This window comes from Actinoplanes sp. CA-015351 (genome assembly GCF_050955685.1).
In the GTDB taxonomy this organism is placed as follows: domain Bacteria; phylum Actinomycetota; class Actinomycetes; order Mycobacteriales; family Micromonosporaceae; genus Actinoplanes.
In genome coordinates, this window is record NZ_CP192102.1 from 5,003,382 (window position 1) to 5,118,724 (window position 115,343).

General features: G+C 69.2%; 90 protein-coding genes, 3 pseudogenes and 1 riboswitch (1 of these 94 only partly in view). Of the genes and pseudogenes, 46 read left to right on the plus strand and 47 right to left on the minus strand.

What is annotated here, in order from left to right:
- The 3 genes from ACQP2E_RS23055 to ACQP2E_RS23065 all read right to left on the minus strand — a co-directional run.
- Positions 1-1,248, minus strand: the 5' portion of a protein-coding gene (locus ACQP2E_RS23055) for a sensor histidine kinase (RefSeq protein WP_433825015.1). It extends 105 nt beyond the left edge of the window; 1,248 of the gene's 1,353 nt are visible here — the first part of the coding sequence; the start codon lies at positions 1,246-1,248; its stop codon lies beyond the left edge, outside the window.
- Positions 1,232-1,906 (minus strand): response regulator transcription factor, encoded by a 675-nt coding sequence (locus tag ACQP2E_RS23060; RefSeq protein ID WP_433825016.1) that lies wholly within the window; start codon positions 1,904-1,906, stop codon positions 1,232-1,234. Before ACQP2E_RS23060 ends, ACQP2E_RS23055 begins: the two co-directional genes overlap by 17 nt.
- Positions 1,907-2,003: 97 nt before the next feature.
- On the minus strand, positions 2,004-2,969 hold the full coding sequence (locus ACQP2E_RS23065; protein ID WP_433825017.1) for a 3,4-dioxygenase subunit beta: 966 nt from the start codon (positions 2,967-2,969) through the stop codon (positions 2,004-2,006).
- Positions 2,970-3,113: 144 nt separating this feature from the next.
- Here ACQP2E_RS23065 and ACQP2E_RS23070 point away from each other — a divergent pair, with 144 nt between their 5' ends.
- Complete coding sequence (locus tag ACQP2E_RS23070) at positions 3,114-4,286, plus strand: LolA family protein (RefSeq protein WP_433825018.1); 1,173 nt, start codon at positions 3,114-3,116, stop codon at positions 4,284-4,286.
- Between the two features lie 254 nt (positions 4,287-4,540).
- Positions 4,541-4,933, plus strand: a complete 393-nt coding sequence (locus ACQP2E_RS23075) for an SCO5389 family protein (RefSeq protein ID WP_433825019.1) — start codon at positions 4,541-4,543, stop codon at positions 4,931-4,933.
- A 532-nt stretch (positions 4,934-5,465) separates the two neighbouring features.
- On the opposite strand, the gene ACQP2E_RS23080 is transcribed toward ACQP2E_RS23075, so the two are convergent.
- The 6 genes from ACQP2E_RS23080 to ACQP2E_RS23105 all read right to left on the minus strand — a co-directional run bounded on the left by ACQP2E_RS23080 (position 5,466) and on the right by ACQP2E_RS23105 (position 11,837).
- The gene (locus ACQP2E_RS23080) at positions 5,466-6,620 is read right to left on the minus strand and encodes a phosphatase PAP2 family protein (protein WP_433825020.1); all 1,155 of its coding nucleotides are present in this window, start codon (positions 6,618-6,620) and stop codon (positions 5,466-5,468) included.
- A gap of 242 nt (positions 6,621-6,862) precedes the next feature.
- A complete protein-coding gene (locus ACQP2E_RS23085) occupies positions 6,863-7,891 on the minus strand; it encodes a tetratricopeptide repeat protein (RefSeq protein WP_433825021.1) in 1,029 nt (342 codons plus the stop codon).
- Positions 7,888-9,165 carry an AAA family ATPase gene (locus tag ACQP2E_RS23090; protein ID WP_433825022.1) on the minus strand — a complete coding sequence of 426 codons (1,278 nt, stop codon included), beginning with the start codon at positions 9,163-9,165 and terminating at the stop codon, positions 7,888-7,890. The genes ACQP2E_RS23085 and ACQP2E_RS23090 overlap by 4 nt, the downstream gene beginning before the upstream one ends.
- Before the next feature lie 185 nt (positions 9,166-9,350).
- The gene (locus tag ACQP2E_RS23095; protein ID WP_433825023.1) at positions 9,351-10,325 is read right to left on the minus strand and encodes an NlpC/P60 family protein; all 975 of its coding nucleotides are present in this window, start codon (positions 10,323-10,325) and stop codon (positions 9,351-9,353) included.
- Positions 10,326-10,341: 16 nt separating this feature from the next.
- Positions 10,342-10,474, minus strand: a riboswitch (cyclic di-AMP (ydaO/yuaA leader).
- 119 nt (positions 10,475-10,593) lie between these two features.
- Complete coding sequence (locus tag ACQP2E_RS23100; RefSeq protein ID WP_433825024.1) at positions 10,594-11,493, minus strand: M56 family metallopeptidase; 900 nt, start codon at positions 11,491-11,493, stop codon at positions 10,594-10,596.
- Complete coding sequence (locus ACQP2E_RS23105; protein WP_433825025.1) at positions 11,490-11,837, minus strand: BlaI/MecI/CopY family transcriptional regulator; 348 nt, start codon at positions 11,835-11,837, stop codon at positions 11,490-11,492. The genes ACQP2E_RS23100 and ACQP2E_RS23105 overlap by 4 nt, the downstream gene beginning before the upstream one ends.
- A gap of 91 nt (positions 11,838-11,928) precedes the next feature.
- Between ACQP2E_RS23105 and ACQP2E_RS23110 the strand changes: the two genes are divergently transcribed.
- Genes ACQP2E_RS23110 through ACQP2E_RS23125 form a run of 4 tightly spaced genes read left to right on the plus strand, consistent with a single transcriptional unit; the run spans position 11,929 to position 18,713 of the window.
- A complete protein-coding gene (locus tag ACQP2E_RS23110) occupies positions 11,929-13,344 on the plus strand; it encodes a cytochrome ubiquinol oxidase subunit I (protein ID WP_433825026.1) in 1,416 nt (471 codons plus the stop codon).
- 12 nt (positions 13,345-13,356) lie between these two features.
- A complete protein-coding gene (gene cydB / locus ACQP2E_RS23115; RefSeq protein ID WP_433825027.1) occupies positions 13,357-14,337 on the plus strand; it encodes a cytochrome d ubiquinol oxidase subunit II in 981 nt (326 codons plus the stop codon).
- Positions 14,334-18,059 carry a thiol reductant ABC exporter subunit CydC gene (gene cydC / locus ACQP2E_RS23120; protein WP_433825028.1) on the plus strand — a complete coding sequence of 1,242 codons (3,726 nt, stop codon included), beginning with the start codon at positions 14,334-14,336 and terminating at the stop codon, positions 18,057-18,059. Before cydB ends, cydC begins: the two co-directional genes overlap by 4 nt.
- Before the next feature lie 21 nt (positions 18,060-18,080).
- Positions 18,081-18,713 carry a TetR/AcrR family transcriptional regulator gene (locus ACQP2E_RS23125; protein WP_433825029.1) on the plus strand — a complete coding sequence of 211 codons (633 nt, stop codon included), beginning with the start codon at positions 18,081-18,083 and terminating at the stop codon, positions 18,711-18,713.
- Here the strand turns inward: ACQP2E_RS23125 and ACQP2E_RS23130 are convergent.
- From ACQP2E_RS23130 to ACQP2E_RS23140, 3 genes are all read right to left on the minus strand, one after another.
- Entirely contained in the window at positions 18,683-18,826 is a 144-nt protein-coding gene (locus tag ACQP2E_RS23130) for a hypothetical protein (protein ID WP_433825030.1), read from the minus strand. The genes ACQP2E_RS23125 and ACQP2E_RS23130 overlap by 31 nt on opposite strands.
- A complete protein-coding gene (locus ACQP2E_RS23135) occupies positions 18,823-19,812 on the minus strand; it encodes a DNA topoisomerase IB (protein ID WP_433825031.1) in 990 nt (329 codons plus the stop codon). The genes ACQP2E_RS23130 and ACQP2E_RS23135 overlap by 4 nt, the downstream gene beginning before the upstream one ends.
- Before the next feature lie 503 nt (positions 19,813-20,315).
- On the minus strand, positions 20,316-21,263 hold the full coding sequence (locus ACQP2E_RS23140; RefSeq protein ID WP_433825032.1) for a TIGR03557 family F420-dependent LLM class oxidoreductase: 948 nt from the start codon (positions 21,261-21,263) through the stop codon (positions 20,316-20,318).
- Between the two features lie 129 nt (positions 21,264-21,392).
- Between ACQP2E_RS23140 and folP the strand changes: the two genes are divergently transcribed.
- The gene (gene folP / locus ACQP2E_RS23145) at positions 21,393-22,274 is read left to right on the plus strand and encodes a dihydropteroate synthase (protein ID WP_433825033.1); all 882 of its coding nucleotides are present in this window, start codon (positions 21,393-21,395) and stop codon (positions 22,272-22,274) included.
- Between the two features lie 3 nt (positions 22,275-22,277).
- Here folP and ACQP2E_RS23150 read toward each other — a convergent pair whose 3' ends face one another.
- On the minus strand, positions 22,278-22,832 hold the full coding sequence (locus tag ACQP2E_RS23150; RefSeq protein WP_433825034.1) for a TetR/AcrR family transcriptional regulator: 555 nt from the start codon (positions 22,830-22,832) through the stop codon (positions 22,278-22,280).
- A 103-nt stretch (positions 22,833-22,935) separates the two neighbouring features.
- Between ACQP2E_RS23150 and ACQP2E_RS23155 the strand changes: the two genes are divergently transcribed.
- Positions 22,936-24,333 (plus strand): DHA2 family efflux MFS transporter permease subunit, encoded by a 1,398-nt coding sequence (locus tag ACQP2E_RS23155; RefSeq protein WP_433825035.1) that lies wholly within the window; start codon positions 22,936-22,938, stop codon positions 24,331-24,333.
- Between the two features lie 464 nt (positions 24,334-24,797).
- Here the strand turns inward: ACQP2E_RS23155 and ACQP2E_RS23160 are convergent, their stop codons facing one another.
- On the minus strand, positions 24,798-26,714 hold the full coding sequence (locus tag ACQP2E_RS23160; RefSeq protein WP_433825036.1) for a LamG domain-containing protein: 1,917 nt from the start codon (positions 26,712-26,714) through the stop codon (positions 24,798-24,800).
- Between the two features lie 134 nt (positions 26,715-26,848).
- On the opposite strand from ACQP2E_RS23160, the gene ACQP2E_RS23165 reads away from it, so the two are divergent.
- Together ACQP2E_RS23165 and ACQP2E_RS23170 are read left to right on the plus strand one after the other, a co-directional pair.
- Positions 26,849-27,295 carry a hypothetical protein gene (locus tag ACQP2E_RS23165; RefSeq protein WP_433825037.1) on the plus strand — a complete coding sequence of 149 codons (447 nt, stop codon included), beginning with the start codon at positions 26,849-26,851 and terminating at the stop codon, positions 27,293-27,295.
- A 9-nt stretch (positions 27,296-27,304) separates the two neighbouring features.
- Positions 27,305-28,102, plus strand: a complete 798-nt coding sequence (locus tag ACQP2E_RS23170; protein ID WP_433825038.1) for an LLM class F420-dependent oxidoreductase — start codon at positions 27,305-27,307, stop codon at positions 28,100-28,102.
- Positions 28,103-28,221: 119 nt separating this feature from the next.
- Here ACQP2E_RS23170 and ACQP2E_RS23175 read toward each other — a convergent pair whose 3' ends face one another.
- From ACQP2E_RS23175 to ACQP2E_RS23185, 3 genes are all read right to left on the minus strand, one after another.
- Positions 28,222-29,469 (minus strand): MFS transporter, encoded by a 1,248-nt coding sequence (locus ACQP2E_RS23175; RefSeq protein WP_433825039.1) that lies wholly within the window; start codon positions 29,467-29,469, stop codon positions 28,222-28,224.
- A gap of 123 nt (positions 29,470-29,592) precedes the next feature.
- Entirely contained in the window at positions 29,593-31,053 is a 1,461-nt protein-coding gene (locus ACQP2E_RS23180) for a GntP family permease (protein ID WP_433825040.1), read from the minus strand.
- Between the two features lie 122 nt (positions 31,054-31,175).
- The gene (locus ACQP2E_RS23185) at positions 31,176-31,847 is read right to left on the minus strand and encodes an SDR family oxidoreductase (RefSeq protein WP_433825041.1); all 672 of its coding nucleotides are present in this window, start codon (positions 31,845-31,847) and stop codon (positions 31,176-31,178) included.
- A gap of 72 nt (positions 31,848-31,919) precedes the next feature.
- On the opposite strand from ACQP2E_RS23185, the gene ACQP2E_RS23190 reads away from it, so the two are divergent.
- From ACQP2E_RS23190 to ACQP2E_RS23200, 3 genes are read left to right on the plus strand one after another with little or no spacing between them, the layout of a single operon-like run.
- The gene (locus tag ACQP2E_RS23190) at positions 31,920-32,486 is read left to right on the plus strand and encodes a TetR/AcrR family transcriptional regulator (RefSeq protein ID WP_433825042.1); all 567 of its coding nucleotides are present in this window, start codon (positions 31,920-31,922) and stop codon (positions 32,484-32,486) included.
- A 28-nt stretch (positions 32,487-32,514) separates the two neighbouring features.
- Positions 32,515-32,673 (plus strand): hypothetical protein, encoded by a 159-nt coding sequence (locus ACQP2E_RS23195; RefSeq protein ID WP_181558080.1) that lies wholly within the window; start codon positions 32,515-32,517, stop codon positions 32,671-32,673.
- An 18-nt stretch (positions 32,674-32,691) separates the two neighbouring features.
- Complete coding sequence (locus ACQP2E_RS23200) at positions 32,692-33,546, plus strand: PfkB family carbohydrate kinase (RefSeq protein ID WP_433825043.1); 855 nt, start codon at positions 32,692-32,694, stop codon at positions 33,544-33,546.
- A 13-nt stretch (positions 33,547-33,559) separates the two neighbouring features.
- Here ACQP2E_RS23200 and htpG read toward each other — a convergent pair whose 3' ends face one another.
- The 3 genes from htpG to ACQP2E_RS23215 form a co-directional block, all read right to left on the minus strand.
- A complete protein-coding gene (htpG, locus tag ACQP2E_RS23205) occupies positions 33,560-35,434 on the minus strand; it encodes a molecular chaperone HtpG (protein WP_433825044.1) in 1,875 nt (624 codons plus the stop codon).
- Positions 35,435-35,679: 245 nt separating this feature from the next.
- Positions 35,680-37,089: a nucleobase:cation symporter-2 family protein gene (locus ACQP2E_RS23210; protein WP_433825045.1), complete on the minus strand. Its 1,410-nt coding sequence runs from the start codon at positions 37,087-37,089 to the stop codon at positions 35,680-35,682.
- Positions 37,090-37,192: 103 nt separating this feature from the next.
- Positions 37,193-37,462 carry a hypothetical protein gene (locus tag ACQP2E_RS23215; RefSeq protein WP_433825046.1) on the minus strand — a complete coding sequence of 90 codons (270 nt, stop codon included), beginning with the start codon at positions 37,460-37,462 and terminating at the stop codon, positions 37,193-37,195.
- 186 nt (positions 37,463-37,648) lie between these two features.
- Between ACQP2E_RS23215 and ACQP2E_RS23220 the strand changes: the two genes are divergently transcribed.
- The 3 genes from ACQP2E_RS23220 (at position 37,649) to ACQP2E_RS23230 (ending at position 39,924) form a co-directional block, all read left to right on the plus strand.
- Positions 37,649-38,017: a hypothetical protein gene (locus tag ACQP2E_RS23220; RefSeq protein WP_433825047.1), complete on the plus strand. Its 369-nt coding sequence runs from the start codon at positions 37,649-37,651 to the stop codon at positions 38,015-38,017.
- A 163-nt stretch (positions 38,018-38,180) separates the two neighbouring features.
- Positions 38,181-39,071, plus strand: coding sequence for an alpha/beta fold hydrolase (locus tag ACQP2E_RS23225; protein ID WP_433825048.1), 891 nt, complete (start codon positions 38,181-38,183; stop codon positions 39,069-39,071).
- A gap of 172 nt (positions 39,072-39,243) precedes the next feature.
- Positions 39,244-39,924 (plus strand): HAAS signaling domain-containing protein, encoded by a 681-nt coding sequence (locus ACQP2E_RS23230; protein ID WP_433825049.1) that lies wholly within the window; start codon positions 39,244-39,246, stop codon positions 39,922-39,924.
- 86 nt (positions 39,925-40,010) lie between these two features.
- Here the strand turns inward: ACQP2E_RS23230 and ACQP2E_RS23235 are convergent, their stop codons facing one another.
- Entirely contained in the window at positions 40,011-41,024 is a 1,014-nt protein-coding gene (locus ACQP2E_RS23235; RefSeq protein ID WP_433825050.1) for an endonuclease/exonuclease/phosphatase family protein, read from the minus strand.
- Between the two features lie 190 nt (positions 41,025-41,214).
- Here ACQP2E_RS23235 and ACQP2E_RS23240 point away from each other — a divergent pair, with 190 nt between their 5' ends.
- Positions 41,215-42,099, plus strand: coding sequence for an ABC transporter substrate-binding protein (locus ACQP2E_RS23240; protein WP_433825051.1), 885 nt, complete (start codon positions 41,215-41,217; stop codon positions 42,097-42,099).
- A gap of 99 nt (positions 42,100-42,198) precedes the next feature.
- On the opposite strand, the gene ACQP2E_RS23245 is transcribed toward ACQP2E_RS23240, so the two are convergent.
- Positions 42,199-42,951 carry a CDP-alcohol phosphatidyltransferase family protein gene (locus ACQP2E_RS23245; RefSeq protein WP_433825052.1) on the minus strand — a complete coding sequence of 251 codons (753 nt, stop codon included), beginning with the start codon at positions 42,949-42,951 and terminating at the stop codon, positions 42,199-42,201.
- A 127-nt stretch (positions 42,952-43,078) separates the two neighbouring features.
- Here ACQP2E_RS23245 and ACQP2E_RS23250 point away from each other — a divergent pair, with 127 nt between their 5' ends.
- The 5 genes and pseudogenes from ACQP2E_RS23250 to ACQP2E_RS23270 form a co-directional block, all read left to right on the plus strand.
- Positions 43,079-44,056, plus strand: a complete 978-nt coding sequence (locus ACQP2E_RS23250; protein ID WP_433825053.1) for a zinc-dependent alcohol dehydrogenase — start codon at positions 43,079-43,081, stop codon at positions 44,054-44,056.
- Positions 44,057-44,114: 58 nt separating this feature from the next.
- The gene (locus ACQP2E_RS23255) at positions 44,115-44,513 is read left to right on the plus strand and encodes a 6-pyruvoyl trahydropterin synthase family protein (RefSeq protein ID WP_433825054.1); all 399 of its coding nucleotides are present in this window, start codon (positions 44,115-44,117) and stop codon (positions 44,511-44,513) included.
- Between the two features lie 386 nt (positions 44,514-44,899).
- Positions 44,900-46,063, plus strand: coding sequence for a glycosyltransferase family 4 protein (locus ACQP2E_RS23260; RefSeq protein WP_433825055.1), 1,164 nt, complete (start codon positions 44,900-44,902; stop codon positions 46,061-46,063).
- A gap of 234 nt (positions 46,064-46,297) precedes the next feature.
- Entirely contained in the window at positions 46,298-47,062 is a 765-nt protein-coding gene (locus tag ACQP2E_RS23265; protein WP_433825056.1) for a class I SAM-dependent methyltransferase, read from the plus strand.
- Positions 47,063-47,181: 119 nt separating this feature from the next.
- A pseudogene (locus ACQP2E_RS23270) lies at positions 47,182-48,051 on the plus strand (lysylphosphatidylglycerol synthase transmembrane domain-containing protein); the annotation flags it as partial.
- A 1,046-nt stretch (positions 48,052-49,097) separates the two neighbouring features.
- Here ACQP2E_RS23270 and ACQP2E_RS23275 read toward each other — a convergent pair.
- Complete coding sequence (locus ACQP2E_RS23275; RefSeq protein ID WP_433825057.1) at positions 49,098-49,991, minus strand: RibD family protein; 894 nt, start codon at positions 49,989-49,991, stop codon at positions 49,098-49,100.
- Between the two features lie 204 nt (positions 49,992-50,195).
- Here ACQP2E_RS23275 and ACQP2E_RS23280 point away from each other — a divergent pair, with 204 nt between their 5' ends.
- The 3 genes from ACQP2E_RS23280 to recQ all read left to right on the plus strand — a co-directional run bounded on the left by ACQP2E_RS23280 (position 50,196) and on the right by recQ (position 54,745).
- On the plus strand, positions 50,196-50,858 hold the full coding sequence (locus ACQP2E_RS23280) for a GTP cyclohydrolase II (RefSeq protein WP_433825058.1): 663 nt from the start codon (positions 50,196-50,198) through the stop codon (positions 50,856-50,858).
- Between the two features lie 63 nt (positions 50,859-50,921).
- Complete coding sequence (locus tag ACQP2E_RS23285; protein WP_433825059.1) at positions 50,922-52,847, plus strand: SpoIIE family protein phosphatase; 1,926 nt, start codon at positions 50,922-50,924, stop codon at positions 52,845-52,847.
- 50 nt (positions 52,848-52,897) lie between these two features.
- A complete protein-coding gene (recQ, locus tag ACQP2E_RS23290) occupies positions 52,898-54,745 on the plus strand; it encodes a DNA helicase RecQ (protein ID WP_433825060.1) in 1,848 nt (615 codons plus the stop codon).
- Between the two features lie 41 nt (positions 54,746-54,786).
- Here the strand turns inward: recQ and ACQP2E_RS23295 are convergent, their stop codons facing one another.
- From ACQP2E_RS23295 to ppdK, 3 genes are all read right to left on the minus strand, one after another.
- Positions 54,787-55,458, minus strand: coding sequence for a YceI family protein (locus ACQP2E_RS23295; RefSeq protein WP_433825061.1), 672 nt, complete (start codon positions 55,456-55,458; stop codon positions 54,787-54,789).
- Between the two features lie 457 nt (positions 55,459-55,915).
- Positions 55,916-56,326 (minus strand): VOC family protein, encoded by a 411-nt coding sequence (locus ACQP2E_RS23300; protein ID WP_433825062.1) that lies wholly within the window; start codon positions 56,324-56,326, stop codon positions 55,916-55,918.
- A 189-nt stretch (positions 56,327-56,515) separates the two neighbouring features.
- On the minus strand, positions 56,516-59,194 hold the full coding sequence (ppdK, locus tag ACQP2E_RS23305; RefSeq protein WP_433825063.1) for a pyruvate, phosphate dikinase: 2,679 nt from the start codon (positions 59,192-59,194) through the stop codon (positions 56,516-56,518).
- A 600-nt stretch (positions 59,195-59,794) separates the two neighbouring features.
- On the opposite strand from ppdK, the pseudogene ACQP2E_RS23310 reads away from it, so the two are divergent.
- A pseudogene (locus tag ACQP2E_RS23310) lies at positions 59,795-60,781 on the plus strand (MAB_1171c family putative transporter); the annotation flags it as partial.
- A 56-nt stretch (positions 60,782-60,837) separates the two neighbouring features.
- Here ACQP2E_RS23310 and ACQP2E_RS23315 read toward each other — a convergent pair.
- Both ACQP2E_RS23315 and ACQP2E_RS23320 read right to left on the minus strand, forming a co-directional pair.
- Positions 60,838-61,245, minus strand: a complete 408-nt coding sequence (locus ACQP2E_RS23315) for a helix-turn-helix domain-containing protein (protein ID WP_433825064.1) — start codon at positions 61,243-61,245, stop codon at positions 60,838-60,840.
- A gap of 344 nt (positions 61,246-61,589) precedes the next feature.
- Positions 61,590-62,279: a hypothetical protein gene (locus tag ACQP2E_RS23320; protein WP_433825065.1), complete on the minus strand. Its 690-nt coding sequence runs from the start codon at positions 62,277-62,279 to the stop codon at positions 61,590-61,592.
- A gap of 180 nt (positions 62,280-62,459) precedes the next feature.
- Between ACQP2E_RS23320 and ACQP2E_RS23325 the strand changes: the two genes are divergently transcribed.
- The 9 genes from ACQP2E_RS23325 (at position 62,460) to ACQP2E_RS23365 (ending at position 71,453) form a co-directional block, all read left to right on the plus strand.
- Complete coding sequence (locus tag ACQP2E_RS23325; RefSeq protein ID WP_433825066.1) at positions 62,460-63,908, plus strand: FAD-linked oxidase C-terminal domain-containing protein; 1,449 nt, start codon at positions 62,460-62,462, stop codon at positions 63,906-63,908.
- A gap of 1 nt (position 63,909) precedes the next feature.
- A complete protein-coding gene (locus ACQP2E_RS23330; RefSeq protein ID WP_433825067.1) occupies positions 63,910-65,100 on the plus strand; it encodes an FAD-binding oxidoreductase in 1,191 nt (396 codons plus the stop codon).
- A 21-nt stretch (positions 65,101-65,121) separates the two neighbouring features.
- On the plus strand, positions 65,122-66,555 hold the full coding sequence (locus ACQP2E_RS23335; RefSeq protein WP_433825068.1) for a (Fe-S)-binding protein: 1,434 nt from the start codon (positions 65,122-65,124) through the stop codon (positions 66,553-66,555).
- Between the two features lie 77 nt (positions 66,556-66,632).
- A complete protein-coding gene (locus ACQP2E_RS23340) occupies positions 66,633-67,775 on the plus strand; it encodes a cellulose binding domain-containing protein (protein ID WP_433825069.1) in 1,143 nt (380 codons plus the stop codon).
- 196 nt (positions 67,776-67,971) lie between these two features.
- A complete protein-coding gene (locus tag ACQP2E_RS23345; protein ID WP_433825070.1) occupies positions 67,972-68,403 on the plus strand; it encodes a DUF1801 domain-containing protein in 432 nt (143 codons plus the stop codon).
- Between the two features lie 29 nt (positions 68,404-68,432).
- Positions 68,433-68,726 carry a hypothetical protein gene (locus ACQP2E_RS23350; protein WP_111652975.1) on the plus strand — a complete coding sequence of 98 codons (294 nt, stop codon included), beginning with the start codon at positions 68,433-68,435 and terminating at the stop codon, positions 68,724-68,726.
- Positions 68,727-68,834: 108 nt separating this feature from the next.
- Positions 68,835-69,335: an SsrA-binding protein SmpB gene (gene smpB / locus ACQP2E_RS23355; protein WP_433825071.1), complete on the plus strand. Its 501-nt coding sequence runs from the start codon at positions 68,835-68,837 to the stop codon at positions 69,333-69,335.
- A 54-nt stretch (positions 69,336-69,389) separates the two neighbouring features.
- Positions 69,390-70,565, plus strand: coding sequence for an LLM class flavin-dependent oxidoreductase (locus ACQP2E_RS23360; RefSeq protein ID WP_433825072.1), 1,176 nt, complete (start codon positions 69,390-69,392; stop codon positions 70,563-70,565).
- Between the two features lie 141 nt (positions 70,566-70,706).
- The gene (locus ACQP2E_RS23365; RefSeq protein WP_433825073.1) at positions 70,707-71,453 is read left to right on the plus strand and encodes an alanyl-tRNA editing protein; all 747 of its coding nucleotides are present in this window, start codon (positions 70,707-70,709) and stop codon (positions 71,451-71,453) included.
- A gap of 145 nt (positions 71,454-71,598) precedes the next feature.
- On the opposite strand, the gene ACQP2E_RS23370 is transcribed toward ACQP2E_RS23365, so the two are convergent.
- The 4 genes from ACQP2E_RS23370 to ACQP2E_RS23385 form a co-directional block, all read right to left on the minus strand.
- Positions 71,599-72,726: a sugar ABC transporter substrate-binding protein gene (locus ACQP2E_RS23370; protein ID WP_433825074.1), complete on the minus strand. Its 1,128-nt coding sequence runs from the start codon at positions 72,724-72,726 to the stop codon at positions 71,599-71,601.
- A 210-nt stretch (positions 72,727-72,936) separates the two neighbouring features.
- Positions 72,937-73,818, minus strand: a complete 882-nt coding sequence (locus tag ACQP2E_RS23375; RefSeq protein WP_433825075.1) for a carbohydrate ABC transporter permease — start codon at positions 73,816-73,818, stop codon at positions 72,937-72,939.
- 4 nt (positions 73,819-73,822) lie between these two features.
- Positions 73,823-74,770: a carbohydrate ABC transporter permease gene (locus ACQP2E_RS23380; RefSeq protein ID WP_433825076.1), complete on the minus strand. Its 948-nt coding sequence runs from the start codon at positions 74,768-74,770 to the stop codon at positions 73,823-73,825.
- A gap of 15 nt (positions 74,771-74,785) precedes the next feature.
- Positions 74,786-76,201 (minus strand): ABC transporter substrate-binding protein, encoded by a 1,416-nt coding sequence (locus ACQP2E_RS23385; protein ID WP_433825077.1) that lies wholly within the window; start codon positions 76,199-76,201, stop codon positions 74,786-74,788.
- Positions 76,202-76,298: 97 nt separating this feature from the next.
- Between ACQP2E_RS23385 and ACQP2E_RS23390 the strand changes: the two genes are divergently transcribed.
- A complete protein-coding gene (locus ACQP2E_RS23390) occupies positions 76,299-76,856 on the plus strand; it encodes a GNAT family N-acetyltransferase (RefSeq protein WP_433825078.1) in 558 nt (185 codons plus the stop codon).
- Between the two features lie 21 nt (positions 76,857-76,877).
- Here ACQP2E_RS23390 and ACQP2E_RS23395 read toward each other — a convergent pair whose 3' ends face one another.
- Entirely contained in the window at positions 76,878-78,305 is a 1,428-nt protein-coding gene (locus ACQP2E_RS23395; RefSeq protein WP_433825079.1) for an NAD-dependent succinate-semialdehyde dehydrogenase, read from the minus strand.
- 103 nt (positions 78,306-78,408) lie between these two features.
- On the opposite strand from ACQP2E_RS23395, the gene ACQP2E_RS23400 reads away from it, so the two are divergent.
- Together ACQP2E_RS23400 and ACQP2E_RS23405 are read left to right on the plus strand one after the other, a co-directional pair.
- Positions 78,409-79,905 (plus strand): alpha-amylase family glycosyl hydrolase, encoded by a 1,497-nt coding sequence (locus ACQP2E_RS23400; RefSeq protein ID WP_433825080.1) that lies wholly within the window; start codon positions 78,409-78,411, stop codon positions 79,903-79,905.
- Positions 79,906-80,302: 397 nt separating this feature from the next.
- The gene (locus tag ACQP2E_RS23405; protein WP_433825081.1) at positions 80,303-80,563 is read left to right on the plus strand and encodes a hypothetical protein; all 261 of its coding nucleotides are present in this window, start codon (positions 80,303-80,305) and stop codon (positions 80,561-80,563) included.
- An 81-nt stretch (positions 80,564-80,644) separates the two neighbouring features.
- On the opposite strand, the gene ACQP2E_RS23410 is transcribed toward ACQP2E_RS23405, so the two are convergent.
- A complete protein-coding gene (locus tag ACQP2E_RS23410) occupies positions 80,645-81,127 on the minus strand; it encodes an NUDIX domain-containing protein (RefSeq protein ID WP_433825082.1) in 483 nt (160 codons plus the stop codon).
- A gap of 139 nt (positions 81,128-81,266) precedes the next feature.
- On the opposite strand from ACQP2E_RS23410, the gene ACQP2E_RS23415 reads away from it, so the two are divergent.
- Positions 81,267-81,890, plus strand: coding sequence for an L-threonylcarbamoyladenylate synthase (locus ACQP2E_RS23415; RefSeq protein WP_433825083.1), 624 nt, complete (start codon positions 81,267-81,269; stop codon positions 81,888-81,890).
- A gap of 73 nt (positions 81,891-81,963) precedes the next feature.
- Here ACQP2E_RS23415 and ACQP2E_RS23420 read toward each other — a convergent pair whose 3' ends face one another.
- The 4 genes from ACQP2E_RS23420 to ACQP2E_RS23435 form a co-directional block, all read right to left on the minus strand.
- Positions 81,964-83,121 (minus strand): SGNH/GDSL hydrolase family protein, encoded by a 1,158-nt coding sequence (locus tag ACQP2E_RS23420; RefSeq protein ID WP_433825084.1) that lies wholly within the window; start codon positions 83,119-83,121, stop codon positions 81,964-81,966.
- Positions 83,122-83,406: 285 nt separating this feature from the next.
- A complete protein-coding gene (locus ACQP2E_RS23425) occupies positions 83,407-84,540 on the minus strand; it encodes a lytic polysaccharide monooxygenase auxiliary activity family 9 protein (RefSeq protein ID WP_433825085.1) in 1,134 nt (377 codons plus the stop codon).
- Between the two features lie 3 nt (positions 84,541-84,543).
- Positions 84,544-87,474, minus strand: a complete 2,931-nt coding sequence (locus tag ACQP2E_RS23430) for a glycoside hydrolase family 48 protein (RefSeq protein WP_433825086.1) — start codon at positions 87,472-87,474, stop codon at positions 84,544-84,546.
- A 66-nt stretch (positions 87,475-87,540) separates the two neighbouring features.
- Positions 87,541-90,267, minus strand: a complete 2,727-nt coding sequence (locus ACQP2E_RS23435) for a cellulose binding domain-containing protein (protein WP_433825087.1) — start codon at positions 90,265-90,267, stop codon at positions 87,541-87,543.
- 504 nt (positions 90,268-90,771) lie between these two features.
- Between ACQP2E_RS23435 and ACQP2E_RS23440 the strand changes: the two genes are divergently transcribed.
- From ACQP2E_RS23440 to ACQP2E_RS23455, 4 genes are all read left to right on the plus strand, one after another.
- Positions 90,772-92,136: a UDP-glucose dehydrogenase family protein gene (locus tag ACQP2E_RS23440; protein ID WP_433825088.1), complete on the plus strand. Its 1,365-nt coding sequence runs from the start codon at positions 90,772-90,774 to the stop codon at positions 92,134-92,136.
- 375 nt (positions 92,137-92,511) lie between these two features.
- Positions 92,512-93,879 (plus strand): ABC transporter substrate-binding protein, encoded by a 1,368-nt coding sequence (locus ACQP2E_RS23445; RefSeq protein WP_433825089.1) that lies wholly within the window; start codon positions 92,512-92,514, stop codon positions 93,877-93,879.
- 163 nt (positions 93,880-94,042) lie between these two features.
- Positions 94,043-94,978 carry a carbohydrate ABC transporter permease gene (locus ACQP2E_RS23450; RefSeq protein ID WP_433834018.1) on the plus strand — a complete coding sequence of 312 codons (936 nt, stop codon included), beginning with the start codon at positions 94,043-94,045 and terminating at the stop codon, positions 94,976-94,978.
- Positions 94,978-95,886, plus strand: a complete 909-nt coding sequence (locus ACQP2E_RS23455; protein ID WP_433825090.1) for a carbohydrate ABC transporter permease — start codon at positions 94,978-94,980, stop codon at positions 95,884-95,886. The genes ACQP2E_RS23450 and ACQP2E_RS23455 overlap by 1 nt, the downstream gene beginning before the upstream one ends.
- A 26-nt stretch (positions 95,887-95,912) precedes the next feature.
- Here the strand turns inward: ACQP2E_RS23455 and ACQP2E_RS23460 are convergent, their stop codons facing one another.
- From ACQP2E_RS23460 to ACQP2E_RS23490, 7 genes and pseudogenes are all read right to left on the minus strand, one after another.
- Entirely contained in the window at positions 95,913-96,362 is a 450-nt protein-coding gene (locus ACQP2E_RS23460; protein ID WP_433825091.1) for a hypothetical protein, read from the minus strand.
- Positions 96,363-96,593: 231 nt separating this feature from the next.
- On the minus strand, positions 96,594-97,262 hold the full coding sequence (locus ACQP2E_RS23465) for an ABC transporter ATP-binding protein (RefSeq protein WP_433825092.1): 669 nt from the start codon (positions 97,260-97,262) through the stop codon (positions 96,594-96,596).
- 173 nt (positions 97,263-97,435) lie between these two features.
- Positions 97,436-98,359: pseudogene (locus ACQP2E_RS23470) on the minus strand (ABC transporter ATP-binding protein); the annotation flags it as partial.
- A complete protein-coding gene (locus ACQP2E_RS23475) occupies positions 98,359-101,031 on the minus strand; it encodes an FtsX-like permease family protein (protein WP_433825093.1) in 2,673 nt (890 codons plus the stop codon). The pseudogene ACQP2E_RS23470 and the gene ACQP2E_RS23475, both read right to left, overlap by 1 nt.
- Entirely contained in the window at positions 101,028-104,645 is a 3,618-nt protein-coding gene (locus tag ACQP2E_RS23480) for an FtsX-like permease family protein (RefSeq protein ID WP_433825094.1), read from the minus strand. The genes ACQP2E_RS23475 and ACQP2E_RS23480 overlap by 4 nt, the downstream gene beginning before the upstream one ends.
- A 456-nt stretch (positions 104,646-105,101) precedes the next feature.
- Positions 105,102-107,003, minus strand: a complete 1,902-nt coding sequence (locus ACQP2E_RS23485) for a hypothetical protein (RefSeq protein WP_433825095.1) — start codon at positions 107,001-107,003, stop codon at positions 105,102-105,104.
- Positions 107,004-107,368: 365 nt separating this feature from the next.
- Complete coding sequence (locus ACQP2E_RS23490; protein ID WP_433825096.1) at positions 107,369-108,742, minus strand: hypothetical protein; 1,374 nt, start codon at positions 108,740-108,742, stop codon at positions 107,369-107,371.
- A gap of 86 nt (positions 108,743-108,828) precedes the next feature.
- On the opposite strand from ACQP2E_RS23490, the gene ACQP2E_RS23495 reads away from it, so the two are divergent.
- The 3 genes from ACQP2E_RS23495 to ACQP2E_RS23505 all read left to right on the plus strand — a co-directional run bounded on the left by ACQP2E_RS23495 (position 108,829) and on the right by ACQP2E_RS23505 (position 112,983).
- Entirely contained in the window at positions 108,829-110,121 is a 1,293-nt protein-coding gene (locus ACQP2E_RS23495) for a sensor histidine kinase (RefSeq protein WP_433825097.1), read from the plus strand.
- Positions 110,118-110,774 carry a response regulator transcription factor gene (locus ACQP2E_RS23500; protein WP_433825098.1) on the plus strand — a complete coding sequence of 219 codons (657 nt, stop codon included), beginning with the start codon at positions 110,118-110,120 and terminating at the stop codon, positions 110,772-110,774. The genes ACQP2E_RS23495 and ACQP2E_RS23500 overlap by 4 nt, the downstream gene beginning before the upstream one ends.
- 229 nt (positions 110,775-111,003) lie before the next feature.
- Positions 111,004-112,983, plus strand: a complete 1,980-nt coding sequence (locus tag ACQP2E_RS23505) for an amino acid transporter (RefSeq protein ID WP_433825099.1) — start codon at positions 111,004-111,006, stop codon at positions 112,981-112,983.
- Between the two features lie 128 nt (positions 112,984-113,111).
- Here ACQP2E_RS23505 and ACQP2E_RS23510 read toward each other — a convergent pair whose 3' ends face one another.
- Positions 113,112-114,839 (minus strand): serine/threonine protein kinase, encoded by a 1,728-nt coding sequence (locus tag ACQP2E_RS23510; protein ID WP_433825100.1) that lies wholly within the window; start codon positions 114,837-114,839, stop codon positions 113,112-113,114.
- Between the two features lie 71 nt (positions 114,840-114,910).
- Positions 114,911-115,336, minus strand: coding sequence for a methyl-accepting chemotaxis protein (locus ACQP2E_RS23515; protein ID WP_433834020.1), 426 nt, complete (start codon positions 115,334-115,336; stop codon positions 114,911-114,913).
- Positions 115,337-115,343 lie beyond the last annotated feature (7 nt).

A 115,343-nucleotide genomic window follows, 5' to 3' on the forward strand; every position in this document is an offset into this window, starting at 1 on the left:
GCCCAGGCCGGAGCCGCCGGCGTCGCGGGCCCGGCCGTCGTCGAGGCGGGTGAAGCGGTGGAAGACCCGGTCGCGGTCGGCGTCCGGGATGCCCGGGCCGTCGTCGTCCACGACGATGAGCAACGACGGGCCGTCGGCGGCGGCGCGGACGGTCACCGTCGACGTGCGGTGACGGACCGCGTTGTCGAGCAGGTTCGCCACCACCCTGGCCAGCGCGTCCGGCTCGCCGGTGAACGGCAGCGGGCCCTCCGGCTCGGCCACCGTGACGTCCGGGAAGCGTTCGGCCGTCTGGGACACCAGGTCGCCGAGGTCCAGGCTCTCCACGCCGCGACCGGTCGCCCGCACGCCCTCGTCCGATCGGGCGAGCAGCAGCAGGTCGTCGACCAGCCGGGAGAGTCGCTGCACGTCGGCGAGCAGGTCGTCGCTGAGCGCCGGCCAGTCGGTGTCGTCCGGCAGGTGCTGCGCCACTTCCAGTTCGGTACGCATGTTCGTGAGCGGGCTGCGCAGCTCGTGCGCGGCGTCCGCGACGAACGCGCGCTGCCGGGCCCGGCCGGCGTCGAGCCGGTGCAGCATGTCGTTGAGGGTGACCGCGAGCCGGTGCACCTCGTCGCGGGAGTCCGGCACCGGCAGGCGGCCGGCCCGGGTGCCGCCGGTGATCTCCTCGGCGCCGGCGCGCAGCGCGTCGACCGGGCGCAGCGCCGCACCGAGCGCCCGCCACAGACCGGCCGCGAGCAGCGCCACCAGCAGCGGGAACAGCACCAGCAGAGTGATCTTGAGCAGGTGCACGCTCTGCTGGAGTTCGTCGGTGGACCGCGCCACGAGCACGGCCAGCGGATCGGTGGGCGGGCCGGCACTGACCTTCGCCACCCGCGCCTCGCCGTCGAAACCGATGCGGTTGCCGGGGATCTCCACACTGCCGCCGTCGGCCAGGTCACGCAGCTCGTCGGGGTAGAGGATCGGCACGAGGCGGTCGGCGGTGGCGGACCTGGCGATCACCCGGCCCTGGTCGTCCACGACCTGGACCTGGACGCCCGGGGTGACCGGGATCGGGTCGGTCAGCGAGCCCTGGTCCACCAGGCGTTTCACGCCGCGCGCCGTTTCCAGCGCCTCGGTGTGAATGGCCCGGCCCTGCGCGAACCCGAGCACGGCGACCAGCAGCACGCCGCCCGCCGCCAGGCCGAGCATCAGGCCGGCGGCGGAGACCAGGAGCAGCCGGGCCCGCAGGCTGAGTTCACTGGGACGACGCATCGGCCGTCGCCAGTCGGTATCCCGCTCCGCGGACCGTCTCCAGCCGGTCCCGGCCGATCTTGCGGCGCAGGTAGCCGACGTAGACCTCGACCGCGTTCGGCGCCGTCTCCAGGGCGGCGTCCCAGACGTGGTCGAGCAGCTCGGTCTTGGAGACCACCTGGCCGGGACGGCGCATCAGGTATTCGAGGAGGGCGAACTCGCGCGCCGTCAGGGTCACCTCGCTGCCCGCCACCAGCACGCGGCGCTCCGCCGGATCCAGCTCGACGTCACCGAAGGCCAGGACCACCGGGCGCGCCTGCGCGCCACGGCGCAGCAGGGCACGCAGCCGTGCGAGCAGCACGACGTACGAGAACGGCTTGGTCAAGTAGTCGTCGGCGCCGCAGTCGAGGCCGTCGGCCTGGTCGTACTCGCCGTCCTTCGCGGACAGCATGAGTACGGGCAGCCAGTGCCGTTCGGCGCGCAGCTGCCGCACCACCCGGTAACCGGAGAGGCGGGGCAGCATCACGTCGAGGATCATCGCGTCGTATCCGCCGTGGCGGGCCATCTCGAGGCCGTCCTGGCCGTCGCCTGCCACATCGACCGCGAAACCCTCGGCCTGCAGGCCCCGTCGCAGCGCGGCGGCCAGCCGAGCCTCGTCCTCCACCACCAGCAAGCGCACTCACACACCTTGGCACGTTGATGCCATTGTCCGGGAGCGGCTCTCAGCGACGTCACAGCCCGCTGCCAGATCGGCCGGGAATCAGCTCGGCGGGGAATCAGCTCGGCGGGGCTCCGCTCGGGCGCGGGCCGCTCGGCGGCGCTCCGCCAGGTCCACCACCCGGGCCACCGGAACCCATCGGCGCACCGCTCGGCGCGCCGTCACCGGTGTTCTGGCCGCCGGTCGGTGTCGTCCCGGTGTCCACGCCGACCTCCAGCGAGACGGCGTACCCACTTGTCACATCGCCGCTGACGGTGGCGAGCTGGCTGGCGCCGGCGTCGTCGCCGAACACGTTGTCGCTGTCCAGGGTGACCTGGGCGAAGTTGGTGACCGAGGCCTCGTACCCGGTGGTGGCGAAGACGTCGTCGCTGGTGGCCTTCGGCATCGCGACCTGGGAGGTCGCGATCGCATTGGCAGCCGCGCTGATGCTCGCCTGGTCCGGGTAGACCTCGAAGTGGATGTGCGGCCATCGGCCGGAGTAGCAGGCCGGGTAGATGCTGGTGAACGTGACCTGGCCGGCGTCGTCGGCGACCTGCACACCGCGCAGGTAGTTCTCCTCGGTGATGCCGTCGGAGTAGAGCGAGTACTCCCCCGCCCGGTTGCAGTGCCAGACGTAGACCGCGACGCCGGCGAAGGCCGCCCCGCTGTTCGCCAGATCCTTGATGGTCAGCGTGAGGGTCATCGGCACGCCCTCGGCGGTGGTGGTCTTGTCACCGAAACTGGATCGGATGTCGCTACGGACGATGCCGTCCTCGGTCAGGACGTTCGGTCCGTTGGAGCCGTCACCGGGGTACGGGCCGGCGGTCTCGTCCGGGATCTCGCCGACCGTGTTCGTCTCCGAGGTGGCCACGGTCGGGGTGTCGCCGTCGCTGTCGCCGCACGCGCCGAGCCCGAGTGCTACCGCGCCCAGCCCGAACGCCCGCAGGATCTGCCGCCGCCGGATCGTCCCGACGTCGAAGGCCAGACCCTGGTCGAACAGGTCTTCCTCCGGCCGGGGCAACGAGCGCCCTTCATACGTACCCATGAAAGCCTTTCGTCTTTTTTGTACTTTATGAGGACTTTCAAGCTATCTGACCGACCCTTCGGTGGTGCCCCTTAAGGGACTTTCTCAGCCTGGTCACAGCGGCAGCGGAGCACGATGGTGGACAGAGAAGGGGAGGTGGACATCGTGTCCGTGTTCAGGTCAAGGCCGGCGTTGCGCTGGCTCGTTCCGTCGGCCGCCGCAGTGGCGGTCATCGGGGGCGGCGCGGCGGCCGGAACGATCGTGGCGAGCGCCGACCCGGCTCTGCCGGAGCGCTCCGCCGCGCAGCTTCTGGTGGACCTGCAGAGCGCCGACCCGGAGGGTTTCTCCGGAACCGTCGTACAGAGCACCGACCTCGGACTGCCCGGCATCGCCGGCCTGCTGAAGAACGTCGAAGGTGGCGGCCTCACCAGCCTGGTGTCCGGGAGCAACACGGCCCGCGTCTGGTACGCGGGTGAAGAGAAGGTCCGGCTCGCGCTGCTCGGCACCGACGGCGAGACCGACGTGATCCGTAACGACAGCAACGTGTGGATCTGGAAGAGCAGCGAGAACAGCGGCACGCACGTGACGCTGCCCGAGGGCGCCACCGAGAAGGAGGCGCTGCCCAGCGGCGTTCCGTCGACGCCTCAGGACGCCGCCGACGCGGCACTCGCCGCGATCGACGACAGCACCGCGGTCGCCACGACCGGTGCGGCCGAGGTGGCCGGGCGGGACGCGTACGAACTCGTGCTCAGCCCGCGGGACACCAACTCGCTGATCGGGCAGGTCCGGCTCGCGATCGACGCGGTCGAGCATGTCCCGCTGCGTGTCGACGTCTATGCCAAGAGCGCCTCCAAGCCCGCGGTGCGGGTGGCGTTCGAGCAGGTCAGCTTCGAGGTACCGGACGCGCAGCAGTTCGCCTTCAATCCGCCGCCGAACGCCTCGATCGAAGAGGTCACGCCGCCGACGGAGAAGGAGCTCGCGGAGAAGCCGGACGCGGTCAAGCCGGAGGCCTTCCAGCACGACGCGGGCAAGCCGGGCACCGAGTCCGACGACTTCAAGGTCATCGGTGAGGGCTGGACGACGATCATCTCGGCGAAGCTGCCGGAGGACGCGCTTGCCGGCGCGGAATCCCCGGCCAAGCCCGCGCCGTCCGCGTCCTCGTCCTCGCCCCTGGGCGATCTCCAGGTCGAGGGCATCCTCGAAACGCTGCCGAAGGTGAGCGGCGACTGGGGCAGTGGCCGGCTGCTGAGCGGTTCGCTGTTCAGCGCGCTGATCACGGACGACGGCCGGGTGTTCGCCGGAGCGGTCTCCCCGGAGGCTCTCTACGCGGTCGCCTGACCGATTCCGCCCCACGAAGCCCCGTCGCGGTCCTTACCCGGCGGGGCTTCGCGCTGCCTGTCGCAGACGCTGCCGGATCGCCGCGAGATCCTCGGCGGCACACCGGCCTCGCGGCAGGCAGGCCAGCCGAGCATCACGCCCGTGAGCGTGAGACACGCCGGCGCCGGCTACTTCACAATGAAAACCATTTCCAGCAAGATGGGTTGTGACATCACATTCGGTTGTCCACTTCGTTGTCCATGGAAGGAAAACCCATGTCGCTCACCGTTTCTCCCGATCTGCTCGCCAGCGCCGAACGCGGCGAGGTGTCGGATGCCGACTTCGTCGCGTGCGTACGGGAGTCGCTGCCCTACGCCTGGGACGTGGTCAGCACGGTGATGGCCGACCTGCGATCCGGTGACGGCGGGTTCGCCGACCACGAGGTGCCGCCGCCCACCGAGACCGAACGCGGGCAGCTGCTGCGCGCCCTCGCCAGTGACGCGATCCGGGGCGGGCTGGAGCGCCACTTCGGTGCGAAGCTGGCCTTCCAGAACTGCCACCGGGTGGCCGCGTTCGACGTCAACCAGGTGGGCGGCGAGCGTTACCAGGCGTTCGTGTCGCCGCGGGGTCAGCTGCTGAACCAGTCCCCCGAACTCCGCAACTGCTGAACCAGCCCCAGCCCGGCGGCCCGGGTCCCGTTGCCGCGGGGCTCGTTGCCGCAGGGCTCGTTGCCGCAGGGCTCGTTGCCGCAGGGCTCGTTGCCGCAGGGCTCGTTGCCGCAGGGCTCGTTGCCGCAGGGCTCGTTGCCGCAGGGCTCGTTGCCGCGGGGTGAGCCGTAGCGCAGGCGCGTAATGGGGCCGCGATGACATGTCTGAACGACGGCTCGTGCCGCTCAGCCGTAGCCCAGACACGTCACCAGGGTCCGATAAGGCGTCTGAGCTACGGCTCGGCTTGTCTCGGCGGGCGGGCCCCACCTACGCGTGTCGATTTTGGGTCCGTATCGAACCTGAATTCGACACGGACAGGGTGCTTGCGGCGTGTGTGTCGAGTTCGGGTGCGTATCGAACTGCGTATCGAACCCCGAACCGACACGCTTGCCTGACCCTGCGAGATCTTGGACCGCTGCTACCACCGGAGGGTGGCCCGAGGACCAAGATCGTGGCGGGAGGCCCCCGCCCGACTCGTGGCGTCGATCCTTGCCTAGAGCGAGGTGCGGCGCTGGGACGGCACTTTCGGCGCCTGGGTGGTTACCAGCTGGGCTACCGGGATGGAGGTCGGGCCTTCCGCAGGTGCGGCGGATCGAATCAGGGTGACCGAGACCGACCCGGCCCGCGCCGACCCGGCCCGCGCCGACCCGGCCCGCGCCGAGACCGCCGTGGCCGCGGCGCCCGCAGAGACCGCGGATGTCGCCGCCGCAAGCGCCCCGCCCAAGGGCGCCGCTTCCGCAAGCGCCCCCGCCAAAGGCGCCCCTTCCGCAAGCGCCCCGGCCGAGGGCGCCGCCTCCGCGAGCGCACCCGCCAAAGGCGCCCCTTCCGCGGGCGTCGCTGCCGGCGGGTTGGGGGCTGCGGCGGGGGCTAGCTGGTCGGGGTGGTAGTTGCGGAGCAGGGCGTAGGCCGCGCCGGTCAGGGCGGCTGCCGCTATCGCGTCGAGCCAGTAGTGGTTGCCCGTTGCCACGATCACCAGCAGGGTGATGGCCGGGTGCAGAAGCCACAGGGCCCGGTGGCGGCCGCCGATCGCGGAGATCAGGGCGATCGCCACCACCAGGGCCCAGCCAAAATGCAGGGACGGCATGGCGGCGTACTGGTTGGAGAAGTGATCGGTCTCCGGGTTGCCGTAGACGGCCGGGCCGAAGAGGTGGCCCAGGTCCAGCATTCCGGTGTCGGTCAGCATTCTCGGCGGCGCCAGCGGGATCACGAAGTGCACCAGCAGCGCACCCGAGGTGAGCAGCGTCAGGACGTTGCGGGTCCAGCGGTAGTGCGCCGGGCGGAACAGGTACAGCCAGATCAGGCAGGCCGCGGTCGCCGGGAAATGGACATACGCGTAATAGGTGTTGGCGATCTCCACCAGGGCCGGCCAGCCGAGCAGAGTGTGCTGGACCGCAAGTTCGCCGGGCAGGTGCAGCCAGCGTTCGACGTCCCAGACCACGCGCGCGTTGCGGAACGCCTCATCGACGTGGCCGTCGGCGGCCAGCCGGCCCACCTTGTAGACGCCGAACAGCACCGCCACCAGCGCGATCTCACGCAGCGCGGAACGCAGCGCCGCAAGGAAGCCAGGCCGGGCCCCAGCCGGGTCCGACGGGTCGCCGCCCGGCCTGTCCGGGCATTTCGGGAGCGTCAAGGAGGACGGCACACTCACGGCAAGCTCCCCGGGAAATGCGGTGCGGGCGGGAATTGCGAGACTTCGGCGTTCGGCACCCGGACGCCGACGACGCCCGGGTGAAGGCCGGTCAAGGTGAGCCTGAATTCGCCATGTCCGCTCCCCCGTCGATACGCAAGGAGAAGCATCCGGCGATCTTGCATGTTGGGCAAGATTTAACCGGCGGATAGTGACGTAACGCGCATTGGTAACAACGCCGTTACATTGACGCGGTCCTCGGATCAGGGCCGGTCATTGCGTCCAGCGGCCATGAGCAGGGCAAGCGTGGCGAACGCGGCGATCAACGGGGTCCACTGCGCTGTTAGCGCGTACCCGAGCAGGAGCGTGACCGTCGCACCTGCCGCGACCCATCCGATGCGCACCGCGCGGCGCGTGCGCGCCGGCAGAAGCGTGACGCAGCGCCAGGGCAGAAGACCTGCGGGGATCAGTACGCGCAGACCGAAACCGATCATCACGAGCACGACCGTTACGGCTGCGGCGCGGGCGGCGATCTGCCAGGAGGGCCATGGGTACGCGCCGGCCGCCAGCACCGCGACCAGCGGGACGCCCGCACCGAGGCCCCGCCGAAAGCCGCTGAGCAGGCCACGGACCGGCCAGGTCAGCGCGGTGGTGTCGAGGCGGGCCGGATGGTCGGCGGCGAGTTCGCGCAGGCTACGCATCGACGACCGGACCCGGAGCCGTTCGGCGTCGAGCAGGGCGATCAGCCAGCGGCCGTCCGGGTTGCCGGGGTCCTGGGCGAGGGCTTTTTCGATCGCTTCGCGCGCGGGTTTGCGGCGGCCCGCGTGGCGCTCGATCTCACCGAGGGTGAGCAGGTCGGGGACGGAGCGGGGGTTGAGCGCGAGGGCACGACGGGCGGCGTCGCGGGCGCGGGGGAAGTCACGGGACTGGGCGTGAGCGCGGGCCAGGACGCGGTGGGCGGGCGGGTGCGCGGGGTCGAGGCGGACGGCTTCCTCGGCGGCGCGCAGAGCGGTTTCCCGGGTTCGGGGGCTGGAGTGCTCGGGGGCCTGGGCAAGCAGGAGGCACTCAGCCAGCTCGATGTGAGTACCGGGTAGATGGGGCGCGACCGCCACGGCGGCTCGCGAGACGGCCAGCGCCTCAGCGGCACTCTTCTGGAGGCGCAGCAGGCCCGCCAGCAGGGTCAGCAGCTCCGGATCAGCCGGGACCTCCACCAGGGCGCGGCGCACCTCGGTCTCGGCGTCCGCGAGGCGGCCGACGTCGGCGAGCGCCCGGGCACGGGTTGCCGGCGTCACCGCACCTTGCGCTTCTTCAGATACGCCGCCAGGTCGTCGTACTCGCCGCTCTCGTTCGCGAACATCGCCACGTTGCGAGCGGTGGCGAACCACGCGTCCGTCGACGGACGTACCTCGCGGGCCGCGGCCAGCATGTCCGCCTGGCCGATCATGCGGATCTCGCCGGTGGTGATCGAGTCGCGCATCGCGTACTCGGCGGCGGTCTCGCACAGGTGCGCCAGGTCGGCGCCGGAGAAGTGCTCGGTCGCCTGCGCGACCTGGTCCAGGTCGATGCCGGCGACCGGGCGGTCCCGCAGGTGGAACTCCAGGATCGCGGCGCGGGCGGCGCGGTCCGGCGGCAGCACCAGGACGGTACGGTCCAGGCGACCCGGACGCCGCAGCGCCGCGTCGACGTCCCAGGGCGCGTTGGTGGCCGCCAGGACGAACACCCCGTCGTTGCCGCCCTCGACGCCGTCGAGTTCGGTGAGCAGCTGGTTCACCACGGTACGCATGGACGACTGCAGCTGGCTGCGCTTGTGCCCCAGCGCGTCGATCTCGTCGAGGAACAGCACGCACGGGGCATGCCCGCGGGCCGACTCGAACAGGTCGTGCAGGTTCTTCTCCGAGCTGCCGACCCACATGTTCAGCACGTCGGTGATGCTCAGCGAGAGGAACGCGGCGCCCATCTCGCCGGCGACCGCGCGGGCCAGGAACGTCTTGCCGCAGCCGGGCGGGCCGTAGAGCAGCAGGCCGCCGCGCAGGCTCTTGCCGAACAGGGACCGCAGTTTCGGGTTGCGCAGCGGTCCGAGGAACGAGACCTCGAGGCGCTTCTTCACGTCGGCCATACCGCCGACGTCGGCCAGGGTGATCGTGGCGCGTTCGACGTCGAAGACCCGGTCCTCGTGGCCGCGTACCTGGTCGGGCTCGCCGTCGGCGGAGGAGCGGGCGAACCGGGGTGGCACGGAGTCGCCGAACTGCTCCTCGAGAGCACCCCAGTCGACGCCGGCCGGGCCGGCGGCGGGCTGAGCAGAACCGGGCTGAGCAGAACCCGGCTGAGGCGCGGGCGGCGCGGCGGACGGAGGCGTGGGCGGGGCCGCGGGTGCCAGTGCCCGGCCCATCAGCTGCTGCGCGACGACGTTGCCCGGCTCGCGCGCGAGCACCTGCGCCGCGTGCCCGATCGCCTCGCCGCCGCGGCCCGCGGACACCAGCAGCTCCGCCAGGTGCAGGCGCAACGGGAGGTCGTCCGGACGGACCTGCACCGCGGCGGTGAGGCTGTCGATCAAGGCGTCGCTCATGACACGCGATTATGCCCCTGCCGGGTGAGCACCCGCTGTGCACCGGGGACTCCGGCCGGAGGCGGACGAAGCGGAGCTGTGCGAACCGTCACCGGCCGTGTTCACGCGTACCCCAGAAATAGCGCGAGAGAAGCAGAAAGGCCGCCCCTCGCCATGATGCGAGAAACGGCCTTTCGCGGCAATTCTCAGGCTGGCCGGCGATATCCCGCGATGGGGCCGCGGTCGATCGTCGCCATCCGCACGTAGTCGCCCGTGTGCGGTGCGTGGACCACCTTGCCGCCGCCGATGTAGATGGCGACATGATGGATGTCGGAGTAGTAGAAGACGAGGTCACCCGGCTTCAACTCGCTCCGGCTCACTGACTTGGTCGAGCCCCACTGGTCCTTCGTGTAATGCTCGAGGGACACACCGACCGACGCCCATGCCTTCTGCGTCAGACCCGAGCAGTCATAACTGTTCGGGCCGTTCGAGCCGAAGACATAAGGCTTGCCGATCAGGTCGCACGCCTTCTGGGCCGCACGACCGCCCTTGTCGTTGGTGTACGTGACCGGGCAGGGCCCGGTGCGCAGCGCACCGTCATCGACGTTCGCCGAACCGTAGGCGGCGATCCGGAGATCCTGAAGGTCCTTGATCTCCTTCTCGATCGCCTTCTTCTTCGACGCCAGGTCCTTGTCCCGGGCGGCGATCTCGGTGGCGAGCTGGTCGACGGTGGCCTTGTCACCTGCGTACTTGTCGCGGAGCTTGGCCACGGTCGCGATCGACTCGGTCTGGTGGACGGCGAGCTGGTCGAGGAGCGTGAGCTTCTCGGTCAGCGACGTCGGCCTGCCACTCATCAGCATCGCGTTGAACGCGTTCGGCGGGCCCTGCATGTAGGCATCGACGGCCATGCCCCGGACCTGGGCCATGGCGACGTCCACCTTCACCTGCAATGGAGTCAGGGTCTTCGCCAGCGAAGTCTGCTGCTTGCGCAGTTTCTTCAGCTTGGAGTGCACCGAGTTGTACTCCTCGATGACCGGCTCGAGCTTGTTCCACTGCTCGTCGATCTGCTTCTCGACGCTCGCCGGCGTGGGCTCGGCGTGGGCAACAGCGGGACCAGTGAGAACGACTCCGGCCGCGGCAATTACGCAGAGCAGACCGCGTAGAACGCCTTTCCGTTTCACTTAGGTGCGTTGTCCTTTCTTCCCACTCGACCGCCGACCGGGTTAGCTGACGGGTTCGGGCGGGAAGCTGCCCGGCCGCTCGGGGAGCGGCTTCACCCCGGAACTACCTGGGTCCCCGGCACGCATCTGCGTTTAGGCGGCGGTTCGGCAGATCGACCGGTTGGGCGATTGGGGGGCTACCGAACCGGGACCACCGTACCGGGATCAAGAGGCTAAATGAAGGAGGGCCGCACGCTGGAACCGTAAGCACCAATACCATTACCCACCGTCATTGAAAAGGCCACGTTTCGATAGCCCGGCCCAACCAGGGCACCACCAGGATCACTGTGGGTAGCACCAGCAAGCCGGCCGCGGCGATCACCGCGGCCACCGTGAGCGCCCGGCTCTCCGGAAGATCCAGCCGGTCCAGCCGCCGCCGCCTGGTCTCGCCGGCCGCCCCCTCAGCGAGCGGCAACGCATCCGCGAGACGCGACAACGCGGCCCGGAGCGGCTCAGGCCCGGTGCGGCGCCTCGCGGCATCATCGGACACCATCTCCAACAGCAGGTGTACGGCATCAAGCGGCGCCCGGCTCCGCAGAAGTTTCGGGACAGCCTGGTAGAACGCGGTGAACGACTCCATCACCAGCTCGTGCCGGTGCCGCAGGTGGGCGCGCTCGTGGGCGAGAACCGCGTCGACCTGCTCGCGGTCGAGCACCTTGAGCACCGCGTCACTGAGCACCACCCGGGGGTTCCGGCCGGGCACGCAGTACGCCATCGGCAGCGCCCCGTCGAGGACGCGTACCTCACCGGCCTCGCCGCCGATCTCGCCTCGCTGCTCGACGTGGTCCAGGAGGTCGACGAGCATCCGGTGCCGGTCGCGCCGGGCCCGGGCCCGCGACGTCACCTGGGCCAGCGAGATCAGCAGCCGGATCACGATCGTCGCGGCCACCGCGAGGGACAGCACCAGCGCGACAACGGTCTCCGGGTGGCGGGCGCCGGCCGCCCGGGTCAGCTCCTCCGGGGCGGCCAGCACCACGCCGAGCGCGCAGAGCACCGCGGTCAGCGTGAGCGCCTGCCAGAGCACGACGGCGGCGACCGGGGCGCGGTCGGGCCAGCGGGCGCTCGCCAGGATGCCGGGCGCGATCAGCGACAGAGTGAGTCCGAGCGCGCCGAGCAGGAGGGCGGTCACCGCTCGCGTGCTGCTTCTAACGCTGCTCTCAGCGCCTCGGGCGGCAGCTGCTCCATGAAGTACGCCAGCGCGGCATCCCGGTCGGGCGTGGCGCTGAGCGCGTCGAGCATCACGCCGGCGGTCATCTCCTCGCGGGACTGCGCCGGGGCGTACCGGTAGGCACGATCCGCTTTCTGCTGGATGACCAGGCTTTTCTTGGCGAGCCGGTCCAGCACTGTCATCACCGTCGTGTACGCCAGGTCGCGGTCACGGCTGAGCAGCTCGTGAACCTGCCGGACGGTGAGCGGCTCGCGCGCGTCCCAGAGTTTCGTCATGACCTCGCGCTCGAGGTCTCCCATCGCCATGCTCCCCATCCTACGAGCCTCCTACTGCATCGCGTCGTACTACAAGGCGTAGTATCTACTACGAAGCGTCGTACTTCGTTGGGGGAACCTCGTGGACGTGCTCGATTTGACCCGGCTGCAGTTCGCGGTCGTGACGATCTACCACTATCTTTTCGTCCCGCTGTCGATCTGCCTGGCGTCGGCGGCGGCCGGGCTCCAGCTCGCGTGGATGCGCACGGGTTCGGAGAAATACCTGCATCTCACGAAGTTCGTCGGCAAGCTGCTGATCGTCACGTTCGCGGTCGGCGTCGTCACCGGGCTCGTCCAGGAGTTCCAGTTCGGGCTGGGCTGGAGCGCGTTCGCCCGCTTCTACGGCGACGTCTTCGGACCCACCCTCGCGATCGAGGGGATGCTCGCGTTCTTCCTCGAGGCGACGTTCCTCGCCCTGTGGTACTTCGGGTGGGACCGGCTGCCCCGCCGGCTGCACGCCGCGACGATCGTCATCGTGGCGGCAGGGACGCTGCTGTCGGCGTACATCATCCTGGCCGCCAACTCGTTCATGCAGAACCCGGTCGCGTACGCCCTCGATCCGGAGACCGGGCGGGCACACCTGACGAGTTTCACCGAACTGCTCACCAACGAGGTGGTCCTCGCCGCGTTCCCGCACACGATGGCCGGTGCGGCGATGGCCGGCGGCGGGCTGCTCCTGGCGATCGGGGTGTGGCGCTTCAAGGCTGACGCCTCCTTCCTGACACTCTCCCGGCTCGGTGCCTGGGTCATGCTGGTCGGCGGGCTCGGAACCGTCATCAGCGGGGACCACATCGGCAAGGTCATGACCGCCGTGCAGCCGATGAAGATGGCCGCCGCCGAGGCACTGTACGAGACCACCACCGGCGCGCCGTTCTCCGTCTTCGCCATCGGGGAACTCGGCCACGACCGGCCGTTCTTCAGCATCGAGGTGCCGAAGCTGCTGTCCTTCCTCGGCACCGGGTCGTTCAACGGAACCGTGCAGGGCATCGACGACCTGCAGGCCGCGTACGCCGCCCAGCACGGTCCGGGCAGTTACGTGCCGATGATCCCGGTGGCGTTCTGGACGTTCCGGCTGATGATGGGCGCCGGGATCCTCGCCATGATCGTCGCTGGGTACCACCTGTGGTCGACGTCGTCCTTCAAGCTCCGTTTCCTGCGGTTCCTGCCGGCGATCCTGCAGCCCGGCAACGGCACGCCGAGGATCTTCCTGCGGTTCATCTGGCTCGCCCCGATCCTGCCCGCCGCCGCGAACACCTTCGGCTGGGTCTTCACCGAGACGGCACGCCAGCCCTGGCTCGCGTTCGGCATCTCCAAGGTGGCCGACGGGATCTCGCCGGGGCTCACCAGCGCCGAGGTGATCACGTCGCTCGCCGGGTTCACGCTCGTCTACGGCATCCTCGCGCTGGCGTGGACCCGGCTGGTCATGCACCTGTCCCGGCAGCCGCTCGAACCTGACAAAGCCGTCGAATCGGCTCCGGAACCCGTCCCGGCCTACTAGGAGCGCGCCGTCATGATCACTTTCTGGTTCGCGATCCTCGTTCTCGCCTGGGTTCTCTACTTCGTCCTCGAAGGATTCGACTTCGGCGTCGGCATGCTCACCCCCGTCCTCGGGCGTGACGAACACGAGCGCGGCGCGGTCATCCGTACCGTCGGGCCTTTCTGGGACGGCAACGAGGTCTGGCTGGTCGCCGCGATCGGCGTCACCTTCGCCGCGTTCCCCGACTGGTACGCCGCCCTGCTCTCCGGCCTCTACCTGCCGATGGTCCTGATCCTGCTGCTGCTCGCGATCCGCGGCGTGGCCCTGGAGTTCCGCGGCAAGCACTCGTCGTCCAGCTGGCGCCGCCGCTGCGACGCGCTGCTCGCCCTCTCCTCCGGCGGCATCGTGCTGCTCTGGGGCGCCGTCCTCGGCATCTTCGTGCACGGCCTCGCGCTGGGCGCCGACGGCGAAGTCACCGGCGTCGGCGTCTCCCGCAGCCTCGACCCGCTGCTCACTCCCGCTGCCGGGCTCGGCGCGCTGGGCGCGCTCCTCGCCGCGATCCTGCTGGGTGCGACGTTCCTCGCGCTGCGCACGACCGGCCCGGTGCGCCGCCGGGCACGCGACCTGGCACGCCACGCCGGCATCGGCGGCGCGGTCGCCCTTCTGATCATCGGCATTGGTACGGGTTCCCGCGTCGCACTCCTGGCCGCGGTCCTGTGTTTCGGGGCCGGTGTGCTGGCCCGCCGAGCCCGCGAGGCAGCGGCGTTCGTGGCGGTCGCGGCGGGTGTGGCCGCGTCCGTGGTCGCCGTCTTCCTGGTGCACGGCGATGTGGTGCTGCGCAGCACACTGTCGGCGGCGTGGTCGCTGACCAGGGACGGCGCGGCCGCCGGGCCGGAGGCGTTACGCCTGATCACGGTGGCCGGGGTGATCGTGCTGCCGGGCGTTCTGGCGTACCAGATCTGGTCCTATTGGGTCTTCCGCCGCCGAGTCTCGAGTGAACGGGTCGCATCGTGAGCCGTGGTCCTGTCGATCCTCGGCTGCTGCGGCACGCTCGGAGCAGCCGGGCCGGGGTGGCGCTGCTCACCCTCATCGGCGCCGGCCAGGCCGCTGCCACCATCGCGCTCGCGGTCGCGCTGTGCTGGATCGTCGCCGGGCCGCGAGACACCGGCGTCGTCCTGCTGGCCGGGGCGTTCGCGGTGCGGGCCGTCCTCGCCTGGGCCGAACAGGTGGTCGCCCGCCGCACCGCCGCCCGGGTCACCGACGAGCTCCGCCGCTCCATGCTGGACGCTGTCGTCCGGCGCGGGCCGGCGTGGGTGGCGGCCTACGGTTCGGGGCGGCTCAGCACGGTTCTCGCAACCGGCCTGGACGCGCTGAAGCCGTGGTTCTCCGGATATCTCCCGGCGGTGGCCCTCGGCGTCATCCTGCCCCCGCTCGTCATCCTGGTCATGTTCGTCGTCGACCCGGCGTCGGCGATCATCGCGCTGCTCACGCTGCCGCTGATCCCGCTGCTCGGCGCGCTGATCGGCTGGGCCACCCAGGCCCGGGCCCGGCAGCGCTGGGCCGCCGACGCGCGGCTGGCCGGCCACTTCCTCGACGTGGTCCGCGGCCTGGCGACGCTGAAGGTGTTCGGCCGCGCCGAACGCCAGACCGCCGTGATCGCCGACCTCACCGACCAGCACCGGCGCGCGACGATGCGGGTGCTGCGGGTCGCGTTCCTGTCGTCCACCGCGCTGGATCTGGTGGGCACGCTCTCGGTCGGCCTGATCGCGGTCCAGGCCGGGCTGCGGGTGGCGGCCGGCTCGATGGAGCTGGCGCCCGCACTGCTGGTGATCCTGCTGGCCCCGGAGGCGTACCGCCCGCTGCGCGAGATGGCCGCCCGCTATCACGCCGCCACCGACGCCACGGCCGTGATCGCCGATGTCGACGAGATCCTCACCGCTTCATCGCCTGACGACCATCCCGCAGGCCCGGCGCGGGGAGATCAGGTGCCGCGCGCCGCGGCCGTCTGGGACAGCTCGGGGCGTTGGGGGGTACGGGTCAGCGCCCTGCGCGCGCGGTACCCCGGTTCGGTGACGGACGCGGTGTTCCTGCCGGAACTCACGGTCCGGGCCGGTGAGGCGGTGGCGCTGCGCGGCCCGTCCGGTGCCGGCAAGACGACGGTGTTGCGGGTACTCGCCGGCCTTCACCCCGCCGAAACGGGCGCTCTCGCCGTCGGGTCAGCCTTCTATCTGCCGCAGCGGCCGTCGCTTCCGCACGCTCGTACCGTCGCGGAGGTCTTCCCCCCGGACTCCTCCCCCGCCGAGATCGCCGAGGCGCTGCGAACCGTCGGCCTGACCGGCGAGGTGACCGCCTCCACCCCCCTGAGCGAACACGGCGCCGGCATCTCCTCAGGCCAGCGCCAGCGCCTCGCCCTGGCCGCCCTGCTCCACCGCGCCACCGCCGCAATCTCGTCCGCCGCGGTCAAAGCCTCTGCCCTGACGACCACCGCGCCCAAGCCGACAACCGGCAACGCGGCAATTCCGGGCACGGCAATTCCGGGCGTGGCAATTCCGGGCGACGCGATCCCGGGCGGCGTTCTTCCGGGCAACGCGATCCCGGGCGGCGCTCTTCCGGGCGGCGCTCTTCCGGCTAATTTGGCCGGTTCCGGCGGCTTGCGGGCGCGGCCGGTGGTGACGCTGCTGCTCGACGAGCCGACCGCCCACCTGGACGCCGCCGCCGAGAAGCTGGTCATTGCCCGCCTCCGCGACCTGGCCAACCAGGGCTGCGCCCTCCTGGTCGTAGCCCACCGCCCAGCCCTGCTGTCCGCCGCCGACCGAGTGGTGACCCTCAACCCACCGGACGCGGCTGAACAGGGCGGCCGCCCTGACGTACAGCCGGCAGCCGTGGACGACAGCCGACCCGGAACGGCTGAACACCACGGCCGCCCTGACGTACAGCCACCAGCCGTAGACGACAGCCGACCCGGAGCGGCTGAACACCACGGCCGCCCTGACGTACAGCCGCCAGCCGTGAGCGACAGCCCGCTCGGAACGGCTGAGCGACACGACAGCCGGCCCGGAACGGCTGAACACCACGGCCGCCCTGACGTACAGCCGGCAGCCGCACGTGACGGCCGGGCTGCCACCCGCAGCCCGGCTGGTGGGGGCGGCCGGCGGTGGGAATGGGTGCGGCGGCCCGGGGTGGCGGTGGGGCTCGGGGCTGGGGCCTCGCTTGCCGGGGTGCTGCTCACCGGGGCGGCCGCCTGGCTACTCGTGCGGGCGTCCTCGCTGCCGCCGGTGCTGACGCTGTCCGGGGCGGTCGTCCTGGTACGCGGAAGTGCTGTCGCCCGGCCGCTGCTGCGATACCTCGAACGGCTCGTCTCGCACGACCTCGCCTTCGCGCGGCTGGGGCAGCGGCGGGCGCGGGTCTACGCCGACCTGATCCCGCGTGTGCCGGGCCGGCGCGCGCATCGGCGGGGTGACCTGCTCACGAAGCTCGTCGACGATGTCGACGCCCAGGTAGACGGTTTGCTGCGCGGGCGGCTCCCGGCCTGTGCGACGGCAGCCACCGTCGTGATCGCCGGACTGGCGGCGCTCCTAGCCGCGCCCGCTGTCGTGGTGCCGCTCGCCGTCGGTGTGCTGATCGCCGGCGTGCTCGCGCCGGCCGTGGCTGCCTGGCAGGCCGGCCGGCTGGACGCTGTCACGGGTGCCGCGCGGGCCTCGCTCCGGAACGCTGTCGTGGAAACCGTGGACGGCATCGAGGAGGTCGGTTCCGGGTCGGCTCGTTCGAGCGTACCCATGGATCGCAGCCGGACCCTCGCTGCGCTGGAGGCGCGCGCGGCGCGTGAGTCAGGCCTGGCCGCGGCGCTCGCCCACCTGGGATGGGGGGCGGCAGCGGCCGGGACCGCCCTCGTGCTCGCCCGGTCCGGTTTGTCCGCCGAATGGAGCGCGGTGGCGCTGCTCGGCATGGTCACCCTCGGTGACACGGTGGTGGCGCTGCCGGAGGCAGCGATCGCGCGGCGGCAGGCAGCGGGCGCGGCGCGGCGCGTGCGCACGCTGACAGCACAACCGCCCACCTCCGCGATGGTCACCCTGAGTGAGGCGACTCCCTCTTCAGGTCCAAATCTCCGGGTACGGAATTTGACGGCCGGCTGGGATCGAGAATTGCCACCGGTCCTGGACGGATTCGACCTCGAACTGCCGGCCGGATCACGGACCGCGGTGACCGGCCGGTCCGGCTCCGGGAAATCGACGCTGGCCGCGGTGCTCGGCCGGCTCCTCGACCCGTGGACCGGAACTGTCGAGTTCGACGGCAAGACCGTGCTGGTCGGCGACGAGACGGGCCATGTGTTCGCGTCGACCGTCCGGGAGAACCTGCGTCTCGCGGCCCCCAGCGCGACCGATCCGCAGCTCCTGGCCGCGCTGGCGCGGGTGGGCCTCGACGCGTGGGTGGCGGCGCTGCCGGACGGGCTGGACACCTGGCTCGGCACCGGCGGAAACACGATCTCGGGCGGGCAACGGCGGCGCCTGTCCACCGCGCGGGCGCTGCTCGCGGAACCGGACCTGCTGATCCTGGACGAGCCGACCGAGGGCATCGACGAAGCGGGCGCGCACGAGTTGATGGCGGACCTGCTGGGCGCGGCGTCCGGGCGTACCGTGCTGATCTTCGCGCATCGCACGGAAGGTCTTGATCTGGTGGACCGGGTCATCGATCTGAAATCCGTCCCATATCAGCCTTCTTACGCCAGGATGGACTGATCGGTCCGTAAAGTGGGCGCTATGGTACGAACGCCCACCCCGGGCACCCGCGACACGATCCTGACCGCCGCCGCCGGGCTCTTCTACGAGCACGGCGTACGGGCCGTCGGCATGGCACAGGTCGTCGAGGTGGCCGGGTGCGGCAAGAACCTGCTTTATCGGCATTTTCCGAGCAAGGCCGACCTGGCGGCGGCGTACCTCGACCTGGTTCGCCGTGAACGCGCCCAATCCGCGGGCGAGGCGCTGCGCTGGGCCGGAACCCCACGTGAACGGCTGATCGCGCTGGTCGCCGAGACCGCTGACTGGGTTCGGAGGCCGGGGTACCGGGGATGCGCGTTCCGTAACTATCTGACCGAGTTCCCGGGCGACGACGACGAGCCGGCACGGGTGGCCAAGGCCTATCTCGCCGACACTCGTGCTGAGGTGGACCGGCTGGTGGGGCAGCTGGGCGCGGCCCCGCCGGACTCCCCCGCCGACCGGATGTGCGCCGGCCGGATGTGCGCCGACCAGATGTGGGCGGACCGGGTGTGGCTTGTCGTCAACGGGTTGTACGCCAGCAGCCCGGACCAGGCCCAGACAGCCGTCGACTGGGTCACCGACCTCCTGGCGGAGAGCACGCCGGGTCATCGGGCGGCTCGGAGATCCAGCGCGTAGAGAAGCTTGTCGTACCGTTCGGCGCCCACCGCTACGAAGGCGGGCAGGCGGCCGTATCTGGTGAAGCCCGCCGACTCCAGGCGTACCTCGGAGTAACCCACGGGAGGAGTCAAGCAGACTCGCCGGTCAGCAGGTCCAGCACCTCCTCCTCGGCTTCGGCCACCTTGCCGTCCTCGAAGTTCTCGATCACCCGCGGGTCGACGTACGAGGCCCGGGCCACGGCCGGGGTGTTGCCGAGCATGCCGGCTACCTCGCGCATGGCGCCGGCCACGGCCCTCCTGCGTTTGGTGGCGGTCGGCTGCGGGCCGGCGGCGGCCAGTTCGGTGGCGGCCTTGACGGTGCCGTGCCAGGTGCGGAAGTCCTTCGCCGTCATCTTGCCGCCGCTGACCTCGCGCAAGTAGTCGTTGATCGTGTCGGCACGGATCTCCTGCCAGCGGCGTTCACTACGGTCGTAGTACGCGAACAGCCGCTCCTCGCCGCGGCGGCGGCGCTTCAGGTCGCGGAGCACCGCGCAGACCTCGCCGTCGCCGACCGACGCCGTGTGGTCCACGCCGGATTTGCCGCGGAACTCCAGCAGCACGCAGCCGCCGCGGGTTCTCAGATGGTCGGGTCGCAGGGTGGAGAGGCCGTAGGACGGGTCGTCGTCGCGGACGGCGTACTGGTCGCCGCCGACGCGGAACATCCCCATGTCGAGCAGCCGGATGACGGCCGCGAGGACTCGCTCCCGGGTCAGGCCACGCCCGCCGGCCAGGTCGTCGCGGAGCCGGTCGCGGAGGTCCGGCAGCCGCTCGGCCACCTCCACGGCGTGATCGAACTTGGCCCGGTCCTGCTGTTCGCGCCACTGCGGGTGATAGACGTACTGCTTGCGGCCGGCCGCATCGATTCCGGTGGCCTGGATGTGGCCGCGCGGATCCGGCGAGATCCAGACGTCCCGCCAGGCGGGTGGGATGACCAAGCTCTTGATCCGGTCGAGGGTTTCCTCGTCGCGGATGGTGCCGCCGTCGCGGTCGAGGAAGGTGAAGCCTCTGCCGGAACTCTTCGTGCCGGTCCGGCGGCGGCCCAAGCCGGGTTTGCTGAGGTCACTGCGCTTCAATCGCATGAGACTCGATTTCGTCAGGGGGTCGGTACTTCATTCCCGTCAGAGGCGGCGTCACACCGGGGGTACGGGCGCGGGTAGGGCCGTGGAGGGATCGCCTCTGTCGTGCGGAGGACGGGGCGGTTACGCGTACCCAAGTCTTGGTCTTGAGGGGTTTGAGGTCTCACTCCGCAGGGGTGAGGTGGGGATGGCGCGGGCGGGGCAGGCTCGGGGCATGAACGGGTGGCTTATGTGGGGACTGGTTCTGCCTGTGCTCCTGGTGGTCGCGGGTGTCGTCAACTACCGGCGCAACCGCTCGAACCGCCGTCGGTGAGGTTCTGTTCGCTTCGATAGCGGGATCTCGGGTGGGCGACCGACTGGTCCACGGGGGCGGCTGGGCTGCGCAGCAGGGCGCGGACGGGCTGCCGAAATTCGTTCCGCCGCCCTTCGTCGACCCGCTCCGGCAGCCTCAGCGCAATATTCTGCGCCGGCCTGAGGTGCGGCTCCGGACGCAGGCCGCTGCTTCGTCACAGTTTGTCGCGCAGCTCCTTGGTGAAGAAGTCGAGGAAGCCGTCCGGATCAGGCCCGGCGTTCATCAGGACGATGTGGTCGTATCCCGCGTCGCGGTACTGCTGGACCGATTCCACGTACCGTGCCGGGTCGGGTCCGGTGACGAACTGCTTGCGCACGTCGTCCTCGGTGACCGTCGCGGAGGCTGCCTCGAAGTTGACCGGGTTCGGCAGCTCGGACATCACCTTCCAGCCGGTGACCGCCCAGCGGGTGGTCCGGTGCGCTTCCTTGACCGCCTCCTCCTCGGTGGGTGCCCACGCGACCGCGACCTCGGCATAAGCCGGGCCTCGACCGCCTGCCGCGGTGAACGTCTCCACCAGATCGGCGCGCGGCTCGGTCGCGAACAGCCCGCCGCCGTGGGTGGCCGCGAGCTCTGCCGCCGACGTGCCGCCGGCCGCGACCGCGATCACCGGGAGCACGTCCGGCAGGTCGAACACCCGGGCATCCTCGAGTTGCAGGTATTTTCCCTGGTAGGACTGGTATCCGCCCTGCCAGAGCAGGTTGATGATGTCGAGTGCCTCGGCGAGCCGCTCGTGCCGTTCCCGGACGCTGCCGAAGCCCTGGCCCACCACGTGCTCGTTGAGCCGCTCCCCCGAGCCGACACCGAGCGTGAACCGTCCGTCCGAGATGATCGCCAAGGTTGCCGCCGCCTGCGCGACGATCGCGGGGTGGTAGCGCACGGACGGGCAGGTCACGCCGGTCGCGAGCCCGAGGGTACGGGTCTGGACGGCGATCGCACTGAGCACGTTCCAGGCGAACGGCGAGTGGCCCTGCACGTCCAGCCACGGGTGGTAGTGGTCGCTGATCTCGACGAAGTCGAATCCGGCCTGCTCCGCCCGGAGCGCCTGCCGGATGAGTTCCTTGGGGCCGAAGGCCTCGGCCGCGAGCTTGTACCCGAGTTTCATGCTGCTGGCGATTCCCCGGAGCCGTCGCCACAAACGAGGCCGGAGCCACCGCCACAAACCAAGACAGTCAAAATCCCAGATCAGGGGTACGGGAACCGGCCCCGCTCCTGCTTGTTAGGGTCCCCAACCGTGAGCGAAACGAGCGGCCCAGCCACCGGAACCCGGGTCATCGGCGGCCGGACCTACGACTTCTCCCGCCGTGTCGTCGTGATGGCGATCGTGAACCGTACGCCGGACTCGTTCCACGACCGGGGCCGCACGTTCGCGCTGGAGAAGGCGACCGAGGCGGTCAAGGCCGCGGCCGATGACGGTGCCGACTGGATTGACATCGGTGGGGTCCCGTTCGCGCCGGGCCCGGAAGTCACCGCCGCAGAGGAACTGGACCGGGTGCTCCCGGTCGTCGAGGCGGCCCGCGATCTCGCCGTGGTCTCGGTCGACACGTTCCGCCCGGAGGTCGCCCGCGAAGTGATCAAGGCGGGTGCCGGGGTCATCAACGACACCTCTGGGCTGCGGGACGTGGCGATGGCCGACGCCGTCGCCGGAACTGACGCTCAGCTGGTGATCACGCACAGCCTGGCCGCGCCGCGCACCCTCCACCCCCGGCCGCGGTACGGCGACGTCACCGCCGAGGTGGCCGGATTCCTGCGGGAGCGGGTCGAGCTGGCGCTGTCCCGCGGGGTACGCCCCGAGCAGATCATCATCGACCCGGGCCATGACCTGAACAAGAACACCCTGCACACGCTGGAGATCACCCGCCGCCTCGAGGAGATCACCTCGATCGGCTACCCGACCCTGGCGGCGCTGAGCAACAAGGACTTCATCGGCGAGACCCTGGACCGGCCGCAACAGGACCGGCTGGCCGGAACCCTGGCCACTGTGGTCTTCTGCATCCTGCGCGGCGCCCGGATCATGCGGGTGCACGACGTCCGGGCGGCAACCGACGCGGTACGCATGACCGAGGCGATGCTGGGCTGGCGCGAACCGGTGTTCCTGCGCCACAACATGGACTGAGGTTCAGTCCGCGTCGGGGCGTGGCAGGGTCCCGAGGATGTCCGTCATCCACGGCTGCGGATCAACGGCGTCCGGGCCGAGGACCCGCATCGCACCGAGCACCGTGATCAGCATGCCCATGGCGAAGAAGTCGCGGGCCTCCTCGGCGGTCGCGCCGGTCAGTTCCCGCACCACGCTGTACAGGTTGCCGTAACAGGACCGGACCGCGTCGCCGATCACCGGGTCGGCGGCTGCTCCGAATCCGTGCAGCAGCACGTTCAGCAGTTCCCGCTCGGCGAGAAGTTCCTTGTACGCGTGGCCGAGCCCACTCAGCGTCGGCTCCTTCGCGGCGGCTGCCCGCCATTTCATCTCGATCCGGTGTCCGGCGTGCCCCACGGTGGCAAGGAAAAGCTCCTGCTTCGACCCGAACAGGCGGATCACGTACGGCTGGGAGACGCCCGCGAGTCGTGCCACCTGGTCCGTGGTCGTGCCTGCGTATCCACCCACGGCGAAGGCCTCGAGGGCGGCCGTCACGAGCTGGGCGTGGCGTTCCTGTGCGGTGAAGCGGGTCCGGGTCACGTTGACATGTTATCAGTCGATGCATACTGTGCTTAGTTATCAGCGGATAACAACTACCGCTGACACTCATCCCGTCACCGGAGAACACCTTCAGGGGGAAGCCGTGACCACGCTCGCACCCAATCCGCCGGAAAACCGGACCCGGGCCCGGCCGCTCGGCCTGATACTCGCCGCCGTCGGCATCCCGACGTTCATGGTTTCGCTCGACAACCTGGTCGTCAGCACGGCGCTGCCGGTCATCCGCACCGAACTGGGCGCCTCGATCACGGACCTGCAGTGGTTCGTCAACGCGTACACACTTCCGTTCGCGGCATTCCTGCTCACCGCGGCCGCGCTCGGCGACCGGCTCGGTCGCCGGCGGATGTTCCTGGCCGGCATCGTCGTGTTCACCGCCGCCTCCGCCGGGGCGGCCCTCGCCGCCGAGCCGTGGCAGCTCACCGCCACGCGCGCCCTGCAGGGCCTCGGGGGCGCGGCCATCGCGCCGCTGTCACTGACACTGCTCGCCCAGGCCGTCCCGGATCGGCTGCGCAACGTCGCGGTCGGCATCTGGGGCGGCATCACCGGCCTCGGCGTAGCCCTCGGCCCGGTCGTCGGCGGCGCCGTGGTCGACGGCCTCACCTGGAACTGGATCTTCTGGGTCAACGTGCCGATCGGCGTCGGAGCACTGGCACTCGCAGCCACGGTTCTCAGCGAATCCCGCGGCGGGGCACGCCGCCTCGACCCGCTCGGCCTGCTCCTGTCGGCGAGCGGCATGCTGCTGCTGATCTGGGGCGTCGTCGACGGCCCGGACCGGGGATGGACCACCGGCCGGGTGCCGGTCATGCTGGGCGCGGGCGTCGCGCTGATTGCCGGCTTCCTCTTCTGGCAGACCCGCAACCGTACGCCGATGCTGCCGCTCTCCCTCTTCCGCTCACGTGGATTCAGCCTGGTCAACGTCGTCACCCTGACGTTCTCGGCCGGCGCGTTCGGCGCGGTCTTCCTGCTCGCCCAGTTCTTCCAGGTGGTGCAAGGGCTGAGCCCGCTGGAATCCGGCCTGCGCACCCTGCCGTGGACAGCGGCTCCGATGATCGTCGCGCCGCTGGCCGGCATCTTCGGCGCACGGCTCGGTGTCCGCAACCTCATCGTCGCCGGCCAGCTGTTCCTCGCCGCGGGCCTTCTGTGGATCGGGCTCGCCACGACGACCGACGTCACGTACGGACGTCTGGTCGTCGCGTTCGCCCTGGCCGGCATCGGGATGGGTCTGACGTTCGCGCCGATCAGCACGATGACCCTCGCCAGCGTCACCGAGCAGCAGCGCGGAGTCGCGTCCGGCACGAACAACACGATCCGCGAGTTCGGCGTGGCGGCCGGCGTGGCGGCGTTGTCGTCGATCTTCAGCACCTACGGCGGGTTCGCCAGTCACCAGAACTTCGTGGACGGACTGGTTCCGGCCGTCCTGACCGGCGCAGCCGTGATCGCGGCCGGGGCGGTGGTGGCGGCGTTCCTCCCCCGCCGAAGCTGAGGCCCAGCGCGGAAGCTGAGGCCCAGCGCGGAAGCCGGAGCCCAGTTCCGGCGGAGCCGGAGATCAGATTCCGGCGAGGCCAGAGATCAAGAATCTACGGCGCGAAACATCGATGAACGGAATGCGGTCGGGCTGTTGCACTTCGGCAACATGACTGCAACGATGACCTTCAATTCCAAGCCGTTCGGGTCATCGCGAGGAAACCGGCGACCGTCCTCACCGGTCCGATCCTGCCTCGCTGTGGCTCCGTTCCCCACGGCCTTGGAATCCGGCCGCCGGCCCACCGGCGGTGCGAGAAGCTGTGTGTGCCGGACCTCCGACCGGCACACACATTCCGCCCCGGCGGCCTGCCGCCGTCCGCACCGGCTGCCGGGGCCTCAATTCACCGTCCGCACCACCCCGGTGCCACCACCCGGGGCATCACCGCCACGGTTCGGCTGCCCCGGACCCGTCCTTGCCGCCGCTCAGCCGACCCGCACCCAGACGTCGTCGAGGGTGCCGTGGAACTGGTCGTTGTTCGCGCCGACGCCCTTGCCTCCGACGGTGAACGGGTGGTCGGTGTCGACGGACAACTCAGCCGGTACGGCAACGCTCGACTCGAGCCGGTCGTCGACGAGGATGGACAGGGTCGGCCCGGTGCGGCGGCACTCCAGCGAATGCCACTTGCCGTCGGAGACCGAGGTGCGGCTACGCGCCACGTGGACGGTCGTGCCCACCACGTCGCCGATTCCGCAGCTGGGTTTGCCGGAGAGCCCGTCGACCTGGAGCTTGTACTGCCCGCCGCCGGTCGAGTACCCCTTCTGGAGGATGTTCTCGCCCCGCCCCGTCTCCGCCGGGGAGAGCAGCACACCGGCGCCGTACCGCAGCGGCCGCGTACCCGGGTTCAGGTCCCTGGTCTCGCCGGCCTGCAGGATGAGCCGCGGGCAGGCCTCGCCGCCGCACTTGGCCGGGAAGTTCAACGCCTGCCCGCTGCCGTGCGTCACCAGCTTCACCGCACCGCCGTTGCGGCTGACCGCGCGCAGCAGATGCCCGTGCCCAGATCCGTCGTCGAACGTACCATCGGCGATCGTGGTGTCGAAGTTGTAGGAGGCGACATCCCCGGCAGGAGAAGACGCCGCCGGCAAGGTAGGCACAGCAGGCGACGCCGAGGACAGCGACGGAGACGGCACCGGCGTGGACTCGACGAACGCCGCCGGCGACGTGCCGGTGAACTCCGCGTACCGCTTCCTGGTCGCCCCGCCGACAACGGTGAAGTCCCCGACCGCGCTGACCGCGCCGAGCGGCTCGCTGGCGGCCAGCTGCCGGGTTCCGGCGACGCCGTTGGCCTGCGGCGACCAGTCGAGCAGGTTGCCCTCGCGGTCCGCGGCAGCCAGTTTGCCCCGCACCACGGACCCGTCGGTGCAGATTCCCTTGGCCCCGTTGTTCGTGGTGGTGCACGCCTTGTCGAAGTGCCCGCCGACGTAGACGACCCCGTCGAGCAGCGTGATGGCCTGCGCGTCGCCGTCGAAGACCCGGGTCCAGCGGGTCTCCCCGGTCCGGGTGTACGACACCGCCCGTCCGCCCTGGCCACCGAGCGCCGCGAACACCCCGTCCGGATGCGCCGCGAGCGCGAACACCTGCGAAACCGGCTTGGCCCGGAACGCCCGGTCGAGCGACCCCGTGGCCGGGTCGACCGCGCTGAGCCGCAGTGTCGTACTCACGTTGTTGGTCCGGTGGAACCGACCGCCGACGTAGACCCGGTCACCCGTCACGGCGAGTGCGTTGACCATGTCGTCGGTGGTCGGCGCCCACGCGTCGAGGGCGCCGGTGGCGAGGGTGAACGCGGCGAGGTTACCGCGCGTCACGCCGTCCACCGAGGTGATCCGGCCTCCGACGTAGAGGCGCCCGTTCCCGGCGGCCAGGGCGTTGGGCTGGCCGAGCACGGTGTGCTTGAGCGCGGTCAATGCGCCGCTGACCGCCCCGATCCCGGCGACCGCGTCCCGGCTCACGCCGTTGACGTTGTCGAAGTCGCCCGCCGCGTAGACGGTGTCACCGTCGACGGCGAGCGCCCGGACGTTGGCATCGGCGGCCGGCTTCCAGTCCAGCAGGGCGCCGGTACGCGCATGGAACGCGGCGAGCCGGGTCCGCGGTGTGCTCTTGCCGTTCACGACGGCGCTGGTGAAGTTGCCGCCGACGTACACGGTGTCGCCCCGGTAGGCGACCGCGTAGACGGAGCCGTTGAAGGACGGTGAGGTCACCGGTTCGGAGGAGACGATCTCGGCGAACGCGGTGCCACCGGCCGCCACCAGCACGGTCGCCACCCCGACGGTCAGCAGCCGCCGCGAAATCTGCAACCGCTGGGAGAACTGCGAACCCCTGGAGATCAACTCCCGCCGTACCACCGATTTACCTTTTTTCAGCTTATAGGCCACGTTGGGGGCTAACTCCTGACCCCGCCAAAGGTGTCGGACCGGACGTCCGGCGACTGACAGCAGCTATGCTCCGCGCGTACCGTCAATCGACGAAGGGGAATGTCGTGCCGCAGCGTCGCCGCACCGCCGTGCCCACCGCGATGATCGCGGCTCTGACCGCGACCTTCGCACTCAGCGGATGCGAGTTCGATGTCTCCCCCGACGCGATCTCGCCCGGCTCGATCCCGGTGCCGTTCAGCGTCGCTCCGGTGCCGTCGGCCTCGGCCGGACAGCCGGCCTATGTCTGCACCGCCATCTACAAGATCCTCACCGACGGCGCGGTGCGGCTGGCCGGCCAGATCTCCAGCGAGGACGGGCTGCGCGACACGTTCACCACGATGGCCGCGGACATCGAGAAAGCCGGCGCGAGCAGCACCGATCCGGTGCAGCGCGAGAAGATCACCGCGATCGCCACCTCACTGGATCGCGGCGCGAAGGCAGCCGATCCGCGGGCGTATCTGAGCGGTGAGTTCCCCACCATCGGGCAGGAACTGGACGGCACCTGCCCGTAACCTCAAAGCATGATCAACCAGGATACGACCACGAGGCCGGTTCGGATCGGGCTGCAACTGCAGCCGCAACACATGGACTACGCCACCATTCGCCGCGTCGCGTCGAAGGCCGAGGAGCTGGGCGCCGACATCCTCTTCAACTGGGATCATTTCTACCCGCTCTACGGCGAGAAGGACGGTCCGCACTTCGAGTGCTGGACCATGCTCGCCGCCTGGGCCGAATCGACCTCACGCGTGGAGATCGGCGCCCTGGTCACCTGCAACAGCCACCGCAACCCGGAGCTGCTCGCCGACATGGCCCGCACCGTCGACCACATCAGCGACGGCCGTCTCATCCTGGGCATCGGCTCCGGCTGGTTCGAGCGCGACTACACCGAATACGGCTACGAGTTCGGCACGGCAGGCGGCCGCCTGGACGACCTGGCCACCGCCCTCCCCCGCATCGAGTCCCGCTGGGGAAAGCTCAACCCACCGCCGACCCGCAAGATCCCGGTCCTGATCGGTGGCGGCGGCGAGAAGAAAACGTTGCGTCTGGTCGCGAAGCACGCCGACATCTGGCACAGCTTCGCCGACGCCGCCGTCCTGGAGCACAAACTCGGTGTCCTGCACGGCCACTGCGAGACCGTCGGCCGCGACCCGTCCGAGATCGAGGTCTCCGTCGAGATCGGCGGCAGCACCGACCCGAAGGACGGCGATCGATTCCGCGAGCTCGGCGCGTCGCTGTTCACCGTCGGCGTCGGCGGCCCCGAACCCGACCTCGGCCCGCTCCGCGAGTGGCTGGCCTGGCGAGACGCCACCAACAAGTAGATCCTGCCGGGGCGACGGCGGGCGCCACAGCAACGCACTCACGCGCCCGCCGCACACCCACCGCCGGTCAGGCCAGGCCTTCTCACCCGCTCATTCACAGCCGGCCTCCGGCACCCGGCTCACCGCCACCACGCCCAGCAGCCCGAGCACCGCAAGGAACGTGAACAGCCCGGCGTATCCCCCGAGCGCCAGCAACGGCGGGCGATGAACGGCACGATCGACTGGGGCAGCGAGTTGGCGATCCCGGCGATCGCCATGTCCCGGCCGGCGTCGGCACTGCTGGGCAGCAGCCGCACACACATCGCCAGATCGATCGCGACGAACGCCCCGGTTCCGACGCCCAGCAGCCCGGCAGCGACGAAGACGTAACCGAGGGACGGCGCGGCAGCGAGCACAGCCAGCCCCACCGCGGCGATCACGCCACTGAACACGACGAACGGCTTCTGCCTGCCCACCAGGTCGGTCAGGTATCCGGCCACAACGCTCGCCAGCGCGATCAGAACGACCGAGAGCAACGTCAGCTGCAGGACCAGTGTGCCGAGCCGGTCCTGGGAGACCCCGAAGCGTTGCAGCAGGTAGAAGGAGTAGTACGTGTTGCCCGCGTACGCGCAGGTGACCAGGAAACGGACCAGGCATGCCCAGCCGAACGCGGGATACCGGCGCGGGTCGATCCAGAACGTGCGCACCAGAACGGCGTAGCCGCGGCGACGGCCCGCCACCGGCCCCGGCGTCACCAACGCACTCGTGTCCCGCAGCAGCACCGCCGCGACGACCCCGGCACCCGCCGTCACCACGGCCACCGAGATCCATTGCGCCGGCGACCCAGCGGGGAACCCGTTGGCGAGACTCAACCCGACGAGCGGCCCGATCGCGATGGTCATGCCGATCAGTCCCGATACGCCTCCGCGGCGGCCTTCCGGAACCTGGTCGGCGACCACGGCACTCGTCGCAGCCGCCTGGAAGGTCAGCAGCACCTGCACGGCACACCAGAGAACCACGACCTGCCAGACACTGGTCGCCGCGCTGATCGCGGCGAGCGTCGCCGCACCGGTCACCGCGCCGACGAGGATCCAGGCCCGCCGGCGGCCGAACCGGGACACCGTCCGGTCACTGATCCGGCCGGCGATCGGGTTGGCGACCAGCGCGACCAGTGCGCCGAACCCGGCGACGAGCCCGAAGGCGCTCGTCGCGGCGTCACCGGCGATCGCGGTCAGCCGCAGGGTGAGGAGCAGCTGGATCGGGGTGATGATCGCGACGTAGCAACCGACGTGCGACACGATCAGCGCCGCGACGAGCCGGCCGAACGACGTTCGCTGGTCCGCGGCGGCACCGCCGACGGGGCCGAGCCGAGATGGTGACGCCGTCATCTGGTGCACTCCGCCCGTCAGCGTTCTTGACAGGCAGAGGCAACCACCACCGGATAAATGTCCGATTACCGAGAGCTAGACGATCAGGAAGCCGGGCGATCAGGAAGCCGGGCGATCAGTGCGTCAGACAACCAGGCTGAGCAGCATCACACACCCGAACCCGACCACCGAGATGATCGTCTCCATCACCGACCACGTCTTGATGGTCTGTCCCACGGTCATTCCGAAGTACTCCTTGACCAGCCAGAACCCGGCGTCGTTCACATGCGAGAAGAACAGTGACCCGGATCCGATGGCCAGCGCCAGCAACGCCACGGTAGGCGAGTCCAGCGTGGTGGCCAGCGGCGCCACGATGCCCGCCGCCGTGATCGTGGCGACCGTGGCCGACCCGGTCGCGACCCGGATACCGACCGCGACGAGCCACCCGAGCAGCAACGCGTTGATGTTGGCGTCCTGCGCCGCGTCGGCGATCACGTTGCCCACGCCGGCATCGACGAGCACCTGCTTGAATCCGCCGCCGGCCGCGACGATGAGCAGGATGCCGGCGATCGGCGGCAACGCCCCGCCGAGAACCGCCGAGGTCTCCTTGCGGTCGAATCCGGCGCGGTACCCGAGCGCCCACATCGCCACGAAAACGCCGGCGAGCAGCGCCACGATCGGCTCACCGATGACCTCGAAGGCGGTGCGTACCGAGTCGCCTTCGGGCAGGACGACTTCCGCGATGCCCCGCGCCATCATCAGCGCGACCGGCAGCAGGATGGTCAGCACGGCCGCCCAGAACCCGGGGTTGCGCCGCCCCCTGACCTGCTCGTCGACGAGTTCACCGGGCGAACCCGGGTTGGCCAGATCGGATCGGTCGACGAAGTCCTGCCCACCCGCCGGCCCCGAACCGGACCGGTCCCCTGCCGTCTCCAGCAGTGCCGGCACCGCGAGCGGCACCCGCTTCGCGATGAAGTTCCCGAACACCGGCCCCGCGATGATCACCGTCGGGATCGCGCACACCAGGCCGAACATCAGGGTCAGACCGAGGTCCGCGTTCAAACTGGAGATCGCGACAAGCGGCCCCGGGTGCGGCGGCACGAGGCCGTGCAGCACGGACAGACCGGCAAGAGCCGGGATACCGAGCCGCAACAACCCCACGTCGGTACGCCGAGCGACAAGCAACACGATCGGCACCAGCAACACGACGCCGACCTCGAAGAACAACGGCAGCCCGATCAGCGCGGCGACACCGGCCATCGCCCACGGCAACGCCGCGCCGGACACGCCGTTGACGATCCGGTTCACGATGCCGTCGGCGCCACCCGACTCGGCCAGCATGGCGCCGATCATCGAGCCGAGCGCGATCAGTACGCCGACACTGCCGACCGTGTTGCCGAGGCCGGTGGTGAAGGAATCGATGGTGTCGCCGGGAGCCGCGCCCGCGACCAGCCCGAGCACCCCGGATCCGGTGATCAGAGCGAGGAATGGATGCCACTTCGCCCAGGCGATCAGCAGCACGACCACAGCGATGCCGAGCACCGCCGCGAGTACGAGCTGACCGGTACCTGCGTCGGTGATGGCTTCGGCAGCGAGCGGTGTCATGCAGCGCCGTTACCCCTGTGAAACAGTTTTCAATCTCTCCGCATGCGACGGCGGTCCGGAGAAACGCGCCAGCCGGTCTTCTCAGCCCGCCAGCCCGTCTCTCAAGCCCGCCAGCCCGTCTCTCAGCCCGCGAGCTGGGCCTTCACGCCTCGGGTCAGGTCGTCGCCGAGGACCTCCTGATCGCCACGCTCGATCGCGTCCAGCGCGAGTTTCGCGACGATGGCCGGGTCGACCTTCTGCTCCGGCAGAACGGACGCGGCCATGTCGGTGTCCATGTATCCGACGTGCAGCCCGGTGACACTGATCCCGCTCGGCGCCAGCTGGTCGCGCGTCGCGTTGGTCAGCGCCCAGGCCGCCGCCTTCGCCGCCGAGTACGCGCCGAACGGGCCGGGGTGGAACCACGACAGCACCGAGAGAACGTTGAGGAACGCGCCCCCGCCGTTGGCTTCGAGGACCGGCGCGAACGCCCGGGTGACCAGCAGCGTCCCGAAATAGTTGGTCTCCATGTCGAGCCGGATCCCGTCGAGCTCGCCGCCGATGAGCGGCTGCCCGGCCGCGACACCGGCGTTGTTGACGACAAGGGTGGCGTCGGCGGCGACGGAAGCGGCCTGGGCCACCGACGCCGGGTCGGTGACGTCGAGCCGCAGCGGGATCGCGCCCGGCAGGTCGATGCTCTCCGGGTTGCGGGCGGCGGCGTAGACCTTGGCGCCACGTTCGAGCAGCTGGGCGGCGATGTGACGGCCGAACCCGCGGTTGGCTCCGGTGACGACGGCGACTGCGTTGGTGAGTTCCATGCGACTTAGATTACGAGCATCATCTAATAGCAGCAAGGTAATAGATGACACACCTCATCTATAGTTGACGGCATGGGACGGGTATCGCAGGCACAGGCACGAGAGAACCGCGAACGCATCGTCGCGACAGCGGCACAACTGTTTCGCGAGCGAGGCGTGTCCGGCGTGAGCGTCGCCGACGTGATGGCCGAGGCAGGCCTGACCCACGGCGGCTTCTACAAGCAGTTCGCCTCCAAGGACGCCCTGATTGCCGAGGCCGTGACTCAAGCCTTCACCGAACAGGCAGCCGCGCTGCGGACAGATCAGCAGCCTGCCGATTTCCTCGACACCTACCTCTCCCCCGAACACCGCGACCACCCCGGCGGCGGATGCCCATCAGCGGGGTTCGGAGGCGACGTCGCGCGCTCCGGCGGCGGCGAGGAGACCCGCATGGCGTACGCGAAAGGGGTTGAAGCCTTCGCCACCCACCTGGGCCGAACCGGCGAACCGGACCTGGCCACCCTGAGCACCATGGTCGGCGCTCTGATCCTGGCCCGCGCGACAGCCGGAACGGACCTGTCCGGCCAGATCCTGGCAGCCGCCCGCGCCGCTCTCGGCGCGCCGCCCGCACCCGGTTGCGAGGGTGTGTCACGATCTTGAGTGGCGATTCCCGGGGAGCGGAGTTCAGATGAAGAAGATCCTCGGCTGGATCCTGCTGTTCCTGCTGGTCTTCTGGATCGGCACGAACCCGGGCCCGGCCGCCGAGGTGGCTCGCAGCCTCGGCGACGGAGTGGCCCAGATCTTCCGCAACATCGGCACGTTCTTCGTCGAGCTCGCGAACGGCTGACCCCGGCCCGGGTCTGACGTGCGAATCCTCTGCGCCGGCCTGGCCACGGTAGACCTGATCCAGCGGGTGCAACGGCTGCCCGGCGTCGACGAGAAGGTTCAGTCCGACTCCGTCGACGTGGCCGCCGGCGGCCCGGCAACAAACGCCGCCGTCACCGCGGCCACCCTCGGCGCCCCGCTGGGCATCGAGGTGGTCCTGGTCAGCGCGGTCGGCGCACACCCGCTGGGTGACCTGATCCGCGCGGACCTGGCCGCGCACGGCGTGACGCTGATCGACACGACTCCGACGAGCACCGACCCGCCGCCGATCTCCGCCGTGACCGTCCTGTCCGGAACCGGCGAACGCACCATAGTGAGCCGCAACGCGGGAACCCGGAACGCTGCCCTGCCAGAAAACGGACTGCCCGACGCCGACCTGACCCTGGTGGACGGCCACCACCCGATCCTGTCCACCGCCGCCGCCCGCTCGGCACGCCGCCTGCTCGTGGACGCCGGCAGCTGGCGCCCGGCCTTCGCCGACATCATCCCGCATGCCGAGGTGGTGGCCTGCTCAGCCGACTTCCGCCACCCCGGCGCATCCCCCGAGAACGGCGACGCCGCGCTGGCCGAGGCCGTCGGCGCACCGTTCGTAGTGGTCACGCACGGCGCGGCCCCGGTCCGCTGGTTCAGCACGAACCCGCCGGCTCACGGCGCAATCCTCGTGCCACCGGTCCCCGCCGTGGACACCGCAGGAGCCGGCGACGCTTTCCACGGCGCCCTGGCGGTAGCACTGGCTCAGCACCAGGATCTCCCAGCCGCCATCAGCTACGCGATACGAGTGGCCGGCGTCCGCGTCACGCACGCCGGCCCCCGCACCTGGCTGAAATTTCTATGAACCGCGGCAAACCTCAGACCGTCCGCGCCAGCCGATCAGCCAGCAGCTTGGCGAACCGCGCCGGATCCTCCAGGTCGCCACCTTCGGCGAGCAGCGCGGTCCCGTACAAAAGCTCCGCGGTGTCCGGCAGATTGGCGTCGTCAGCGCCCCGCTCATGCGCCGCCCGCAGCCCGGCCACAAGAGGATGGTTCGGGTTGAGCTCCAGGATCCGCTTGACCCGCGGTCCTTCCTGGCCCATCGCCCGGTACATCTTCTCCAGCGCCGGCGTGACGTCGTTGGCGTCGCTGACCAGGCACGCCGCCGAGGTGGTGAGCCGGTGCGAGAGGCGAACCTCCTTGACCTGCTCGTCCAGCTTCTCCTTGAGGAAGCCGAGCAGCGGACCGAAGTCACCCTCGGGCTCCGGTTCCTCCTCGTCCTTCTTCAGGTCGACCGAGCCCCGCGCGATCGACCGCAGCTTCTTGCCGTCGAACTCGGGCACCGCGTCGACCCAGATCTCGTCGACCGGGTCGGTGAGGATCAGCACCTCGTAGCCCTGCTCGCGGAACGCCTCCATGTGCGGCGAGTTCTCCACCTGGGAGCGGCTCTCACCGGTCAGGAAGTAGATCTCCTCCTGGCCTTCCTTCATCCGCTCCACGTACGCGGCGAGCGTCGTCGGCTCGGTGCCCGCGGTGGTGAGGAAGGAGGCGATCCCGAGGAGCGGCTGGTGGTTGTCGGGCTCGCTGAGCAGGCCCTCCTTGACCGCCCGGCCGAACTCGCGCCAGAACGTCGCGTACTTCTCCGGGTCGCTGGTCATCAGGTCCTTGATGGTGGACAGGACCTTCTTGGTGAGCCGGCGCCGGATCATCTGGATGTGCCGGTCCTGCTGCAGGATCTCCCGGGAGATGTTCAGCGACAGGTCGGCCGCGTCCACCACGCCCTTGACGAAGCGCAGGTAGTCCGGGATCAGCTCCTTGCTGTCGTCCATGATGAAGACGCGCTTGACGTAGAGCTGAAGCCCACGCCGTGCCTCCCGCTGGAACAGGTCGAACGGCGCCCGCGCCGGGATGAAGAGCAACGCTTCGTACTCGAACGTGCCCTCCGCCTTCATGTTGATGATCTCGAGCGGATCGGTCCAGTCGTGGCTGATGTGCCGGTAGAACTGGTGGTACTCCTCGTCGGTGACCTCGCTGCGGGGCCGCGCCCACAGCGCCTTCATCGAGTTGAGGGTCTCCGGCTCCGGCGTCTCACCCTCCGCGTCCGGGGACGACGATGCGGCCATCCGGATCGGGAACGCGATGAAGTCCGAATACCGCTTGACGATCTCCTTGATCTTCCAGACGTCCGCGTAGTCGTACAGCGCGTCGTCCTCGTCCTTCGGCCGCAGCTGCAGCGTCACCGACGTACCGACCGGAGCTCCCTCGGCATCGTCGATGGTGAACGTGCCCTCACCCGCCGACTCCCAGCGCGTACCGTGGCCTTCGGTCCCGGCCTTGTGCGTGACCAGGGTGACCGTGTCCGCGACCATGAAGGTCGAGTAGAAGCCGACGCCGAACTGGCCGATCAGCTCGGGGCTCTCCTTCGCCTCCTTGAGCTTGGCGAGCAGGTCCGCGGTTCCCGACTTGGCGATCGTGCCGATCAGGTCGACGACCTCCTCGCGGGTCATCCCGATGCCGTTGTCACGGATCGTCAGCGTCCGCTTCTCGGCGTCCACCTCGATCTCGATGTGCAGGTCGGAGGTGTCCGCTTCCAGGCCGTCCTGCAGCTTGGCGAGGCGAAGCTTGTCCAGCGCATCAGACGCATTGGAGATCAGCTCGCGCAGGAAGATGTCCTTGTTCGAGTAGATCGAGTGGACCATCAGCTGCAACAGCTGGCGCGCCTCTGCTTGGAACTCCAACGTCTCCATCGTCACCCGTTTCCGTCATGTCCGGTGCTTCAAGGGTCGATCGTATGACGTCCCCTCCCCGGAGCCTCTCAGGAGGCTCGCCACAACCCACAGACAGATCACAACCATGTCGTAGCGGGGTGGTGGGTACAGACCGCTGCTCCCGCCGAGGGCCCCGGGCGGAGAGCTGGCCGCTCCGCGTCCAAACCACTCCCCACCCAGGGCGACCTGCGTAAATGGTTGCGCCCAAAACCCGGCCCGGCGTACTGAACTCAGGCTTTGTCCGGCGATTCAGCCGGTTCAGGAGCCTTCTCCACCGGCGCTTCGGCGTCAACCGGCGCGGCCTCGACCGGCGCCCCGGCCGGCTCCGGCTTCGTGACCCCGTTGAACAACAGGTTCAGCAGGAAGACGACGATGACCGTCGTGGTGATCGAGCTGCCAAAAATGATCTGAAGCTCGTCGGGCATCTTCCCGTAGAAGTTCGGCGCGACCACCGGCACCATCCCGGCGCCGATCGAGATCGCGACGATGAGCAGGTTGTTGTTGCCCTCGAACTCGACCTTGCGCAGGCTCCGGATGCCGACCGCGGTGACCGTGGCGAACATGACCAGCGCGGCAGCCCCGATGACCGGGCCGGGCACCGCCGCGATGATCTCGCCGAGCTTCGGGATGAGACCGAGAAGAACCAGGATGATGCCGGCCGCGGTGACCACGTAACGGCTACGCACCCGGGTCACCTGAACCAGGCCGACGTTCTGCGCGAACGCCGTGTCCAGGAACGAGTTGAAGACACCGGCGAGCACACCGGAGAGCCCGTCGGCAGCGAGACCGCGGGCGATGTCGTTCTCGGTGGGGTTCTTGCCGACCGCCTGTCCGACAGCGATCATGTCGGCCGTCGACTCGACGTAGATGATCAGCATGACGATGCACATCGAGATGATCGCGGCGGCCTGGAACTCGGGCGGGCCGAAATAGAACGGCCGGGCCAGCCCGAACCAGCTCGCGTCACCGACGCCGGCGAAGTCGACGAGCCCCATGAAGCTCGCCACGATCACGCCGAAGATCAGGCCGATCAGCACGCTCAGCGAGACCAGGAACCCGCGTGCGAACCGGTTGATCAGGACGATCATCAGGATGATCGCGCCGGCCAGCGCCAGGTTGCCGAGGTCGCCGTAACCGGGCGCCTCCTCGTTGTTGCCGGCGATCAGGCCGGCACCCGCGTCGATCAGCGAGAGACCGATGACGGTGATGACCGTGCCGGTGACGATCGGCGGGAACAGATGGATGATCTTCGCGAACGGCTTGGCGATGAGCAGGCCGAAGACGCCGGAGACCAGGAACGCGCCGTAGATGGCCGGCATGCCGTACTTGCCGCCGATGAGGATCATCGGGTTGAGCGCGGCGAAGGTGGCGCCGGCGACGACCGGCAGGCGCACGCCGAGAATCTTGCCGACACCCAGGCTCTGCACGATCGTGATCAGGCCGGCGACGAACAGGTCGGCGTTGACCAGGATCGCGATGGTGCTCGCGTCGAGCTTCAGGGCGCCGCCGACGATCAGCGGGACGGCCACGCAGCCGGCGTACATGACGAGGACGTGCTGAAAGCCGAGCACTGCCAGGCGGCCGTACGGTAAACGCTGGTCGACCGGGTGCGGAGTGGGGGTCGCGACCGCTTCGGACATCGGGAATCCTTCCACGTGGAAGTAAAGTCCCGCGATTCTCGATCCGCTTTGTTTACAACGATCGATGCAGTGTTACCTGCCGATTACGGCCACGACGGGCCTTTCAGCAGCCCGGCCCGGCAGCCATCCCGTTTGTAATCTTATACGCCGAAATATCGCCCTTGACCCAGTCGCGCAGGTCGCTGATCGCCGTCGGCTGCACCCCGGTGACCGCCTCGTACCCGACTATCGCCGTGTCCACCGTCCGGCAGGTCGCACGGTCGGCAACCACCTGGACGTCGCCCTTCAATTTCTCCGGGTTGAACGCAGCGTAAGAAACGCCGGAAATACTCACGGTAAGCGCTGCCGTCATCGCCATCTCAACTAAACGCACGTCAGCAGGCTAGCGGCCATCACGGAGAGTATCCAACCGTCCGTTCGGCCGAGATCACCTTCTTCCAGTGCCACGGAGAGTGATGAGCACCCCGGGCGAATGAATCCACGTGAGCCTTTACCCACCCCGACCACCTTGGGTACGTTGATTACTCGGAGCAACGGTCTAGTAACGCTGGAGGATCCCATGCGTCGTGCCGCTGTCGTTCTCACCCTCGTTCTGGCCGGCCTCTGGATCGCCGCGCCCGCGCAAGCGTTCGCGCACAACAGAGTGCACAGCCCAGCCCTGCACGCCCTGCTCGACGGGCTGACCCTGCTGGTCGCCTCGGCGCCGGTGTGGACGGCCATGCTCTGGACCGGCGGCCGCCGGTGGCTGCTGGCCGCGCTCATCGCCGTGGTCCAGGTACCGGTCGCGATCATCGGGTTCGTGCCGATCGTCGACCCGTACCTTCATCTGGCCCTGTTCGCCGTCGCCCTCGGCCTCACCGCCGTCAGCCTGCGGGTGGTCCGTAGCCAGGCACGGGCTACCGCCGTACCCGCACCCAGTCGCCGCTAGGCGACCGGACGGCCAGGTCGCCCGCCCGCGACCTGGCCGTCCGCTGAGGTTTCCCGGTCCCCTGAGGTTTCCTGGTCTTCTCAGGAAACACTCTGAGATTCGACCCGCGATGTGATGTCCATTTAACGTGGACGCAAGTGAGGATCACCACACTGTTTCCGTGGTGACCGAGACGATGATGCCGGTCAACGGCATTCAGGTGTGTATCGAGACGTTCGGCGAGGCTACCGATCCCCCGCTGCTGCTTCTGGCTGGGGACGCCAGTTCGATGGACTGGTGGGATGACGAGTTCTGCCGGCGCCTCGCAGCCGGCGACCGGTACGTGGTGCGTTACGACCACCGCGACACCGGGCGGTCCACGTGCTTCCCGATCGGTTCGCCCGGGTACTCCGGGATCGACCTCATGAACGACGCCCTCGGCGTTCTCGACGTGCTCGGGCTGCCGGCCGCTCACCTGGTCGGATTCTCGCTCGGCGGTGGCATCGCGCAGCGCATCGCGGTCGAGCACCCGGACCGCGTGCTGAGCCTGACCCTGATGTCGACGAGCGCCGGCTCCGGCGACGCCGACCCATCATGTCCGGACGCAGGCGCGGACTCCGATCCGGGCACCGGCGGCACCGGCGGCACGGGCCGGACGGTCTCGCTCGTCACCCGAACCCTGCCGTCCGCCGACGTCGACTGGTCGGACCGGAAAGCCGCGATCACCCATCTGATTACCGAGATCCGTGACCGAGGCGGCCCGTTCACCGCGGCCGAACCACACCTGCGCCGGCTCGCCGAACGCATCTTCGACCGCAGCGCCGACCTGGCCGCGGGCCGGCTCCATCACCGCCTGGCGGGCTACGGCCCACCGGTCCGCGACCGGCTGGCCGAGATCGTGGCCCCGACGGTGATCCTGCACGGCACCCTGGACCAGCGGTTCCCGGCCCAGCACCCGGCGGAACTGGCCGAGACGATCCCCGGGGCCCGGCTGGTCTGGCTCGAAGGCGTCGGCCACGAACTACCCCCACGGGCAGTCTGGGACGACGTCCTCCGCGAAATCCTCCTGCCATAGCTGTCAATGCAGGGCCGGCTGTCGATGCGGGGGGCCGGTTGTCGATGCAGGGGCAGCCTTCGGTCGTAGGCCGAAAGTTCTACATCGGAGCCGCCAGATACAACCCTGGTCCGATGCGCGGCGACACCGATCAGCGGGATGCTGACGGGCAACGCCGACGCAGGAGGAAACGATGACCACGGCCCCGCTCGCCCACGCCGACACCCTCGTCCTCGACTACCTCGCCGCGCTCTGGGTCGCCGGCGAGGACCTCTCCCCCGAGGCCCGCGACGAGCTGATGAGCACGGTGACCGGCTACATCGCCCTGCGCCGCGACCTGGCCGACGACCCGGCCCGGGTGATCGTCCGCCTGGGCCCGCCGGAGCAACTGGCCGACGCGGTCCGCCGTGGTGGCATGCCCACCCACCTGCGCCTGCCCGCACCCGGCCCGACGCCGCAGCCCCCCGCCCCGGGAGTCAACGGCCCGGGAGTCAACGGCCCGGGACCCAACGGCCCGGCGAGACCCGCAGCCTCCATGAGACCCGCTGTCGGCGGACCCGCCGGCGGCGCCGAGCACGCGGCGATCGCGCTCCTGCTGGCCGGCGCTTTCGTGCTGCCCGTCGTGGGTCCCGGCGCCGGCATGCTGATCGCCACCGGCTCCCCGAGCTGGTCGCCGGCCCAAAAGGCAGCAGGCTGGGTCCTCACCACCGGCTCAGTGGCCGGCGCCCTGCTGACCGCCCTGGTGGTGGCCGGCTTCAGCAGCCAGCTGGGCCTGCTGGTCCTCTATCTGGGCGCATCCGCGGGCTCCGTGATAGCAGGCCTGACACTGCTGGCCGGCCTGAAGCGCCCCCGAGTCCAGGCCTTCGAACCGTGAGCACCACCGCATTTCGGAGCTTGAGCAGTACCGCATTGCGGAGCTTGAGCAGTACCGGGCGGCGCTCGTTCTTCCGGGCGTGAGCACTACCGGGTTTGAGTGCGCAAGCGGGCCTCGACCGGGAGGTGATCGCTTCCTGTCCGCGGCAACGTCCGAACCTCGACCACGGTCATCCCGCCGGCCATCACGTGATCGATCCGGGCAAGTGGCATCGTCGCCGGCCAGCTGAAGGCGAATCCAGAGGTGTCAGTCCGCAGCCTTTCCAGAACGGGCGCGAGCACCCGGTCGTCAACCGTGCTGTTCAGATCACCGAGCAGCAGCACCCGACCGAGCGGTTCAGCATCCAGCGCCGCGGTGAGCTTGCGAGCACTCTCGTCGCGCCGCGCCGAGTCAAGGGCAACCGGGTTGAACCTCACCGGATCCCACCCGACCGGATCCGGCCGCACGGAGGGAAGGTGCACAACGTAAACCGCGATCTCCCCGAACGGCGTCTCCGCAACCGCCCGCAACCCACGATTCCACTCCGAACCCAGCGAACCAGAACCGGGCGAACCAGAACCGGCCAAGTCCGAACCGGGCGAATCCGAACCGGCCGAACCAGAACCGGGCGAACCAGAACCGGGCGAGACGGCGTTCAGCGAATCCGGGCGGATGTCGAGCAGGCGCGCCTCGATGAGCGGGTGCCGTGACCAGAGCGCGACCGTACCCTGCACGCTGAAGTGCGGATATCCAGCACCGAACGCCGCCCGATATGCGGGCAGCACCTCCGGGGTGATCTCCTCGATACCGATGAAGTCGGGGCGGGATTCCAAGAGTGCGCGGACAGTGCCGGCCGGGTCCGGGTTCTCGTCGCTGACGTTGTGCTGGACAGCCACCAGCTGGTACGGCAGGTCCGGTGCGGGCAGCACCCGGTCACCGAAAACCCCGAGCCAGACGATCAGCGGCAGCAGAGCCGTGATCAGAGCCCGCAGCGAACGAAACCAGGCGCGAACCAGCAGAAAGGGGATCGTCAGACCCAGCCACGGAAGGAAGTTCTCCAGCAGCCCGGCGTTCGGCACCGCCCGGTGAAAGACAAGCAGGGCAGCCACGATGATCGGCACCGAGCCATGGTGCCAGGCCCCCGCACCCGGACCTGGACCTGGACCTGGACCTGGACCTGAGCACCGAGCACCGAGCACCGAGCATGTCGGGGCCAAACACTGAGCGTGGACGGCACAACACCGAGCGTGGAGGATCACCGCCGTGCCGGGCACCGAGCGGGAAGGGCGAACGAGGAGCAGGATGGGCCGCATGCGCCTCGTATCTCTGCTGCCGTCTGCTACCGAGATCGTCTACGCCCTGGGACTCGGGGACGATCTGGTCGGCGTGACGTTCGAGTGTGACGAGCCGGCGGCGGCCCGGTCCACCAAGACCGTGGTCGTAGGTGGGCGCGACACGAAAACCATGACCCCGGCCGAGATCGACGATTATGTGCGAGCACAAATGGCCGTTGGCGGCGACCTCTACACCCTGCACGCGGACGCGCTCGCCGGACTGGCGCCGGACCTCATTCTCACGCAGGACCTGTGCCGGGTGTGCGCGCTGCCCTCCGGCCACGTCGACGAGGCACTGGCTCATCTGGGCTGCCGGGCCGACGTGTTGTCACTGGACCCGCACACTCTCGACGACGTGCTCGCTACTTTCGTCGAGGTGGCGAGCGCGGTGGGCGTACCCGAGAAAGGGCTGGAGCTGACCGCCCGGCTGGAGCAACGCCTGGCGCGGGTGGCCGAGGCGGTCGAAGGCCGCCCGCGTCCGAAAGTGGCAGTGGTGGAGTGGGTGGATCCGCCGTTCGGGGCGGGGCACTGGGTTCCGGACCTGATCACGGCGGCGGGCGGTGAGCCGGTGGCGAGCCGTCCGGGGCAACGGTCGGTGCAGGTGACATGGGCCGAGTTGTCCGCGCCCGGGCCGGACGTCGTGCTGGTCACGCCGTGCGGGTACCACCTGGATGGTGCGGTCCGTCAGGCCGAGGTGGCGAAATCGCACTTCCCCGGCGCGGCGATCTGGGCGATCGACGGCGACGGCCTGGTCGTGCGCCCGGGCCCGCGCCTGGTCGACGGGGTCGAGGCGATCGCCGCGATCCTGCACCCGGAAGCGGTCCCGCCGGCCCCACCCGGCACCATCCAGCGGGTCGCCTGAGCCCACGCAAGGCGAACCGATTCAAGCTGGCACCGCCCCAAGCTGGCACCGCTCCGCAGGTCTTCATGGGCATGCGTCCCGGGATGAGCCGCCTTAGTGCTACTGCGTGACGAGGGTGGCCGACCAGCGGTTGCGGGCTGTCTCGCGAACCCGGGAAGCCTGGTAGAGCCAGCCGATGTCCCGACCGAAGGACCAGGTCAGCGACCCGAGCGCCACCACGAGCGCCGCGACCGCGAGCCAGCTCGGCAGCAGTCCGCTCACCACGACAGCCAGCATGACTCCCTGCTGCGCCGCGACGACCTTGCGGCCGAACCGGGGCGGCAGCGCGGCGTTGAGCCAGGGCAGCGCCCAGGACGCGGCGACGAAGGCGTACCGGAAAGCGCCGATCGCGAGTGCCCACCAGCCGTGTTCGAGGGCCGCGGACACGCTCAGGACCAGGATCAGGAACGCGTCGACCTCCATGTCGAACCGTGCCCCGAACTCCGTGGTGGTTCCGGTCCGCCGGGCGACCTGCCCGTCCACACCGTCCATCGCCAGCGCGATCGCCGCGATGGTGACCAGCAGCACGGCGGAGACGTCGACACCCGACGCGGCCGAGAAGACCAGTGCGGTCACGCCGCCGGTAAGGATCGCGCGTCCGAAAGTGATCAGGTTGGGCCAGCCGAGGGCCGGCAGCGCCGCCCGGTGCAGCAGGCCGCACAGAACCGCGCCGAACACGATGCCCGAAAGCCATCCCCAGCTGCTCAGTCCGGCGAAAATCGCGAGGGTGGCGAGGAGGAGGAGCTGGGCGGCGAAACCCGCCAGCGGAGCCCGGGAAGGACTCGTCGTGGTCGTGGCGGTACTGATGGTCACCATTCCTCCTGGACGTAGGGTTTAGCCGCTGTCCCCGATTGACACGCTCACCGGGGTGGTTCGGTTCACGGGATGGCTGATCGTTTCTCGTGGAAGTGCCTGATCGTTCTCGTGGAGAGGTGGCCCCTTGTCGAAATCGGCTCGCGCCTTCTGGCTGGTTTGCCCGGGATCGGGGGAGATACGCGCCGAGGAGGTGCCTGATCCCGGCCCGGGTGAGGTGCTCGTGCGAACCCTCCACTCCGGTGTGAGCCGCGGCACCGAGACGCTGGTCTTTCAGGGCCGGGTGCCGGAAAGCCAGTGGGCGACGATGCGGGCGCCGTTCCAGGCGGGCGACTTCCCGGCGCCGGTGAAGTACGGCTACCTCAACGTCGGCGTGGTCGAGGCCGGCGTCCCGGAACTGGTCGGCAAGGTCGTCTTCTGCCTCTTCCCGCACCAGACCCGGTACGTGGTGCCGGCCACGAGCGTGACCGTGGTCCCGGACACCGTGCCGGCGGACCGTGCGGTGCTGGCCGGAACCGTGGAGACCGCGGTGAACGCGGTCTGGGACGCGCACCCGCAGGTCGGCGACCGGATCACCGTGCTCGGTGGCGGCATGGTCGGCCTGTCGGTGGCGGCGGTCCTGGCCGGTCTCCCCGGCACCGATGTCCAGCTGGTCGACACCGACACCACCCGCGAGGCGGCCGCGAAGTCCCTGAAGATCGGGTTTGCGACGCCGGCCGACGCTGCCGAGGGCCGCGACCTGGTCATTCACGCAAGCGCGACCTCACCCGGACTGACCCGGTCCCTCGAACTGCTGCGCCCGGAAGGAACCGTGGTCGAACTGAGCTGGCACGGCGACCGCCCGGTCAGCGTCCCGCTCGGCGAGTTCTTCCACTCCCGCCGCCTGACGATCCGAAGCAGCCAGGTGGGCGCGATCCGGCCGGACCGGCACCGGACGTACGCCGACCGCCTCGAACTGGCCCTGAACCTGCTTCAGGACTCCCGCTTCGAAGCCCTGATCACCGGCCGGTCGAACTTCGACGACCTGCCGACGACCCTGCCCCGCCTGGCCGACGGCTCCCTGCCGGCCCTCTGCCAGGTGATCGACTACCCCAGCGGGAATTGATCTTTCGGCGGCGGGTACCCGTAGACCACAGAACCGACCGACCCGAGGAGACATTCACTTGTTCAGCGTCACCGTCCGCGACCACATCATGATCGCGCACAGCTTTTCCGGCGAGGTCTTCGGACCGGCGCAGCGCCTGCACGGGGCCACCTTCGTGGTGGACGCGACGTTCCGCCGCCCCGAGCTGGACGACGACAACATCGTGGTGGACATCGGGCGCGCCAGCGAGCAGCTGCACACCATCTGTTCCGGTCTCAGCTACCGCAACCTCGACGACGACCCGGAGTTCACCGGCGTCAACACCTCCACCGAGTTCCTGGCGAAGGTGATCGCCGACCGCCTCGCAGTCCGCGCCCAGGCCGGCGAACTGGGCGCTGGCGCCTCCGGCCTGACGGGCATCTCGATCACCCTCCACGAGTCACACATCGCTTGGGCAAGCTACGAGCGCGAGCTGTGATCCTCCACGCGGTGCTGCCGGGTGGTGTCGACGACCCGGCAGCCCCGAGTGGCGGCAACCGCTACGACCGCGAGGTACTCCGCCGCCTGCCAGCAGTGCGCGTACCAGCGCATCCGAGTGCGGCGGCAGAGTTCGGCTCAGGTCAGGTCAGCGCAGCAGAGAAACCCAGTCCAGCGCAGCCCAGCGCAGCGGCAGAGAAAGCCCGAGCGCAGCCCAGCGCAGCGGCCGAGAACGGTCCAGCGCAGGCCGGCGGAGCGGCCGAGAACGGTCCAACGCAGGCCGGCGGAGCACCAGAGAGCGGTCCAGTCCAGGCCGGCGGAGCACCAGAGAGCGGCGGGCCAGCCCAGGCCAGCGGAGCTCCAGAGTTCAGTGCGGCCGAGCCCACGATGGTGCTGCCCCGCGCGGTAGGCACCGCGCCCATTTCGGTGCGGGAGTCCGCCGTCCCCGGCAACTGGCCCCGCCCCGAAGCCGCTGCCCGGCAGGCCGTGTCCGAGATCCTCCGATCCGTTCCTGACGGCGGGACCGTCCTGCTCGACGGTCTCGTGGCCTGCGGAATCCCCGAGATTCTCGAACCGCACGCGGGCCGCCTCCGCCTGGCGATCCTGGTACATCTGCCGCTGGCCGACGAGACCGCGCTTTCTGCCGACGAGGCCACGACACTGGCCGCTCTGGAAAGACGCTCCCTGCGTCTGGCATCGCTCGTGATCGCCACCAGCACCGAGGCTGCCCGCCGCATCGAGCGAATGCACGACCTACCCGATGTACACGTGGCCCCGCCCGGCGTCGACCCCTCCCCCCTCGCCGAGCCGTCTCCGGCCGGTGGACGTCTGCTCACGGTGGCGTCACTGACCCACCGCAAGGGACAGGACGTCCTGATCGCCGCTCTGAAGCAGCTCGCCGATCTCGAATGGACCTGCACGCTCGTCGGAGCCGGCCCGGCCGTCCCCGAGCGACTGCCCAACGTCCTCCTGCCCGGCCCGCTGACCGGAGCAGCGCTCGACGCCGCTTATGCCGACGCTGACATCTTCGTCCTCCCTTCCCGTGCCGAGACGTACGGCATGGTCGTCACAGAAGCCCTGGCCCGCGGCCTCCCGGTAATAGCAACAGCCGTCGGCGGCGTCCCCGAGGCCCTCGGAACCGCACCTGCACCCGCAGGCCCGGCACCCGGCCACCAGGCACCGGGCCATTCGGCGCCCGGTAACCCGACGCCCGGCCACTCGACGCCCGGCCATCTGGCACCCGCCCACCCTGCACCCGCCCACCCAGCACCCGGTCATCTGGTGCCCGGCATCCTGGTCCCGCCGGATGACCCGGATGCCCTGGCCCGCGCCCTGCGTGAGTGGCTGACCGACCCCGACTTGCGCGACCGCTGGCGCGCCACCGCCCGCGCCCGCCGCGAAACCCTCACCGGCTGGGACGAGACCGCCCGCCGCCTCGCCGCCATCCTCAGCGAGCCGAACACCGGTGAAGCCGATCGGCCCGCGCAATACGCCGACCAGCCCTCGAACCGCAGGCCTGACAAGCCAGCCCTGACAAACAGGCAAGCCTGACGAACAAGCAAGACCGCGCAAACAAGCAAGACCGCGCAAACAAGCAAGCCCTCGCAAGCAAGAGCCCTCGCAAGCAAGCCCTGATGAAAGCCCGGCAAGCGATCCCGACATACGAGGAAGCTACCCAGCCCGGCATGACACCGGCCTAACAAGACCTGACACGCCCCTGTTAGGCCGCCTCCGGTAGACCTGACATGCGACAACAGCACGGCACCACGACGGACGGAGAAACCCATGACCGGAGAGTTCAGCCCCGACTGGCTCGCCCTGCGCGAGCCCGCCGACGCCGAGGCCCGCGATGCGGGCCTGCTGCAAGAGCTACCCGCCGGGATAAGGGTGATCCGTGACCTCGGCTGCGGCACCGGCTCGATGGGCCGCTGGCTGGCGCCTCGACTGCCGATGCCCCAGCACTGGATCATGACGGACCGCGATCCAGCGCTGCTGACGCTCGCCGCCGACGGCATGCCACCGCAGGTCACTGTCAGCACCCACCTGCGCGACGTCACCGAGCTGACGTCGGCCGACCTGGACGGTGTCGACCTGGTCACCTGTTCGGCGCTGCTCGACGTCCTCACCGCCTCCGAGGTCGAAACCCTCGTCACCACCTTGGCCGAGGCCCGGGTGAGCGCGCTGTTCACTCTCTCGGTGACCGGCGAGGTGCGGATGGCGCCCGAGGATCCGCTGGACCGGGACGTGGAAGCGGCGTTCAACGAGCATCAGCGGCGGGAGACAGGCGGCCGGCGGATGCTCGGACCCGATGCGCCCGCGTTCGCGGCGACCGCGTTCGAGAAAGCCGGCGCCCGGGTGGTGACCGGCGCGAGCCCCTGGCGGCTCGGTCCGGCCCGATCCGCGCTGACCGCAGAGTGGCTGCGCGGCTGGGCCTCGGCGGCCGCTGAGCAGCGCACCGACCTCCCTGTCAGCCCTTATCTGGAGCGCCGTCTCGCGGCCGTTCCGAATGTCTCGGTCGGGCATCAAGATGTTTTATCGATCTTCATCTGAACCAGATCCTGTGAATCGGGCGTACTAGTCCTCGAGAGCAACGAGGGGACGAGAACGTGACGCGATCGATCTGGGCCTGGGCCCGCCTGTTGGGTGGGGCCGGCATCTTGGCTCTGGTGATGTGGCGGCTGGGCACCGGCGCGTTCCTGGACGGGCTGCGTGTGCTCGACGCGGGCGCACTCGCCGTGGCACTCGGCATCGGCGCGGCGACCACGGTGCTCAGCGCATGGCGCTGGTGCCTGGTCGCCCGCAGCCTCGGCTTGAAGCTCTCGCTGCGGGCCGCTACCGCCGACTACTACCAGGCGCTCTTCCTCAACGCGGCGCTGCCGGGCGGGGTGCTCGGCGACGTCGGACGCGCGGTCCAGCACGGCCGTGAAGAGGGCGACGTGGGCCGAGGCGTCCGGGCCGTGGTGCTGGAGCGAACAGCCGGGCAATTTGTTCTGCTGTTCGTCGGAGCGCTCGTGCTTCTCCTCGTACCCTCGCCGGTGTTGACTTTGCTGAAGGAGCACGCTGCCGTGACCGCCGCGGTGAGCGCGGGGGTTCTTCTGGCCGGCGGGCTCGCGTTCTTCGGGCTGCGGCGCCTCTCGGCGAAGAAGAACCCTGGCTCGGCGAAGAAGGGCCGCGCGGCGAAGGCCGCCAGCACCGGAATCTCCGAGATCCGGGTCGGGCTGCTCTCCCGACGCAACGGTCCCGGAGTGCTGTTCGCTTCTGCCGCGGTGCTTGCCGGGCACCTGGCGACGTTCGTGATCGCGGCGCGCGCCGCCGGGAGCGCGGCCTCGCTGCTGCAGCTCGCACCGCTGCTGCTGCTCGCGCTGATCGCGATGGGTCTGCCGGTCAACGTCGGCGGCTGGGGGCCGCGTGAGGGCGTGATGGCCTGGGCGTTCGGCGCGGCCGGCCTGAGCGCGGCGCAGGGTCTGACGATCGCGGTCGCCTACGGCATCCTGGCCTTCGTGGCCGCGGCGCCCGGCGCGGCCATCGTTGTGGTCCGGCTACTGGCGCGCCGCACGGCACGGCCGGTTGTCACTGTTCCGCAGATCGCTTCGGTGCGCCTCACCGCGCCGGTTCCGCAGGCTGCTTCGGTACGCGCCACCGCGTCTGTTCGGCAGGCTGCTTCGGTACGCCTCACCGCGCCGGTTACGCGGACCGCTTCGATCCGCCACCTCGCGCCGGTTTTGCAAAAGGCTTCGGCCGGCCTCGTCGCACCGGTTCGGCAGGCCGCCTCGGTCCGCCTGATCGCACCGGTTTCGCCGGCGCCGGTCATGGCCGACCGCCCGGTCATCGTCCCGGCGCCGATTCCGGTCTTCGCGCTGTCAGCGGCCGCCCGCCCCGCTGCGCTTCTGCCTGACGATCTTGTAGCCGCCAATCTCGTGCCCGCCGGTTTCATGGCCAACAATCTCGTGGACGCCGATCTCGTGCCCGCCGGTTTCATGGCCAACGATCTCGTGGACGCCGATCTCGTGGCGGCGGATCTCGTAGCGGCGGATCTCGTAGCGGCGGATCTTGTGCCTGCCGGTGCCCTGGCAGCTGCTGCGGCGCTGCCTGCGAGCGCTGCGAGCACACGGCCGGGCCGTCGCCGGGTTGTGGTTCGGCAGCCCGCCTACTCCGGTGGTGTCGCCGCTTGATCCACCCGTCAACGCCCGTCTCACCGCTGCCCGCACGGTCGGAACCCGCACGGTCGGAACCCGCACCGTCGGAACCCGCACCGTCGGAACCCGCACCGTCGGAACCCGCACCGTCGGAACCCGCACCGTCGGAACCCGCACCGTCGGAACATGCACCGTCGGAACCCGCACCGTCGGAACATGCACCGTCGGAACCCGCACCATTGGCGCCCTCCGGGTTGGAGCCCGCCCGGCCTGGATTCGGATCTGCGATGCCAGCTCGATCCGAGTCCGCGCGATTTGAGTCCGCGCGCTCAGGACTCGGTCGGCCCGGGTTCGCTCGGCGTGGGTCTGGACTGGGCGGGGTCGCCTCTTCGAGGGTCGATCAGTCCGGCCACGGCTCGTCCAGGGTCGTCGCGAGGCGGCCCTTCGCTTCAGGGCTTGTCGAAGCGGTCGGAGAGGGCGTAGCGGAGCAGGACCACGTCGCCGATCTGGCGGACCTCGGCGAGGCCCGCCCGGTTGGCGGGGCCCCACGGGAAGGCGCCGTCGTGGACGAAGCGCGGGGCTCGCGCGTCGCCTACGAAGAACGGGGCGATCACCAGCTGGAGCTCGTCGGCGAGGCCTGCGGTGAGGAACTGGGTGTGCATCCGGCCGCCGCCTTCGACCATGAGCCGGCGGATCCCGCGCTCGCCGAGGTCGGCAGCGACCCGGCGCACGTCCACCGGGTTGCCACCGTCCACGACGGTGATCAGCGAGCTGGCGGCGCCGGCAGCGGCTTCGTCATCAGCGGCACCACCGTCAGCGGCGGCGGCAGCGGGAACCACTCCGGCATCCGCAGGCATCTCAGCACGGAACGCAGCATCCGACGTCACGCCAGCGCGGGAAACTCCGGCGGCAGCGGCAGCGGCCACGCCAGCGCGGGAAACCCCGGCAGCATCAGGAGCCGAGCCAGCACGGGAAACCCCGGCAGCGTGCGGAGCCCGGCCGGAGGCATTCAGGAGGGTGCGGGCCTCGTTCACCGCGGGGGTTGCGCAGTAGACCAGTTTCTCCGCGTCGCCCGCTGTGAAGAACGAAGCCTGTGGGTCGAGGTGGCAGGTGCTGGTTACGGTGACCTTGACCGGGTTCGGATGCTCGCCACGGGCGATCCGGGCGGCCCGGCGTTCCGCCGAGCGCACCAGCAGCCGCGGGTTGTCCTGGCGGATCGTCGAGGCGCCGACCAGGATCGCGTCGCAGCCGGCGCGGACCTCGTCGACCCGGTCGAAGTCGGCGTCGTTCGACAGCATCAGCCGCTCGTCGGAGGCGTCGTCCAAATAGCCGTCGATCGACATGCCACAGCTCAGCAAGATGTACGGACGCTCTACCACCACTGTCACCCCGGATCGGAAGATGTTCCTCACGATAATCCGCTGCATGACGAGGCCGATCTCCGGGCAACGTAAAGACCCACGCCATCGATGAAAATGAGCAGGACAGCAGGACAGCAGGTCAGCACCACAGCACTACGGCACGGCGGGAACCAACGAGGAGGACCGATGTTAGAAGCCCCGGCAGCTCTGGCGAAGGCAACCATCCGGCGGCAGGTGAGCGTGCCGCTGCGCTTCCCCGACGGCTACGCCACCAGCGCACGGGTGATGACCTTCGACGGGCTGGCCGACGGGAAAGAGCATCTCGCGCTCGGTCTGGGTGACTGGCAACGGGCTCTGACCAAGTCGGCCGCCGGCGGCCGGGCCCCGCTGGTACGCCCGCACAGCGAGTGCCTCACCGGCGACGTCTTCGGCAGCCAGCGCTGCGACTGCGGACCGCAGCTGCGCGAGGCCGTCGAGCGGATCGCCGAGCAGGGCGGGTTCCTGCTCTACCTGCGGCAGGAGGGCCGTGGCATCGGGCTCTACGCGAAGCTGGACGCCTACGCGCTGCAGGACGAGGGCCTCGACACCTACCAGGCGAACGTGGCTCTGGGCCGCGGCGAGGACGAGCGGGACTACACCGCCGCCGCGCAGATGCTGCTCGCGCTCGGTGTGGACCGGCTCCGGCTGCTCAGCAACAACCCGGACAAGGCGACGCAGCTGGAAAACCTGGGCATCGACGTGACGCAACGGATTCCGACCGGGGTGCACCTGTCCGCCGCGAACGTGCGGTACCTCAGCGTCAAGGCGTCACACACCGCGCACACGATCGAGCTACCACTGGCCGAGTAATACAGCCGGGTGACCCCGGGAGCCTTCTGGCGCGTCCTCCCTCACGATGGGAGGGTGACGGGCGTGAACCTTCCGGGAGCGGGCGAGCTCGACGCGATGCTCGGCGCCGTTGATCAGCTGCCCTTCATCGTCGCCGTGTGCGAGGGACCGGAGCTGCTGGTGGTCGCGTGCAACGCCGCGACCCGCGCGGCCCTGCCCGGGCGCGACGTCGTCGGCCGGCCGATCCGCGACGTGATCAGCGACCTGTCCGGCCAGCAGTTCGTGGACGCGTACTACGAGGTGTACCGGACTGGCGTGCCGATCACCGGCCGGCAGTGGCGGGCGCACATCAAGCAGCCGGACGGTTCGGTGCACGAGATGTTCGCGACGTTCACGATCGTGCCCTGGCTCGACGCCGGCGGCGAGCTGCGCGGCGTGATCGGGGCCGCGTTCGACGTCACCGAGCTGGCCCGGACCCGGCAGGCCGCCGAGGCCGAGGCGGATCGGTTGCGCCGCCGCTTCGAGCAGAGCCGGGACGTGATCACCGCGTTGCAGCGGGAGCTGCTGCCGTCCGGGCTGCCGGTGCTGCCCGGCCTCCAGGTCGCGGCGAGTTACCTGCTGGCGGACGCGGAGACGGCGGCCGGCGGTGACTGGTTCGACGCGGTGTCGCGTCCGGACGGTCAGGTCGCCCTGGTCGTCGGCGACGTGGTCGGGCACGGCGTGACCGCGTCCGGGGTGATGGGTCAGCTCCGCGCGGTGCTCCAGGAACGTCTCGACGCCGGCGCCGGCATCGTCGAGGCCCTGGCAGCGGCCGACCGCCTCGCGCAGCGGGTGCGGGCCGCTCACGCGGCCACCGTCTGTCTCGCTCTTCTCGACCCGGGTACGGGCGAACTGGCGTACTGCACAGCAGGACACCCGCCGCCGCTGCTCATCCCGGCGGCCGGCGGGACGCGTTACCTGCCCGGGACCGGTGGGATGCCGCTGGGTGTCGGACCACGCGAGGCCGGCAACTTTCCGGTCCGTAACGCCCGCCTCGCCGTCGGTGATCTGCTGCTGCTCTACAGCGACGGCATCCTGGAGCGACCGGGCGCTGCCACCGCCGCCGAGGAGCTCGCCCAGGTCGCCTCGGACACGGCTGCCGGGCGGGCTCTGCACGATCCGAACGCGACCGCCGCGGAACGGGTCTGCACCCAGACCGTCGAGCTGCTGGTCCGGTCCGGCGGGCACGCCGACGACATCACGCTGCTCGCCGCGCAGCGAGTTCCGCTCGTACCCGATCTGGTTGTTGATCTGCCGGCTGAGCCGGCGGCGTTGCGGGGAGCGCGCGCACAGGTGGGTGGCTGGCTCGCTGCCGTGGGCGCGGCCGAGTCGGACGTCTTCGTGCTGCAGCACTCGCTCGGCGAGCTCGCGACCAACGCGATCGAGCACGCTTTCGGTGGCGCCTTCGGCAAGGACATCATCGAGGTACGCGCAACGCTGACCACCGACGGGCACGTCGAGGCGACCGTCACCGACCATGGCGGCTGGCGTGTCCCGGAACGGCAGCCGACCCGCGGCCGGGGTCTCGCGCTGACCGCCCAGCTGGTGCAGAGCCTGCGGGTGGATCCGGGCCCGACCGGCACGGTGGCGACGGTGCGGCACCCGCTGACCCGGCCGGCCCGGCTGCTGGCCAGTTTCGACGACGTGGTGGCGCCGGTGCCACCGCCGGCCGAGCTGGTGATCAGCGAGCTGCCCGGCGGTGACGAGGCCCGGGTACGCCTCGACGGCCCGATCGACGCCGCGTCCGCCGCCCAGGCCCGGCAGGATCTGCTGCGCCGCAGCCGGGGCGGAACCGTGCCGATGACCGTGGACCTGTCCGGGGTGACGCATCTGGCCAGCGCGGGTGTCTCCGCCCTGCACCTGGTCGCGGAGAGCCATCACGACGACGCGCCGCTCACGCTGGTGGCACTGCCGGGCAGCCCGGCACGGCAGATTCTCGACCTGGTGGGGCTGTCCGGGGTCACCCCATAGTTGTCCACAGGCATGCGCCGATCTTCTGAGAACCTCTCTACTATCGCGGGGTGACTTCCCCGCACTCCGTGTCAGATGCCACCGATGCCCTCAACCGGATCTTCGGATACCCCTCGTTCCGCGGGGAGCAGGGCGACATCGTCGACCACGTGATCAACGGCGGCGATGCCCTGGTGCTGATGCCGACAGGTGGCGGGAAATCGCTCTGCTACCAGATCCCGGCGCTGGTCCGGCCCGGCACCGGCGTGGTGATCTCGCCGCTGATCGCGCTCATGCAGGACCAGGTGGACGCGCTGCGCACCCTCGGCGTGCGGGCGAACTTCCTGAACTCGTCGCAGGACTTCGACGAGCGCCGCATCGTCGAGGCCGAGTTCGTCGCCGGTGAGCTGGACCTGCTCTACGTCGCGCCGGAAGGCCTCGGCACGGCCGGGGTGCAGCGGCTCCTCGACCGCGGCAAGATCTCGCTGTTCGCGATCGACGAGGCGCACTGTGTGGCGCAGTGGGGCCACGACTTCCGGCCCGACTACCTGAACCTGTCGATGCTGCACGAGCGCTGGCCGGACGTGCCGCGGATCGCGCTGACCGCGACGGCGACACCGGCCACCCGCGACGAGATCGCGTCCCGGCTGCGGCTCACCGAGGCACGGCACTTCACGGCCAGCTTCGACAGGCCGAACATCCAGTACCGGATCGTGCCGAAGAACTCGCCGAGCAAGCAGCTCCTCGACCTGCTGAGGACCGAGCACGCCGGGCATTCCGGGATCGTCTACTGCCTGTCCCGGGCATCGGTGGAGAAACACGCCCAGTTCCTGTCGGACAACGGGATCCCGGCTCTGCCGTACCACGCGGGGCTGGACGCCCGGACCCGCTTCGAGAACCAGGGCCGTTTCCTGCGCGAGGACGGTCTGGTGATGGTCGCGACGATCGCGTTCGGGATGGGGATCGACAAGCCTGACGTCCGGTTCGTGGCGCACCTGGATCTGCCGAAATCGGTGGAGGGCTACTACCAGGAGACCGGGCGGGCCGGGCGTGACGGGCTGCCGTCGACGGCCTGGCTGGCGTACGGGCTGCAGGACGTGGTGCAGCAGCGAAAGATGATCGAGAGTTCGGACGGCGCTGCCGAGTTCCGCCGCAACGCGAACCGGCACCTGGACGCCATGCTGGCGCTGTGCGAGAGCGTGACGTGCCGCCGGGCGCAGGTGCTGGCGTACTTCGGTCAGGAAACCGCGGCGGAGACGTGCGGCAACTGCGACACCTGCATCACGCCGCCGGAGTCGTGGGACGGCACCGTGCCGGCGCAGAAACTGCTGTCCACCGTGTTCCGGCTGCAGAAGGAGCGCGGGCAGAAGTTCGGCGCCGGGCAGTCGATCGACATCCTGCTGGGCAAGCGGACCGAGAAGGTCAGCCAGTTCCGCCACGACGACCTGTCGGTGTTCGGTATCGGCACCGACCTGAAGGAGGCCGAGTGGCGCGGTGTGGTGCGGCAGCTGCTGGCCGGCGGTTTCCTGGCCGTCGAGGGTGAGTACGGCACCCTGGCGCTCACCGAACGCAGCGGCGAGGTGCTGCGCGGCGAACGCAAGCTGATGATGCGCCGGGAGATCGCGGCGCCGAAGTCCCGCTCCGGGTCCGGGTCGTCGTCGCGGCAGCCCGCCGCCGCGCCGGCCGACTTCCCGGAGTCGGCGGCTCCGCTGTTCGAGCGGCTGCGGACGTGGCGCGGTGCGGTGGCCAAGGAGCAGGGCGTTCCGGCGTACGTGATCTTCCATGACGCGACGTTGCGGGCGATCGCCACGCTCGCGCCGGTCAGTCTGGAGCAACTCGGCACGGTGACCGGGGTCGGCCAGTCAAAGCTGGCCAAGTTCGGCGAGCAGGTCCTGGAAGTCACCCGAGTAGAGGACTGAGAGCGGGGGCCGCCCGGGAAACGGGTGGCCCCCGCAACGACTCAGCTCCCCCGGATCGCTTCGCCGGCGATCTCGATGCGGACCTTCTTGCCGACCAGGACGCCGCCGCTCTCCAGCAGCACGTTCCACACCAGGCCGTAGTCCTCACGCTCGAACTCGGCGCTGGCGCTGAACCCGAAGATGTCCCGCCCGTACGGGTCCCGGCGGGCCCCGCCGAACTCCATGTGCAGGTTGATCGGACGGGTGACGTCCTTGATCGTCAGCATGCCGGTGACCACGAACCGCCCGGACGCGCGGGTGGCCGCCGACGGCAGGTCGGCCTGGCTGCCCCGGCGGGCGAGCGGGTTGTTGCGCAGCCGCGCCCACTGGAAGATCGGGTCGCTCTCCGCTTCCCAGGTGATCCTGGTGCTGCGGAATTCCAGGGTGCGGTACCGCGCCACGTCCAGGAAGTCGCCGCTGGACAGGTGCGTGTCCCGTTCCGGGTTGTGCGTGTTGATGCTGGAGGCCACGATGCTGGCGCTGACCTGGGACTGGAGTGGGTCCTCGGCCACCAGGATCGAGGCGGAGCCCTGGGCGAACTCGCCACGGATCGGGCTGACCATCATGTGCTGGGCAACGAATCCGATCCGCTTGTGGGCATCGTCCAGTGTGTAGACACCAGGATCCGGAATGATCAGGCCGTTCCACTCCCGGATCGGCCGGTCGACGTTCACGTAACCCTCCCCCTCGGCGTTGTCGCGACCCTGTTGACGAGGGCCGCTGCGCAGAGGACCCCCGTGAAGAGGCCCCGGACGCGGCGGTTCCCGAGCCCACCAGCTCGCAGGAACCACGGATGTGCCGCGAGTCTAGGCACTACGTTGATCAAACCGCGCCCCCGAGGAATACATTTCGTGTCCGTCGGCACAGACGACGCGTCGCCCTTGATCCCGGCTTTGGTCCGATTTGGACACGTTCCGGATCAGCGCTCAACATTGCTCTGAGCTGGCCAGCAACCAAAAGGGAGAGTCACGTTCACCGATCACCCAGGTCGCTTGCACCGGTGGTGTCGAGCTTCCGACACCCGCCGGTATCGCGACTCTGCGTAGCGAAAAACGTGACCAGCATCTCCTTCAGATTTGCATTAAACTCTCAGGGAAAGCCACCCGGAGCATCGACACGATCACCCGGCGTTTACTTGGGCTGGACCACGTTCACCATCCAGGGGATGCCGAACCGGTCGACGAGCTGACCGAACTCGTCGCCCCACATCTGCTTCTCCAAGGGGACGTTGACCGTGCCGCCCTCGGCCAGCTTGGCCCAGAAGTCGCGCAGGCCGTCCTCGCCGTCGCCGCTGATGCTGACCGTGATGGCGCCGCCCGGGCTGAACGGCATGCCAGGCGCCGTGTCGGAGGCCATCAGCGTGTAACCCTGCGGGGTCTCCAGCTGGGCGTGCATGATCTTGTCCTTGATGGACTCGTCCGGGCCGCCGAACTCGCCGAACGTCGAGATGGTCAGCTCCCCGCCGAAAACATCACGGTAGAACTCCACCGCCTCGCGCGCATTGCCGTCGAATGTCAGGTACGGGTTCAGTTTCGAAGTCATGCCCCGCAGGCTAGACCGGACCACCGACACTTTTCCGCACATCGACGCGGCTCCACCCGAGCGATACCACGCCATTTTGCGCGCCAACCGAGCAAAAGGCGTTGATCAATAGGACAGAGATGGGACGAAAAGGCGGGCGGCCCCCATCCGCCGCGTAGTGGAGAGGGCCGCCCGGGTCTGTGGAAATGCTCAGCGGTGGTCGGAACCCTCCGACTCGACCGCCGCCCGGCCCGCCTCCAGGCGCGCGATCGGCACCCGGAACGGCGAGCACGACACGTAATCCAGCCCGACCTCGTGGAAGAAGTGCACCGAGTCCGGGTCACCGCCGTGTTCGCCGCAGACGCCGAGCTTGAGGCCCGGGCGGGCGGCCCGGCCCTCCTCCGCGGCGATCCGCACGAGCCGGCCGACGCCGTCGGTGTCGATCGACTCGAACGGCGAGATGCCGAAGATGCCCAGCTCCAGGTAACGCCAGAAGAACGCACCCTCGACGTCGTCGCGGGAGAAACCCCAGCCCATCTGGGTGAGATCGTTGGTGCCGAAGGAGAAGAACTCGGCCGCCTCGGCGATCTGACCCGCCGTGAGAGCGGCCCGTGGAACCTCGATCATCGTGCCGATCAGGATCTCGACACCCGAGTCACCGACGGTCGACGCGATGATCTTCTCGGCCTCCGCGCGTACCGTCTCCAGCTCCTGGACGGCGCCGACCAGAGGGACCATGATCTCGGGTCGCGGCTTGCCGCCCTCGGCGGCGAGCGCGACCGCCGCTTCAGTGATGGCACGCACCTGCATCGCGAAGAGGCCGGGAATGACCAGGCCGAGGCGTACGCCGCGCAGACCCAGCATCGGGTTCTGCTCGTGCATCCGGCGCACCGCGGCGAGCATCTGCTCGTCGTGCTCGACCCGCTGGCCCTGCTCGTGCTGGACCGCGACCCGGACCGCGAGCTCTTCCAGCGACGGCAGGAACTCGTGCAGCGGCGGGTCGATCAGGCGGATGGTGACCGGCAGGCCGTTCATCTCCCGGAAGATGTCCAGGAAGTCAGCCCGCTGCAGCGGTTGCAACGCGGCGAGCGCGTCGTTCCGGTCCGCTTCGGTACGCGCAAGGATGAGCCGTTCGACCAGCTCACGACGATCGCCGAGGAACATGTGCTCGGTGCGGCACAGTCCGATGCCTTGAGCACCGAACCGCCGCGCCCGGGCAGCGTCCGCGCCGGTGTCCGCGTTCGTGCGCACGTAAAGACGGCGCTTGCTGTCGGCGTGCGTGATGATCCGGTGCACCGCGAAGACCAGCGGGTCGTTGGCCTGTGCCGGGTCGAGGTCGCCCTCGAAGTACTGCACCACCTCGCTCGGCCGGACCGGCACCTCACCGAGGTAGACCCGGCCGGTGGTGCCGTCGATCGAGATGACGTCGCCTTCGCTGACGGTGTGCGAGCCGATCGTGAAGGACGACGAGCCCACCTCCATCTCGTCGGCGCCGCAGACGCAGGTCTTGCCCATCCCCCGGGCCACCACGGCAGCGTGCGAGGTCTTGCCGCCACGGCTGGTCAGAATGCCCTGCGCCGCGATCATGCCGGGCAGGTCGTCGGGGTTGGTCTCGCGCCGGACCAGGATCACCGGCTTGCCGGTGGCGGCCACCTCGACGGCTCGGGCGGCGGTGAAGACCACCTCGCCGTAGGCCGCACCGGGCGAGGCTCCGACGCCGCGCGTGATGCTCTCCGGCGAGGAGGCAAGGTCGAACCGCGGGAACATCAGCTGCCCGAGCTGCGCGCCGGTGACCCGGACGAGCGCCTCGTCGAGGTCGATCACGCCCTCGTCGACGAGCTGGCTGGCGATGGTGAACGCGGCGGCAGCGGTGCGCTTGCCGACCCGGGTCTGCAGCATCCAGAGCTTGCCGCGCTCGATGGTGAACTCGATGTCGCAGAGGTCCCGGTAATGGCCCTCCAGCGTGGCCATGATCTGCATCAGCTCGTCGTAGGACTTCTTGTCGAGCCGTTCCAGGTCGCTGAGCGACAGGGTGTTGCGGATGCCGGCGACGACGTCCTCGCCCTGCGCGTTGGACAGGTAGTCGCCGTAGACGCCCTGCTCGCCGTTGGCGGGGTCACGGGTGAAGGCGACGCCGGTGCCGGAGTCGGCGCCCAGGTTGCCGAAGACCATGGCGACCACGTTGACCGCGGTGCCGAGCTCGGCCGGGATGCGCTCCTGGCGGCGGTACAGCACGGCACGGTCGGCGTTCCACGACCGGAAGACGGCCGCGATCGCCAGGTCGAGCTGCTCGCGCGGGTCCTGCGGGAAGTCGTGGCCGGTGTGCTTCGCGAACACCTTCTTGTACGCCGTGACCAGCGCCCGCAGGTCCTCGGCGTCGAGCTGGACGTCGTCAGTGACGCCCTTGGCCACCTTCGCCTCGTGCAGCGCGTCCTCGAACTCGTGGCCGGGCACCTCACAGACGGTCTTGCCGAACATCTGGATGAGCCGCCGGTACGAGTCCCAGGCGAACCTGTCGTTGCCACCGGCCTGCCGGGACAGCCCGTCGACGGACTCGTCGTTGAGGCCGACGTTGAGAACGGTCTCCATCATGCCGGGCATCGAGAACTTGGCGCCGGAGCGCACCGAGACCAGCAGCGGGTCGGCCGGGTCGCCGAGGCGCCGGCCCATGTCGCGTTCCAGGGTGGCGAGGTGCTCGTCGATCTGGGCGTCGAGCCCGTCGACGTGGGTGCCCTCGCGCAGGAACTCCTTGCACGCTTCAGTGGTGATCGTGAAACCGGGAGGAACGGGCAGGCCCAGGTTCGTCATCTCCGCGAGATTGGCGCCCTTGCCACCGAGCAGATCTTTGAGGTCCTTGTTTCCCTCATGGAAGTCGTAGACGAACTTCATGCCGCACCCACCTCCGGTTAAGAAATCGCGGCCGAAGCAACTTCCTGCCCCGCGATTCGTAAGGCTAAGCACGAGGCAAGCGAATAGTTAACAGCCCGTGGCTTTTTCCACACCGATACGAAGAACCCTGATCGGATCACGCTCTCTCCGCGCAGTTACGCGCACTGGCGGACCCGGGGTAGCGTTTCGGCAATGGGTGGACTCCGGCAGCCCGGACTCAGGAGACGCTGTGCGGAACGGCTGCGCGGGCTCCGGGTTCCGGAGCCTTTCGATCTCGATCTCTTCTGCGCCGAGGTGTCCGCGTCGCGCGGGAAACCACTCCGGCGACGACCCCTCTCCGGGCTCGGACCGGGAGCGCCCTGCGGACTCTGGCTCGGGCTGCCGTCGGCCGACCATGTCTTCTACGACCCGGAGACGTCGCCGCTGCACGCCGAGCACATCGTGCTGCACGAGATCGCCCACATGCTCTGTGATCACCAGCCGAAAGGCGATCTGTCCGCGCTGCTCTTCCCAGACCTCGACCCGGTCCTGATCGGTCACGTGCTGGGCCGCGCCGGTTACACCACGGACCAGGAGCGCGAGGCCGAGCTGCTGGCCTCGATGATCCGCAGCAACCGGTTGACTGCGAAAACGGACACCACGTTGAGCCGCATCACCGACGCACTGCTCGATCCACGCCGCCGGGTTCTCTGGGCGAACCTGCTGGCCTGCGCCCTCGCCGTCACCGTCGCGCTGCCCGCGGTCGCCGCCGGCCGGCCCGCACCGGTCGCCGCGCATCTGCTCGCCGTCGTCGCCGCACATCTGCTGCTCCGGTTCGTCTCCGAGATCACCGCGACCGGCCATGGTCATTTTCAGTCAGCGCTCACCGGCGGAGTTCTGATCCTCCTGACGATCGAGGCGTCCGGACGCGTCCTGGACCCCGCGCCGCGCATCATCGGGAACACCGCCTACTGGGTGACCTTCGAGGCGTACCTGGCCGTCCTTCTCCTTCTCGGCGCGCGCGCCTGCGTGATCATCCGCCGGGCTGCGCCCGCCGGTTTGCTGCGGCGCGGGCTTCTGACCATGGCCGCCGGCATCCTGCTCATTTTCGGGTACGCCTCAACGAAGGCGATCCTGATAGCAACAGCCCTGTGGGAAACCGCCCTGCGGGAAACCGCCCTGCGGGAAACCGCCCTGCGGGAACCGTCGCTCGCCGGGCTGCAGCATGCCGGGGCGGTGCTCTACGTGGCCGGCGGGGCGGTGCCGGCCGCCGCACGACTGGGCACCGTGCTCCGGGCGTACCGAATGCTGTTGATTCTGAGGCCTCTCTGGAGCGCGATGCGCGACGCGTTTCCGGAGGTGGTCCTGATGCGGCCGGCGCGGGCGGCGCTGGAGATGACCGGGGAGGCCGGGGTGCGGCTGCGGCTCTATCGCCGGGTGATCGAGATCCGCGACGGGCTGCTGGCGCTGCGCCCCTATCTTGTTCTTCAGGACGCCGGCGAGTGCACGGACCCAGCGGCGGCGGAGGCTCGGCGCATCGCCGGCGCGCTGCGCAGGCGTGCGGACGGCGAGCCGCCGGGCGCAGCACCCGGGCGATGGGCGCCGGTCGGACCGGAGATGGCCGACGAGATCGCGTGGCTGTCCCGGGTGAGCCGGGCCTTGCGTCACCGTTCCGGATGTTCGGACTCCCAGACCTGCCGGATCGCCTCGGTGATCGCTTCCCGGCCCTGCGGCGACACGTCGGCGGCTCGCAGCGCTATCTCGGTGACGCCGGCATCGCGCAGCGACCGCAGCAACTCGAGCTGACCGTCGACCCGGCGGGCCATCTCGTCGTCGAGGAAGTACGCCACCGGCACACCGAAGTATCGAGCCAGGGCCGTCAGATGCTGAACGGTCGGGTTGTCGCGGCGGCCGGTACGCAGCTGCCAGATGTAGGTGTGCGAGATCGCCACGCCCTGGCCGGCCCGGATCGCCTCGGCGATCACCATGTAGCTCGGCTCCGGGCGGCCGGTGGCGCGGAAGAGCCGGTCCAGCTTCCCGGCGATCGAGAAGGCCCCCTCAGTACCGGACACCCCGCACCACTCCCACCGCGGCCCGCTGCTGGACCTTCTTACTTCACCTCTAGCGACCATGAGCAGCACCAACGCGTCATGAGCAGGCGCGTAGCCGATGCACATCCCCCGATGCCGGCCGACCGTAAACTGAGGTTGATGAGAAGCCTAGGCGACTACCGAACAACGCTCAAGAAAGTTCACCGGGACGGCTGAGTCCGCATCGGACAGTCGGATGAGTCCGCAGAGGACCGACCGGCACTGCCCGGAAAATAAGGGCGCCGCTGCGAATTCCACGGGGGAAGAACTCGCAACGGCGCACCGCGAACAATAGACCAATGAGGTCACGCTGTCCATCCCCGGCGTCAGCCCACGCGTTGCACTACCGACCCCACGAGCTTCTGCCAGTCGGCCTCGAAGTTGGGTGACGCGCTGGCGTTGTCCAGCCGGTACAGGGCGTACGTGTCGACGAGCACCACGTTGCGGCTGCTCAGCACGGCCACCGCGGTGTCGGCCGTGCCCGGGTGCGCGGTTTCGTACTTCTTGTGGCGCACGATCACGAAACCGGACCAGCCGCCCTCGTCGAGATCACGGACCTCGGTCGTCTCGGCGTACGCCGGCTCGTTGCGGTCGGACGTGACGGTCGCCGGTACGTCGGCCGACGGCGGGCACTGGTCGGCCACCGTGCGCAGCAGCGCCAGCCCGGCGGTGGCCGAGGCGGCGTCCGGGTAGACGAGCGCGGTCTGGTGCAGCGTCTGGGCGCCGGTCTGCCCCTCGTCGGCGAGCGACGACGACACCAGCTGGGCGCCGGGCGGCACCTCGGGCGGCGCGCCGCCGCCTCCGCAGAAGCTGACGAGCTGGGTGGGTGCGGCGCTCTCCTCCGGGGCGGCCCAGGTCGGGCCGACCTCGGAGGCCTGAAGGAACGCGCCACGCATGGTGGTCACGCTGACCAGACCGCCGTCGGGCCCCGGGTCCGGCTCGTCCGACGAGCTGCAGCCGGCCACCACGGCCAGGGCGCAGGTAGCGGCAAGAACAACGCGCAGAGTCGCGAACATCGGGCCATCTTGGCAGACGACCCCGACCTGCGAAAAAGCATCGACAACGGGTGAAGGGGCGACCACGACCAGCCACCGGCGATCTCATTGGGCGGGCGCACCCGTCGCGCGTGATGGCGATCACGGTTAGCGTGGCCATAGGCGGCGTCACCGGTGACCCGCCGCCCCGGGAGGCCCACCATGGGTATCGATGCGCTCGCGACCCGTCTGCGGGCCGCGATCAGTGCGGACCAGGTGCTCACCGACCGCCAGCAGCTGCGCACCTACGAGTGCGACGGGCTCGCCCACTACAAGGTCATCCCGGCGATCGTGGTCCTCGCCCGCTCCGAGTCCGATGTCGTCGCGGCGGTCAAGGCCTGCGCGGAGGCTCAGGTGCCGTTCGTGGCGCGCGGGTCCGGGACCGGGCTCAGCGGCGGCGCTCTCCCGCACGCCGACGGGGTGCTGATCGTGACGTCGCAGCTGCGCGAGATCGTCGCGATGCGGCCGGAGGACGAACGGGCCGTGGTCCAGCCAGGGGTGATCAACCTACAGGTCACCAAGGCCGCGACGCCGCACGGCTACTACTACGCGCCGGACCCGTCCAGCCAGCAGATCTGCTCGATCGGCGGCAACGTGGCGGAGAACTCCGGCGGCGCGCACTGCCTCAAGTACGGCTTCACCACGAACCACGTGACGGGGCTGCGGGTGGTCACCCCGGACGGCGCCGTGGTCCAGCTGGGCGGCGCGGCGCCGGACACCCCCGGGTACGACCTGCTCGGCGCGTTCGTCGGCTCGGAAGGCACGCTCGGGGTCGCCACCGAGGTCACCGTGAAGCTGACCCGGCTGCCGGAGACGGTACGCACCCTGCTCGCCGCCTTCGCCTCCACCGACCAGGCCGGCGCAGCCACCTCGGCGATCATCGCGGCCGGGGTGGTGCCGGCGGCGATCGAGATGATGGACGCGCTCTCCATCGAGGCCGCCGAGTCCGCGGTGCACTGCGGTTACCCGGCGGGCGCGGGCGCCGTGCTCGTCGTCGAGCTGGACGGACCGGCCGCCGAGGTGGAGGCCCAGTTCGCCGCGGTGACCCGGCACTGCGAAGAGGCGTCAGCCTTCGAGATCCGGGTGGCCGCCGACGACACCGAACGGCAGCTCATCTGGCGCGGGCGCAAATCGGCGTTCGCCGCGGTCGGCCGGATCAGCCCGGACTACATCGTGCAGGACGGTGTGATCCCGCGGACCGCGCTGCCCGAGGTGCTGCGCCGCATCAACGAGGTCGCCGACGAGCACGGCGTGCGGGTGGCGAACGTCTTCCACGCCGGCGACGGCAACCTGCACCCGCTCGTGCTCTTCGACGACGGCGTACCCGGTGAGGCGGAACGCGCCGAGGCCGTCTCCGGCGCGATCCTCGACCTCTGCATCGAGCACGGCGGGTCGATCACCGGCGAGCACGGCGTCGGTGTGGACAAGGCGCGGTACATGCCCCGCATGTTCAGCGACGTCGACCTGGAGACGATGCAGCTGGTCAGGTGCGCGTTCGACCCGGACAACCTGGCGAACCCCGGCAAGGTCTTCCCCACGCCACGCCTCTGCGGCGAGCGTCCGGGGCGTCGCCAGGGCGCCTTCGCCTACGACGGCGCGGAGGTCTTCTGACATGTCCGCTCTGGACGATCTCGCTGTCAAAGCGGGTGACGATGACGTGGTCGGCTCGGTGCCGGCCCGCCTGGTCGCGGCACCGGCCAGTGCCGAGGAGGCGGCGGCGCTGATCGCCGCCTCCTCGGGCCTCACCGTGGTGATTCGCGGCGGCGGCACCAAACTTCAGCAGGGCCCGCCACCCCGCGACCTCGACCTGATCATCGACACCCGCCGGCTGACCGGTGTGGTCGAGCACGCGGCCGGTGACCTGATCACGGTGGTCCGGGCCGGCACGCCGATGGCCGACCTGCACGCGCTGCCCGGTCAGCAGCTCGCCCTGGACGCTCCCCCGGCCGCGACCGCGGGCGGCACCGTCGCGGCGAACGCCAGCGGTCCCCGCCGGCTGCGTTACGGAACGGCCCGCGATCTGCTGATCGGCATCACCGTTGTCCGGCCGGACGGCAAGATCACGCACGCGGGCGGCAAGGTCGTGAAGAACGTCGCCGGTTACGACCTGGGCAAGCTCTACACCGGTTCCTTCGGAACCTTGGGCTTGATCACCGAGTGCGTCTTCCGGCTGCATCCGGCGCCGGCCGCGATTGCTTTCGTACGCGCGAAAGCCCCCGCGATCCACGCCGCCCGAGTCCTCGCCGCCCAGGTCGCACCCAGCGCCGTGGAGGTGCACGCCGCACCCGGCGCCGACCCGGAGATCGCGGTGCTCCTCGAAGGAACAGCAACCGGGGTACGGGAACGGGCCGCCGTGGTCGCCCGGCTGCTCGGCAGCTCTGGTCCCGGCAGCTCGGGTCTCAGCAACGCCGGGGTGGACGTGTCGGACGAGCCGCCGCCCTGGTGGGGTGTGACGCCGCCGGGTGACGTGACGGTGAAGCTCACCGGGTTGCTGTCGCAGGTTCCGGCGATGGTGGCCACGGCGGTCGGGGCGGGCGCGGAGGTGACCGGGTCGGCCGGAGCCGGGGTGCTCTACGCGGGTTTCTCCACCGACGGGATCGAGCCGCACGGGCGGGTCGAGCTCATCCGGGCGGCCGCGATCCGGGCCGGCGGCCATGCCGTGATCCAGTCGGCGCCGGAGGGCGTGCGGGACACCCTCGACATGTGGGGCCCGGTGCCGGGGCTGGCCCTGATGCGGCGGGTGAAGGACCAGTTCGACCCGGAGCGTCGGTTCGCACCGGGCCGTTTCGTGGGCGGGATCTGACGGGTTCTCTGGAGGCTTCTGATGGCCGATGTGGATGCCACGCATGGCACCGGCACTCCCCCGGTGGACGCGCTGCGTGCCGCCGAGAGCGCCGGCACACCCGCGGGCCCGCCTGCCTTTGATGACCCGCCTGCCTTTGGTGGCCCGCCTGCCTTTGATGATCAGAATCGGCCCAGTGCGGATCTCGTCTCGGACTGTGTGCACTGCGGGTTCTGCCTGACCACCTGCCCGACGTACACGCTCTGGGGCGAGGAGATGGACTCACCCCGTGGCCGGATCCACCTGATCGGGCAGGGGCTGTCCGGCGAACCGCTCAGCGACTCGATGGTCGGCCACTTCGACAACTGTCTGGGCTGCATGGCGTGCGTGACCGCGTGCCCGTCCGGCGTGCAGTACGACCGGCTGATCGAGGACACCCGCGCTCAGGTCGAGCGGCGCCACGAACGGACCGGCCGGGATCGTGCTCTGCGGGCGGCGATCTTCGCGCTGTTCCCCTATCCACGGCGGCTTCGCTTGCTGCGGGGGCCGCTTTGGGCGTACCAAAGGTCTGGTTTGCAGCGGCTTGTGGGCCGCGCCGGCGTCCTGGAGCGAGTGGCACCCAGGCTCGCGACCTTGGAGAGTCTGGCGCCGCAATTGAGGCGCGCCCGTTCCCAGGGAGCTGGGCCGAAGCCGCCGCGCCGCGTCGCCGCGCGCGGCGACCGGCGGGCGATCGTGGGGATGCTGACCGGGTGCGTGCAATCCGCGTTCTTTCCCGAGGTCAATGCGGCGACGGTACGCGTTCTCGCGGCTGAAGGGTGCGAGGTTCTGATCCCTTCCGGACAGGGGTGTTGTGGAGCGCTGAGTGTGCACAACGGGCGGCGTGCGGAGGCGCAGCGATTCGCCCGGAAGCTGATCGCGACGTTCGAGCGGACCGGAATGGATTACTTCGTCGTGAACGCGGCGGGGTGCGGATCGTCGCTGAAGGAGTACGGCGAGCTGCTCGCCGACGATCCGTCCTATGCGTCGCGGGCGGCGGCGTTCGCCGCGAAGGTCCGGGATCTGGCCGAGCTGCTGGTGGAGCTGGGTCCGGTGGCCGAGCGGCATCCGTTGCAGGTCACGGCGGCTTATCACGACGCGTGCCATCTCGGGCACGCGCAAGGGGTGCGGGCGCAGCCGCGGGCGCTGCTGCGCGGAATTCCGGGTCTCGAGGTGCGGGAGATCGCCGATCCGGAGATCTGTTGCGGGTCGGCCGGGGTGTGGAACGTGCTGAACCCGGTTCCAGCGGCTGAGCTCGGTGACCGGAAAGCATCAGCCGTGGCAGCGACCGGGGCGGCACTGCTGGTGACCGCGAATCCGGGGTGCCTCATGCAGGTGGCGGCGGCGTTGCGGCGCCGGGGCGGGTCGATCGCGCTGGCGCACACGGTGCAGGTTCTGGACGCGTCGATCCGGGGTTTGCCGGTTTCCGCTCTCCTCTGAAATTTCTGCTTCGCCCCTTCCGGTCCATTGATGTGGGTTAATGGGAGCGCTCCCAAAAGTTTGGAATGGAGATCCCCATGCGCCCACGGTTAGTGGCATTCCTCGCCGCCGGCCTCGTCACCGTCTCGCTCGCCACCGTCCCGCTCGCGTCCCGGGCCGAGGCCGCCGTCGGATGTTCCGTCTCGTACGCCGTGTCCAGCCAGTGGCCTGGCGGATTCGGCGCCAACGTCACCGTCACCAATCTCGGCGACCCGGTTACGTCGTGGTCGCTGACCTGGTCGTTCGCGGCCGGGCAGACGATCACCCAGCTGTGGAGCGGCGTGGTCACGCAGGCCGGGTCCGCGGTGACCGTCCGCAACGCCGCCTGGAACGGGACCGTCGCCACCGGCGGGACCGCGTCGTTCGGCTTCAACGGCTCGTGGACGGGGTCGAACCCGGCGCCGAGCGGGTTCAGTTTGAACGGGGTGGTGTGCACGGGAGGGGTCACGCCTTCCGGTTCGCCCTCGGTTTCGCCGTCCGTGTCGCCCTCGGTTTCGCCCTCTGTCTCCCCCTCAGTTTCGCCTTCTGTTTCGCCTTCGGTGTCACCTTCTGTTTCACCGTCGTCGCCGCCTGCCGGGGGGCCGGTGAAGATCATGGCGCTCGGCGACTCGATCACCGGGTCGCCGGGATGCTGGCGGGCGCTGCTCTGGCAGAAGCTGCCGGCTGCCGCTGTCGACTTCGTCGGGACGCTGCCGGGGCAGGGATGCGGCTTCGCCTACGACGGCGAGAACGAAGGGCACGGTGGTTACCTGGCCACCAACGTCGCTAACCAGAACCTGCTACCCGGCTGGCTCTCGGCCACCGATCCGGACGTCGTGCTGATGCACTTCGGCACGAACGACGCCTGGAGCAACCTGTCGACGACCACGATCCTGGACGCGTACACGAAAATGGTCGGGCAGATGCGGGCGTCCAACCCGAACATGACGATCCTGGTCGCTCAGATCATCCCGCTGAACCCGCCCACCTGCACTGACTGCGGGCAGCGGGTGGTCGCCCTGAACGCGGCGATCCCGGCCTGGGCGTCGTCGCTGAGCACGGCCGCGTCGCCGATCAGCGTGGTCGACCAGTGGACCGGCTTCACCACGGCGACCGACACGTACGACGGCGTACACCCGAACGACGCCGGCAACGCGAAGATCGCCGACAAGTGGTACCCGGCTCTGGCAGCGGTCCTCTAGAACTCCCAGCCAGGTCGCCGCAGCCAGGTCGCCGCAGCCAGGTCGCCGTAGGCCAGCTCGCCGTAGGCCAACGGATCTTGAGCGATTTTCACCGCCCCGAGGTGCGTCAAGATTCGTTGGCTGGCGCGGGATCAGACCGCCATTTCGCCCGTTCAGACTGTGACAACGGCCTGTTCACCGGCTTACTCTGAGAGCCATGGCCGAGCCGAAGACCGTTCGTACCGAACAAGGCGTCGACGAGTTCCTGGCCGCCGTCGCTGATCCGAAACGTCGCGCCGACGCCGTGGCCGCGCTGGCTCTGATCCGGGACGCCACCGGGGCCGAGCCCACCATGTGGGGTACGGCGATCGTCGGGTTCGGCACCTATCACTACCGATATGCGACGGGCACCGAGGGAGACTGGCCGGCCGTCGGCATGTCGCCCCGGAAACAGGCGCTCACGCTGTATGTCTCGGCGGGCTTCGACGCGTACCCTGGCCTGCTTGAACGTCTCGGCCCGCACCGCACCGGGAAGTCCTGTCTGTACCTGAAACGCCTCGCCGATGTGGATCAAGAGGTGCTGCGCGAGCTGGTGAAGGCCGGTTACGAGCACCTGAACGGTCAAACGGTGATCTCCGAGAGGGTGTAGCTGTCCGAACCGGACGGCATAATCATCCGGTGGACAATTGGGAATACGCGCGGCTCGAATACCGCGCCGCGGGCACGCTGGGATCCGACCGGTTCATGGACTGGACGGCGACGTTCCACCATCCCGGTGGCCTTCTGCGCTGGGGCACCGACGAACGTTTCGACGACATCCGGCACCTCAACCGGGCGGGCCTGGCCGGTTGGCAGGCCTACGACCGCGCGGTCATCCATGTGAAGGACGAGCCGCACCGGCTGAGCAGCGTGACGTACTCGATGCGCCGCCCGCTACCGGTCGACCCGCCTTCCGTCCCCGGGGTTTCGTGAGGATGTGGGCCTGACCGTGCTGGGGTTGACCGTGCCGGGTTATGACGGGCCGGGGTTATGACGGGTGCTGTCATGCTGGTGTTAGGTGGTTTGGCTTAGGGTTTCTTTGTGGCCAAGGAGACCGGGACCAAGCTGATCGCCTCCAACAAGAAGGCGCGTCACGACTACGCGATTCTCAAGACTTATGAGGCGGGCCTGGTGCTGGCCGGGACCGAGGTGAAATCGCTGCGCCTGGGCCGCGTGTCACTCGTGGACACGTTCGCCCAGGAGCACGACGGCGAGCTCATGCTCTACGGCCTGCACATCGCGGAATACGGCTTCGGCAGCTGGACCAACCATGCCCCGCGCCGGACCCGCAAGCTGCTGCTGCACAAGGACGAGATCATCAAGATCTTGAACAAGCTCAACGAGGGGTCCGGCCTCACCCTGGTGCCGTTGTCGCTCTACTTCAAGGACGGCTGGGCCAAGGTCGAGCTGGGGCTGGCACGAGGCCTCAAGTCCTACGACAAGCGGCAGGTCATGGCCGAGCGCGACGCCAAGAAAGAGATCGCCAAGGAGTTCGGCCGCCGCTTGAAGGGCCGGTCGGCGACGGGAGGTGGGCGCCGCTGACACCTCCCACGGCTGGAAACCCGGACAAGGCCCGGACATGGCTAGGATCTACTGGTGGAAGATCCAAAAGTAGAGTTCGGGCTGGACACCTTCGGCGACGTCACGGTCGGCGACGACGGCAAGGCCATCCCTTACGCGCAAGTCATCCGGAACGTGGTCGAACAGGCGGTCCTCGCTGACCGGGTCGGCGTCGACGCGTTCGGTGTCGGTGAACACCACCGTGACGACTACGCGGTCTCCGCACCGGAGATCGTGCTGGCGGCCATCGCCGCCAAGACCGAGCGAATCAAGCTGGGCACGGCGGTCACGGTTCTGAGCTCCGACGATCCGGTACGGGTGTTCGAGCGCTTCGCCACCCTGGACGCCATCTCGGGCGGCCGCTCCGAGATCATCCTGGGCCGGGGCTCGTTCACCGAGTCGTTCCCGCTGTTCGGGTACGACCTGTCGGACTACGAGCAGCTCTTCTCGGAGAAGCTGGACCTGATCTCGCACCTGCTCACCGAGGAGCCGGTGACCTGGTCCGGCTCGGTGCGGCCGCCGCTGAAGGACCAGCAGGTCTACCCGAAGACCGAGTCGGGCCGGATCCACGCCTCGATCGGCGTGGGTGGCAGTCCCGAGTCGGTGGTGCGAGCCGCACAGTACGGCCTGCCGCTGGTGCTGGCGATCATCGGTGGCGAGCCGGCCCGGTTCGCGCCGTACGTCGACCTGTACCACCGCGCGCTGAAGGAACTCGCAGAACTGGAGCCGAACCAGCCAGAGCCGGGCCAGCCAGAGCCGGGCCAGCCAGAGCCGGGCCAGCCAGAGCCGGGCCAGCCAGAGCCGGGCCAGCCAGAGCCGGGCCAGCCAGAGCCGGGCCAGTTGGAGCCGGACCAGCCAGTGGTCACACCCCATGTTGCGGCGCACTGTCCCGGTTTCGTCGCGGAGACCGACGAGGAGGCGATCGAGGTTCTCTGGCCGCACGCCCGGCGGATGCTGGACCGGCTCGGGCGCGAGCGGGGCTGGCCGCGGACGACGAAGGACCGCTTCGTCGCGGACATCACCCAGGGCGCCTGGCACGTCGGGTCCCCGGAGACGGTCGCTCAGAAGATCGCGGCGACGGTGAGTGCGCTGGGGATCCAGCGGTTCGACCTGAAGTACTCGCACGGCACGCTTCCGCACGACCGGCTGATGAAGTGCGTGGAGCTGTACGGCACGCAGGTCATCCCGCGTGTCCGGGAGCTGCTGGCCTGAAGGCGGTGCGGTACACCGGCGGCGAGCCGGTCCCGTCCTGGCCTGATGCCGGTCCCGTCCTGGCCCAAACCGGTCCCGTCCTGGCCCAAACCGGTCCCGTCCTGGCCCAAACCGGTTCCGTCCTGGCCTAAAGTCGGTTCCATGACCGAACGTCTGGATTGGGCCGACCCGACGGTACGCGAGTGGGACTGCACGGTCGTGTGGTCGGATCCGGCCGATCCGGAGGCGGGCATCGTCCTGGATCGGTCGGCGTTCTATCCGGGCGGCGGCGGGCAGCCACCGGACCACGGGGTGCTGCTCTGGCAGGGCGTGCAGACCCGGATCGTCGATGTTCGGCGATCCGGCAGCCAGCGCGGGCAGGGTGACGACCTGTTCCTGCTACCGGCGCCGGGTGATCCGGTGCCGGCGGTGGGGACGACCGTGCGGGGTGCGCTGGACGACGAGCGGCGGAGCAGCCTCATGCGGACGCACTCGGGGCTGCACATTCTCTGCGGGACCGTGTTCCGGGACTTCGGCGCTCTGGTCACCGGGGGCAACATGCAGCCCGGCGAGGCGCGGATGGACTTCAACCTGCCCGAGGTTCCCGCCGGGTTCAAGCAGGCTCTTGAGGACGCCGTGAACGCGGAGATCAGCGCGGACCGGAAAATCGTGGCGCGGGTGCTGCCCCGCGAGGAGGCTCTCGCCATTCCGACGCTGGTGCGCACTCAGGACGCGCTGCCGCCGCTGGAGAACCCGGAGATCCGGGTGATCGACATCGTCGGACTGGACGTGCAGGCCGACGGCGGCACCCACGTGGCGTCCACCGCGCAGGTCGGCCGGGTCCAGGTCGTCAAGGTGGAGAGCAAAGGCCGCCAGAACCGTCGCGTCCGCATCAAGATCATCAGCTGAACTCGCTCCGGGGAATCCCCGGCACGGCGAAAGGCCGGCGAGTCGCCTGACGGCGGCCTGCCGGCCTCTCTGCTTCCAAATCTGGCCTGCTTCAGCCACAGGCCTGCTCCAGCCACTGGCCTGGTTCAGCTAATGGCCCACTTGCCTACTTGATGCCGGCCTTGTTGCAGGCGGCCTTGAACTTCGCGGTACAGAGCACCTTCGCGGTGACGTAGCCGCCGTCCACGACCGTCTTGACGTTGGCCTTGGTGATGGCTTCCGGCTCCAGCTTCACGAACGGCACGTAGGCGCCCGACTCCGGGTCCTTCAGCTTGTCGTCGACCGGCGACTTGACGTTCTTGTACAGGTTGATCGCCAGCTTCGCGGCGGCGTCCGCCTCGAGCTTCACGTTCTTGTACACGGTCATGCACTGGTCGCCGATGAGGATGTTCTGGAGACCCTGCACGGTCGCGTCCTGGCCGGTGACCGGGACGACGCCGTTCATGTTCTTCTCCCGGAGCACCTCGATGGCCGCGTTGCCGAGGCCGTCGTTGGCGGCGAGGACGCCGCCGATCTTCGGGTACTGCTTCAGCATCTGAGCGAAGATCTCGCGACCCTCGTCGTTGTCCCAGTCCTGCACGAACTGGTCCGGGCCCTTCATGAACGTGGCGTTGTCGAAGTGGGTCTGCAGGACCCGGTCGTAACCGTTCTTGAACAGCGTCGCGTTGTTGTCCGTCGGCGAGCCGTTGAGCTCGGCGACGATCGGGTTGTCGACCTTCTTGGCGGTCAGGCAGTTGACCAGTTCCTGTGCCTGGAGCTCGCCGACCCGCTCGTTGTCGAAGCTGACGTAGTAGTCGGCGCCGCCGTTGAGGGTGAGACGGTCGTAATCGATGACGGGGACGCTGCGCGAGTGGGCGTCGTCGATCACGGCCTTGCCGCTCACCGAGTCCAGGTTCGCGATGATCAGGACCTTCGCGCCTTCGTCCAGCATCTTGTCGGCAAGGCGCTTGAACTGCTCCTTGTCGCCTTCGGCGTTCTCGATCGTGTAGGGCACCTTGCCGGCCTCGAATGCGGCCTTCAGGTACTTCGGGTCGTCCGTTCCCCAGCGCTGCGAACTCTTGGTGTCGGGCAGGATCACACCGATGCCGCCCGAACCGGACGAGTCGCCACCGTTGCTGGTCGTTGCCGAGCCACTGTCGCTGTTGTCACCGGGATCGGTGCCGTCGTCACAAGCCGTGAGTGTGACCGTGGTCAACAGGCCTGCGGCGACCAGGGCGAGCAGAGACTTGCGCATGGCGATATATGTCCTCTCAGGGGGACCCGAGCTGCGGTGGGGCGCTGAACGGCCCGCCTAGTATCGGCCAGCGCGCCGGGGGAGCAACATCGGGAGGGGGCCAGAGGAACAAGATTATTCATTTCCTAGGGGTTACTGCCAAACAATCACTAGGAGTAACCGCTCCATGATCCTCTGTTCCCAGCGTCAGGGGTTCAGATCCCCCATACGTCAGGCTTTTTCGGCTCCTGCTGTCAATCCTTCGGTGAGCAGCCGCTCAGCCGCGAAGAATATGATCACAATCGGCAGCGTCAGCACAACGGAACCAGCCATCAGGACGGTCTTGCTGACCTCGATGCCACCGGAGAGCTGCGCCAGGCCGAGCGAGACGGTCCAGTCGGCGCGATCCTCCACCAGGAAGAGCAGGGCGAACAGGAATTCGTTCCACGCGATCATGAAGACGTACAGGGCGTTCGCCATCACGGCCGGAGCTGCCAGCGGAAGAACAATCTTGACCAGCGTCTGAAGCCGGCCGTACCCGTCGACGGCAGCCGCCTCCTCCAGGCTCTCCGGGATCGTGCTGAGGTAATTGCGCAGCATGTAGATCGAGACCGGGACCGTCTGCGCGATGTACACGAACGTCAGCCCGGCCAGCGAGCCGCGCAGCCCGAGCCGGGTGAAGAGCACGAACAGCGGGATCGCGAGCAGGATCGACGGGAACAGGTAGACCGACAGGAACAGGAAGTGCACCTGACGGCGACCGGTGAACCGCAGGCGGCTGACCGCGTACGCGCCGGGGATCGACACCAGCAGTGTCAGGGCGGTGGCGGCCACCGAGACGATCGCCGAGTTCGTCAGCAGACGCAGGAAGCCCTGCCCGCCGTCGGCCACCGAGGCCAGCACTTCCTGGTACGTGCTGACGGTCCACTCGGAGGGCGACACCCAGAACTGTCCCGGGTTCTGGAGGAGTTGCTCGATCGGGCGTACCGAGAGCAGCAGCATGTAGAGGAACGGGAACAGCGTGGTGACCAGCAGCACGGTGATCACCAGCGGGCGCAGGACGTTGAGCACCCGGGTCTCGGTCTGGGCCCGATCTCCTCCGGTCCACCTCATGGGGCTACTCCTCCCCCTCGACGCGGGGTGCCAGGAAGCGCAGATAGATCGCCAGCAGCACGATCAGGCCGGCGGCGAGAACCAGGGCCTGCGCGGCTGCGGCGCCGATGTCGAAGCGGGCGGTGAGGAACTCGAAGACGCGTACGCTCACCACCTCGGTGCCGGCGCCGCCGCCGGTCAGCAGGTACACGTCGTCGAACTTGTTGAACGTCATGATGAAGCGCAGCACGCAGAGCAGCGCGATCACGGCGGAGAGCTGCGGCAGCAGGATGTGCCGGAAGACCTGGGTGGGCGCGGCGCCGTCGACCCGGGCCGCCTCTTCCAGTTCCTGCGGCACCGCCTGGAGGCGGGCGAGCAGGAACAGGAACGCGAACGGGAAGTACCGCCACGACTCGAACGCGATCACGGTGAGCAGCGCCAGCGGGATGTCGACGTGCCAGCCCAGGACGTTCAGGGCGTACTCACGCTGGCTGAGGAACGCGATCGGCCGGTCCCAGCCGAGGAACCTCATCCCCCAGTCGTTCAAGAGGCCGAACTGGGGACTGAGCAGCACGGTCCAGACGAATGTCACGGCCACCACGGGAGCTACGTACGGAAGAAGGACCGAGGCCCTGACCAGGGTCCGGCCCCGCTTTCTTGAATCACGCAGAGCCAGGGCCGCGATCAGGCCGACAGCTATGGATCCGAGAGTCGAGCCGACCGTGTAGATCACTGTCGTCCAGAGTGACGACCAGAAGCCGGGCGAGGTCAGGACCACCTCGATGTTGGCGAGGCTGTAGTCGCCGAAGACACCGGCCCGGCGCAGGTTGATCAGCCGGATCCGCTGGAAGGCCAGCATGACGGTCCAGAGGATCGGCAGGACTACGACGACCAGGACCACGACCAGGGTCGGGGACAGGTAGGCGAGGCCGGCACGGTTCTCCCGCTGCCGGAGTGTCAGTGGCTTCTTCACCCGTTGCCCGCAGACCTACTCGAGGGACTTCTGGATCGTCTTGACGTCCTCCGCCGCTCGTTGCGCCGCCCCGGCCGCGTCCAGCTCGCCGGTCGTCAGGCTGTTGATCGCCTTCGGTACCGGCAACTCGCCGAGGGTCGCGCCGACCAGGGCGCCCTGCTTCTGCGGGAAGCCCCAGCGCTGGAACGTGTCCGGGCTCCTCTGCAGCGCGGTGAGGAAATCCTCCGGGTAGATCTCGGCGAGGGGCTTCTTGGCGTCCACCCCGGCCGGCAGGGTGTTCCAGGCCTTGACGAATTTTGTGGCGTCGTCGGCCGTACCCTTGCGCACTGGAATTTTGCCCTCGGGAGCGATGCCGAGCCAGTCGGTGTAGCCCTCGTTCATCATGTAGCTGACGAAGCGCTTGGCCGCGTCGGTGTTCTCGGCGCCCCCTTCGTTCCGGGTGATGGCCCAGCTGGTGATCTCGCCGAACTGGGCCGGCTGCCCCTGAGGGCCGCTCACGGCGGTGACCACACCGGTGTTCTTGGCCAGCCAGGCCGGGTCGTTCTTGCACTCGGCGCACGTGGGCACGGCGTCGTTACGCAGGCCGGCCAGTTCGTCGAGCAGGAACGACGACCAGACGACCATGGCCGCCTTGCCGGCGAAATACGTCGCGCGGGTGGTGTCCACGTCCTGCGCGCCCGGCACCGACCAGTTCTTCACCAGGTCGGCGTAGAGCTGGAACGTCTCCACGCACTGCGGTGAGTCGAGCAGCACGGCCTTCGCGTCGTCGACGAGCTGGCAGTTGTTGCCGAGCGCGAGGTTCTCGAAGGTCTGCTGGGTGAACGCGTCGTTCCCGACGGTCGCAACGGTGATGCCGGCGACCTGGTTCGCGTTGAGCTTCTCGGCGGCGGCGCGGATCGCGGCATAGGTGTCCGGTGCGGGCAGGCCGGCCGCTTCGAACAGGTCCTTGCGGTAGAAGAGAAGTTGCGCCCAGCCGTCGGAGGGCACCGCCCACTGCCCTTGGCCGTCCGGACTGCCGTCCTGGCTGGTCAGTGCTAGTGCCGGTGCCGCGAACGTGCCGGTGCCCAGCTGGTCCACGACTGATTTGGCGGCCTCGGTGTCGAGCAGCTCGTTGGTGGCCATCTGCGCCACGGCGGCGAGCGGGAGCGCACCCACCACATCCGGCAGTGTCCCGGCTGCGGCGGCCGAGGTGATCAGGCTGCTGAACTGGTTCTCGTCGGTGGCCACGATCTTCACCGGGATGCCGGTGGACTTGGTGAACTCGTCGGCGATCTTCTGGGTGGCCTGGACCCGGTCGGTCAGGTTCTCCAGGCTCCAGACGGTGAGCGTCCCTCCGGAGTCGCCCTCGTCGCTGCCACAGGCTCCCAGAGCACCTGTCAGGAGAAGCGCGGCGGCCGCTCGTGCCAAAACGGTCAGTCGATAGGAACGCATGATGTCCACCCCGTTACGCATCGATAACGAAGAACATTTCGACGGTAAGCCAGAGCCGGTGATGGCGCGACCCGAGCGGTCACCACAATGGGGTGTCATGAGCCTGCGGATCCGAGTCGCGACCGAAGACGACCTGCCTGCGCTGCGGGAGGTGATGGCGGCGTCGATCGCCGAGCTGCAGCGGGGGTTTCTCGACGACGACCAGATCGCCGCGAGCCACTCGATCATGGGGCTGGACACGCAGCTCGTCATCGACGGGACGTACTTCGTGGTCGAAGAGATTGTTGAAGAGTCTGTGGCGAAGGAGGGCGTGACCGTCTGCGGGTGTGGTGGGTGGAGCCGGCGGGCGACGCTCTATGGCGGCGACCACAGCGCCGGGCGGGATGCCGCACTGCTGGAGCCGGGACGGGACCCGGCGAGGGTACGGGCCATGTTCACGCATCCGCGGCACGCGCGGCGAGGGGTCGGCCGGATGATCCTGGCCGAGTGCGAGAGAGCGGCCGCCGCGGACGGGTTCACCACCCTTGAGCTGATGGGAACCCTGTCCGGGCAGCCGCTCTACACGGCCAACGGGTACGTGGTCGTTGAGGAACTCAGTGACGCTCGTTCGGGCGTACCCGTGCCTCTGGTTCGTATGCGTAAGGAAATCGCCTAGGACGAGCAGCGGCGGGGTTCCCTACCAGCTGACGGCGATGTACTTCGATTCGAGGTACTCGAGGAGGCCCTCGTGGCCGCCCTCGCGGCCGATGCCGCTCTGCTTGACGCCGCCGAACGGGGCGGCCGGGTCGCTGACCAGGCCGCGGTTCACGCCGACCATGCCGGCCTCGATCGCCTCGCTCACCCGCAGGCCGCGGGACAGGTCGCCGGTGTAGACGTAGGCCACGAGGCCGTACTCCGTGTCGTTGGCGAGCGCGACGGCCTCGTCCTCGCTGCTGAACGTCACGATCGGCGCGACCGGGCCGAAGATCTCCTCGCGGAGGATCGCCGCGTCCGGGCGGACGCCGGTCAGCACGGTCGGCGGGTAGTAGTAGCCGGGACCGCCCGGACGGCTGCCGCCGGTGATCGCCTCGGCGCCGGCGTCGAGCGCGGAGCGGACCAGACTGTCCACCTTCGCCACGGTGTCCTCGTTGACCAGCGGGCCCACCTGTGTCTTCTCGTCCGTGCCCGGACCCACGACGAGCGCGGACATGCGCTGCGCGAGCCTGCTGGAGAAGTCGTCGGCGACCGGCGCCTCGACGAAGAACCGGTTCGCCGCGGTGCACGCCTCGCCGCCGTTGCGCATCTTCGCGATCATCGCGCCGTCGACCGCGGCGTCCAGGTCGGCGTCCGCGAAGACCAGGAACGGCGCGTTGCCGCCCAGCTCCATCGACGTGTTCACCACGTTCTCAGCGGCCTGGGCGAGCAGGATCCGGCCCACCTCGGTGGAGCCGGTGAACGACAGCTTGCGCACCCGCGGGTCGTGCAGCATCGCCGACACGACCTTGCCGGAGCTGCGGGACGGCAGCACGTTCACCACACCCTCGGGTACGCCCGCCTCGGCCAGGATCGCGGCCATCGCGAGCGCGGTCAGCGGGGTGTCACTGGCCGGCTTCAGGATCACCGTGCAGCCGGCCGCGAGCGCGGGCCCGATCTTGCGGGTGGCCATGGCGGCCGGGAAGTTCCACGGCGTGACGAGCACACACACGCCGACCGGCTGGCGCACCACGAGAAGCTTGTTGGCGCCGGACGGAGCGGTCGCGATCGAACCCTCGCCGCGGACCGCCTCCTCCGCGAACCAGCGGAAGAACTCGGCCGCGTAGGTGACCTCGCCCTTCGCGTCCACGAGGGCCTTGCCGTTCTCGAGGCTGATCAGTTTTGCCAGGTCGGCGGCGCGTTCGGTCATCAGCTCGAACGCTTTGCGCAGCACCTCCCCGCGTACCCTCGGAGGTGTCTTGGCCCAAGCGGGACCCGCGGCAGCAGCCGCGTCCACCGCGGCGATCGCGTCCGCCTCACTGCCGTCCGCGACCGAGGCGATGGTGTCGCCGGTCGCCGGGTCGAGGACGTCGAAGCGGCTCCCCGAGGAGGCCGGCACCCATTTGCCGCCGATGAAGAGTTCGGTTTCCACTGCGCTCCCACTCCTTCGCTTCGGCTTTGCTCAGCTTGCTCAACTCAGCCCTAGCTTGCTCTCGATCGCTGCGCCTTGCCACGCTTCCCCGGACACTTGGTGTGTGGCGGGTGTGTGGTGGAGAGACGGTGTCGTCTACCAGGTTTATCCAAGATCATTCTCAGATGCCAACGGGGATGGGATCGGCGACCTCGCGGGCCTGACGGCCCGCCTCGGCCACATCGCGGGTCTGGGGTGCGACGCGCTCTGGCTCACACCGTTCCAGACCTCACCCCAGAGAGATCATGGGTACGACGTGAGCGACTACCGTGGCGTCGACCCGATCTTCGGGGATCTCGCTGATTTCGACGCCCTGCTCGCGCGGGCGCACGAACTCGGACTGCGTGTGATCATCGACATCGTCCCTAATCACTGCTCATCGGACCATCCGATCTTCCAGAAGGCGCTGGCGGGAGACGAGTCCGCGCGGGAACGCTTCCACTTCAGCGCGACGCCCAACAACTGGCCGAGCGTGTTCGGCGGCTCGGCCTGGGAGCCGGTCGGGGACGGTACGTGGTACCTGCATCTGTACGCCCCGTCGCAGCCGGACTGGAACTGGCGTGATCCACGGACCGCGCCGTTCTTCGACGAGGTGATCCGGTTCTGGTTCGATCGGGGCGTCGACGGGCTGCGGGTGGATGTGGCGCACGGGCTTTACAAGGCACCCGGGCTGCCGTCGCTCCCGGACGGGGTGACGCCTGAGCCGGGGCGGCTGCGGGGCAACCCGCTCGTGTGCGACCAGCCGGAGACACCCGGGGTCTTCCGCCGCTGGCGGGAGATCGCCGACGGGTACGACCCGCCGCGCGTCCTGATCGGCGAGGTCAACCTGGAACCGGGCCGGGCGGCTCGGTTCGTGGGCCCGGATCGGCTGCATCAGGCGTTCGCGTTCGGATTCCTGGTGGCGCCGTGGAGTGCGGGTGCGTGGCGGGCGGCCGGCGAGCAGGTGCTGCGGCATCCGCCGGTCACGTGGGTCGTGGAGAACCATGACGTGGTGCGTACGCCTACGCGGTATGGCAGTGAGGCGCGGGCACGGGCCGCTCTGCTCGTGGTCCTCGGGTTGCCCGGGGCGGCGTATGTGTATCAGGGGCAGGAGTATGGGTTGCCCGAGGTTGACGTGCCCGAGGAGGCGCGGCAGGACCCGGCTTGGGAGAGGTCCGGGATGTCGCGGGACGGGTGCCGGGTGCCGTTGCCGTGGAGCGGTGGTTTTTCTGCGGGCCCTGGATGTGAGTCGGCTGAATCTGGACCTCCTTGGCTACCTGTTCCGGAAGGCTGGGACCGCTATCTGGAGTCGCCGACGCTGCCGTTGTGCCGGGATGCGATCGCGCTGCGGCGGTTGCTGCAGGCCGAGGGCGTTCTCTCGGCGGACGATCCAGTGGTGTGGTCTGTCGACGGTGACGATCGGTTGACCGCGCGACGACCGGGGTTCGCCCTGGTGGTGGCGATGGGTGCTGGGCCGGTGGCGGTGCCGGACGGTGAGGTGTTGATCAGCAGTGGGCCGCTTGCTCCGGACGGGCGGTTGCCAGCGGACACAGCGGCTTGGGTTCGTGAGGACGTGCGATGAGACAGGGCTGCTCTCTGCCGTGCCTGTTCTTTGATCCGCGTTCGTCGCCCTGCGTTCGTGGCCCCCGCGTTCGTCGCCCTGCGCTTCGCCTCTAGTCCGGTCGATTTTTCTGGGTTGTCGCAAATTCTTGATGGCGCCTCTGGCTCGGCACGGGGAGATGTTTCTGTCGTACGCATGTTCGAAGATTGTCGCGTGCTGGAGGCGGCGGAGCGGTTGGCAACGGTGGCGGACGAGTGCGCTCGCGCGCCGATGTTCGGGCTGTCCGAGCCTGACCTGCAGGGCTTCCTCGACCAGGTCTTCCGCGCTCAGCAGGTGCTGCAGGCCGCTCTGCTGCACGCGGTGCGCGAGGTGGACGGCCGCGGGATTCCCCGGGTCGCAACAGGCGGCGACGGCGATCATGTGGCTGCGAGAGCGGTTGCGGATCGCGGCACGCCGGATCCTGGAGCACGTCGCCCCAGAGGTCGGCGAGGCCGAGGAGGAAGCCCGGTTACGCCGGGCCGAGCGCGAAGCACGGGAGCAGCGGTTTCTTACGCTGACGCCGGCGGGCGACGGACGCGTACGGTTGCGTGGCCTTCTCGACAGGGAGGCCGCTGCCGTGGTGACGGCGGCACTGGACCCGTTGTGCGCACCACATGAAGCCTTGGTCAGAAGGCGGTAAGTGGCAACTCGGACATCGCCGTGCCAAGAGCCACCATCGAGCGAAGTATCACCGGCGGACGTGAGTTCCCGGCGTCTCGCGTCAACGAGGTCGGGCGCTCAACTCGCGGATGACGTCGGCGAGGTTCGGGGGTTCGATGCTGCCTGGCAACGGATCCGGCGCCGTTCGGGCCTGCCCCGGCTCCAGTGCGGCCGGATCGGCCCAGGTGTGGCCGAGTAGTTCGCGTTGCTCGTACTCAAGGAGACCGTCCCGGACCACCAACGGCCGTGACGTCAAAAAGAAGGCCGCGAAGAATTGTTCGGGGCCGGCGAATCGCCGGCCTTTCCACCATGTGTCACGGTGGACGTCGATGAAATCGGGGAGGATCGCGCTCGCGTCCAGGCCGGTCTCCTCGGTGAGTTCGCGTCGGGCTGCGTCGAGCGGGCTCTCCCCCGGTTCGATGCCGCCGCCGGGCGGCTCCCAGAGGCGGTGTCCGTTGATGGGGTCCTCCCAGTGCAGGAGCAGAATTCGGCCGTCGGCGTCGAAACAGATCACACGCACAGCGGGGCGGTACACGCTCTCCATGAGCGGACTCTAGCCAGGCTCGCCGACAAGACCTGCCGGCCCGGACTCCCGCTTGCCCAGACCCCGCTTGCCCAGACCCCACTTGCCCAGACCAGCCGACCGGAGATGTCGGCCAAGGTCGACGACTAGGGTTGTCGGAGTGGCCAAGTACTTCGACGTGCACCCAGACAACCCGCAGCAGCGCAGCATCCACCAGATCGTCGACGTGGTCCGCGGTGACGGGCTGATCGCCTATCCGACCGACTCGTGCTTCGCGCTCGGCTGCCGGATGGGCAACAAGGACGGGCTGGACCGGATCCGATCAATTCGGCATCTGGACGACCGGCACCATTTCACGTTGATGTGCCACGACTTCGCGCAGCTCGGCCAGTTCGTGCAGATCAGCAACTCGCTGTTCAGGGCTGTGAAGGCGTCCACGCCGGGGCCGTACACGTTCATCCTTCCCGCCACCAAGGAAGTGCCGCGGCGTCTGCTGCACCCGAAGAAGAAGACCGTCGGGGTACGCATCACCAGCCACGTCACCGCCCAGGCGATCCTTGCCGAGCTGGGTGAGCCGCTCGTCTCCAGCACCCTGCTGCTGCCCGGCGAGGCGGAGCCGATGACCCAGGGCTGGGAGATCAAGGAAGCGCTGGACCACAGCGTGGACGCGGTAGTCGACTCGGGCGAGTGCGGCACCGAGCCGACCACGGTCGTGGATCTGTCCGAGGGCGCCCCGGAGATCCTGCGGGTCGGCGCCGGCGACCCGAGCAGGTTCTCGGAGTAACCCGCTCTGCCCGAGTAACCCGATATCGCGGAGCAGCCCGGCCGCCCGGCGTAACCCGCGCTGGGTACTGGTCCTACCTGAAGAGCTCCAGCGGCACGGCCTCGGCCATGGCCGCCATGCCTGCGTCGCTGGGATGCAGATGGTCGCCGCAGTCGTAGGCAGCCGCAATCCGTTGCGGCACGGCCGGGTCCCGCACGGCCCGATCGAAGTCGATCACGGCGTCGTACTCACCGGAGGTACGCATCCACCGGTTGAACGCGTCACGCTTGGCCCGGCTCACCGTGTTGTTGAGACGCCCGTGGTACTCGCCGAACGGGAGCAACGTACCGCCGATCATCGTGACGCCGGCGGCTCGTCCCTTGGCGATCAGCTCGCGGTGACCGGCGATCAGCTCCTCGGCGGTGGCCGGCGGGTTGAGACCGAGGTCGTTCACCCCGAGCAGGACGATCACGTGGCTGACGCCGGGCTGAGCCAGGACGTCGCGGTTGAAGCGGCGCAGGCCGGCCTCACCGACCGCGGCGTTGTTGCCGGCACGCCCGGTACGCCCGATCGGCCCGGTGAGCAGCCGATTACCGCTGAGGCCGGCGTTGAGCACGCCGCGGTCCAGATCACCGTCCCGCATCCGTGCCGCCAGCAGGTCCGGCCAGCGGTGGTTGGCGTTCTCCACGGTGTTGACGCCGCGGGTGATCGAGTCGCCGAACGCGACGATCGTGGAGGTGGAGCGGCGGACACGGACGCTGACGCCGGAGAGGAACACGTACGTCGCGAACGGCTCGCCGGCCAGGTCGACCGCCTCGGTGAGGTCGCCGGGGCCGATCTGGTTGGTCTGGAAGGCGCGCGGGGTGATCGTGCCGACCTCGGTCTTCTCGGGGAGGTACACGCTGATCACCAGGTCGGCGCCGGGTGGAACGACCAAGCCTGCGGCATCGCTGAGCAGGGTGCCACCGGCCGGGATGACCGCTTCGGTACGGCCGGCGAAGGTGAGTTGCTGTCCGGTGCCGGGCACGATGGAGGCGGTGGCGCCGTTTCCGGCGCGCAGCGCGAGACGGGCCACACCGATGCGTACCGGGTGGGTGCCGAACTCGTTGCTGAAGCGCACCTGTGGCCGGTCCCCTCCGGCGCTGGTGTGGACGACCTGTCGTACCGTCTGGTCCTCGAGGGTGTAGATGTGACTCACCGGCTGGGCGGTGACCGGGGCGGCCCAGGTGCCCGCCCGGGTCGGCACGCGCACCGTGGGAGCGCGTTGACCTGCTGTTCCGGGGGTGGCCACGAGGACCACCGCGCCGGCGCCGCCGAGCAGCAGGGCGCGACGGCTGGCAGCCCGAGCAGTCCTGCCCAGGGCCGTGTCGAGGAGAAAATTTTTCCGCTTTATGCCGGTAAGCTAAATAACTCCCCAAGGCCCCGTCAAGCTGCCCAACGCGGGACCGCCACCCGGCAGTGCGACAGTTGTCACACCACCGAGTGGCGGTTGTTCCGGGAGTCAGCTTTCAGGCAGCGAATTCCAGGTGGCAGCGATCTAGGTGGGAGTAGTGCAGGTCAGGTTCTGCACCTGTGCCGCGGCCGTTCCCGAGGCGAGGAACCCGAACGTGACGTAACCGCTGGCCGGGACCGTGGCGTTCCACGTCTCGTTCGTCACCGAGATCAGGGATCCGCTCGACGTGGCCTTTCCACTCCACGTCTGCGCCAGGGTCTGGCTGCCGGGGAACGTCCAGGAGACCGTCCAGCCGTTCACCGGCGTGGTGCCGGCGTGCACCATCACCTCGCCCTGGAACCCGCCGGTCCAGGCGGACACCACGGAGTACATCGCGGTGCAGCCACCCGCCGGGTTCGGCGGGTTGGACGTGCTGGGCGAGGCCGGGGTGCTGGGCGACGGCGAACTGCTGGGTGAGGTCGAGGTGCTGGGTGAAGCCGAGACGCTGGGTGACGGCGACGGGGTGCCGCCTGCTCCCACCCCGGTGACCTCACCGTTGCCACCGTCGAAGACCACGTCCGAGCAGCCGTAGAACGTCTCCTGGCTGTCCGAGCGCGCCCACACCGAGTAGATCAGGTGCTTGCCGGTCTTCCCGGCGGGCAGGTTGCCGTTCCAGTAGTAGTGGCCGTCGTCGGTGCCCGGGCCGCCGTTCGCCGGCGGGTTGGTGACCTGGTCGAAGGGTGTCGGCTCCAGGTCGCTCCAGGCGAGCGGCTTCGTCGGGTCGTACCCGTCCTTGGTGATGTAGAGCGAGAACGTGCCCGGGTGCTTGGCCCAGTCGTTGTACTTGAACTGCACGTTCGCGCCGGCCGTCAGGTGGGTGAGCGGCCAGTCGTTGCGGGCCAGGTTGAAGCCGGTGAAGTTGTACGGCCCGCCGGTCCCGCCGCTGCACAGCTGACCGTCGGGGAGGAACCCGTTGACCCGTCCGGCGCCGTCCGAGCGAAGCACGGCGAACCAATTGTAGAGCGAGTTGACCCCGCTCTGCGCCACCGCCGCGGCGCACGCTGCGTTCTTCGGCTCGATGGCGCCGGTCTGCGGGTTGCGGCCGTCCTGGTAGCAGAACCAGGTCCGGCTACCGGGGACCTGCAAGGCGCCGTGCGCCTGGGCGGCCGTGGCGGGCAGCGCCAGGATCCCGGCCGCGGCGGCGAAAAGGACCACCGCGGCCATTCTCAGCAATCGCATGTCTCAGCCCTCCGGGAACAACCGGGCGTAATCGGCGTAGCCGGTTGCCACGTCGACCTGCGCCCAGAAACGGTGGTAGTTGAACGTCGGCGCGGGACCGCCGTTCAGGTACGCCTCGACCTTTCCGAAGTCCGGGTCGTTGCGGTAGAAGCTGCGGATGTCCAGGAACGAGACACCCGGCTTGATGACGTCACCGTTCGGCATCTCGCCGGACCAGCCCGGCGGGATGTAGAGGCCCTGGCCGGTGGAGGCGTTGTAGACGTCGTCCATCCGGTTGTAGTCGGCCCGGGTCTCGGTGACCGAGACGCCCTTGCTGTCCTTGAACGCCCAGATCGCGTCGAGCAGCCCCTTGGCCGCGGTCTTGGCCTGCGCGTTGCCGGACTTGGCGGCGTAGTAGGTGAGCAGCTTGGCGTACGAGCCGGCCACGCCGAGGTCCTGTCCGCGGCTGGTGACCGTCACGTGCAGACCGGTGTTGGCCTGCGGGCTCGACGGGTTCCAGGTGTTCGGCGTGCCCGACCAGGCCAGGTCGGACGGGATCGCGAAGGTGTCGTCCTCGATCGTGGTGTTCGCCAGGGCCCACGGCACCCACTTGTCGAGCACCGACTTGGCCTTGGTGTCACCGGTCGCGTAGTAGTACTCGGCCAGGCGCTCCAGCGACCAGGTCTGCATGCCGAACCAGCGGTTGGACGGCGGGTCCTCGTAGACCGGCGCCTCGACGTACGCGAGACCGTAGAAGGTCGGCGTGCCCGCGGGCCGTGCCGAGTAGTTGCCGTTCCAGCTGTTGGTGGCGCCACCGGCGATGGCGCCCTCAGACGACTGCAGCCACTGGTAGAACTCCAGCTGGCGGTTGAGGCTGGCCTGCCAGTCGGCCTTGGCCGTCGGCGACTTCGGGTTGAACGCGCTGACGTTGGACAGGATGTAGGCAGCCATCGGGTTCTGGTATCCGAAGTGGCTGGTGCTGGACCCGATCCGCCAGGCCCATCCGGCGTTGGTGTCGTAGGCACCGCCCCAGGCGTAGTACCACGACATCAGGTTGTTGGAGCTGCTCTTGCCGGTGCCGGCGGCGCACGACGTGGAGGCGCAGCCGGGGTTCTTGAAGTACTTGTCGTAGAACGAGTACCGCAGGTAGTCACCCATCTTGGCGGCTTTCGCCACCGCGTCGGAGATCTGCGACGCCTTGCCCTGCTCGGTGGCCCATGTGTACGCCCAGTACGCCACCTGCACCGCGCGCGAGTCCGCGTCCGGGGCGTTGGTGTACTTCCACTGCTTGGCGTACGACGTGTCCTTGGTGAACAGGTCGAGGTATCCGTTCGGGCCGCCGTGGGCGAACGTGTCGCAGGACGGCTGCGGCACGGTCTCGAACGTCGACTCCTGCGGGCCGCGCTGGAACGTGTTGATGTACGTGACCCGGCTGGTCCCGTCACCGCAGTGCCCGAATCCGTACGTGTTGTCGACATCCAGCAGCCAGTGCATGCCGTAGATGTCGTCGGTGCCGTACGCCGCTTTCAGCTCGGCCGCGAGCGGGTCGGTGCCGACCGAGACGCCGGTGTCGAGCTGGGACGGGTACTGCGACGGCAGCGGGTACTCGGCCGCGTACGTCGCCGGTTTCTGCGCGTTGTAGTTCGCGTTGGTCGGCTGGTCGGCGTGCGACGGGATGATGTACTTCTCCATCGTCGCCCAGGCGCTGTTGAACGGCGCCCAGTCACCGGTGACCTGACCGTGCTCGGCTTCCAGCCACAGCCAGTAGCTGAACGCCTCGCTGGTGGTCTCGTGGCCGTGGTCGGGCGCTTCGTCGATCAGCGTCTCGATCGAGTGGTACGGCACACCCTCCGGGCTGAAGTACCCGTTGGCCGGGTTCTTCAGGTCGTTGTAGAGCTGGGTGAACCGGGCGTCGACCGAGCCCTCATCGACGATCGTGACGGCGACCTGCGCGGCGGTGTGCCCGCTCGCGGTGGCCGAGATCGTGGCGGTGGATCCGGCGGTGGCCGAGGTGGCCGCCGCGATCGTCACGCTCTGGCCGGTGCTCCAGTTCGACGGCGTGAACGTGAGCGCCGCCGGGGTGGCGGTGACCGCGGTGGTACCGGCGCTGCGGGCCACCGCGACGCTGACGTTCGCGGCCGGCGCCTTGCTCAGGGCCAGTTTGAGGCTGCCGCTCGCACCGGCCGCCAGGGTCAGCGAGGTGGCGTCGGCGACGATCGCCGGGGTGGTGGCCGCGTCGACGAAGACCGGCACGTCAGCGGTGGTGCTGCGGGTGCCGGCGCCGTCGAACGCGACGGCTTGCAGATGGTACGCGGCAGCCTGCGCGGGAACCCCGCTCCAGGTGTACGCGTACGGCGCTGTGGTGTCGCTGCCCAGCAGCAGCCCGTCGTGGTAGAACTCGACCCGGCTGATCGTCTGCCCGGCCGCAGCTGTGGCGTTCGCGGTGATCGGGATGGACGCCGGGGCGGTGTACCGGGTGTTCGCCGCCGGGCTGCTGATCTGCACGGTCGGCACAGCCGCGGTCTGGTTGCAGGCCGTCCCGTTCAGGGTGAACGAGGTGGGGACCGGGTTGGAGCTGGTGAACGTGCCGTTGAAGCCGGTGCCGACGGTCGCCCCGGTGGCGAGGCTGCCGTTCCACGCGGCGTTGGTGACGGTGACGTGCTGGCCGCTCTGGCTGTAGACGCCGCTCCAGCCCTGGCCGGCCTTCTGCCCGGCGTCGGGGAAGTCGAACTGGAGATTCCAGCTGGTCAGCGGGTCACCGGTGTTCTTGATCTGGATGTCGCCGGTGAAGCCGCCGGTCCACTGGCTCTGCACCTTGTAGACGACGGTGCAGCCGGCCGCGGCGTACGCCGGGGCACCGGCTGCGAGGACCGCGCCGGCGCCGAGGACGGCGACGCCGGTGACGGCCACTCTGCGGCGGAAAGTGCCCGGTGATCCGGGTGGTTTGAACCTCACGGGGATCCTTTCTGCGCCGGTGACCGTGGCATCCGGCGCGCAGGCCCGGATGCCACGGTTACCCGGCTACGGGGTGGTGGTGCAGGCGACGGGGGAAGGGACGGGGTTGGTGGTGCCGGGATTGGTTGTGCTGGGATTGCTGCCGAGGAATCCGAAGGTCGTGGAAGCCCCGGACGAGAGCGCGCCGTTGTATCCGGCGTTGACGACGGTCACGGCGGTCCCGGACTGGGTCGCGGTGCCGCCCCAGCTCTGGGTGACGACCTGACCGCCGGTGTAGGCCCACGTGACGGTCCAGCCGGTGGTGGCGGCCGTCCCGTTGTTCTTGACGATCACTTCGCCCTGGAAGCCACCGGTCCACTGCCCGGTGACGCGATATGTGGCAGTGCAACCGGACCCAGTCGACGGGGAAACAGACGGGGTGGAAGACGGGGAAGACGACGGGGAAGACGACACCGAGACTGACGGGGACGGCGGGGACGGCGAGGACGAAGCCGAGGGCGTCGGTGACGAAGGCCCGCCGTTACGGTCCGCGTAGAGAATTCCGCGCCCGTTCGTCCCCAGATAAACCCGGCCGTAGACCCGGGGATCCCCGGCCAGCGCATCGCCGGCGTTCCCGTACTGATGGGCATCGTCGTTGATCCGCACCCACGCCGACCCGTTGTTGTCGGAGCGGAACACCCCGTCGACCCCGTCAACCGTCCCGGCCAGGAAAACCGCAGGGGTGCTGGCTCCCGGGGCGGCCTTGCCGAACGCCACGTTGATGCCCGACGTCACCGTCGGAACCGCGGTGAACGTCCGTCCCGAATCAGTGGACCGCAACAACCCGGTCGAACCCGCCAGCCACACCTCGCCGGCGACTCCCGGCACGGCCTTCAGGTTGACCCGGCCCTCGGCCGGCATGGCAGCGGCCGACGTCGTGAACGTCGCCCCGCCGTCGGTGCTGAGATAGAACTTTCCGGCCGCGTACCCATAGAAGGTCTTGGGGTTGACCCTGTCGGACTCGACCTTGGCGCCGGCCGGGATCCCGGTCGACGCGGACCATGTGCTGCCTCGCGTCGTCGAGTAGTGCACGCCGACGCCGGCCGGTGACCAGACCACCGCGTTGGCGTCGGCGCCGACCGCGACAGTGCCGCCGCCGGTGACGCCGGACGGTTCCTGGCCCTGGTACCAGTTCTTGCCGCCGTCGTTGGAGATGCCGATGTGCGGAACGGTCGCGCCGTCAGAGGATGCAGCGTTTCCCACCCTCACGAAGAACGACGGGCTGAGCTCGGCGAAATCAAGGCCGGTGTTGCTGCCGAGCGACGGGGTGTCGTGGAAGTTCGCCGGCACCGCGTCGAGATCGGCGTGATGGAAACCGCCGACGTCGTAGAGCGCACTGACCAGCGGCGCACCGGTCGGCGGGCTGGCGAGATCCTGGACCGCGGTTTCCTCGATGCCGTTGGCGAACGGCTTGATCGTGAAAGTGGATCCGGAGTCCCAGTTCGTCAGCTGGGTGGTGCCGTACAGCGTCGCGCCGGTGCCGTAGAGCAGCCGGTCGGAGTCGAACGGGTCGATCTCCAGGGACTCGTTCATCCAGCCGAGCTTCGGGCTCTCCTCGGGCGCCTGGCTGGTGCTGTTGAAGTCGAGCCACGGGTTCGCGGAGATGTCCATGGTGTAACGCTTGGTGCGGCTGGGATAGCTGCTCCAGTCCCAGACGCGCGTCCAGGTGGCGCCGTAATCGGTGCTGCGGAAGAAGATCGCGTCGGGCCACCAGGAGATCTGGGTGGCGACCATCAGGGTGCCGGGCTTCTGCCGGTCCACGGTGAGCCCTGAATATCCGTAGTACCGGTCGGCGACCGGGGTCGGCGAGATGTCGGTCCAGACGCCGGTCTCGGTGTCGAGCCGGGCGACCTGACCCGCGCCGCCGTCGTACGGCCCACCGGTGTCGCTTGTCGCGATGAACAGGTATTTGCCCTGGATCACGCCCTTGTGCGCGAGGTAACCGGTGGGCTGGCCGGCGATCCGTTCCCAGGTGGCGCCGGAATCCAGCGACCGGTAGACCGGGTTCTCCTTGTCGGCGACCCCGACGTAAACAGCAGTCGAAGCCGGGTCGAAGGTTACCCAGCTCAGTCCCTGGTTCTGGCTCTGGTACCCGCTGGTGTCCGACGGGTCGGCGACGTAGTTACCGGCGTTCGGGAAGGCGCTGACCTTGGCCCAGGTGACGCCGTGATCGGTGCTGCGCCACAGCCCGTTGCCGCCTTCGGCCGCGAAGTACACGTTGCGGTTGTTCCGCGGGTCGACGACGAGCCGCTCCCCCATGCCCCGGCCGGGCATGTTGCCGCCGATCTTGAACGGCAGGACGGTCTTATGCCAGGTGGCGCCCCTGTCGGTGGAGCGGAGGATGGCGCCGTTGTTCGGGTCCCAGCTGTTGGTGTACATCCCGGCAGCGGCGTAGACCCGGCGGGTGTCGACCGGGTCGGTGGCGATGCTGAGGACACCGTTGTATCCCCAGTCCTTCTGGCCGACCCAGTCCAGCAGCGGGGTCCAGCTCTGCGCGGACTGATTCCATCGGTACGCGCCACCGATGTCGGTGCGCGCGTAGATGAGGTTCTGCTCGCCGGGGTTGAAGACGATGCCGGGGACGAAGCCACCGCCGTCGATCCTGACGTTCTTCCAGGTGTACGGCTCAGCGGGAGCAGCTTGTTGAAGAAGAGCAGCAGCTGATGTGAACGGGGGGCCGGACACGACGACGGTGACTGCCGTGGCCACGAGCGCGAGGGCGGCGAGCACTGCTCCGCCGGAGGACCTTCGCATGCGAGACCTTCCGTAGGACTAATTCCGCAAGAACGAGCAAGACATCGATCGACGTTCATGTGGGAGCGCTCCCAGCAGCGTCGTTCGCTGTCATCCTCATGTCAAGAGCCGGAAACCTCGCGTTGACATGGCGCGAAAAGACGTCAGCGCCCAAAAGGCCTCAGCCGAAGACATGTCCACTACGCACCGTGACCATTGATCTTCATCCAGCGACCACCGGGGGTTCGCCTGACGAACATTCGGGAACTCCCCCGTTCCGGGTCGGACATTCGGTGGGATCTACGGCTCACAAGTGGACAAACCGCCGGGATTTCTCCTGTGTATCATTCGGCGGAACACGCAGGCCGGCACCGTCCAGGACGCCGGCCGGCCCGCCGGATATCCCGACGGCGGGCCACGGCCCGCGTACGTGGCGTAACCGCGGGACGGCCCTGGTCGCGGGCCGGCCCCCAATCAGGGCCGGGCTCAGCCGCGGCAGGCCGGAGAAGCGGCGGAGGAGATCGCATGAAGGTTTGTGTTGTCGGTACCGGCTATGTCGGCTTGACCACCGGTGTGAGTCTCGCCTTCCTCGGGCACGAGGTGACCTGTGTCGACCTCGACCAGGCCAAGGTCGACATGCTCACCGCCGGCCGGTGCCCGATCTACGAGCCCGGCATGGAGGATCTGCTCGCCGAGGCCGCACAGAACCTGACGTTCACCACCTCCTACGCCGACGGGGTCCCCGGCGCCGACGTGGTCTTCGTGGCGGTGCAGACGCCGTCGGCCGCCGATGGCAGCCCGGACCTGCGGTACCTGCGCAGCGCGGCGGAGAGCGTGGCCCAGGCGCTCGACCACGATTTCACCGTCGTGGTGAACAAGTCGACGGTCCCGATCGGCAGCGGCAACTGGGTCGACGCGATCCTGCGCGACTCTTTCAAGCAGCGTGAAAATCGGCCGGCCGGCACCGAGTTCGCTGTCGCCTCCAACCCGGAGTTCCTCCGCGAGGGCAACGCGATCGCCGACACCCTCTACCCGGACCGGATTGTCATCGGCTCGGACAACCCGCGCAGCCTCGAGGTACTCAACCGCCTCTACCGGCCGATCATCAACCAGACGTTCACGCCGCCGACGTTCCTGTCCCGGCCCGAGGACGTCAACGCGGTCCCGCTGGTCTCCACCGACCTGGCCTCCGCCGAGCTGATCAAATACGCCGCCAACGCGTTCCTGGCCCTGAAGATCAGCTATGCGAACGAGATCGGCCAGCTCGCCGCGAAGGTCGGCGCCGACATCACCGAGGTGGCCCGTGGCATGGGCCTCGACCAGCGAATCGGCTCGCGCTTCCTGCAGCCCGGCGTCGGCTGGGGTGGCTCCTGCTTCGGCAAGGACACCAAGGCCCTGATCGCGACCGCCTCCGAGTACAACCTCGAGATGCCGATCGTGAAGGCGGCGCGCGACGTCAACCAGCGGCAGCGCGCCATCGCGGTGGAGCGCCTCCAGGATGAGCTGCGCATCCTCAAGGGCCGCAAGATCGGCCTGCTGGGCCTGGCGTTCAAGCCGAACACCGACGACCTGCGCGACGCGCCGGCGCTGGACATCGCGAACTCGCTGCTGGCCCGCGGCGCCCGGGTGAAGCTGCACGACCCGGTGGCGACCGACCGGTTCCGCGTCGAACAGCCGGAGCTGGCGCCGTACCTGAGCCCGACGATCGACGAGCTGTTCGCCGACTGCGACGCCGTCGTGCTGGTGACCGAGTGGGCGCAGTACCTCGAACTGGACTGGTCGAAGTTCGTCGGCCTGATGCGCTCCCCGATCCTGCTCGACGGCCGTCACGTGCTCGACGCCGAGCGCATGCGCCGCTTGGGTTACAAGTATCTGGCCGTCGCCGGCTGACTCCCTAAGAACGCCGAACAGAACCACCCGAACCGCCGCGATAGCCGACAAGGCCACCGCGGCGGTTCTCTTTTGCGGCTTAAGCACCTAGTGCCGAACTCCAACAAAACCGACTCACCGCCGTGTTTGAGGGGTATAAATCAGGGTAAAGCCGGACCTAGTGACCGGTCTGAGATAGGCTCTTCCGCCAATCTTCTTAACCGGTTAAGGTGCCAGGGCGTCGCAGCGATATCGTTACCGACTCGATCACGACGAAATCATTGCGCAACTTGCTGGTTACCTCTTGACTGTTGGTCAAGAAGCGCTTCGGACGGCGGCGTCGCCACCATGATTGGCCGGTAGACGCCGGAGGCGCTATATGACATAGGGAGCGGTATGTTCGGTCAACGTGGGAGTTCGCGATCCCGGGTCGCGCTCGCCGGTGCCCTCAGCGTGGGCCTGGCTTTCAGCCTGGCCGCCTGCGGCGACAGCGACGATTCCGATAGCGGTACCACCGACAGTTCGGCAGCAGCGATCGACTGCTCGCCCTACGAGGCTTTCGGCGACATCAAGGGTAAGACGGTCACGATCTACACGGGCATCGTGACCCCGGAGGACACCCCGCACAAGGAGTCCTACAAGCCCTTCGAGCAGTGCACCGGCGCCACCATCAAGTACGAGGGCGACAAGGCCTTCGAGACCCAGATCCTGGTCCGCGCCAAGGCCGGCAACCCGCCGGACCTCGCGTTCGTGCCCCAGCCGGGTCTGCTCCAGCAGCTCGTCGCCACCGGCAAGGCGGTCGAGGCCCCGGCCGAGACGGCCGCCAACGTCGACAAGTGGTTCGGCGAGGACTGGAAGGCGTACGGCACGGTCGACGGCAAGTTCTACGCCGCACCGCTCGGCGCCAACGTGAAGTCCCTGGTGTGGTACTCGCCCCAGGAGTTCAAGGACAAGGGCTACACGGTCCCCACCACCCTGGCGGACCTGCAGACCCTGACCGACAAGATCGTCGCCGACGGCGGCAAGCCGTGGTGTGCCGGCATCAGCTCGGGTGAGGCGACCGGCTGGCCGCTCACCGACTGGGTCGAGGACTTCGTGCTCCGCACCGCGGGCCCGGAGACCTACGACAAGTGGGTCAAGCACGAGATCCCCTTCAACGACCCGGCGATCGTCACCGCGTTCGACGCGGTCGGCGGTTACCTGAAGAACGACAAGTACGTCAACGGTGGCCTCGGCGACGTCAAGAGCATCGCCAGCACCACCTTCCAGGACGCGGGTCTCCCGATCCTGGAAGGCCAGTGCTCCCTGCACCGCCAGGCGAGCTTCTACGCCGCGAACTTCCCGAAGGACACGACGGTCGCTGAGGACGGCGACATCTACGCCTTCTACCTCCCGGGTCAGGACGCCTCCTCCAAGCCGGTTCTCGGCGGCGGCGAGTTCGTCCTGGCGTTCGCGGACCGTCCGGAGGTCAAGGCCTTCCAGACGTACCTGGCGAGCGATGTCTGGGCCAACGCCAAGGCGAAGCTTTCGTCCGGCTGGGTCAGCGCCAACAAGGGTCTCAAGACCGAGAACCTGACGAACCCGATCGACAAGCTGTCGGCGACCATTCTGCTCGACCCGAACGCGACCTTCCGCTTCGACGGCTCGGACATGATGCCCGCCGCAGTCGGCTCGAACGCGTTCTGGAAGCAGTCGACCGACTGGATCACCGGTCAGGACACCAAGACGACGGTGGACAACATCGAGAAGGCTTGGCCGAAGTAGTGAGTTAGCGGAAATGCACGGGGCCGGTCGGGCATAAGCCCGACCGGCCCTAGCAGTCTCGAAATACCGTACATTTCGCTGGCCTCTTATTTGATTTACCGCCCAAGGAGGAACGGGCCGCGTGTTCACCACCGCCTCCACTACCGCCGACAAGCTGTTCCAGATGTTCGCGGCGATCCTGCTGTTCGCCGCTGTCGTCGGTGTGATCCTGTTCATCGCCAGTCGTGTCGCGGGCAAGCGCGACAGCTTCGTGGCGTACCTGTACCTGTCCCCCGTCGTGCTGATGCTCAGCGTGGGCCTCCTCTACCCCGGTCTTCGCACCATCTACGAATCGTTCTTCAACGCCGCAGGTGATGCGTTCATCGGGATCGACAACTACAAGCTCATCCTCACCGACTCGGAGCAGCTGGTCGTGCTCCGGAACACGGCGTTCTGGGTGCTCTTGACGCCGTTCCTGGCGACCGGCGTGGGCCTGCTCTACGCCATTCTGGTCGACAAGGCACGGATCGAGTCGGTCGCGAAGGCGCTGGTCTTCCTGCCGATGTCGATCTCGTTCGTCGCGGCGTCGGTGATCTGGAAATTCATGTACGAGTACCGCCCCGATCAGGGCAACGTGAAGCAGATCGGCCTGGTCAACCAGGTCATCGTCTGGCTCGGCGGCAAGCCGGTCCAGCTGCTGATCGACTCGCCGCTCAACACGTTCCTGCTCATCCTCGTGATGATCTGGATCCAGGCCGGTTTCGCGATGACGCTGCTCTCAGCGGCCATCAAGGCGATCCCGGACGACATCATCGAGGCTGCCCGCCTCGACGGCGTCACCCCGTGGGGCATGTTCCGTTTCGTTACGCTGCCCGCGATCCGGCCCGCGGTGATCGTCGTACTGACGACCATCGCGATCGGAACGCTCAAGGTCTTCGACATCGTGCAGACGATGACCGGTGGCCGTTTCGACACGAGCGTGATCGCCAACGAGTTCTACAGCCAGAGTTTCCGCAGCGCCAACCAGGGTCTCGGCGCCGCGCTCGCGGTCGTGCTGTTCATCCTCGTGATCCCGATCATCGTCTACAACATCCGGCAGCTTCGCCGTTCGGAGGCGTGATGAGCACCGTCACTCCCATCACCACCACGCCACCGCTCACCCCGGAGAAGGTCTCCGCGGCGTCGACGGCGAAGAAGAAGCTCACCTCGCCGTGGGCGTCACTGGCCGCGCTGATCATCGCGGTCCTCTGGACGCTCCCGACGTTCGGTCTGCTGATCTCCTCGTTCCGCCCGGAGCGCGCGATCAAGACGACCGGCTGGTGGACGTTCTTCACCGACCCGAAGGTCACGTTCGAGAACTACCAGGCCGTCTTCGACCCGGACAACATCAACCTGGCCGACTTCTTCCTGAACTCGATCGTCATCACCCTGCCGGCGGTCATCATCCCGCTGTGCCTGGCGTCGCTCGCGGCGTACGCGTTCGCGTGGATGAACTTCAAGGGTAAGAACTTCCTGTTCATCGCGATCTTCGCCCTGCAGATCGTGCCGCTGCAGGTCACCCTGATCCCGCTGCTGTCGCTCTACGTCGACATGGGCATCGCGAACACCTTCTGGACACTCTGGCTGTCGCACTCGGCGTTCGCCCTGCCACTGGCGATCTACATCCTGCACAACTTCATCAAAGAGGTGCCGTCCAGCCTGATCGAGGCGGCCAGGATGGACGGCGCCGGCCACGTGGCGATCTTCTTCCGGGTGCTGCTGCCGCTGCTCACCCCGGCTTTGGCCGCGTTCGGCATCTTCCAGTTCCTCTGGGTGTGGAACGACCTGCTGGTCTCTCTCACGTTCGCCGGCTCCCCGGAGATCTCCCCGATCACCGTCCAGCTGTCCAACCTGAGCGGCACCCGCGGCACCGCCTGGCACCTGCTCTCCGCAGGCGCCTTCGTCTCCATCATCGTCCCCGTGACGGTGTTCCTGCTGCTCCAGCGCTACTTCGTGCGAGGCCTCCTCGCCGGCAGCGTCAAGGGCTGAGCACCGCAACGAGCTGAAGAGACGCATCACCCCTCGAAGGCCGCGCCCCGCCCAGGGTCGCGGCCTTCGTCATTCCTCTTCCTTCTGTTCCTCGTCCGTTTGTTCCTCTTCCTTCCTTGACAAGCAATCACCACACTCCAGCCCAGCAGGATCACGGGGAGCAGGTGGGCCCTGCCCACAGCCGGCGCGAGTCCGGGTCGCAGCGCCTCGCGGGCAGCTGGTTCCAGCGCCAGCATCCCGGCCACGCCACCGGGTACCCGAGCCGCCACCAGCGAGCTCAGCGTCACCGCCACGGCCGCGCCGCCCAGCGCCGCCGAGAGCTGGGTCGACAGGGCCAGCAGGCTGGTACCCCGGGGCGTCTCGGCGCCCTCCAGATCCCGCAGTGCGATCGTCATCGCCGGCATCAGCGTCGCGCCCGAACCGGCGCTGAGCAGCGCCCAGGCCGCCACGATCCACAGATAGCCGGCCCCGCTCATCGTCGCCACGGCAAGGCGGATCGCGAATATCTGATCAGGGAGGCGGAGGAACGCACCGCCGCGCTGAAGGCATCCCTCGCGGACATGCGATCCGGCGCGAAGCTGTGCGAGCTGTAGCTGGGCGGGCTGTAGCTGGGCGGGCTGTAGCTGGGCGGGCTGTAGCTGGGCGGGCTGTAGCTGGGCGGGCTGTAGCTGGGCGGGCTGTGGCTGTAACTTTTCGCGCTCCAGTCGTTACGCCAGGCGGCCGTCTCGGAGGGTGATCACGCGGTCGGCCCGGTCCATCAGCGCCGGGTCGTGGGTGGCCACGAGCGCGGTCATGCCGCGAGCGTCGACCACCGCCCGGAGCAGGTCCATGATGGCGCGTCCGGTGTCCGAGTCGAGCTGGCCGGTGGGTTCGTCGGCGATCAGCAGGTCCGGGTCGTTGGCCAGGGCACGGGCCACCGCGACCCGCTGCTGCTGACCACCGGAGAGTTCGCCGGGGCGCTGGGCGGCCTGACCGCCGAGGCCGACGAGTTCGAGAAGGACGGACACCCGCTCGTCGCGCTCGGCCGGGCGGCGCTTGGACAGCCGCATCGGGATGCTGACGTTCTCGGCGGCGGTCAGGATCGGGATCAGGCCGAACGACTGGAAGACGAAACCGATCACGTCGCGGCGCAGGTCGAGAAGTTCCTGCTCGCCGGCGCCGGTGACCGGACGCCCGGCGACCGTGATGGTCCCGGCGGTCGGACGGTCGAGGCCGCCGATCAGGTTCAGCAGGGTGGTCTTGCCGGCGCCGGAGCGGCCACGGACCGCGATGAGCTCACCCTTCGCGACGGTGAAGGAGACGTCGCTCAGCGCGTGCACGGTCCGGTCCCCGGAGCCGAAGTCACGGCCCACCCCGGCCACGTCAACAACGCTCATCGGTCCTGCTCTCCCAGATCGCGCTTGCCGGACAAGTCGGAAATGTCGCCCAAGTTGGAGGCCCCGCCAGGCAAGGAAGCCCCGCCGGCCTGAGGAGCTGAGCCGGCCTGAGGAGCTGAGCCGGCCTGAGGAGCTGAGCCGGCCTGAGGAGCTGAGCCGGCCTGAGGAGCTGAGCCGGGTCTGACTTCGACGTGGTCCCGTTCCAGATTGAGGCGGACGCGGTCGCGGAGGCTCAGTGCCTCGACGAACGCCGCCGGTAGCTGCAGGCGGCCGGCCCGGTCGAGGACGGCGTACTCCTCGGTCACGTGCTCCTCGGTGCCGTCGGCGGCGATGCGGGCTGATCGGCGTACCTCGGAAGCGGTTTTTCCGTCCCGGATGGCGACCGCTCGCCGGACCTGGCCGGCCACGTTCATGTCGTGGGTGACCACCACAACGGTGACGCCGAGCTCGGCGTTGACGGTGCGCAGCGCGCCGAACACCTCGTCGGCGGTGGCTTCGTCGAGCTCACCGGTCGGCTCGTCGGCGAAGAGCACCTCCGGGTCGTTGGCGAGCGCCACCGCGACCGCGCACCGCTGCTGCTCGCCACCGCTCATCTGATCGGGGCGGCGGCCGGCCTTGTCGGCGAGCCCGACCATGTCGAGCAGCTCCAGGGCACGGGCCTTCTTCAGACCGCCGGCCAGCTTCATCGGCAGTTCGACGTTCTCGTGAGCGGTGAGGTACGGCAGCAGGTTGCGCGCGGTCTGCTGCCAGACGAACCCGACGATCTTCCGCCGGTATTCGAGGCGTCGCTTCGCGGACAGGCCCAGCAGGTCGAATCCGGCGACCCGGGCCACCCCGGCGGTCGGTTCGTCCAGGCCGGACAGGATGTTCAGCATGGTCGACTTCCCGGATCCGGACGCGCCGACGACCGCGAGCAACTCACCCCGGTCGACCACCAGGTCCAAACCCTGAAGAGCGACAACCTCAACACCTTCGGTACGGAAGATGCGCACCAGCCCGTCGCACACGATGTGCCCGCTGAGCCGGTCCTGACCACCGGCGCGGGCCGCGGCTCGTTCGGCTGCACGGACTTCCAACTGGGCAAGATCAACAGCCATCAGGACTGCTCCTCTCCGAGCCGCAGCACCGTGCCGAGGCGCAGGCGGCGGTTGGCGACGTCCTCGACGACGAGGGCGGCGATCACGGCGAGAACCGTGACGGCCAGGACCCCGGCGGCGAGGTACGGGTCGGCGCTGATCTCGGCCGGTACCCCGGCGGTGAAATCGTCGAGGCCGAGCGCGGGGGCGATCAACGCCGGCAGGGCGGCACCGGTGAGTGCGCCGGCAAGCACGGCAACACCGAGCAAGGGTACGAGTTCGAACACCAGCAGTCCCCGGCCCTGACCCGTGGACAACCCGAGGGTGCGCAGGCGGGACAGGGTGCGGCCGCGGGCGGGAGCGCCGGCGAGGACGGTGAGCGCGACGGCGAGCAGGGCGAGCGCGGCCGCGGCGGCCAATCCGGCGGCGAACGTGAAGCTCAGCACCCCGTCGACGCCTCGTTCGTCGAGGCTTTCCCGGTACGCGGCACGGGTGGTGATCGTCGCCGGCATGTTCAGCTCGAAGTCCTCGACGGCCTTGCCGGTGGACTTCAGCGTCTGGGCGCGCTGGCCGTCGTCGGCGGCCCGCCGCACGGTGGCGGCCGACCAGCCTTCGCCGTCGATCAGGACGCGGTTGGGTACGAGCGGCTGGAAGTCCGGGATCAGCATGGCCTGGCTGGGCAGGACCAGGAACTCGCGGATGCCGGTGCCGAGGCCGGGGACGGTGTCGCGGACGGCGGCCACCCGGAACGCGTACCGGCGGCCCTGGATGTCGATCTTGCCACCCGCGCCGATGCGCTCGGCGACCTTCGGGGAGGCAACGGCCGGGACGATCTCCGACGGGCCCGCCTCGGTCAGCTCCGCGGGCAGGTCCAGCCCGGAGGTGGCCGCATCGACCACCATCGCCTGGATCTGCGAGATCAGCGGGCTGGAGTCGCTGCGCACCTCGGCGGCCGACGCGAGCAGCAGCGGCGTGGCCCGGCTGACGCCGTCGATCTCGGCGATCCGTGCCGGGGTGTCCACGGCGAACGAGAAGCCGGTGACCACGGCGTCGGCGGGTACGGCCAGGTCGGCGGCCCGGTCCCGGCCGTGCCCGACGGTGGTGGCGACGGTTCCGGCGAAGATGCCGGTGGCGATCGCGACAACCAGCACGCTGAGCGGCCAGGACCGCATCGGCGCGCCCCGGCCGGCGCCGGCCAGGCCGAGGAACGGGATCGCGCCGCGGGCCCGGGCAGTGAGCCGCCCGGCGGCGCGCAGCGGGAACGGCACGAGCCGCAGCGCGATCAGCGAGGCGGCGACGGCCAGGAGGACGGGCACGGCGATCAGGTACGGGTCGACGCCCGCGCCCGCGTCGATACCGCGGCTGCGCACCAGGTACGCGCCACCGGCGGCCAGCGCGATCAGGAAGAGCTCGCCGGTGATCCGCCGAGGCGAGGGCTTGCTGCCGGCCAGGTCCTGCCGGTGCCCGGTGAAGTCGGGCCGGCGAGCGGCGGCGGCTGCCAGTGCTGCCGGGCTGAGGAGCGCGAGCAGGGTGAACCCGCCAACCAGCAGTGGTTCCCACGGGTCCGGACGGCCCGATGTCAGCAGGCTCGGCACCAGGACACCGGCCAGCCAGCCGATCGCGGCGGCGGGCAGTACGACGAGGACAGCCTCGGCGGCGGCGCGGCCGGCGATCGCGGCGACCGAACCGCCACGGGCCCGGATCAGCGCGTACTCGTTGCGGCGGCGGTCGGCGGCCAGGCGTGCAGCGAGCAGGATCAGGCCGGCCACGGTGGCGAGGATGCCGGTACGGACCACGGCGAGGACGGCCTGGACGGCACGCAGCCGCTTGTCGAAGTCGGCGAGGGTGGTGTCCACGCCGCTCTGCAGGGCGGTCTCGGCGGGCGGGCGCCGGCGGGCCTCCGCGACGGCCGTGGTGAGGGCGGTGACCTGGTCGGCGGTGAGCAGCTGGTCGTCGAGGCGGTACCGCCAGCGCTGCTTGAACTCGCCGGCCACCGACGCGGTCAGTGCGGCGCCGGCCGGGTCGGTGAGCAGGGTGGCCCGGTACCGGGTGTCCTCGAGGATCGACGGACAGGCGACCCGGGCGAGTTTCATGTCGGCCCAGAACGGGGCGGCCGGGTCGACGGGCTCGTAGCGGCCGACGATGCGTACCGTCGCGTCGTCGACCCGGGCATGCAGGGTGACCGAGTCGCCCACAGTGAGTCCGAGGGCTTTCGCCTCGTCGGTGCCGATCATCGCCTCGGAGGGGGATCCGGCGGCCAGGGATCCGGTTGACCGCGGCGCGCGTCCCTCGACGATCCGGGTGGCCTGGTCGGAGCCGGTCTGGCGGCGCAGGCCGACAAGCGACGGGCAGTCCCTGAGGTATTCGCCGCCCACCGTGGCGCTGACCGGGCCGATCTCGGTGATGAACCAGCTCTCGGTGAGCAGCCCGGGCAGCGGGGCCGGCAGCTGCGAGCGGATCTCGTCGAGCTGCGACGCCCGGTCGTCCGGTGCCACCGACCCGAAGTCACGGGCCAGAGTGAACGTCAGGTCCCGGGAACTGGACACCAGTTCGCCGATGTCGGCACGCAGTCCCTCGTCGGTGGTGCCGTTGGCGAGACGCCCGGGGCCTGCGGAGAGGAACGCCGCCAGCCCTACCAGCGCCGCGAGCAGGCCTAACTGGCCGGCGAATGCCCGTACCCTGTGCATGATCATCGCTCTGCTCCCAGGCGCAATCGCGCGGCAGGGAGCCTGCGCGCCGCGGCGGCCGCGGTCGACGCGCTGAGCGCGAGCGCGACGCCCACCAGAAGTGCGACGCTGCCCGCGGTGGGCAGCCAGCCGACCTGCAGAACCGGTTCCGGGACCGGGCGCACCGCGGTCGGGGTGAGTACCAGCAGCGGGGCCATCGCGCCGGCGACCAGGAGACCGACCGCGAGGCCGGCGAGGGAACCGACGCCGGCGAGGAATGCCTGTTCGACGACGAGGGACCGGGCGAGCAGGCGCGGGCCGGCGCCGAGGGTGTGCAGGACGGCGAGTTCACCGGCGCGGCGTCCGGCGGTGGCGCGGGAGTCGGCGGCGATGCCGGCCGCGGCGAGCAGGACGGCGCCGAAGGCGGCGAGGAAGAGGGCCACCCGGGAGCCGGCGCCGAACGGGTCACGGGCCGCTGAGCCGGCGATCTCGGCGCGATCGAGGATGTGGAGGCCGTTCGCTGTCACCGTGGGGTTTCCGTCGATCCACCATTCGGTGGTTCGCGGGGCTATGCCGTAGGCGGTGAAGAGGGTGGCGTCGAGAGCCGGGCGGTCGGCGAGGATCGCCGGGCCGCCGCTGGTGCCGGGGATGCGGTCGACGACCGCGACGACCTTGACCGGGACACTGGCGCTGTTGATCGTCAGGAACGTGGTGGCGCCCTGGACGGCGTTGAGGCCGGTCAGGGCTTCGTGGGTCATCGCTACCGGTACTGGTTCGCGGATCATTACCGGGGTGACGGCGAAACGGCTGGTGGCGGTCAGGGTTCCGTCGCCGGCGGGGCGAGCGCCGGCACCGGAGCGGGTGACCGACTGCCAGTCGCCGTCCTGGCCGGTGATGCGCCAGGTGGTGATGATCGGGTTGCCGAGGAGGTCGGAGGAGGCGACGGGTTCGACGAGGAAGCCGGCGAGGGTGTTCTGTTGTGCTTCGACCCTTTTTCCGATGGTGATCGGTTTGCCGTCGTCGCTGGTGCCCAGGTCTACGCGGTGGCCGTCGGAGAAGACGGCTAGCGTGCGGACCCGGCCGCCCGTCGTGACGATTGTTCCCGATTCAAGTGTCCTGCCGGTGATTTCGGACTTGCGCTCGGCGGCGAGCCGGCCCAGCACTTCGGCCGGCGGGCCGTCCATCGCGTCGTCGCGGCCCCGCATCACGCCGGCGCCCGCCTTCGTGTCCAGCGCGATCAGCTCCGCCGGGTCGCTGCCCGCGGACAACGGCATCGACTCCCGCCAGCCGGGCACGACCGTACGCACCCCCGGCAACGCGGTCAGCTCGGCGAGACGGTTCTCCGGCGCGACACCGCCCTCCTCCACGAGCCGAAGATCCGCCCCGACGGTCTGCTCGGCCTGATCGTCGATGGAGGCACGGGCCGTGCCGGCGAGCGCCCACGACACGGTGGCCGCGGCAACCGCGAGAGCGAGCATGACCATCGGGCCGGCGTGCGCGCGGCGACCCGCCTGCCAGGTGCCGAGCAGTGGGGAGCGGCTCACGCCCCGGTTCAGCCGGGACGCCGCGAACCGGGCGATCGGCGGCAGCAGCCGGACCGCGAGAACCGCGCCGGTCAGCACGCCGAGGGTGGGTGCGGCGGCGAGGAGTGGGTCGATGCCGGCGACGCCCGCTGTGCCGATTTCTCCAGCTGTGCCGATTCCTTCAGCTGTACCGATGCCCCCAGCTGTACCGATGCCCCCAGCTGTGCCGGCTCCCCCTGCCGTGCCGGGGCCTCCGGCTATCGGGGATGAGTATTGGCGCAGCTGGATCCAGCCGAGCACGGCGAGAGCGACCACGACCAGGTCGATCCCGGCCCGGCGGAAGATCGGCAGCCGGGCACGCCCCGCGGTCTCGGCAACGTAGGTGCGTGCCTTGCGCAGCGCCGGCACGGTCAGCGCCAGGATGCCGCCGGCCGCCGCGAGCGCCGCGATCAGCCAGACCGGCCCGGTCAGCACCGGTTCCAGCGGCAGCGCTCCCGGCAGCGGAACCACTCTCACCAGCGCCACCGCGAGGGGCGGCGCGAGCAGCGCGGCCGGCAGCACGAGCACGAGCGCCTCGGCCGCCGCGTACCCGGCCAGCTGCCGCCGGGACGCACCCCGCGCACGCAGCAGCGCCGTCTCCCCACGCCGGGCCTCACCGAGCAGGAGTGCCACCAGGGTCAGGGCGTACCCGCCGAGGACGGCGAGCAGGAGGACCGGGGTGACCAGGGCGGATCGGCGTACCAGGTCGGCGCGCTCAAGCCGCTCGGCAAGCGCCGGAATACCGGTGGTGATGGTCGCGGACGCGGCCAAACCGGTCACTTCCGGCAGTCGCGCGCCCACAGCCGCGACGATCTCCGAGGTACGCACAACGCGCTCGATAGTCACGCCGGTGCGGGTGGTGGCGGGGTTTGCAGTGGCGGGGTTTGCAGTGGCGGAGTTTGCAGTGGCGGGGTTTGCAGTGGCGGAGTTTGCAGTGGCGGAGTTTGCAGTGGCGGGGTTTGCAGTGGCGGGGTTTGCAGTGGCGGGGTTTGCAGTGGCGGTCTGGGTCCCGCCGGGCGGTGTGGCGCCGGCTTCGGTTCCGCTGGCCTGATTTGCCGGGGCCTGAGTTGTTACGGGGGCCTGAGTTCCGCCGGCCTGAGTTGCGCCGGCCTGAGTTGCGGCGGCCTGAGTTGCGGCGAACAGGACGGGTTGCACCAGCCAGCCCGCGGAGGCGCCTTCGGCGAAGTCGGCGGCGAACGTCTTCCCGGAGACCACGATCGGGCCGTGCGTGGCAGTCTGCGGCAGCCGCCCGGAGAAGACATCCGGCAGCAACAGCCAGTAAGGGTCGGTAGCGTCGCGAGGCCGCCACAACCCGGAAACCGTGACCGGAACAATGCGATCCGTACGCCGATCCACCAGCCGAATCGTGTCGCCGGTAACCAGTCCGAGCAGCTCCGCGACCGGCTCGGCGAGGGCGGCGCTTCGTGTGCCGGGCTGCTCAGCTGCCCACTCCCCCGAGGTCAGGTCAGCATGCTCGGCCAGTTCTTCAAGCGCGACCACGTCCGCGTAAACAAGGCCATTCGAGTCGGGGGTCGCCCCAGCCCCAGCCCCGTCAACAGCCCACCCCGACGCATAGGAGGCCCCACTGACCTCCCACCCCCCGTCACCGGCGGAGCCGAGCGCGCCACCGGAACCGGGACTCTCAGCAGAGCCAGGGCTGCCAGGCGAGTTGGCGGAAGGTGTGCTGGCCGAGCCAGGGCCGCCGGTTGAGCTGTCGGCTGGCGCGCCACCGGAACCGGTTGAGCTGTCGGTTGAGCTGTCGGTTGAGCTGTCGGTTGAGCTGTCGGTTGAGCTGTCGGTTGAGCTGTCGGTCTCGCCGTGGGCGGCCCTGTCCTCAGCGGCGCCCTTTTCGTAGGCTGCTCGGATCTTCTCGCCGCGCCCCTCAGCGGCCGCCCCGCGAACCAGCACCGACCGCTCGGCGGGCGCGGCGGCGACAACGGCGGCCTGCACCCCGGCTTCGGCAGCGGCACCCGCATAAGCGGTCAATCCGGCCAGGAGCACGGCAGCGATGAACATGACCGCCGCTCCAGCAGCCAGCAGACCTTTGGCGGCGGCAGCGCGCCGAACGATCAACGCCATGGGGAACCGGGGACGAGCATGGGCACGGATCTTGCCATATGGGAAGCAAACCGGTGGCCCCCACCAACCCGCTGTGATCCTTTCCGCGCCCAGCCACTCCGCCAGACCCGTTCCCCACACGAACCCAGAGCGCGCTTACGACCAGCCGCTCGGTCAGCTCAGGCCCTTCCGCGATCTTGGCAAGTCCCGGCTGCCAATGTGGCTGCCGATGTGGCTGCCGATGTGCGGTCCTTGCCAAGATCGCGGCTTGAGCAGCGAAGGCAGCGCGGCGAACATTGCTGGTCGCCGCGCTCCCTCCGCTCTTACGGCCCGCTCGCTCTCACGGCCCGCTCGTTCTCACGGCCCGCTCGTTCTCACGGCCCGCTCGTTCTCACGGCCCGCTCGTCCTTACGGCTCGCTCGTTCTCATTACTCGCTCGTTCTCATTACTCGCTCGTTCTCACTACTCGCTCTGCTCTTACGGCTGGCTGCGCGGGCTTTCCGGGGCCAGCGTGTCGATGAACTCGTGCGGGTCGTGCAGCTGGGTGGTGCGCCGCGCCTGATCGGCCTGCGCCTTCAGGGTGCTTGCCACCGACGCCCGGTCCGCGCCCGGAATCGCCGACACGATGTTGTAGGCCTTCTCGGCCAGCGCGTATGCCGCCCGGTACTCATGCGCGGCGAACGCCTTCGACGCCAATCCGAGCAGGCCGTCCGCCGTACGCAAGGAGGTCTTGCCCTTGCCGGAAGGCACCGTGGCGGCCAGGCGGTTCGCGGCCTCCCAGTAGGCGGCCGTGAGGAACCGGTCGCTGTTGTCCCGGTCGAACTGGCTGAAGTCCCAGTTCACGTCGATGTAGCTCATCATCGAGTTGTTCTCGTCGCCGGCGTTGACGAAGTAGAACTCCCCGCCAGGGCCGTAGTCGACACCGGTCGTGCTGTCGTAACCGTCGTGCGGGTGGCTCATGCCCAGGTGGTGGCCGACCTCGTGGATCTGGGTGGTGGTGAGGCCGTATCCGCTCGCGACCACCTCCGGGGAGATGAACGAGAAGACGTACGACTGGTCACCTGTCGTGTAGTCGTCGTCGGCGAACCCGAGCGCCGGCACCCCGACACCCTCGGCGACCGCATAGTTGAACAGCGGGATCTCATAGTCGACCTTGCCCTGGTCGTCAAGGGCCCGGTCCAGGTTCTCCTTGTTGTAGAGATACAGGTTCGCGAACGCCGGATAGCCGCTCTCCGGGTAGCAGGACTCGCCCGTCAGCAGCCCGAGGTAACACTGTTCGGCCTGGGCGTCGTAGGGCAGATCCTGTGAGTCGTAGCTGAGCTTGTTGCGCCAGCGCAGCTCGGCCAGCTCCGCTTTGAGCAGGCTCGGCGTCACGTACTGTTCGGAGGCGTCGACACCGGGCCAGCCCTCGTACGTGTTGTCGTCGAGGTTCAGTGACTTCGGCAGCTCCGGCGTCGGCAGCTCCACCGGGTAGAGCGGCGACGTCGTGAAGAGCAGGTTCAGCGCCACGTAGCGGGTGATCTTGCCGAGGTCACCGGCGAGCGCGGCCGGGGAACGGAAGCCGTCGGCCGCGTACTCCCAGGTCGGCGGCATCCGGTAGTCGACGACGCCGTCACCGTCGAGGTCCGGGTTGTCGACGTCGTAGTTGCTGGTCCACGACTCCGGGCCGGCCGACAGGTCGTGGAACCAGACTCGCCGGGTCGCGCCCAGGCCGGTCTCCTCGTCGTCGGCGGTCGTGCCACCCCAGGCGATCATCTTGCGGGAGTCGCGGTTCGCGCCGAAGTCGTAACCCGTGTCCGGGTCCGGCTCGCCGGCCTTCGTGTAGACGTGGTGCTTGAAGTCGGAACGCCCGTACCAGTTTACGAAGAAGACCGTGTTGCGGCGTGTGTCCACGCCCCGGGGCGGGTTGAACGCCAGCCACTTCTCCACGCTGGGCGCGTCGATCGTGGTGTTGTTCGGAATGTCGAGCACGTTGCCGGCCTGATCGTTGTAGGCCTGCTGGTACGCGGTCAGCGGCGCTGCCTTGCCCAGCTTGCTGAGCTGCCCGAAGAACTTGTTCTCGTATGACTTATCGGCGTAGTTGAGTTTGTAGTCGTACTTGTAGGTGATGCCGAGCTTCTCGGTCACCCCGTAGGACAGCCGGGACCGCACCACCGGCTCGTAGGACGGCGCCAGCTCGGCGAGAAAATCGCTCTTGGCGACCTGTGACGGCTCATATCCGACGAAGACCACGTTGACCGGGACCTTCTCGACCAGGCGCGCCTGTCCACCGGGGTTCAGGTAGGACAGGCTCGGCTTCGAGTGGGCGCCGGCGGGTCCCGCCGAGGCCGCCACGAGAGCCGCGACGAGCACTATGACGAACGGGCTTCTCCTTCTCATGTGGACACGCTGTCATCAACCACCACCGATGTGAAGTCCTTGTCCATGCTCACCCCGTGTCGACAACAGTACTTAACGTTCGTCAATGTCCGGAAATAGCAGACCGCTCTGTTGGCGGCCGCACCTTCGCGGCAGTGCTTCGGTGGCCGCGCCTTTGCAGCAGTGCTTCGGTGGCCGCGCCTCGGCAGGCGTGATTCGGTGGCCGTGCTTCGGTGGCAAACTGCTTTGGCGGCAACGTGCCGAGCGAACCGGGGCGTCCCCGCGGCCGCCCGGCAACGCCGCCCGCGCCGAGATCGGCGTACTGGTGGGGTCCAGGGTTGGTGAGTGACGGTCTCGATCGGCCCCCGGCCGATCGTTAGGGGTCGTCACACACCCGCGGTGCGTCTCGGCGAACGGTTGAACCTTGACATCCGGGGTTGCGGCTGCCGACGTGCCCGGCGAACGACCAGGGCGAGGACAGCGGGGTACGCGCCGAGCACCAGCAACCCCGCCCACCAGGGCAACGGGAAGTACCCTGCCGACGGGGCATAGTGCGCCGTCACCTGCGGGTACTCCACGAGCGTCTGACCGGCCGCGAATCCGGCCGCCGGAGTGACCCGCAGCAGCCACTGTGCGATGGGGTCCGGCAGCAGGGCGGTCGTCGCGACGAAATAGGGCACGAAAACCAGCAGCGTCGAGACCGCGACGGCCGCCCAGCGACGCCCGAAAAGCTCACGAAGCTGACCGGTGAGAACCGCGCACAGGGCAAACGCCACACCGAGGCCGATGGCAACCCGTGGCACCGGGACGACGACGCCGACCGCGATCAGGCCGGTGAGGAAACTCGCGGCCGCCATCGTGAGCAGCGGGCGACGTCCCGCCGCGCCCGTGCCGGACGACCGCACCACCGACGCGGCAACCACGAGCACGATGATGAGCGCGATCGGCAACCCGGACAACGCCAAGCGGGTCGTGATCGGAGCCTCCTCGCCGATCGGCCCGATGTCGCCTGTCCCGCTGACCGTGACGACACCGGCCTGCTCGACAGCGCCGGACGCATGGTGCAGCAGCTCCCAGTCCGTCCGGTTCATCTCGCCGACCGGATCACTCGCCCAGTCGCCACCGGGAGTCACGTTGTCGAAGACACCGACCGCCTGGGTGAAGCGGACCTCCTCGACGGACCCGCCGAGAGCTACCCGTCGCAGTGTCAGGTCGCCGGGCGACGTGGCGAAGAGTCCGATCTGGACGGTGTCCGGAAGCCCGTCTAGGAGCGTTGTCCCCACGGTCACCCAGTTCTTGCCGTCGACCGACTCCGAGCCGATGACAGTCGGACCCGAGCGAGTCAGCCGCAACCAGCGCGGCACCCGCTCGGAAACGCCGCCGGGCCGGCCGGCAACGTCGTGCAGATAGTTGTGCTGGAACCGGACGCCGTGGTCACCGGTCATCATCACGGCTGCGTAAGGCGATCCACGTCGCAGTCCGTCTTTCAGGATGAGCCCCACCTTGGCCCAGGGAACCAGCCCGGGCACGATCTCGTCGTGGTCCGGAGGCGGATAGGTGATCGTGCCGGTCATCGCGGTCAGCCGGACCGTGAGGCTTCCCTCGGGGCCGAGATCGCGATGCAGGAACCAGAACTGGTCGGCGACGTCGAGGCCGGCACCTTCTCTGCCGGAACTCCCGGGCCCACCCGCAAGTAACAGGCCCGGCACGACGACGGAGAGGACCGCGACGGCCAGTGCGACGATGCTCCTCTTTCTCATGCCTTCGGTTCTACGCACCCCGGCATGACACCAGCCGAAGCGAACCTGTCATGCCCCTGTTAGGTCCTCGCAGGCATGCTGTTGACATGTTCAGGCTTCGCCGCGGGACCGTGAGTGCACGGTTCACCATCCTTTACGCCAGCGTGTTCCTCGGTTCCGGCGCCACGCTTCTGGCGCTGGCCTTCCTGCTCTCGGGCGTCGAGGTCACCAGCGTCGCACCCACCGGCAGCGGCGGGCCGCTGCCCGCCGTCCAGCAGGACCGCCAGCTGATGACCAGCGCAGCGACGGCACTGCTCATGATGGCGGGTGTCTCGCTCGTGATGGGCCGCATCCTGGCCGGGCGCGTGCTGCGGCCTCTGCGTTCCATCACTGTCGCCACGCGGCGCATCACTGCCGAAAGCCTCGACCACCGGCTCGCCGTCGCTGGCCCGGCCGACGAGGTGAAAGATCTCGCCGACACCATCGACGGCCTGCTGGAACGCCTCGAGGCTTCCTTCGCCGCGCAGCGCCGGTTCGTCGCCAACGCCTCCCATGAACTCCGCACTCCCCTGGCGACCATGCGCGCCTCGCTCGACGTCGCCGCGGCCAAGCCCGATCCACCTCCGGCAACCATGGCCCTCGCCGGCCGCCTCCGCAGCCAGCTCGACCGGGTCGATCACCTGCTCGACGGTTTCCTTGTGCTCGCGCGGGCACAACACGGCGTCCTTGCGGACGCAGAAATCGTGGATCTAGGCGATTTGGTCGCGACCGCGTTGCGCCAGCGAGCATCAGATGTACGCGCGAAGCACTTGACGGTCACCATGAAGGTTCCGCCGGGAACGGCCACACACGGAAGCCCCGCGCTGCTGGCCCGCCTGGTGGAAAACGTGATCGACAACGCCGTCCGCCACAACGAGGACCACGGCTGGATAAGGGCGTCCGGGGTGCACGACACCGGCACGGTGACGCTGACCGTCGAGACCGGCGGCCCACCCCTCGACCAGCGCGACGTCGAACGCCTGGCCCAGCCCTTCGAACGCCTGAACCCCAGTCAAGAACGCATGAACCCGAATCCAGAACGCCTGAGCCAAAATCAACCAGGATCGAGCCAAAATCAACCAGGCCTGAGCCCAAGTCCACCAGGCCAGAGCCCGAGTCCACCAGGCCAGAGCCCAAGTCCACCAGGCCAGTGCCCAGATCAGCCAGGTCCCCTGCAACCCGCTACCCACCCCCACACCACGACGCCGGTGCGCGACACCGACACCACCAGAGTCAGTGGCTCCTCCGGACTCGGTCTGTCCATCGTGGCCGCTGTCGCTACCGCACACGGCGGCCGCCTCGACCTGGCTGCCCGGCCCACCGGCGGGCTTCGGGTCAGGGTCACCCTGGTGGCGCCATGAGAGTGCTACTTGTCGAGGACGACCATGCACTGGCCGAAGTAGTCGTCGAAGGCCTCACCGACAGCGGCATGGCCGTCGACGTGGCGCACGACGGGCTGAGTGCCGCGACGAAGGTCGACCTGGCGCCCTATGACGTCGTCGTGCTGGACCGCGACCTGCCGGGACTGCACGGGGACACGCTCTGCCTCCAGATCACCGAGCGGACCGGCCGGCCGATGGTGCTGATGCTCACCGCCGCGAGCGCCCCCGGCGACCGGGTCAGCGGGCTCACCCTGGGGGCTGACGACTACCTGTCTAAACCGTTCCACTTCCCCGAGCTGATCCTGCGGATCCAGGCTCTTGCCCGGCGCCGGCCGGACGCGCGTCCGCGGGTGCTGTGCGTCGCCGGGATCGAACTGGATCCGGTGCGCCGGACGGCGGTTCGCGACGGGCGGCATCTCGGGCTGTCCGTCAAGGAGTTCGCGCTGCTGGAGGAGCTGATGCGGGCCAGCCCGGGGTTCATCAGCGCGGAGACGCTGCTCGAAAAGGTCTGGGACGAGCACGCCGACCAATTCACCAACACGGTCGCCGTGACGATCGGCCGGGTGCGACGCAAGCTCGGCAACCCGCCGCTGATAACCACACTGCCCGGAGTCGGCTACCGAGTGACCTAACGCCCAACCGCCGACTCGAACCCCAACAACAGCGCCAACCCCAGCCCCAACAACAGCGCCAACGCCAACCCCCAGCAACGCCAGTGCCACCACCACCGCCAGCACCAGCAGCGCCAACCAGCCCAGCCCAGCACCACTTTCACGTTTTATTAACGCCTGTCAGCGGGCATTTCCGCCCTCCCCCATGAAGGATCTTGAGGAGGGAATCGGAAGGACGAACATGGCCACGGTGCGCGAATGGTTGCTCAAAGGACTCGACGAGCAGCCAAAGAACGACCAGCCGCAGAACAAGCAACCACAGAACCAGCAACCACAGAACCAGCAACCACAGAACCAGCAACCACAGAACCAGCAGCTTCAGAACGCGCACCCTGAAACCCAGGCCCACGCCGAAAAGCCACACTCCTGGTGGAAGGTCATGTGTCTCACCGGTGTGGACTACTTCTCCACGCTGGGCTACCAACCCGGCATCGCCGCCCTGGCGGCGGGCGCGCTCTCGCCGCTGGCCACGCTCGTGCTGGTCCTGGTCACGCTGCTCGGCGCGCTGCCCGTCTATCGGCGCGTGGCCGCTGACAGCCCGCACGGCGAGGGCTCGATCGCCATGCTGGTGCGGCTGTTGTCGTTCTGGAAGGGCAAGCTGTTCGTCCTGGTCCTGCTCGGTTTCGCGGCCACCGACTTCATCATCACGATCACCCTGTCGGCCGCCGACGCGACCGCGCACATCGACGAGAACCCGTTCTGGCCGGAGTCGCTGCGTGACCAGCACGTCCTCGTCACGCTGCTGCTGATCGCGCTGCTCGGCGCGGTCTTCCTCAAGGGGTTCACCGAGGCGATTGGTATCGCCGTCGCTCTGGTCGGCGTCTACCTCGCGCTCAACGTGGTCGTGATCGGCGACGCCCTGTGGCAGGTGTTCACCCATCCGCACGCGGTCACCGACTGGACGCACGCGCTGACCACGTCGCACGGCAGCCCGCTTGCCATGGTCGGCATCGCGCTGCTGGTCTTCCCGAAACTCGCGCTCGGCCTGTCCGGGTTCGAGACCGGCGTGGCCGTCATGCCGCACATCAAGGGCACTCTCCCCCAGCGGATCCGGGGCGGGAAACGGCTGCTCACCGTCGCCGCCGGGATCATGAGTGTCTTCCTGCTGACCAGCAGCGTCGCCACGACGATCCTGATCCCGGCGGATCAGTTCGCGCCGGGTGGTGAGGCGAACGGCCGGGCGCTCGCCTACCTCGCGCACCAGAACCTGGGCAACGTCTTCGGCAGCGTCTACGACATCTCGACCATCGCGATCCTCTGGTTCGCCGGCGCCTCCGCCATGGCCGGCCTGCTCAACCTGGTCCCGCGTTACCTCCCCAAGTTCGGCATGGCACCGTCGTGGGCACGCGCGGTCCGGCCGCTGGTGCTGGTCTTCACCGGCGCCGCATTCCTGATCACGGTGATCTTCGATGCGGACGTGGACGCGCAGGGCGGGGCTTACGCAACGGGTGTGCTCGTTCTGATCACCTCGGCGGCGACGGCCGTGACGCTTTCCGCCCATCACCGGGGGCAGCGCAAACGCGCGTGGGCGTTCGGCGCGATCACGGCGGTGTTCACCTATACGACGGTCGTCAACGTGTTCGAGCGTCCGGACGGCGTGAAGATCGCGGCCTGTTTCATCGCGGCGATCATCGCGGTGTCGCTGCTGTCCCGGGTGTTCCGGGCGTTCGAGCTGCGGGTCACCGCGATCGGCGCCGACCCGATCGCCGAGGCGTTCCTGGCCGAGGCGGGCGGCCGGCAGATCCGGCTGATCGCGAACGAGCCGGAGGAGCGCGACGCCCGCGAGTACTCCGCGAAGCTGACCCAGATCATCGCCGACAACGACATGACCGACCAGCGTGACGTGCTGTTCGTCGAGGTCACGGTCCAGGACGCGTCGGACTTCGAGACGGAGCTGCACGTGCGCGGCGAGCTACGGCACGGCCGCTACCGGGTGCTGACCATGGAGAGTTCGTCGGTGCCGAGCGCCCTGGCCGCGCTGTTGCTCTGGGTACGCGACACCACGCACCGGCGTCCGCACATCTACTTCGAGTGGACCGAGGGCAACCCGGTTGCCAACTTCGCCCGCTACCTGATCTTCGGCCAGGGCGAGGTGGCCCCGGTGACCCGCGAGATCATCCGGCAAGCCGAGCCGGACCGAAAACGCCGCCCCCACATCCACGTCGGTTGACCCAAAAGAACAAAAAGCCCAAACCAAAAGGACCAAAAAGGACAAAACCAAAAAGATCCAGAACCGCAACAGACCAGACCCGCAAACCCAGAACAGAACGATCAAAAACCCCGGCGAAACGAAGGCTTCTAAGAAGGCTCAGGCAAAGGCTCCGCCGAAGACACAGGCGCAGACTCCAACACTGGCAACGGCCCACGATCGACGAAACTGAACGTGGTCAACGGCTCCGCGTCACCCACCTCCTGCACGTACAACGCCTTGTCCTGATCACTCCACTGCACATACCCGTAGGCATCGTTGTAGATCCAATACGTGGGCCGGTTCTGGTCATCCCTTTTCGTGGTCTTGACCAGCTCGAACACCGTGCCCTTGGTCGCCGAGCACTCCGCGCCCACCACCTCGGACCCCACATCCGGGATGATCTTCACGCCGACGCAGCGTTCGGCCTTCGGATCCGCCATCGACCGGATCAGATAGTCGACACCCAGCGAGTCCAGTGCGAACAGCGACTTCTCCCCCGTACCGTCGCCCAGCTCGACCTCGCTGTTGTGGATCTCGAGGGCGAGATCGCGATCAACCTCAGCCACGTGGATCAACATCTGCCGGTTGCCACGCAGGATCGCGGCAAGCCGCTCCTCCGGCGTCAACGGCTCCACGGTGGGCGAGGCCACCGCCGACGGAGCGGCCGGCGCCGACGCCACCGATCCACCGGAAGGCAATTCGGATCCGGAAGAAACCGACTCATCGGGCAAATATCGGATCGCGGCCCCAAGACCGCCGGCCAGCAGCACGGCCACGCTCGCTGCCGCGAGCGCCTTCGACCGCCGACGCCCCGAGGGTACGCCCACCAGCGCACCGTGATCAGAATCAGTCGCGACCGGCCCCGCCCCCATCGGCACCACACCCGCCGGCCCAGCACCCGCCGACCCAGTGCCCACCGGTCCAGCACCCATCGGCCCAGCACCCGCCGACCCAGCACCCGCCGGCCCAGCGCCCGCCGGCCCAGCACCCGTCGACGCCGGAACCACCGCCCCCGGAACCGACGACGCCAGCAGGAGATCGAGAAGTTCCCGTGCCGAAGGCCGCTCCACCGGATCCTTGGACAGCGCCCGCTCCACCACCGGAACCAGCGACTCCGGCACCCCGCGCAGATCCGGCGGCTGGGTGAGGATACGCATCGCGGTGGCCGCCGCCGCCTCGGCCGCGAACGGTGTCCGCCCGGTAGCCGCGTACGCGACCACAGCACCCCACGCGAAGATGTCCGCCGCCGCGGTCACAGGCCGCCCGCCCAGCGAGTCGAAACGCTCCGGCGCCATGTACGCGACCGTGCCCACCATCTGGTCGGTCCGGGTGTGCTGGCTGGTCGCCTCGAACGCCCGCGCGATCCCGAAGTCGATCACCTTGATGCCGCCCCGGGCGAAGAGCACGTTGCCCGGCTTCAGATCGCGGTGGATCACCCCGGCGCTGTGGATGGCGGTCAGCGCGGTGGCCACCCCGACCGCAACGCTGTGCAGGGCGGATCCGCTGAGCGGACCCTTGTCCCGGATCTCGGCGGCCAGGCTGGGCCCGTCGACATATTCGACGACCAGGTACGGCGGCTCGTGGTCGGGATCGGCGTCGAGAACCTCGGCGGTGGAGAACGGCGGCACCTGTTGTGCCCGGTTCACCTCGCTGCGGAAGCGCCCCCGGAACTCGGTGTCGGCCGCGTACTCGGGCCGGACCGTTTTGATCGCGACGAGCCGTCCATCCGGGTCACGCCCGAGGAAGACGGTTCCCATGCCGCCTTCGCCGAGCCGGCCGACAAGGTCGTACCGGCCGAGCCGGGCCAGATCCCCCGGCCGTAGCGGCATGCTCATCTGACGCTCTCCCCCTTCGCTGCCACGCAGGCACCGCGACCGGGGATTCTACTCAAGCCGATCTCTACGCCTCACCCGGCGCAGCCGAAGACGGCACAAGAGCAGGAGAGAGCAAGAACCAGGAAAAATTCCTCAGTAGACGAACCGGGACACCGCCGCCTGCAGATCGCTCGACATCCGGGACAACTCGGCCGCCGATCTCTGCGCGTCACCCACCGACTCCGCCGTGCTCCGGGCGTCGTGTAGTCGCTGATGTGGCCGATGATCTCGCTGATCTCGGCGATGGCCGACACCGCGAGATTGCTGTCGTTCTGAATCGCCTCGACCCGCCGGGCGATGTCCTCGGTGGCCCGCGCCGTCTCCTGAGCCAGGTCCTTGACCTCGCCGGCCACCACAGCGAACCCCTTGCCCGTCTCGCCGGCCCGAGTGGCCTCGATGGTCGCGTTCAGGGCGAGCAGATTCGTCTGCTCGGCGATCGCGGTGATCACCCGGATCACGTCGCCG

Coding starts and splice junctions, on each gene's coding strand:
- ACQP2E_RS23065 (WP_433825017.1), bottom strand. CDS start 2,969: ATGGGTACGTATGAAGGGCGCTCGTTGCCCCGGCCGGAGGAAGACCTG.
- ACQP2E_RS23075 (WP_433825019.1), top strand. CDS start 4,541: ATGTCGCTCACCGTTTCTCCCGATCTGCTCGCCAGCGCCGAACGCGGC.
- ACQP2E_RS23090 (WP_433825022.1), bottom strand. CDS start 9,165: ATGAGCGACGCCTTGATCGACAGCCTCACCGCCGCGGTGCAGGTCCGT.
- ACQP2E_RS23105 (WP_433825025.1), bottom strand. CDS start 11,837: ATGGCGATGGGAGACCTCGAGCGCGAGGTCATGACGAAACTCTGGGAC.
- cydB (WP_433825027.1), top strand. CDS start 13,357: ATGATCACTTTCTGGTTCGCGATCCTCGTTCTCGCCTGGGTTCTCTAC.
- ACQP2E_RS23125 (WP_433825029.1), top strand. CDS start 18,081: ATGGTACGAACGCCCACCCCGGGCACCCGCGACACGATCCTGACCGCC.
- ACQP2E_RS23135 (WP_433825031.1), bottom strand. CDS start 19,812: ATGCGATTGAAGCGCAGTGACCTCAGCAAACCCGGCTTGGGCCGCCGC.
- ACQP2E_RS23140 (WP_433825032.1), bottom strand. CDS start 21,263: ATGAAACTCGGGTACAAGCTCGCGGCCGAGGCCTTCGGCCCCAAGGAA.
- ACQP2E_RS23170 (WP_433825038.1), top strand. CDS start 27,305: ATGATCAACCAGGATACGACCACGAGGCCGGTTCGGATCGGGCTGCAA.
- ACQP2E_RS23175 (WP_433825039.1), bottom strand. CDS start 29,469: ATGACGGCGTCACCATCTCGGCTCGGCCCCGTCGGCGGTGCCGCCGCG.
- ACQP2E_RS23180 (WP_433825040.1), bottom strand. CDS start 31,053: ATGACACCGCTCGCTGCCGAAGCCATCACCGACGCAGGTACCGGTCAG.
- ACQP2E_RS23185 (WP_433825041.1), bottom strand. CDS start 31,847: ATGGAACTCACCAACGCAGTCGCCGTCGTCACCGGAGCCAACCGCGGG.
- ACQP2E_RS23190 (WP_433825042.1), top strand. CDS start 31,920: ATGGGACGGGTATCGCAGGCACAGGCACGAGAGAACCGCGAACGCATC.
- ACQP2E_RS23195 (WP_181558080.1), top strand. CDS start 32,515: ATGAAGAAGATCCTCGGCTGGATCCTGCTGTTCCTGCTGGTCTTCTGG.
- ACQP2E_RS23210 (WP_433825045.1), bottom strand. CDS start 37,089: ATGTCCGAAGCGGTCGCGACCCCCACTCCGCACCCGGTCGACCAGCGT.
- ACQP2E_RS23220 (WP_433825047.1), top strand. CDS start 37,649: ATGCGTCGTGCCGCTGTCGTTCTCACCCTCGTTCTGGCCGGCCTCTGG.
- ACQP2E_RS23230 (WP_433825049.1), top strand. CDS start 39,244: ATGACCACGGCCCCGCTCGCCCACGCCGACACCCTCGTCCTCGACTAC.
- ACQP2E_RS23240 (WP_433825051.1), top strand. CDS start 41,215: ATGCGCCTCGTATCTCTGCTGCCGTCTGCTACCGAGATCGTCTACGCC.
- ACQP2E_RS23260 (WP_433825055.1), top strand. CDS start 44,900: ATGGTGCTGCCCCGCGCGGTAGGCACCGCGCCCATTTCGGTGCGGGAG.
- ACQP2E_RS23265 (WP_433825056.1), top strand. CDS start 46,298: ATGACCGGAGAGTTCAGCCCCGACTGGCTCGCCCTGCGCGAGCCCGCC.
- ACQP2E_RS23275 (WP_433825057.1), bottom strand. CDS start 49,991: ATGTCGATCGACGGCTATTTGGACGACGCCTCCGACGAGCGGCTGATG.
- ACQP2E_RS23280 (WP_433825058.1), top strand. CDS start 50,196: ATGTTAGAAGCCCCGGCAGCTCTGGCGAAGGCAACCATCCGGCGGCAG.
- ACQP2E_RS23300 (WP_433825062.1), bottom strand. CDS start 56,326: ATGACTTCGAAACTGAACCCGTACCTGACATTCGACGGCAATGCGCGC.
- ppdK (WP_433825063.1), bottom strand. CDS start 59,194: ATGAAGTTCGTCTACGACTTCCATGAGGGAAACAAGGACCTCAAAGAT.
- ACQP2E_RS23320 (WP_433825065.1), bottom strand. CDS start 62,279: ATGTTCGCGACTCTGCGCGTTGTTCTTGCCGCTACCTGCGCCCTGGCC.
- ACQP2E_RS23325 (WP_433825066.1), top strand. CDS start 62,460: ATGGGTATCGATGCGCTCGCGACCCGTCTGCGGGCCGCGATCAGTGCG.
- ACQP2E_RS23330 (WP_433825067.1), top strand. CDS start 63,910: ATGTCCGCTCTGGACGATCTCGCTGTCAAAGCGGGTGACGATGACGTG.
- ACQP2E_RS23335 (WP_433825068.1), top strand. CDS start 65,122: ATGGCCGATGTGGATGCCACGCATGGCACCGGCACTCCCCCGGTGGAC.
- ACQP2E_RS23340 (WP_433825069.1), top strand. CDS start 66,633: ATGCGCCCACGGTTAGTGGCATTCCTCGCCGCCGGCCTCGTCACCGTC.
- ACQP2E_RS23345 (WP_433825070.1), top strand. CDS start 67,972: ATGGCCGAGCCGAAGACCGTTCGTACCGAACAAGGCGTCGACGAGTTC.
- ACQP2E_RS23365 (WP_433825073.1), top strand. CDS start 70,707: ATGACCGAACGTCTGGATTGGGCCGACCCGACGGTACGCGAGTGGGAC.
- ACQP2E_RS23370 (WP_433825074.1), bottom strand. CDS start 72,726: ATGCGCAAGTCTCTGCTCGCCCTGGTCGCCGCAGGCCTGTTGACCACG.
- ACQP2E_RS23375 (WP_433825075.1), bottom strand. CDS start 73,818: ATGAGGTGGACCGGAGGAGATCGGGCCCAGACCGAGACCCGGGTGCTC.
- ACQP2E_RS23385 (WP_433825077.1), bottom strand. CDS start 76,201: ATGCGTTCCTATCGACTGACCGTTTTGGCACGAGCGGCCGCCGCGCTT.
- ACQP2E_RS23390 (WP_433825078.1), top strand. CDS start 76,299: ATGAGCCTGCGGATCCGAGTCGCGACCGAAGACGACCTGCCTGCGCTG.
- ACQP2E_RS23405 (WP_433825081.1), top strand. CDS start 80,303: ATGTGGCTGCGAGAGCGGTTGCGGATCGCGGCACGCCGGATCCTGGAG.
- ACQP2E_RS23410 (WP_433825082.1), bottom strand. CDS start 81,127: ATGGAGAGCGTGTACCGCCCCGCTGTGCGTGTGATCTGTTTCGACGCC.
- ACQP2E_RS23425 (WP_433825085.1), bottom strand. CDS start 84,540: ATGCGATTGCTGAGAATGGCCGCGGTGGTCCTTTTCGCCGCCGCGGCC.
- ACQP2E_RS23435 (WP_433825087.1), bottom strand. CDS start 90,267: ATGCGAAGGTCCTCCGGCGGAGCAGTGCTCGCCGCCCTCGCGCTCGTG.
- ACQP2E_RS23440 (WP_433825088.1), top strand. CDS start 90,772: ATGAAGGTTTGTGTTGTCGGTACCGGCTATGTCGGCTTGACCACCGGT.
- ACQP2E_RS23445 (WP_433825089.1), top strand. CDS start 92,512: ATGTTCGGTCAACGTGGGAGTTCGCGATCCCGGGTCGCGCTCGCCGGT.
- ACQP2E_RS23450 (WP_433834018.1), top strand. CDS start 94,043: ATGTTCGCGGCGATCCTGCTGTTCGCCGCTGTCGTCGGTGTGATCCTG.
- ACQP2E_RS23455 (WP_433825090.1), top strand. CDS start 94,978: ATGAGCACCGTCACTCCCATCACCACCACGCCACCGCTCACCCCGGAG.
- ACQP2E_RS23460 (WP_433825091.1), bottom strand. CDS start 96,362: ATGAGCGGGGCCGGCTATCTGTGGATCGTGGCGGCCTGGGCGCTGCTC.
- ACQP2E_RS23465 (WP_433825092.1), bottom strand. CDS start 97,262: ATGAGCGTTGTTGACGTGGCCGGGGTGGGCCGTGACTTCGGCTCCGGG.
- ACQP2E_RS23475 (WP_433825093.1), bottom strand. CDS start 101,031: ATGATCATGCACAGGGTACGGGCATTCGCCGGCCAGTTAGGCCTGCTC.
- ACQP2E_RS23480 (WP_433825094.1), bottom strand. CDS start 104,645: ATGGCGTTGATCGTTCGGCGCGCTGCCGCCGCCAAAGGTCTGCTGGCT.
- ACQP2E_RS23485 (WP_433825095.1), bottom strand. CDS start 107,003: ATGAGAAGGAGAAGCCCGTTCGTCATAGTGCTCGTCGCGGCTCTCGTG.
- ACQP2E_RS23490 (WP_433825096.1), bottom strand. CDS start 108,742: ATGAGAAAGAGGAGCATCGTCGCACTGGCCGTCGCGGTCCTCTCCGTC.
- ACQP2E_RS23495 (WP_433825097.1), top strand. CDS start 108,829: ATGTTCAGGCTTCGCCGCGGGACCGTGAGTGCACGGTTCACCATCCTT.
- ACQP2E_RS23500 (WP_433825098.1), top strand. CDS start 110,118: ATGAGAGTGCTACTTGTCGAGGACGACCATGCACTGGCCGAAGTAGTC.
- ACQP2E_RS23510 (WP_433825100.1), bottom strand. CDS start 114,839: ATGAGCATGCCGCTACGGCCGGGGGATCTGGCCCGGCTCGGCCGGTAC.